The sequence below is a fragment of the Amycolatopsis granulosa genome, from assembly GCF_011758745.1.
Classification (GTDB): domain Bacteria; phylum Actinomycetota; class Actinomycetes; order Mycobacteriales; family Pseudonocardiaceae; genus Amycolatopsis_E; species Amycolatopsis_E granulosa.
Genome location: NZ_JAANOV010000001.1, coordinates 502,012 through 611,687 on the forward strand (window position 1 = coordinate 502,012; position 109,676 = coordinate 611,687).

Annotated in this window: 118 protein-coding genes and 3 pseudogenes (2 of these 121 only partly in view); 69 read left to right on the forward strand and 52 right to left on the reverse strand. The window is 73.3% G+C overall.

Annotation, left to right across the window (positions count from 1 at the left end):
- The 6 genes from FHX45_RS02460 to FHX45_RS02485 all read right to left on the reverse strand — a co-directional run.
- Nucleotides 1-703: the 5' portion of an LLM class flavin-dependent oxidoreductase gene (locus FHX45_RS02460; protein WP_167096401.1), read on the reverse strand. Its footprint begins 251 nt before the window's first position; the window shows 703 of its 954 coding nt (coding positions 1-703); it begins with the start codon at nt 701-703; its stop codon lies beyond the left edge, outside the window.
- The gene (locus FHX45_RS02465; RefSeq protein WP_167096402.1) at nt 700-855 is read right to left on the reverse strand and encodes a hypothetical protein; all 156 of its coding nucleotides are present in this window, start codon (nt 853-855) and stop codon (nt 700-702) included. Before FHX45_RS02465 ends, FHX45_RS02460 begins: the two co-directional genes overlap by 4 nt.
- Nucleotides 856-931: 76 nt before the next feature.
- Entirely contained in the window at nt 932-1,609 is a 678-nt protein-coding gene (locus tag FHX45_RS02470) for an alpha/beta fold hydrolase (RefSeq protein WP_167096403.1), read from the reverse strand.
- A 3-nt stretch (nt 1,610-1,612) separates the two neighbouring features.
- Complete coding sequence (locus tag FHX45_RS02475; RefSeq protein ID WP_167096404.1) at nt 1,613-1,936, reverse strand: biotin/lipoyl-containing protein; 324 nt, start codon at nt 1,934-1,936, stop codon at nt 1,613-1,615.
- A complete protein-coding gene (locus tag FHX45_RS02480) occupies nt 1,929-2,963 on the reverse strand; it encodes an alpha-ketoacid dehydrogenase subunit beta (RefSeq protein ID WP_167096405.1) in 1,035 nt (344 codons plus the stop codon). Before FHX45_RS02480 ends, FHX45_RS02475 begins: the two co-directional genes overlap by 8 nt.
- Nucleotides 2,956-3,936 carry a thiamine pyrophosphate-dependent enzyme gene (locus FHX45_RS02485; RefSeq protein WP_167096406.1) on the reverse strand — a complete coding sequence of 327 codons (981 nt, stop codon included), beginning with the start codon at nt 3,934-3,936 and terminating at the stop codon, nt 2,956-2,958. Before FHX45_RS02485 ends, FHX45_RS02480 begins: the two co-directional genes overlap by 8 nt.
- A gap of 206 nt (nt 3,937-4,142) precedes the next feature.
- Here FHX45_RS02485 and FHX45_RS02490 point away from each other — a divergent pair, with 206 nt between their 5' ends.
- Nucleotides 4,143-5,066 carry a DUF5829 family protein gene (locus FHX45_RS02490; RefSeq protein ID WP_167096407.1) on the forward strand — a complete coding sequence of 308 codons (924 nt, stop codon included), beginning with the start codon at nt 4,143-4,145 and terminating at the stop codon, nt 5,064-5,066.
- Here the strand turns inward: FHX45_RS02490 and FHX45_RS02495 are convergent, their stop codons facing one another.
- Nucleotides 5,067-5,609 (reverse strand): MarR family winged helix-turn-helix transcriptional regulator, encoded by a 543-nt coding sequence (locus FHX45_RS02495; protein WP_341771315.1) that lies wholly within the window; start codon nt 5,607-5,609, stop codon nt 5,067-5,069.
- A 55-nt stretch (nt 5,610-5,664) separates the two neighbouring features.
- Between FHX45_RS02495 and FHX45_RS02500 the strand changes: the two genes are divergently transcribed.
- Complete coding sequence (locus tag FHX45_RS02500; protein WP_167096408.1) at nt 5,665-6,390, forward strand: SDR family NAD(P)-dependent oxidoreductase; 726 nt, start codon at nt 5,665-5,667, stop codon at nt 6,388-6,390.
- Between the two features lie 7 nt (nt 6,391-6,397).
- Here FHX45_RS02500 and FHX45_RS02505 read toward each other — a convergent pair whose 3' ends face one another.
- The gene (locus FHX45_RS02505) at nt 6,398-7,915 is read right to left on the reverse strand and encodes an MFS transporter (RefSeq protein ID WP_167108261.1); all 1,518 of its coding nucleotides are present in this window, start codon (nt 7,913-7,915) and stop codon (nt 6,398-6,400) included.
- A gap of 89 nt (nt 7,916-8,004) precedes the next feature.
- Between FHX45_RS02505 and FHX45_RS02510 the strand changes: the two genes are divergently transcribed.
- The gene (locus FHX45_RS02510; protein ID WP_167096409.1) at nt 8,005-8,535 is read left to right on the forward strand and encodes a TetR/AcrR family transcriptional regulator; all 531 of its coding nucleotides are present in this window, start codon (nt 8,005-8,007) and stop codon (nt 8,533-8,535) included.
- A 9-nt stretch (nt 8,536-8,544) separates the two neighbouring features.
- Here FHX45_RS02510 and FHX45_RS02515 read toward each other — a convergent pair whose 3' ends face one another.
- The 12 genes from FHX45_RS02515 to FHX45_RS02570 all read right to left on the reverse strand — a co-directional run bounded on the left by FHX45_RS02515 (nt 8,545) and on the right by FHX45_RS02570 (nt 15,811).
- Nucleotides 8,545-8,835 (reverse strand): gas vesicle protein K, encoded by a 291-nt coding sequence (locus FHX45_RS02515; RefSeq protein WP_167096410.1) that lies wholly within the window; start codon nt 8,833-8,835, stop codon nt 8,545-8,547.
- Nucleotides 8,828-9,019 carry a gas vesicle protein gene (locus FHX45_RS02520; RefSeq protein WP_167096411.1) on the reverse strand — a complete coding sequence of 64 codons (192 nt, stop codon included), beginning with the start codon at nt 9,017-9,019 and terminating at the stop codon, nt 8,828-8,830. Before FHX45_RS02520 ends, FHX45_RS02515 begins: the two co-directional genes overlap by 8 nt.
- Nucleotides 9,016-9,777, reverse strand: coding sequence for a GvpL/GvpF family gas vesicle protein (locus FHX45_RS02525; protein WP_167096412.1), 762 nt, complete (start codon nt 9,775-9,777; stop codon nt 9,016-9,018). The genes FHX45_RS02520 and FHX45_RS02525 overlap by 4 nt, the downstream gene beginning before the upstream one ends.
- The gene (locus FHX45_RS02530) at nt 9,770-10,144 is read right to left on the reverse strand and encodes a gas vesicle protein (protein ID WP_167096413.1); all 375 of its coding nucleotides are present in this window, start codon (nt 10,142-10,144) and stop codon (nt 9,770-9,772) included. Before FHX45_RS02530 ends, FHX45_RS02525 begins: the two co-directional genes overlap by 8 nt.
- A 1-nt stretch (nt 10,145) precedes the next feature.
- Nucleotides 10,146-10,445 carry a gas vesicle protein GvpO gene (locus FHX45_RS02535; RefSeq protein WP_167096414.1) on the reverse strand — a complete coding sequence of 100 codons (300 nt, stop codon included), beginning with the start codon at nt 10,443-10,445 and terminating at the stop codon, nt 10,146-10,148.
- A gap of 6 nt (nt 10,446-10,451) precedes the next feature.
- On the reverse strand, nt 10,452-10,694 hold the full coding sequence (locus FHX45_RS02540) for a gas vesicle protein GvpG (RefSeq protein WP_167096415.1): 243 nt from the start codon (nt 10,692-10,694) through the stop codon (nt 10,452-10,454).
- A 3-nt stretch (nt 10,695-10,697) separates the two neighbouring features.
- On the reverse strand, nt 10,698-11,489 hold the full coding sequence (locus tag FHX45_RS02545; protein WP_167096416.1) for a GvpL/GvpF family gas vesicle protein: 792 nt from the start codon (nt 11,487-11,489) through the stop codon (nt 10,698-10,700).
- A 2-nt stretch (nt 11,490-11,491) separates the two neighbouring features.
- Entirely contained in the window at nt 11,492-11,890 is a 399-nt protein-coding gene (gvpJ, locus tag FHX45_RS02550; protein ID WP_167096417.1) for a gas vesicle protein GvpJ, read from the reverse strand.
- Nucleotides 11,887-12,927, reverse strand: a complete 1,041-nt coding sequence (locus tag FHX45_RS02555; RefSeq protein ID WP_341771317.1) for an SRPBCC family protein — start codon at nt 12,925-12,927, stop codon at nt 11,887-11,889. Before FHX45_RS02555 ends, gvpJ begins: the two co-directional genes overlap by 4 nt.
- Before the next feature lie 5 nt (nt 12,928-12,932).
- A complete protein-coding gene (locus FHX45_RS02560) occupies nt 12,933-13,529 on the reverse strand; it encodes a hypothetical protein (protein WP_167096419.1) in 597 nt (198 codons plus the stop codon).
- A gap of 264 nt (nt 13,530-13,793) precedes the next feature.
- Nucleotides 13,794-14,558, reverse strand: a complete 765-nt coding sequence (locus FHX45_RS02565) for an ArsR/SmtB family transcription factor (protein ID WP_167108264.1) — start codon at nt 14,556-14,558, stop codon at nt 13,794-13,796.
- Between the two features lie 11 nt (nt 14,559-14,569).
- Complete coding sequence (locus tag FHX45_RS02570; protein ID WP_167096420.1) at nt 14,570-15,811, reverse strand: MFS transporter; 1,242 nt, start codon at nt 15,809-15,811, stop codon at nt 14,570-14,572.
- Between the two features lie 91 nt (nt 15,812-15,902).
- On the opposite strand from FHX45_RS02570, the gene FHX45_RS02575 reads away from it, so the two are divergent.
- A complete protein-coding gene (locus tag FHX45_RS02575; RefSeq protein ID WP_341771318.1) occupies nt 15,903-16,829 on the forward strand; it encodes a LysR family transcriptional regulator in 927 nt (308 codons plus the stop codon).
- A gap of 12 nt (nt 16,830-16,841) precedes the next feature.
- Here FHX45_RS02575 and FHX45_RS02580 read toward each other — a convergent pair whose 3' ends face one another.
- From FHX45_RS02580 to FHX45_RS02590, 3 genes are all read right to left on the reverse strand, one after another.
- Entirely contained in the window at nt 16,842-17,186 is a 345-nt protein-coding gene (locus FHX45_RS02580; protein WP_167096421.1) for an MmcQ/YjbR family DNA-binding protein, read from the reverse strand.
- Between the two features lie 65 nt (nt 17,187-17,251).
- Nucleotides 17,252-19,207, reverse strand: coding sequence for a glycerol kinase GlpK (gene glpK, locus FHX45_RS02585; RefSeq protein WP_167096422.1), 1,956 nt, complete (start codon nt 19,205-19,207; stop codon nt 17,252-17,254).
- A 16-nt stretch (nt 19,208-19,223) separates the two neighbouring features.
- On the reverse strand, nt 19,224-19,985 hold the full coding sequence (locus FHX45_RS02590; RefSeq protein WP_167096423.1) for an IclR family transcriptional regulator domain-containing protein: 762 nt from the start codon (nt 19,983-19,985) through the stop codon (nt 19,224-19,226).
- Between the two features lie 152 nt (nt 19,986-20,137).
- Between FHX45_RS02590 and FHX45_RS02595 the strand changes: the two genes are divergently transcribed.
- Complete coding sequence (locus FHX45_RS02595) at nt 20,138-20,953, forward strand: MIP/aquaporin family protein (RefSeq protein WP_167096424.1); 816 nt, start codon at nt 20,138-20,140, stop codon at nt 20,951-20,953.
- A 17-nt stretch (nt 20,954-20,970) separates the two neighbouring features.
- The gene (glpK, locus tag FHX45_RS02600) at nt 20,971-22,482 is read left to right on the forward strand and encodes a glycerol kinase GlpK (RefSeq protein WP_167096425.1); all 1,512 of its coding nucleotides are present in this window, start codon (nt 20,971-20,973) and stop codon (nt 22,480-22,482) included.
- A gap of 162 nt (nt 22,483-22,644) precedes the next feature.
- Here the strand turns inward: glpK (FHX45_RS02600) and FHX45_RS02605 are convergent, their stop codons facing one another.
- Entirely contained in the window at nt 22,645-23,868 is a 1,224-nt protein-coding gene (locus FHX45_RS02605; RefSeq protein ID WP_167096426.1) for an acetyl-CoA C-acetyltransferase, read from the reverse strand.
- Nucleotides 23,869-24,049: 181 nt separating this feature from the next.
- Here FHX45_RS02605 and FHX45_RS02610 point away from each other — a divergent pair, with 181 nt between their 5' ends.
- The 3 genes from FHX45_RS02610 (at nt 24,050) to FHX45_RS02620 (ending at nt 25,813) form a co-directional block, all read left to right on the forward strand.
- Complete coding sequence (locus FHX45_RS02610) at nt 24,050-24,727, forward strand: hypothetical protein (protein WP_167096427.1); 678 nt, start codon at nt 24,050-24,052, stop codon at nt 24,725-24,727.
- A gap of 67 nt (nt 24,728-24,794) precedes the next feature.
- Nucleotides 24,795-25,130 (forward strand): L-rhamnose mutarotase, encoded by a 336-nt coding sequence (locus FHX45_RS02615; protein WP_167096428.1) that lies wholly within the window; start codon nt 24,795-24,797, stop codon nt 25,128-25,130.
- 5 nt (nt 25,131-25,135) lie between these two features.
- Nucleotides 25,136-25,813 (forward strand): FadR/GntR family transcriptional regulator, encoded by a 678-nt coding sequence (locus FHX45_RS02620; RefSeq protein ID WP_167096429.1) that lies wholly within the window; start codon nt 25,136-25,138, stop codon nt 25,811-25,813.
- Nucleotides 25,814-25,841: 28 nt separating this feature from the next.
- On the opposite strand, the gene FHX45_RS02625 is transcribed toward FHX45_RS02620, so the two are convergent.
- Nucleotides 25,842-26,591, reverse strand: a complete 750-nt coding sequence (locus tag FHX45_RS02625) for an SDR family NAD(P)-dependent oxidoreductase (protein ID WP_167096430.1) — start codon at nt 26,589-26,591, stop codon at nt 25,842-25,844.
- A complete protein-coding gene (locus FHX45_RS02630; RefSeq protein ID WP_167096431.1) occupies nt 26,591-27,448 on the reverse strand; it encodes a fumarylacetoacetate hydrolase family protein in 858 nt (285 codons plus the stop codon). Before FHX45_RS02630 ends, FHX45_RS02625 begins: the two co-directional genes overlap by 1 nt.
- 146 nt (nt 27,449-27,594) lie before the next feature.
- On the opposite strand from FHX45_RS02630, the gene FHX45_RS02635 reads away from it, so the two are divergent.
- The 7 genes from FHX45_RS02635 to FHX45_RS02665 are packed head-to-tail and all read left to right on the forward strand — an operon-like array spanning nt 27,595 to nt 35,083.
- On the forward strand, nt 27,595-28,872 hold the full coding sequence (locus tag FHX45_RS02635; protein WP_167096432.1) for an enolase C-terminal domain-like protein: 1,278 nt from the start codon (nt 27,595-27,597) through the stop codon (nt 28,870-28,872).
- Nucleotides 28,865-29,818 (forward strand): aldo/keto reductase, encoded by a 954-nt coding sequence (locus tag FHX45_RS02640; RefSeq protein WP_167096433.1) that lies wholly within the window; start codon nt 28,865-28,867, stop codon nt 29,816-29,818. The genes FHX45_RS02635 and FHX45_RS02640 overlap by 8 nt, the downstream gene beginning before the upstream one ends.
- Nucleotides 29,815-30,666: an amidohydrolase family protein gene (locus FHX45_RS02645; protein ID WP_167096434.1), complete on the forward strand. Its 852-nt coding sequence runs from the start codon at nt 29,815-29,817 to the stop codon at nt 30,664-30,666. Before FHX45_RS02640 ends, FHX45_RS02645 begins: the two co-directional genes overlap by 4 nt.
- Nucleotides 30,663-32,240: a sugar ABC transporter ATP-binding protein gene (locus tag FHX45_RS02650; RefSeq protein ID WP_167096435.1), complete on the forward strand. Its 1,578-nt coding sequence runs from the start codon at nt 30,663-30,665 to the stop codon at nt 32,238-32,240. The genes FHX45_RS02645 and FHX45_RS02650 overlap by 4 nt, the downstream gene beginning before the upstream one ends.
- A complete protein-coding gene (locus FHX45_RS02655; protein WP_167096436.1) occupies nt 32,237-33,232 on the forward strand; it encodes an ABC transporter permease in 996 nt (331 codons plus the stop codon). The genes FHX45_RS02650 and FHX45_RS02655 overlap by 4 nt, the downstream gene beginning before the upstream one ends.
- A 21-nt stretch (nt 33,233-33,253) precedes the next feature.
- On the forward strand, nt 33,254-34,222 hold the full coding sequence (locus FHX45_RS02660; RefSeq protein ID WP_167096437.1) for an ABC transporter substrate-binding protein: 969 nt from the start codon (nt 33,254-33,256) through the stop codon (nt 34,220-34,222).
- A 60-nt stretch (nt 34,223-34,282) separates the two neighbouring features.
- Nucleotides 34,283-35,083, forward strand: coding sequence for an esterase/lipase family protein (locus FHX45_RS02665; protein ID WP_341771319.1), 801 nt, complete (start codon nt 34,283-34,285; stop codon nt 35,081-35,083).
- Here the strand turns inward: FHX45_RS02665 and FHX45_RS02670 are convergent.
- The 3 genes from FHX45_RS02670 to FHX45_RS02680 are packed head-to-tail and all read right to left on the reverse strand — an operon-like array spanning nt 35,080 to nt 37,942.
- Nucleotides 35,080-35,922, reverse strand: coding sequence for an ABC transporter permease subunit (locus FHX45_RS02670; RefSeq protein WP_167096438.1), 843 nt, complete (start codon nt 35,920-35,922; stop codon nt 35,080-35,082). The genes FHX45_RS02665 and FHX45_RS02670 overlap by 4 nt on opposite strands.
- Entirely contained in the window at nt 35,919-36,827 is a 909-nt protein-coding gene (locus tag FHX45_RS02675) for an ABC transporter ATP-binding protein (protein WP_167096439.1), read from the reverse strand. Before FHX45_RS02675 ends, FHX45_RS02670 begins: the two co-directional genes overlap by 4 nt.
- Complete coding sequence (locus FHX45_RS02680) at nt 36,824-37,942, reverse strand: hypothetical protein (protein WP_341771320.1); 1,119 nt, start codon at nt 37,940-37,942, stop codon at nt 36,824-36,826. The genes FHX45_RS02675 and FHX45_RS02680 overlap by 4 nt, the downstream gene beginning before the upstream one ends.
- Nucleotides 37,943-38,265: 323 nt before the next feature.
- On the opposite strand from FHX45_RS02680, the gene FHX45_RS02685 reads away from it, so the two are divergent.
- From FHX45_RS02685 to argG, 8 genes are all read left to right on the forward strand, one after another.
- Nucleotides 38,266-39,705 (forward strand): MDR family MFS transporter, encoded by a 1,440-nt coding sequence (locus tag FHX45_RS02685; protein WP_167096440.1) that lies wholly within the window; start codon nt 38,266-38,268, stop codon nt 39,703-39,705.
- A gap of 117 nt (nt 39,706-39,822) precedes the next feature.
- Nucleotides 39,823-40,440, forward strand: a complete 618-nt coding sequence (locus tag FHX45_RS02690) for an antibiotic biosynthesis monooxygenase (RefSeq protein ID WP_167096441.1) — start codon at nt 39,823-39,825, stop codon at nt 40,438-40,440.
- Nucleotides 40,441-40,517: 77 nt separating this feature from the next.
- Nucleotides 40,518-41,789, forward strand: a complete 1,272-nt coding sequence (locus FHX45_RS02695; protein WP_341771321.1) for an SWIM zinc finger family protein — start codon at nt 40,518-40,520, stop codon at nt 41,787-41,789.
- Nucleotides 41,786-43,195: a DUF5691 domain-containing protein gene (locus tag FHX45_RS02700; protein WP_167096442.1), complete on the forward strand. Its 1,410-nt coding sequence runs from the start codon at nt 41,786-41,788 to the stop codon at nt 43,193-43,195. Before FHX45_RS02695 ends, FHX45_RS02700 begins: the two co-directional genes overlap by 4 nt.
- A complete protein-coding gene (locus FHX45_RS02705) occupies nt 43,192-44,271 on the forward strand; it encodes an ATP-binding protein (RefSeq protein ID WP_167096443.1) in 1,080 nt (359 codons plus the stop codon). Before FHX45_RS02700 ends, FHX45_RS02705 begins: the two co-directional genes overlap by 4 nt.
- Nucleotides 44,268-46,454, forward strand: coding sequence for a DUF5682 family protein (locus tag FHX45_RS02710; RefSeq protein WP_167096444.1), 2,187 nt, complete (start codon nt 44,268-44,270; stop codon nt 46,452-46,454). The genes FHX45_RS02705 and FHX45_RS02710 overlap by 4 nt, the downstream gene beginning before the upstream one ends.
- Nucleotides 46,451-47,611, forward strand: coding sequence for a VWA domain-containing protein (locus FHX45_RS02715; RefSeq protein ID WP_167096445.1), 1,161 nt, complete (start codon nt 46,451-46,453; stop codon nt 47,609-47,611). The genes FHX45_RS02710 and FHX45_RS02715 overlap by 4 nt, the downstream gene beginning before the upstream one ends.
- 63 nt (nt 47,612-47,674) lie before the next feature.
- A complete protein-coding gene (argG, locus tag FHX45_RS02720) occupies nt 47,675-49,132 on the forward strand; it encodes an argininosuccinate synthase (RefSeq protein ID WP_167096446.1) in 1,458 nt (485 codons plus the stop codon).
- A 48-nt stretch (nt 49,133-49,180) separates the two neighbouring features.
- Here the strand turns inward: argG and FHX45_RS02725 are convergent, their stop codons facing one another.
- Complete coding sequence (locus tag FHX45_RS02725) at nt 49,181-50,398, reverse strand: cytochrome P450 family protein (RefSeq protein WP_167096447.1); 1,218 nt, start codon at nt 50,396-50,398, stop codon at nt 49,181-49,183.
- A gap of 398 nt (nt 50,399-50,796) precedes the next feature.
- Between FHX45_RS02725 and FHX45_RS02730 the strand changes: the two genes are divergently transcribed.
- From FHX45_RS02730 to FHX45_RS02745, 4 genes are all read left to right on the forward strand, one after another.
- On the forward strand, nt 50,797-51,591 hold the full coding sequence (locus FHX45_RS02730; RefSeq protein WP_243868906.1) for a GH12 family glycosyl hydrolase domain-containing protein: 795 nt from the start codon (nt 50,797-50,799) through the stop codon (nt 51,589-51,591).
- A gap of 145 nt (nt 51,592-51,736) precedes the next feature.
- Nucleotides 51,737-52,891: an acyl-CoA dehydrogenase family protein gene (locus FHX45_RS02735; RefSeq protein WP_167096448.1), complete on the forward strand. Its 1,155-nt coding sequence runs from the start codon at nt 51,737-51,739 to the stop codon at nt 52,889-52,891.
- 8 nt (nt 52,892-52,899) lie between these two features.
- The gene (locus FHX45_RS02740; RefSeq protein ID WP_167096449.1) at nt 52,900-53,721 is read left to right on the forward strand and encodes an HTD2 family dehydratase; all 822 of its coding nucleotides are present in this window, start codon (nt 52,900-52,902) and stop codon (nt 53,719-53,721) included.
- On the forward strand, nt 53,718-54,527 hold the full coding sequence (locus FHX45_RS02745) for an HpcH/HpaI aldolase/citrate lyase family protein (protein WP_167096450.1): 810 nt from the start codon (nt 53,718-53,720) through the stop codon (nt 54,525-54,527). The genes FHX45_RS02740 and FHX45_RS02745 overlap by 4 nt, the downstream gene beginning before the upstream one ends.
- A 58-nt stretch (nt 54,528-54,585) precedes the next feature.
- Here FHX45_RS02745 and FHX45_RS02750 read toward each other — a convergent pair whose 3' ends face one another.
- The gene (locus FHX45_RS02750) at nt 54,586-54,960 is read right to left on the reverse strand and encodes a DUF5997 family protein (protein WP_208406384.1); all 375 of its coding nucleotides are present in this window, start codon (nt 54,958-54,960) and stop codon (nt 54,586-54,588) included.
- Between the two features lie 45 nt (nt 54,961-55,005).
- Between FHX45_RS02750 and FHX45_RS02755 the strand changes: the two genes are divergently transcribed.
- The 3 genes from FHX45_RS02755 to FHX45_RS02765 all read left to right on the forward strand — a co-directional run bounded on the left by FHX45_RS02755 (nt 55,006) and on the right by FHX45_RS02765 (nt 57,557).
- Complete coding sequence (locus FHX45_RS02755; RefSeq protein ID WP_167096452.1) at nt 55,006-55,740, forward strand: LysR substrate-binding domain-containing protein; 735 nt, start codon at nt 55,006-55,008, stop codon at nt 55,738-55,740.
- Nucleotides 55,741-55,820: 80 nt separating this feature from the next.
- Nucleotides 55,821-57,182, forward strand: coding sequence for an amino acid permease (locus FHX45_RS02760; RefSeq protein ID WP_167096453.1), 1,362 nt, complete (start codon nt 55,821-55,823; stop codon nt 57,180-57,182).
- A gap of 42 nt (nt 57,183-57,224) precedes the next feature.
- Nucleotides 57,225-57,557: a TfoX/Sxy family protein gene (locus FHX45_RS02765; protein WP_167096454.1), complete on the forward strand. Its 333-nt coding sequence runs from the start codon at nt 57,225-57,227 to the stop codon at nt 57,555-57,557.
- Between the two features lie 66 nt (nt 57,558-57,623).
- Here the strand turns inward: FHX45_RS02765 and FHX45_RS02770 are convergent, their stop codons facing one another.
- Nucleotides 57,624-58,229, reverse strand: a complete 606-nt coding sequence (locus tag FHX45_RS02770; protein ID WP_167096455.1) for a class I SAM-dependent methyltransferase — start codon at nt 58,227-58,229, stop codon at nt 57,624-57,626.
- A gap of 65 nt (nt 58,230-58,294) precedes the next feature.
- Complete coding sequence (locus tag FHX45_RS02775; protein WP_167096456.1) at nt 58,295-59,215, reverse strand: LysR family transcriptional regulator; 921 nt, start codon at nt 59,213-59,215, stop codon at nt 58,295-58,297.
- 71 nt (nt 59,216-59,286) lie between these two features.
- On the opposite strand from FHX45_RS02775, the gene FHX45_RS02780 reads away from it, so the two are divergent.
- The 8 genes from FHX45_RS02780 to FHX45_RS27860 all read left to right on the forward strand — a co-directional run bounded on the left by FHX45_RS02780 (nt 59,287) and on the right by FHX45_RS27860 (nt 66,836).
- The gene (locus tag FHX45_RS02780) at nt 59,287-60,141 is read left to right on the forward strand and encodes an SDR family NAD(P)-dependent oxidoreductase (RefSeq protein WP_167096457.1); all 855 of its coding nucleotides are present in this window, start codon (nt 59,287-59,289) and stop codon (nt 60,139-60,141) included.
- 60 nt (nt 60,142-60,201) lie between these two features.
- Complete coding sequence (locus FHX45_RS02785; RefSeq protein WP_167096458.1) at nt 60,202-61,146, forward strand: LysR family transcriptional regulator; 945 nt, start codon at nt 60,202-60,204, stop codon at nt 61,144-61,146.
- A complete protein-coding gene (locus FHX45_RS02790) occupies nt 61,143-61,898 on the forward strand; it encodes an alpha/beta fold hydrolase (protein WP_167096459.1) in 756 nt (251 codons plus the stop codon). Before FHX45_RS02785 ends, FHX45_RS02790 begins: the two co-directional genes overlap by 4 nt.
- Before the next feature lie 163 nt (nt 61,899-62,061).
- Entirely contained in the window at nt 62,062-62,451 is a 390-nt protein-coding gene (locus FHX45_RS02795; protein WP_167096460.1) for a YciI family protein, read from the forward strand.
- Nucleotides 62,429-63,673, forward strand: a complete 1,245-nt coding sequence (locus FHX45_RS02800) for an RNA polymerase sigma factor (protein WP_167096461.1) — start codon at nt 62,429-62,431, stop codon at nt 63,671-63,673. The genes FHX45_RS02795 and FHX45_RS02800 overlap by 23 nt, the downstream gene beginning before the upstream one ends.
- Nucleotides 63,670-64,533 (forward strand): carboxymuconolactone decarboxylase family protein, encoded by an 864-nt coding sequence (locus tag FHX45_RS02805; RefSeq protein WP_167096462.1) that lies wholly within the window; start codon nt 63,670-63,672, stop codon nt 64,531-64,533. The genes FHX45_RS02800 and FHX45_RS02805 overlap by 4 nt, the downstream gene beginning before the upstream one ends.
- Nucleotides 64,530-65,495: a pirin family protein gene (locus tag FHX45_RS02810; RefSeq protein WP_167096463.1), complete on the forward strand. Its 966-nt coding sequence runs from the start codon at nt 64,530-64,532 to the stop codon at nt 65,493-65,495. Before FHX45_RS02805 ends, FHX45_RS02810 begins: the two co-directional genes overlap by 4 nt.
- A 414-nt stretch (nt 65,496-65,909) precedes the next feature.
- Nucleotides 65,910-66,836, forward strand: a complete 927-nt coding sequence (locus FHX45_RS27860; RefSeq protein WP_167096464.1) for an ankyrin repeat domain-containing protein — start codon at nt 65,910-65,912, stop codon at nt 66,834-66,836.
- A 268-nt stretch (nt 66,837-67,104) separates the two neighbouring features.
- Here the strand turns inward: FHX45_RS27860 and FHX45_RS02820 are convergent, their stop codons facing one another.
- Nucleotides 67,105-67,317, reverse strand: coding sequence for an SDR family oxidoreductase (locus FHX45_RS02820; RefSeq protein ID WP_341771639.1), 213 nt, complete (start codon nt 67,315-67,317; stop codon nt 67,105-67,107).
- A gap of 334 nt (nt 67,318-67,651) precedes the next feature.
- On the opposite strand from FHX45_RS02820, the gene FHX45_RS02825 reads away from it, so the two are divergent.
- The 7 genes and pseudogenes from FHX45_RS02825 (at nt 67,652) to FHX45_RS02860 (ending at nt 72,183) form a co-directional block, all read left to right on the forward strand.
- Nucleotides 67,652-68,083 carry a nuclear transport factor 2 family protein gene (locus tag FHX45_RS02825; RefSeq protein ID WP_167096466.1) on the forward strand — a complete coding sequence of 144 codons (432 nt, stop codon included), beginning with the start codon at nt 67,652-67,654 and terminating at the stop codon, nt 68,081-68,083.
- 177 nt (nt 68,084-68,260) lie between these two features.
- Entirely contained in the window at nt 68,261-68,740 is a 480-nt protein-coding gene (locus FHX45_RS02830; RefSeq protein ID WP_208405774.1) for a nuclear transport factor 2 family protein, read from the forward strand.
- Nucleotides 68,741-68,813: 73 nt separating this feature from the next.
- The gene (locus FHX45_RS02835; protein ID WP_167096468.1) at nt 68,814-69,563 is read left to right on the forward strand and encodes a glucose 1-dehydrogenase; all 750 of its coding nucleotides are present in this window, start codon (nt 68,814-68,816) and stop codon (nt 69,561-69,563) included.
- A 512-nt stretch (nt 69,564-70,075) separates the two neighbouring features.
- Nucleotides 70,076-70,261, forward strand: a pseudogene (locus tag FHX45_RS02845) (pirin family protein); the annotation flags it as partial.
- A gap of 9 nt (nt 70,262-70,270) precedes the next feature.
- Nucleotides 70,271-70,603 (forward strand): ArsR/SmtB family transcription factor, encoded by a 333-nt coding sequence (locus FHX45_RS02850; protein ID WP_167096469.1) that lies wholly within the window; start codon nt 70,271-70,273, stop codon nt 70,601-70,603.
- 168 nt (nt 70,604-70,771) lie between these two features.
- Nucleotides 70,772-71,728, forward strand: coding sequence for a hypothetical protein (locus FHX45_RS02855; protein WP_167096470.1), 957 nt, complete (start codon nt 70,772-70,774; stop codon nt 71,726-71,728).
- Nucleotides 71,725-72,183 carry an ABA4-like family protein gene (locus tag FHX45_RS02860; protein ID WP_167096471.1) on the forward strand — a complete coding sequence of 153 codons (459 nt, stop codon included), beginning with the start codon at nt 71,725-71,727 and terminating at the stop codon, nt 72,181-72,183. Before FHX45_RS02855 ends, FHX45_RS02860 begins: the two co-directional genes overlap by 4 nt.
- Nucleotides 72,184-72,197: 14 nt before the next feature.
- Here FHX45_RS02860 and FHX45_RS02865 read toward each other — a convergent pair whose 3' ends face one another.
- The 3 genes and pseudogenes from FHX45_RS02865 to mdlC form a co-directional block, all read right to left on the reverse strand.
- Nucleotides 72,198-73,904, reverse strand: coding sequence for a BCCT family transporter (locus FHX45_RS02865; RefSeq protein ID WP_208405775.1), 1,707 nt, complete (start codon nt 73,902-73,904; stop codon nt 72,198-72,200).
- 221 nt (nt 73,905-74,125) lie between these two features.
- Nucleotides 74,126-75,365 (reverse strand): annotated as a pseudogene (locus FHX45_RS28670) (MFS transporter).
- A gap of 28 nt (nt 75,366-75,393) precedes the next feature.
- Nucleotides 75,394-76,968 carry a benzoylformate decarboxylase gene (gene mdlC, locus FHX45_RS02875; RefSeq protein ID WP_167096472.1) on the reverse strand — a complete coding sequence of 525 codons (1,575 nt, stop codon included), beginning with the start codon at nt 76,966-76,968 and terminating at the stop codon, nt 75,394-75,396.
- 98 nt (nt 76,969-77,066) lie between these two features.
- Between mdlC and FHX45_RS02880 the strand changes: the two genes are divergently transcribed.
- Complete coding sequence (locus FHX45_RS02880) at nt 77,067-77,990, forward strand: LysR family transcriptional regulator (RefSeq protein ID WP_243868907.1); 924 nt, start codon at nt 77,067-77,069, stop codon at nt 77,988-77,990.
- Between the two features lie 55 nt (nt 77,991-78,045).
- Entirely contained in the window at nt 78,046-78,492 is a 447-nt protein-coding gene (locus FHX45_RS02885; RefSeq protein WP_167096473.1) for a nitroreductase family deazaflavin-dependent oxidoreductase, read from the forward strand.
- Here FHX45_RS02885 and FHX45_RS02890 read toward each other — a convergent pair.
- The gene (locus FHX45_RS02890; RefSeq protein ID WP_167096474.1) at nt 78,449-80,035 is read right to left on the reverse strand and encodes an LTA synthase family protein; all 1,587 of its coding nucleotides are present in this window, start codon (nt 80,033-80,035) and stop codon (nt 78,449-78,451) included. The two genes, FHX45_RS02885 and FHX45_RS02890, sit on opposite strands and share 44 nt — an antisense overlap.
- Nucleotides 80,020-80,718 carry a CDP-alcohol phosphatidyltransferase family protein gene (locus FHX45_RS02895; RefSeq protein WP_167096475.1) on the reverse strand — a complete coding sequence of 233 codons (699 nt, stop codon included), beginning with the start codon at nt 80,716-80,718 and terminating at the stop codon, nt 80,020-80,022. Before FHX45_RS02895 ends, FHX45_RS02890 begins: the two co-directional genes overlap by 16 nt.
- 27 nt (nt 80,719-80,745) lie before the next feature.
- Here FHX45_RS02895 and FHX45_RS02900 point away from each other — a divergent pair, with 27 nt between their 5' ends.
- The 5 genes and pseudogenes from FHX45_RS02900 to FHX45_RS27875 all read left to right on the forward strand — a co-directional run.
- Nucleotides 80,746-81,741 (forward strand): zinc-dependent alcohol dehydrogenase, encoded by a 996-nt coding sequence (locus FHX45_RS02900; RefSeq protein WP_167096476.1) that lies wholly within the window; start codon nt 80,746-80,748, stop codon nt 81,739-81,741.
- Nucleotides 81,729-82,139, forward strand: a complete 411-nt coding sequence (locus FHX45_RS02905) for a 6-pyruvoyl trahydropterin synthase family protein (protein ID WP_167096477.1) — start codon at nt 81,729-81,731, stop codon at nt 82,137-82,139. The genes FHX45_RS02900 and FHX45_RS02905 overlap by 13 nt, the downstream gene beginning before the upstream one ends.
- Entirely contained in the window at nt 82,117-83,160 is a 1,044-nt protein-coding gene (locus FHX45_RS02910) for a glycosyltransferase (RefSeq protein ID WP_167096478.1), read from the forward strand. Before FHX45_RS02905 ends, FHX45_RS02910 begins: the two co-directional genes overlap by 23 nt.
- A gap of 7 nt (nt 83,161-83,167) precedes the next feature.
- Nucleotides 83,168-83,974 (forward strand): class I SAM-dependent methyltransferase, encoded by an 807-nt coding sequence (locus tag FHX45_RS02915; RefSeq protein ID WP_341771640.1) that lies wholly within the window; start codon nt 83,168-83,170, stop codon nt 83,972-83,974.
- A 137-nt stretch (nt 83,975-84,111) separates the two neighbouring features.
- Nucleotides 84,112-84,597, forward strand: a pseudogene (locus FHX45_RS27875) (lysylphosphatidylglycerol synthase domain-containing protein); the annotation flags it as partial.
- A gap of 376 nt (nt 84,598-84,973) precedes the next feature.
- Here the strand turns inward: FHX45_RS27875 and FHX45_RS27710 are convergent.
- A complete protein-coding gene (locus FHX45_RS27710) occupies nt 84,974-85,672 on the reverse strand; it encodes a creatininase family protein (protein ID WP_208405776.1) in 699 nt (232 codons plus the stop codon).
- Between the two features lie 55 nt (nt 85,673-85,727).
- On the opposite strand from FHX45_RS27710, the gene FHX45_RS02925 reads away from it, so the two are divergent.
- The 3 genes from FHX45_RS02925 to FHX45_RS02935 all read left to right on the forward strand — a co-directional run bounded on the left by FHX45_RS02925 (nt 85,728) and on the right by FHX45_RS02935 (nt 88,307).
- A complete protein-coding gene (locus tag FHX45_RS02925; protein WP_341771323.1) occupies nt 85,728-86,339 on the forward strand; it encodes a GTP cyclohydrolase II in 612 nt (203 codons plus the stop codon).
- A 1-nt stretch (nt 86,340) separates the two neighbouring features.
- Entirely contained in the window at nt 86,341-87,111 is a 771-nt protein-coding gene (locus FHX45_RS02930; RefSeq protein ID WP_167096482.1) for an inositol monophosphatase family protein, read from the forward strand.
- Between the two features lie 68 nt (nt 87,112-87,179).
- Entirely contained in the window at nt 87,180-88,307 is a 1,128-nt protein-coding gene (locus FHX45_RS02935; protein WP_167096483.1) for an LLM class flavin-dependent oxidoreductase, read from the forward strand.
- Between the two features lie 91 nt (nt 88,308-88,398).
- Here the strand turns inward: FHX45_RS02935 and FHX45_RS02940 are convergent, their stop codons facing one another.
- On the reverse strand, nt 88,399-89,397 hold the full coding sequence (locus tag FHX45_RS02940) for an SDR family oxidoreductase (RefSeq protein ID WP_167096484.1): 999 nt from the start codon (nt 89,395-89,397) through the stop codon (nt 88,399-88,401).
- A gap of 150 nt (nt 89,398-89,547) precedes the next feature.
- Between FHX45_RS02940 and FHX45_RS02945 the strand changes: the two genes are divergently transcribed.
- The 4 genes from FHX45_RS02945 (at nt 89,548) to FHX45_RS02960 (ending at nt 92,356) form a co-directional block, all read left to right on the forward strand.
- Nucleotides 89,548-90,363: a mycofactocin-coupled SDR family oxidoreductase gene (locus FHX45_RS02945; RefSeq protein WP_167096485.1), complete on the forward strand. Its 816-nt coding sequence runs from the start codon at nt 89,548-89,550 to the stop codon at nt 90,361-90,363.
- Between the two features lie 21 nt (nt 90,364-90,384).
- Nucleotides 90,385-90,948, forward strand: a complete 564-nt coding sequence (locus tag FHX45_RS02950) for a TetR family transcriptional regulator (protein ID WP_167096486.1) — start codon at nt 90,385-90,387, stop codon at nt 90,946-90,948.
- A 150-nt stretch (nt 90,949-91,098) separates the two neighbouring features.
- On the forward strand, nt 91,099-91,914 hold the full coding sequence (locus FHX45_RS02955) for a DUF1206 domain-containing protein (RefSeq protein ID WP_167096487.1): 816 nt from the start codon (nt 91,099-91,101) through the stop codon (nt 91,912-91,914).
- Between the two features lie 49 nt (nt 91,915-91,963).
- Nucleotides 91,964-92,356, forward strand: a complete 393-nt coding sequence (locus FHX45_RS02960) for a hypothetical protein (RefSeq protein WP_167096488.1) — start codon at nt 91,964-91,966, stop codon at nt 92,354-92,356.
- 40 nt (nt 92,357-92,396) lie between these two features.
- On the opposite strand, the gene FHX45_RS02965 is transcribed toward FHX45_RS02960, so the two are convergent.
- The 6 genes from FHX45_RS02965 to FHX45_RS02990 form a co-directional block, all read right to left on the reverse strand.
- Nucleotides 92,397-93,524 carry an FAD-dependent monooxygenase gene (locus FHX45_RS02965; protein WP_167096489.1) on the reverse strand — a complete coding sequence of 376 codons (1,128 nt, stop codon included), beginning with the start codon at nt 93,522-93,524 and terminating at the stop codon, nt 92,397-92,399.
- Nucleotides 93,521-94,471, reverse strand: coding sequence for an MBL fold metallo-hydrolase (locus tag FHX45_RS02970; protein ID WP_341771324.1), 951 nt, complete (start codon nt 94,469-94,471; stop codon nt 93,521-93,523). The genes FHX45_RS02965 and FHX45_RS02970 overlap by 4 nt, the downstream gene beginning before the upstream one ends.
- Nucleotides 94,468-95,847 carry an MFS transporter gene (locus FHX45_RS02975; RefSeq protein WP_167096490.1) on the reverse strand — a complete coding sequence of 460 codons (1,380 nt, stop codon included), beginning with the start codon at nt 95,845-95,847 and terminating at the stop codon, nt 94,468-94,470. The genes FHX45_RS02970 and FHX45_RS02975 overlap by 4 nt, the downstream gene beginning before the upstream one ends.
- A 133-nt stretch (nt 95,848-95,980) precedes the next feature.
- A complete protein-coding gene (locus tag FHX45_RS02980) occupies nt 95,981-96,499 on the reverse strand; it encodes a cupin domain-containing protein (protein ID WP_167096491.1) in 519 nt (172 codons plus the stop codon).
- Nucleotides 96,500-96,874: 375 nt separating this feature from the next.
- The gene (locus FHX45_RS02985; protein WP_167096492.1) at nt 96,875-97,405 is read right to left on the reverse strand and encodes a MarR family winged helix-turn-helix transcriptional regulator; all 531 of its coding nucleotides are present in this window, start codon (nt 97,403-97,405) and stop codon (nt 96,875-96,877) included.
- A gap of 212 nt (nt 97,406-97,617) precedes the next feature.
- Nucleotides 97,618-98,070, reverse strand: coding sequence for a MarR family winged helix-turn-helix transcriptional regulator (locus tag FHX45_RS02990; RefSeq protein WP_167096493.1), 453 nt, complete (start codon nt 98,068-98,070; stop codon nt 97,618-97,620).
- Between the two features lie 62 nt (nt 98,071-98,132).
- Between FHX45_RS02990 and FHX45_RS02995 the strand changes: the two genes are divergently transcribed.
- Nucleotides 98,133-98,528: a DUF5313 family protein gene (locus FHX45_RS02995; RefSeq protein WP_167096494.1), complete on the forward strand. Its 396-nt coding sequence runs from the start codon at nt 98,133-98,135 to the stop codon at nt 98,526-98,528.
- A gap of 33 nt (nt 98,529-98,561) precedes the next feature.
- On the opposite strand, the gene FHX45_RS03000 is transcribed toward FHX45_RS02995, so the two are convergent.
- Nucleotides 98,562-99,158, reverse strand: a complete 597-nt coding sequence (locus FHX45_RS03000) for an HdeD family acid-resistance protein (RefSeq protein ID WP_167096495.1) — start codon at nt 99,156-99,158, stop codon at nt 98,562-98,564.
- A gap of 407 nt (nt 99,159-99,565) precedes the next feature.
- On the opposite strand from FHX45_RS03000, the gene FHX45_RS03005 reads away from it, so the two are divergent.
- Nucleotides 99,566-100,579, forward strand: coding sequence for a glycoside hydrolase family 43 protein (locus FHX45_RS03005; RefSeq protein ID WP_341771325.1), 1,014 nt, complete (start codon nt 99,566-99,568; stop codon nt 100,577-100,579).
- Here FHX45_RS03005 and FHX45_RS03010 read toward each other — a convergent pair.
- Nucleotides 100,576-101,517, reverse strand: a complete 942-nt coding sequence (locus FHX45_RS03010; protein WP_167096496.1) for an isocitrate lyase/phosphoenolpyruvate mutase family protein — start codon at nt 101,515-101,517, stop codon at nt 100,576-100,578. The two genes, FHX45_RS03005 and FHX45_RS03010, sit on opposite strands and share 4 nt — an antisense overlap.
- Nucleotides 101,518-101,617: 100 nt before the next feature.
- On the opposite strand from FHX45_RS03010, the gene crtI reads away from it, so the two are divergent.
- From crtI to FHX45_RS03045, 7 genes are read left to right on the forward strand one after another with little or no spacing between them, the layout of a single operon-like run.
- Nucleotides 101,618-103,126: a phytoene desaturase family protein gene (gene crtI, locus FHX45_RS03015; RefSeq protein ID WP_167096497.1), complete on the forward strand. Its 1,509-nt coding sequence runs from the start codon at nt 101,618-101,620 to the stop codon at nt 103,124-103,126.
- Nucleotides 103,123-104,085 carry a phytoene/squalene synthase family protein gene (locus tag FHX45_RS03020; protein WP_167096498.1) on the forward strand — a complete coding sequence of 321 codons (963 nt, stop codon included), beginning with the start codon at nt 103,123-103,125 and terminating at the stop codon, nt 104,083-104,085. Before crtI ends, FHX45_RS03020 begins: the two co-directional genes overlap by 4 nt.
- A 1-nt stretch (nt 104,086) precedes the next feature.
- Nucleotides 104,087-104,422 (forward strand): lycopene cyclase domain-containing protein, encoded by a 336-nt coding sequence (locus FHX45_RS03025; RefSeq protein ID WP_167096499.1) that lies wholly within the window; start codon nt 104,087-104,089, stop codon nt 104,420-104,422.
- A complete protein-coding gene (locus FHX45_RS03030; protein ID WP_167096500.1) occupies nt 104,419-104,739 on the forward strand; it encodes a lycopene cyclase domain-containing protein in 321 nt (106 codons plus the stop codon). Before FHX45_RS03025 ends, FHX45_RS03030 begins: the two co-directional genes overlap by 4 nt.
- The gene (locus FHX45_RS03035) at nt 104,736-105,473 is read left to right on the forward strand and encodes a class I SAM-dependent methyltransferase (RefSeq protein WP_167096501.1); all 738 of its coding nucleotides are present in this window, start codon (nt 104,736-104,738) and stop codon (nt 105,471-105,473) included. The genes FHX45_RS03030 and FHX45_RS03035 overlap by 4 nt, the downstream gene beginning before the upstream one ends.
- Entirely contained in the window at nt 105,470-106,984 is a 1,515-nt protein-coding gene (locus tag FHX45_RS03040; RefSeq protein ID WP_167096502.1) for an FAD-dependent oxidoreductase, read from the forward strand. Before FHX45_RS03035 ends, FHX45_RS03040 begins: the two co-directional genes overlap by 4 nt.
- Before the next feature lies 1 nt (nt 106,985).
- Nucleotides 106,986-107,990: a Rieske (2Fe-2S) protein gene (locus FHX45_RS03045; RefSeq protein WP_167096503.1), complete on the forward strand. Its 1,005-nt coding sequence runs from the start codon at nt 106,986-106,988 to the stop codon at nt 107,988-107,990.
- On the opposite strand, the gene FHX45_RS03050 is transcribed toward FHX45_RS03045, so the two are convergent.
- The 3 genes in view from FHX45_RS03050 to FHX45_RS03060 are tightly spaced (at most 28 nt apart) and all read right to left on the reverse strand, a layout consistent with a single transcriptional unit that may run on beyond the window.
- Nucleotides 107,939-108,424 carry an MSMEG_6728 family protein gene (locus tag FHX45_RS03050; protein WP_167096504.1) on the reverse strand — a complete coding sequence of 162 codons (486 nt, stop codon included), beginning with the start codon at nt 108,422-108,424 and terminating at the stop codon, nt 107,939-107,941. The two genes, FHX45_RS03045 and FHX45_RS03050, sit on opposite strands and share 52 nt — an antisense overlap.
- The gene (locus tag FHX45_RS03055; RefSeq protein WP_167096505.1) at nt 108,425-108,868 is read right to left on the reverse strand and encodes a hypothetical protein; all 444 of its coding nucleotides are present in this window, start codon (nt 108,866-108,868) and stop codon (nt 108,425-108,427) included.
- 28 nt (nt 108,869-108,896) lie between these two features.
- A protein-coding gene (locus FHX45_RS03060) for a DMT family transporter (RefSeq protein WP_167096506.1) crosses the window boundary here: on the reverse strand, nt 108,897-109,676 show its 3' portion. Its footprint extends 123 nt past the window's final position; 780 of the gene's 903 nt are visible here — the last part of the coding sequence; its start codon lies off the right edge, out of view — the gene reads right to left on this strand; the stop codon is at nt 108,897-108,899.

The window sequence follows — 109,676 nt, forward strand, 5'->3', positions numbered from 1 at the left end:
GCGCCGACAACGCCGGGTCCGCGATCCCGTCCAGCCGCGGCCGGACCAGCGCCCGCGCGGTGTCGGCGTCGTCGTGCACCGCGGCGTGCTCGAAGGCCACCACGCGGGCGTGCGCGGGCAGGAACCGCCGCGCCCCGGCGAGGTACGCCTCCGGGGCCGGTTCGGCGAGGACCACCCCGTCGAGTTCCGCGCCCGCGATCGCCAGCGATTTCGGGCCGCGCACCCCGGCCAGCACCGGCGGCACGATGTCCGGCGGTGACTCCAGGGCGACCCCGTCGAGGCGGACGTAGCGGCCCGCCACCCGCACGCGTTTCCCGCGCAGCAGAGCGGTCAGCGCCTGGGCGTACTCCGTGAACAGGGTCAGCGGGCTGGCCGGCCACGCCCCGGCCTGCCGCATCCAGTCCGGCATCCCGTGCCCGATCCCGGCCACGACCCGGCCGGGGTGGAGGCGGGCCAGTGTCGCGAACTCCATCGCCGTGAACGCGACGGAACGGGCGCCCGCGGGGAGGATCCCGATCCCGACCCGGATCCGCCCGGTCACCGCGAGCACGGTTGCCGCCTGCGCGATCCCGCCGTGGAACCCGAGGTCCTCCACCACCCAGAGCTCGCCGAACCCGAGTTCCTCGGCTCGCCGCGCGAACGGCACGATCTCCGCCGCGGGCAGATCGCGCGGCAGCATCACGCCGATGTCCACGGGCGTCATCCGAGGACGGCCGGCAGCCGGCCGGTCAGCGCGTCGAGCCGATCCTCCCCGATGGGCGGGGTGGCGCCGACCTCCCGGCAGGTCACTTCGTCGCGGGCCGGTCCCTCCCCGGCAACCTGCAGCGCCGACCACGAGCGCGGGAAGTCATCCACGGCGGCACGCTACCGCACCGGCGCCCGATCGGAACCGGGAAGCACGGGGCCGGGATGCGGGCAGGGCGCGGCTGCGTCAGCCGGCCGGCGCCGCACCCGGCCCGCCGGGCGCGCCGTCGAAGAACCCGATCGCGGCCTCCTTGAACGCGCGGCTGGACACGGCGTTGAGGTGGGTGCGCCGCCCCAGGGACACGAACGGCGCGCCGAGCCGGGCGGCGAACTCGGGCGCGTCCGCGGCGACCTCGTCCTGCTCACCGGCGGCGAACAGCACCGGAACGGGTGCCGGGCCGTCCAGCCGGTGGCCGGCGATCCCGTCGATGCACGCCTGGAGGTCGCCGCCGGAGAGGGCCTCGGCGACCCGCCGCATCGACGACGCCTCGACGGGCCGCCCGCCGGCACCGCCGAGGACGAGCCGGCCGATCCGGCCGGGCGCGAGCCGCGCCGCCGTCCACCCCACCAGCGCGCCCATCGAGTAGCCGACCGCATCCACTGTGGACAGGCCCGTCTCGTCGAGCACCGCGAGGACGTCCCGCGCCAGGTTCTCCGGCGAGTACCCGGACGGCGGCCGGTCGCTGTGCCCGTGACCACGCAGGTCGACCAGGACGTGACCGCGGCCGGCCAGGGCGCGCACCCAGCCGGTGCGCACCCAGGTGCTCTCGCTGTCCGAGGCGAAGCCGTGGATCAGCAGCACCGGCCGTGGTCCCGCGGCGGCGTCGTAGGAGATCTTCACACCGTCGTCGGCGGTGGCGAACACGGTCTAGTCCTCCGGCAGGCTCAGGCGGACCCGCCGCTGCGGTTTCCGCTCCTGGGGCACGGTGCCGACGATCCCCGCCCGGTCGTCGTCGACGGTGAAGGTGACCAGCGGCTCGCCCACCGCCAGCTCCTCGTCCGCGCCGACGTGCAGGCGGGTGACCCGGCCGGACTGCGGCGAGGGGATCTCCACGGCCGACTTGGTGGTCTCCAGCTCGACCAGCGGTGCGTTGCGCTCCACCCAGTCGCCCTCGGCGACCAGCCATTCCAGGACACGGGCGCTGATCAGGCCCTCGCCGAGATCGGGCAGCGGGAAGGTCACTTCAGCCACGGCGGTACTCCAAAGTGGTCTGGACGGCGGCCAGGATCCGGTCCGGGGTGGGCAGGTACTCGTCCTCGAGGGCACCGGCCGGGTAGGGCACGTCGAACCCGGTGACGCGTTGCACCGGGGCGCGCAGGTCGGCGAAGCAGCGCTCGGTGACGAGCGCGGCGACCTCGGCGCCGAGCCCGGCGGTCAGCGGTGCCTCGTGCACCACCACCGCGCGGCGGGTGCGCGCTACCGAGGCGGCCAGGCCGTCGGCGTCGATCGGCTTGAGCCAGCGCAGGTCGAGCACCTCGAGTTCGACGCCGTCCTCCGCGGCGAGCTCGGCGACCTGCAGGCAGCGGGCGACCATCGCACCCCACGCGATGAGCGTGGCATGCCGGCCGGGGCGCGCGATCCGGCTGGTGCCGGCCGGCGGCATGGCCACCTCGGCGGTGGGGTCGAAGGACTCGCGGTGCCAGTACCGGGACTTCGGTTCGAGGAAGATCACCGGGTCCGGATCGGCGATCGCCTGCCGGAGCAGGTGGTACCCCTCGCTCGCGCCGGCGGGCGACACGACCTTCAGCCCGGGCACGTGCGCGAACAGCGCCTCCAGGCTCTCGCCGTGGTGCTCCGGGGCACGGATGCCGCCGAAGCTGGGCAGGCGCAGCGTGATCGGCATGTTCAGCACACCGCGGCTGCGGTAGTGCATGCGCGCGACCTGGTTCACGATCTGGTCGATCGCGGGATAGCTGAAGCCGTCGAACTGGATTTCCGGCACCGGCCGCCAGCCGTGCATCGCGAGCCCGACCGCCATGCCCATGATCGCCGACTCGGCCAGCGGGGTGTCGAACACCCGGTGCTCGCCGAACTTGTCCTGCAGCCCGTCGGTCACCCGGAACACCCCGCCGAGCGTGCCCACGTCCTGGCCGAACACCAGGACCCGGTCGTCGTCCTCGCAGGCGTGGCGCAGGGCGAGGTTGAGGGCCTGCTGCAGGGACAGCTCGGGCGGCGCAGACACTTCCGGCGGCACAGACACTGCGGGCAGCTCAGACATCGAGGGTCTCCTTCCACGCCCGCTGCTGCTCCAGCAGGGCCTTGGTGGGCTCGCGGTAGACGAACGAGAAGAGCTCGTCGGCCGGGGGCGCGCCGAGCGTGCGCAGGCCCTCCGCGACCTCGCGCACGACCGCGGCGGCGTGCTCCTCGGCGGCCGCGACCGCGTCGGCGGGAAGCTGCGCGGCGGCGCGGGTCAGCGGGTCGCGGGCGGCCCAGGCCCGCTCGTCGGCGAGCGCGCGGTAGCGGCCCGGGTCGTCCGAAGTGGAGTGCGGCCCCATCCGGTAGGTCATCGCCTCGATCACCGTCGGGCCGCCGCCGTCGCGGGCGCGGTCCAGCGCCGCGCGGGTCGCCTCGAACACGGCGACCACGTCGTTGCCGTCCACGCGGTGTCCCTCGATCCCGTACCCGGCCGCGCGGGCGGCCACCGAGCCGCCGGCGACCTGGCGCCCGGTGGGCACCGAGATCGCCCAGCCGTTGTTCTGGCAGAAGAAGATCACCGGCAGCCGGTAGACCCCGGCGAAGTTCATCGCCTCGTGCACGTCGCCCTGGGAGCTGGCGCCGTCGCCGAAGTAGGTGATCGCGGCGCCGCCGGTGCCGTCCAGCTTGGCACCCATGGCCCAGCCCACCGCGTGCGTCACCGGGCCGCCGACGACCGCGTTGAACGGCGCCAGCCGGGACGCCAGCGGGTCGTAGAGGCCGCCGTGCCAGATACCGAGGTGGGTCGCCAGGTAGGCGACGAGGTCGACGCCCAGCGCGACCGCGGCGCCGAGGTCGCGGTAGCCGGGGAAGGCGAAGTCGCGGGCCGGGTCCAGTGCCGCCGCGCTGCCCACCTGGGCGGCCTCCTGCCCCTGGGCGGGTGCGTAGCCGGGCAGCACGCCCTGGCGCTGCAGCGCGATGGCCTCTTCGTCGAGGCGGCGCGCCACCAGCATCAGCCGGTGGAGCTCCCGGAGACTGCGGGGATCACGTTCCTGCATGCTGGGAAGAGTGCGGTGCGCGGTCCGGGCTGTGCAAGTGTCGGTATCACAGCTGATCACTCTGCACGATCTGACGGGTCCAGTCGCACTTGTACTGTGCAGATTGTCCAGCCACCGAGGCGCGCTGCCGCCGGACGGGGACGGTCCCGCGCAATTCCGGCGCGACCTCGGGGGCCTGGTTGACCGGCCCGGATTGAATTCCGGCCATGACCACTGCATCGCGTTTCCGGCGGGCGCTCGCCGTGCTCGCTCTCACCGTCACCGGGGCGGCCGTCGTGCCCGCGGCGGGCCAGGCGGACGAGGACGGCCGGGCGACGCAACTGCTCTTCTACAACCACGCCTACGACGTGCTCGACAGACCGACCGCGGACGCGATCGAGCACTCCGCCTACCTGCGTGAGTTCGCCAACTTCGAGGTCCGCACCACCAGCGGCGGCGGCTCGACCTGGACCGGCCGGTACCTCAAGGGGCGCGAGACCTACCTCGAGTTGTTCGGTGCCGGCGACCTGCCGGGTTCCGACGGCCAGTTCGGCGCGGCGGGCATGGGGTTGTCCAGCGAGCGCGTGGGCGGTCTGGCCACCGTGCGGAAGCGGCTGCAGGACCAGGGCATCACCCCGGTGGACTACCGGCAGACCCGCGACTTCGGCGACGGTGTGAAGGTGCCGTGGTTCGACACGGTGCGGAGCGCGCCCCAGTACGAGGCGTTCGACGGCTGGGCCATGGAGTACCTGCCGGAGTACTTCGCCGACCCGCGCAGCGGCACCGAACCCGGCAGCTCCCCGGATGACGTCAGCCGGGAGCGCTACCTCCCCGACGCCTACCGCGACCACCTGATGCGCGACATCTCCGCGATCCGCATCGGCGTCACCCCGCAAGACCTGGCCATCGTGGTGCCGGTGCTCAAGGCCGGTGGTTTCCAGGTGCGCACCCTGTCCGACGGCAGCGTCATCGCCACCGGCGGCGGCACCACCATCCGCTACGACGCGGTGCCGCGCGCCCAGGCCGGGCTGAAGGAGGTCGTGTTCACGCTCAACCGGACCACGCCGCGGCACGTCGAGCAGATCGGCCGGTCGACCCTCGTGGCCGGGCCGGGCGCCACCGCGGTCTGGACCTTCACCGGCACCGCCTGATCACCGCGCCGGCGGCTGGAGCGTCTCCTCGAGCCGGGCGAGCAGTGCCGTGAGCGCGGCCCGCTCGCCCGGCTCGAGGCCGCCGATGAGGTCGGCCTCGTGTGCCAGCAGCCGGCGCACCGTGGTCTCGACGAGCCGGTGACCGGCGTCGGTGAGCCGGACCGCGACGGCGCGACGGGACGCCGCCGACGGCGCCCGCGCCACCAGCCCGGCCTCCTCGGCCCGGGCCACCCGCTGGGAGACCGCGCCGGGCGTGACCAGGGTGCGCCGGGTGATCTCGCGGGTGGTGAGCTCATACGGTGGCCCCGCCCGGCGGATCACGCTCAGCAAGTCCAATGTGGACGCATCGATCCCCAGTTCGGCCAGGGTGCGCCGCCGGTCGTCGGCGAGCAGCTTCGCGATCCGCCACACCGGGGTGATGACCTCGATCGACTCCGTGCGCACCCCGGGCAGTTCGCGCCGCCACGCCGCGGCGATGTCCCCGGCGGGCCACCGCAGGATGTCCGCCATCGGGTAGCCCTCGGCACCGGCGTCCTCCGGCACGCCTCCACCTCCCTGTTATGTTTAGTACTAAACCTAACACGGGGAGGAACGCTTCATGAGTCGGATCGTGCTGGTTACCGGCGGCGGGAACGGCATCGGCAAGGCCGTCGCAGCCCGGTTCCGCGCGGCCGGGGACACCGTGGTCATCACCGGGCGCAACAGTGCTCGGCTGGACCGCGCCGCGACCGAGATCGGCGCCCGGCCGATCCTCTGCGATGCCACCGTGCCCGAACAGGTGGCGCGGATGGCCGACGAGCTCGGCCCGGAACTGGACGTGCTGGTCAACATGGCGGGCGGCAACACCGACCTCCTCGACCCGGGCACCGGAGGCGGCGCGCTGGACCGGACGGCGGCCGCGTGGCGGGCGAACCTGGACGCGAACCTGCTCAGCGCCGTGCTCACCACCACGGCCGTGCGGGAGAAGCTGCGGCCCGGCGGCTCGATCGTCAACATCGGGTCCATCGGCGCCGAGTACGCCGCATCGTCCTACGGCGCGGCGAAGGCGGCGCTGGCGGCGTGGACCGCGGGCCTGTCGTCGGAGACCGGACCGAACGGCGTGACGGCCAACCTGGTCGCGCCCGGCTACATCGCCGGCACCGGCTTCTTCCACGGCAAACTCGGCGAGGACCGGCGGGCGGCCCTGATCGCGGCGACGCACAACGGGCGGGCCGGGGACCCCGCCGACATCGCCGAGACGGTGTACTTCCTGGCCTCGCCCGGCGCGCGGCACATCACCGGGCAGACGCTGCACGTCAACGGGGGTGCCCACACCACCCGGTGAGCCCGCGTCAGCGCGGAACCCCGGCCGGACGCCGCTCCGGGGCGGGTTCCGCGCCGGCCGCCGGGCGGCGCAGCAGCACCATCGCCTGCACCGCGGTGTAGGTGAGCAGGACGGCCCCGGCCACCGCGCTGACCTGGAGCCCGTGCACGAACGCCGTCTTGGCGGCAGACAGCAGGGTGTCCGCCTGCGCGGGCGGCAGCGCGGCGGCCGTGGCGACCGCGCCGCCGAGAGTCTCCCGGGCCGCCTCCCCCGCCCCGGCCGGCAGACCGGACCGGTAGACGGCCGCGGCGATGCTGCCCAGCACCGCGGTGCCGAGCGCGCCACCGAGTTCGAACCCGGTCTCCGAGATCGCGGAGGCGGCACCGGCGCGCTCGACCGGGGCCGCGGTGACGATCAGGTCGTTGGTGAGCGTCTCGGACACCGACACGCCGAACCCGACCAGCGTGAGCGCGGCGACGAGCACCCCCGGCCCGGTGTCCAGGCCGGTCGCCACGAGCACCCCGAACCCGGCGGCCGCGGCGAGCAGCCCGCCACCGACCAGCCATCGCACCGGCACGTGCCGGGCCAGCCGGGCGGCGGCGAACGCGCCCAGGATCCCGGCCGCCGTGGTGGGCAGCAGCCACAGTGCCGCGACCACCGGCGACCTGCCGAGCACCAGCTGGAGGTGCTGTGGCAGCAGGACCAGCAGCCCGACCAGCGAGAACACGCCGAGCATGTTCGTCAGCAGCGACGCGCTGAACCGGCGGTCGCGGAACAGCCGCAGATCCAGCATCGGATCCTCCAGCGCGCGTTGCCGGCGCACGAACACCACGCCGAGCAGCACGCCGGCCACCACACCCAGCGCGCCGAGCGCGTCGGGACCCTGCTGGGCGAACCGCTTGATGCCGTAGACAACCGGCAGGATCGCGGCCAGCGACAGCAGCGCGGACACCGGGTCGAAGCGGCCCGGCCGCGGATCCCGGGCCTCCGGCAGCAGGATCGGCCCCACGACCAGCAGCACCAGCATCACCGGCACGTTGATCAGGAACACCGAGCCCCACCAGAAGTGCTCCAGCAGCCAGCCGCCGAGCACCGGGCCCAGCGCCATCCCCCCGGAGAACCCGGCGCCCCACACGGCGATCGCGGTCCGCCGCCGGCCGGGGTCGGTGAAGATCGTGCGGATCAGGCCGAGCGTCGAGGGCATCAGCGTGGCGCCGCCCACGCCGAGCAGTGCCCGCGCCGCGATGAGCAGGCCCGGGCCGGCCGCGAAGGCCGCGAGCGCCGAGGCCGCGCCGAACGCGACCGCACCGGAGAGCAGCAGCCGCCGCCGGCCGATCCGGTCGCCCAGCGTGCCCATCAGCACCAGCAGCCCGCCGAGCACGAACGAGTAGATGTCCACGATCCACAGCTGCTCGGCGGCGGTCGGGCCGAGGTCCTCGCTCAGGTACGGCAGCGCGAACCCGAGTACCGTCATGTCCACGCTCAGCAGCAGCACCGGCAGCACCAGCACCGCGAGCGCGAGCCAGTCCCGGCGTCCCCCGGCCATGCCGATCACGATCCCTTTCTGCACAGTCCAGACGGTAAAGTTTACCTCCTCATCGAAAGTAGACCGTCCGGACGGTATAGTCAAGCGCCATGGGACGGTCCTCATCACGGGAACAGATCCTGGACGCCTACCAGGAGATCCTCATCGACAGCGGCTCGGCCGCGGTGACGCTCGACGCCGTCGCCGCGCGCGCCGGCGTCTCCAAGGGCGGCCTGCTCTACCACTTCGGGTCCAAGGACGCGCTCCTGGACGGGCTCCTGGACCGGCTGCTGCGGCTCGCCGCCGCCGACGTCGAGTACGCGCGCACGGCACCCGAGGGCGTCGTGCGCTACTTCCTGCTCACCTCGGTGACCGACGCGGACATGTCCAAACCGGCCCACCGTGCCTCGGTCGCCGCGCTGCGGCTCGTGGGCAGCGAGCCGAAGGTCACCGAGGCGATGGTGGAAGTCTGCCGGCTGTGGTCGGAACTACTGGCCGAGCACATCGACGACCCGCTCACCGCCGAGATCGTCAGCCTGCTCGGCGACGGCCTCTACCTGCGCGCCACGCTCGGCGGGCCGGCCCCGCAACCGGTGCTCGACCGGCTCCCGGAGACGCTGCGGCGGCTCGGCCTGGAGTGAACCGTCGGCTCACCGCCGTTCGGACAGCAACGGCCCGAGCGGTCCGAGATCGATGTTCAGCTCCTCCGGGGACAGTCCGAAATGCTCGCACAGTTCGTCCATGCGCTCCTCCAGCCGCATGAGCGTCAGACCGATCGCCTCGACCTGGTCCTCGCTCAGGTCGCCGCGGTCCACCCGGCGCAGCGCCTGCTTCTCCATGAGCTGGCGCAGCAGCTCCACCACCGTCAGCACGAGGCTGACCAGGCCCCGTTCCACGGACTCCGGGTCGCTGTCCACGCGGCGCTTCACGGGCTCAGTCATGGGCGGGCACCAGCGCGCTCACCGAGGACAGCAGGGTCCGCAGCGAGATGTGCACCAGGTCGACGTCGGCGATGGACAGGGTGATCTCGCCCGACACCACCACCCCGCCGGCGAGCACCCGGTCGAGCAGGTCGACCAGCGACACCGGACGGTCGGCGACGGTCGCGGGAACCGGTTCGGTCATCGATCCTCCCAATCGGCGAAGGAGTACGGCGGCCACGGGCCGGTCAGCTGCACGCGGACCGCGGGACTGTCCTGGTCGCACGCGGCGACCGCCTCGGCGAACGAGCGCGACCGGTCGTCGTCGACGAGGTAGGCGGCGTTGAGCACCATCTGCCCGCCGTGCCCGGACAGTTCCTTGCTCTGCGGCGGATGGGTGCGCGCGGCGGTGGCCAGACCGGTCAGTCTGAAGTGGACCTTCCCGGCCTGTTCGACGGCGAGCCGCTCGGCCTCGGCCTGGGTGTCCCGTTCGGCGCGGCGGCGCGCGAGGTACGCCGCCCCGGCCCCTCGCCGGGACGGCGCCTCCTCGGTCCGCGGAACGGGCGGCGGCACGTCCACGAACGCCTTCACCCCCCACTCCGTGCGCCCGGCGACGCGGTCCAGCGTGCGCCCGAACTCCTCCGCGCGCTCCTCGAGCACACCGCGCACCCCGTCGTCGTCGTGGTACACGGTCGCGAGCCGGATCGGCACCACCGGCCCGGTCCGCGCCACCGCCCCGATCACCGCGTCGTGCGCACGCGCGACGGCGCCGAGCCAGTCCAGGTCCTCGAGGTTGCGGTGCAGGGCCTGTTCGCCGAACGTGTCCAGCGGCACGTCGCCGACGACGGCCACCAGCCCGCTCGCCTCGACCGTGCGCACGGGTTCGCCGGCGACGCCGCGCTGCCCGCCGCCGCCCGCTTCCCGGGTCACGGCGTAGAGCCAGACACCCCGTTGCTCACTCATCCGGCTCATCCGAGTCATCCACCGCATCCTCGATCTCGGCCCGGCTCCCGCCGGATTCCAGTTCCTCGACCCGGGCACGCAGCTCGCGGTTCTCGTTCTGCAGCCGGGTGGTGTCGCCGGAGAGCCAGGGGTCGCTCTCCCACCAGTTGATCCCGACTTCCCTGGCGGTCTCCAGGGAGGCGATCACCAGGCGCAGCTTGATGGTCAGCAGCTCGATGTCGAGCAGGTTGACGCGGATGTCGCCGGCGATCACCAGCCCCTTGTCGAGCACGCGCTCCAGGATGTCGCCGAGGTTGCTGGACTGGTGGTTGCCGGTGGTGAGCGGGCCGCTCTGTCCCGGCGTGACGGCGGGCTGTCCCGCGACCATGTCAGGACACCCCGCTTCCGCTGCCGGCCCGGCCCCGGGAATAGCGTTTCGTGCGCCGGTAGGCGAGCAGTTCACCGTCGGCGCCGAGTTCCAGCTCGTAGAGCGCGAGCATGTCGGCCGACGACGGGATGCGCCGGTCCTCCAGCACCTCGACCTCGACGAGCCAGCCGTCCTCGGTGGGCTCGACCGAGGTGACTACCGCCGGATTACTCGTGATCAACTCGCCGGCGTGGGCCATCGCCCGGGACGCCGCCTCCCCCGCCGACAGGACGCCGTCACCGGCTTCGTCGCGTGGAGCCATCGACGGTCACCTCTCTTCGCTCGCCTCCGACACGTCCAGCCGCCGCAGCACCTGTTGCTGGATCGCGGCTTCCTCCTCCGCCGAGATCTCCCCGGCGGCGCGTTTCTCCTCGGCCTCCTCCAGTTCCCGGCGGATCGAAGCCGGTGCCGCGATCTCCTCGTCGACCCGGCGGCGGATCAGCTCGCCGAGCGAGATCACGCCGCGCACCGGCAGCAACGGCAGGCCGAGGATCCCGGACAGCAGACCCATCGGCTACGCCCCCGGCCGCTGCGTGACGACGAAGTCGTACGCCGCGAGCGGCCCGAGCAGGCGCATGTCGACGCGGCCCGACCACTCCTCGGCGATGCGGTCGACCACGTCCTCCAGGTCGGACTGCTTCGCGGTCTCGGCGAGACACGCGACGTGCACGGCGTCCTCCTCGTGGGTGGGCTCCCGGACGGCGATCTGGGCGCCGAGTTCGGACAGTGCGTCGACCACCTTGGCGGTGTCGGCCTCGCGCCTGGCCGCGATGGCGTTGCCGATCCCCTCGCCCAGCGCCATCCGCTCGTTGCGGGTGGCCTCCGCCGGCTTGCCCCGGATCGCCTCCCGCAGCTGGGACAACCGTTCGTCGGACTCGAGGATCTCTCGGAGGATGGCCTGCTCCACGTAGCGGGCCTTGATGACGTACTCGGCCTTGCCCTCGAGCTGGTCGAGCGCCGCGGCGAAATCGTCGTGGTTTTCCTCCAGCAGTTCCGTGCGCACCGCGTCCTCGTCGGCGACGACCGCACCGAACCGCAACGGCAGCACCGGCACCTCCGCGGCCGCCGCGTCGAGCAGCGCGGCGTGCGCGGTGAGGTCCTCCGGCCGCCCGAGCGGCTTGTCGCGCGGGATCTCACTGATCAGGGCGGCGACGCGGTCGTGCTTGACCGCCCTGATCTCGGCCGGCGGGTCGCCCACACCGCGGGCCTCGGGATCGGTCTCCACGTCCGCGGGCACCATGCCGTACACGTAGACGACCGTCTCCCGGTCCTGCTGCTGCTCCTGGGTCTCCGGCTCGTCGGCCATCGTTACGCACCGCCCTTCCGGCGCCCGGCGCGCTCCTGCTGCTGGTCCTCACCGAGGATGTCCCGCAGCTTGTCGCCGGCGGCTTCGAGCGCTCCCCGGGTCTTCGCCTTCGCGCCACCGGAGGTCACGTCCTCCAGCAGGTCGGGCAGTCCCTTCTGCTCGGTGTCGGAGATCTCGAGCCGGTTGACCGCCTCGGCGAACCGCAGGTAGGTGTCCACACTGGCCACCACCACGCGCGCGTCGACGGTCAGCAGCTCGATCCCGACCAGCGACACCCGCACGTAGGCGTCGATGACCAGGCCCTTGTCCAGGATCGTGTCGATCACGTCGGCGAGGCTGCTGGAGCTGGGCCCGCCCAGACCTCCGCCGCCACCGCCGGACGGCTGAATCGCTGTCGTCATCGCCTGCTGCCCCTCCCCCGGCCGGCCGCCGCGCGCACACGGGGCCGCCGTTCGGGTTGTTCCTCGTCCTCGCCGGCTTCCTCGGGTTCCTCGTCCTCGGGTTCCTCGTCGCCGGCCTCGTCCTCGTCGCGTCCGCGTTCGTCCTCTTCGGACTCCGGTTCCTCCTCGTCGGTGCCGGGTTCCTCCTCGGTGTCCTGCACCTGGCCGTCGCGGATCTCGCCGTGCCAGCCCTCGATGTCGTCGGGGTGCAGCACCGCCTCGGTCATCACGTACCGCTGGAAGTGCTTGAGCTCCAGCCGCGCACGCCGGCCCTGGGCGCGCCAGATGTTCCCGGTGCGCTCGAACAGGCCCTGCGGGTGGTATTCCAGGACGACCACGACCCGGGTCAGGTCCGGGGTCAGCTCGTGGAAGGTGACCGCGCCATCGACGTGTCCCTTCGCGCCCTTGGAGCGCCACACGATGCGCTCGTTGGGCACCTGCTCGAGGATCGTGGCCTCCCAGGTGCGGTGCGACCAGAAGACCTGGGCCTTCCACTCCAGCTTCTCGTCGCTGACCTGCTCGATGTTTTCGACCTTCTTCATGAAGTTCGGGAAGTCGGTGAAGCGGGTCCACTGGTCGTAGACCAGGTCGATCGGGGCGCCGACGTCGATCTGCTCGACGATGTTGGTGACCTTGATCTTGCCGCGCTTGGCCCCACCGCCGGTGAGCGCGTCCTTGACCTTGTCCATGACGCCGCTGAGCCCGCCCTTGACGGCGCCCATCATCGCCTGGCCCTTGATACTGGGCTTGCCACCGGTGACGGCTTCCAGCAGTCCGCCGCCGCCGCCGTCCCCGCCGCCGGAGGCGTAGTCCTGCAGGCGGCCGGAGGTCGACATGATCTTGTTCGCCAGCGCGGTGGACGCGCGGGTGGTCGCGGCTCCGGCCAGCTTGCGCACCGCGTCGCCGAGCTCACCGGACGGTTTGGTCGCGGAGCCGGCCACGTCGGACACCGTGTCGGTGGCCTTGCCGAGGGTCTTCTTGATCTGGTCGGTGGCCACGGGACTCACCTCCGGGCCCGGCGGACCGGGGTGCGGCCGGTGGCCGCCCGGGTGCTGCGGCGTGCCCGCGCGGGCGCGGGCTGGGAGCCCTCGTCCTCATCGCCGCCCGCGCGCCGGCGGGTGGCGGTGCGGCGTGCCCGGGCCGGCCGTTGCGGCTCCTCCTCGTCCTCCTCCGGTTCTTCCGCGGACTCTTCTTCGGGCTCTTCGGACTCTCCGGTGTCGACGTCGGCGGACCGGTCCTCGGCCTCGCCGGTCTCGTCCGGTTCCTCATCCGATTCCGCGTCGCTGCGCTCCGAGCGGGACGAGGACTTACCGCCCTCCTGGAGCCGCTCGGTGAGGGACTCGATCCGCTGGGACGCCGCCGCCACCGCGGCCGCCTTCGCCGCGTTCATCAGCTGGTCGCGGGCGACGCCGGTCAGTTGTGAAAGCTCCGGCGTGTCGCCGAGCTTGCTGAGGCCCTGTTGCAGCAGTTTCCCAGGCGTGACACCGGTCTTGCCGGTCGCGCCCGCGGCCGCGATCATCAGCGCCAGGCGCATCTTCTTGCTGCGTCCCAGCAGATAACCGAGCCCGACACCGGCGGCGACACGTGCTCCTGCCTTCATTCGTTGTCCTCCTGACTCAGGCGATTGGCGATGCCGACAACCCACGCGCCACCCCCCGAACATCTCGGGGCGAGCAGGATGTACCGCCCGAGGACCTACCCCATCGGGTGACACGGAAAACCGTGCGGTCGCGAGAAAAATCAATTTCCGCGGTGCGGCGGCAGATCGAAACGCACTAACCGGGACAACGCAATTTTCGGTGACCGGGTAATTACTACTATCGCGTCAAAACAATGTTCAGCCAATTGAATACAACGCTGTCCGTTATTCCGCGCCGCTCATCTCCCAGGGCGCCTGCGGCAGTACGTCACCGGTTTCCAGCAGGGACTTCAGGTTCGCCAGCACCGCGGGCCAGCCCTGCGCGATCCCGTCGCGCATCGCCGCGTCCGGCAGCTTCTCGTGGGTCACGGTGAGCCGGACGATGTCCCGGTGCGGCTCGACGAGGAAGGTCACCACCGACGGCTCCCGCGACCGGTCCGGCGTGTCGTCGAAGGTGACCACGAGCCGCGTCGGCGGCTCGGACTCCAGCACGGTGCCGGCCACGTCGACGGCGCCCGACCCGTCCACCCGCCGGTGCTCCCAGCTCGAGCCCGGCCGCCAGTCCGAGACGTTGGCGTGCCCCCAGTACCGGGCGGTCACATCGGCGTCGGTCAGCGCGGCCCAGACCTGCTCCGCGCTGGCGCGGATGTAGGTGACGTACACGTAGTCGGGGACTGTCATGGCGTACTCCTCTGCCTGGTTCTTGATGGCCGTGAGCGTGCGCAACCGGGGCCGGTCGAACCCGGCGATCCAGCGCTGCTCGATCTCGTGGATCGGAGCCGGGTTGAGGTAGTGCAGCCGTTCCCGCCCGCGGCGCACGACGGTCACGAGCCCGGCCCGCACCAGCACGTCGAGGTGCTGGGTGGCCGACTGCCGGGCCATGTCCAGGCGGTCGCACACCTGGCGCAGCGTCTGGCCGTTCTGCTCGCGCAGCCGGTCGAGCAGCAGCCGCCGGGTCGGATCGGCCAGCGCCTTGAACACCGCGTCCATCGCTTCCCCGCTCACCCGGCAATTATGCAGTCATTTACCTGCCTATCGTCAAGGGCTTCCCGCGACGGCAGCAGGAGCGGCGTCGCGAGCAGCAGCACGCCGGCCAGGGCGAGCGCGGCGCGCACGCCGGTGACCTGCGCCAGCAGGCCCCACAGCAGCGTGGTCAGCGCGATGCCGATGCTCGTGCCGACCGACCACGCCGTGAGCAGCCGCGCGTGCCGCGCGGGATCGGCGACGGTGAGCCGGTACGCCGCGAGGACCGGGTTGAACAGGCTCATGCACACGATCAGCGCGAACTGGGTGCTCATCACGAGCACCAGCCCGGCAGGCCCCGGCTGGACGAACGCGAGCCCGAGCGGCCAGCAGACCCGGAGCGCGCCGAACACCCGCAGCACCCTGCCGTCGCCGCAGCGGATGGCGACCCGGCGCGCCAGCCGCGACCCGATCAGTCCACCCAGGCACGGCACCGCGAACGCGAGCCCGTACTGCCAGGCGGGGAACCCCAGCCGGCCGAGCATGAGCACCGACGCGAGCGGTTCCCCGGCCATGATCAGCGCGTGGACCGCCACGACGTTGACGAACAGCCGGCGCAGTGCGCGGTGCCCGAAGAGGTAGTGCCAGCCCTCGGCGAAGTCGCGCCACCGCCGCGGGCCGGCCCGATCCGGCCGCCGCCGTTCCGGCTGCCGGATCGAGGCGATGCCGAGCGCCGACAGCAGGTAGCTCAGCGCGTCCGCGAGCACCGTGGTCACCGGGCCGAACAGGCCGATCGCGGCGCCGCCCAGGGGCGGGCCGACGACGGTGGCCGACCACGTGGTGGACTCGAACCGGCTGCTCGCGACCAGCAGCGCGTCCGCGGGCACCAGGCTCCTCAGGTGAGCGCCACCGGCCGCGGTGAACGCGATCTTCGCCGCCCCGGACACCACGGCCACCACCAGCATCTGCGGGAAGGACAACACCCCCAGCCCGTAGGCCAGCGGGACCGACCCGAGCGCGGCGAACCGGACCACGTCCATGGCGATCATGACGGGGCGCTTGGCGCGGAACTCCATCCACGGCCCGAGCGGGACGGCCAGCAGCGCACCGATCGCCAGACCGGACGCCGACAGTGCCGCCACCCCGGCCGGACCGGCGTGCAGTACCTGGATGGCGATCACCGAGAACGCCCCGAACCCCAAGCCCGTCCCGTAGGCACTGACCGCGTACGCCGCCCACAACCATCCGAAGGACCGCCCCAGCCTCACCCTGTTCCGCATGGCGACAGGACAGCCGGTCGGGTGGTGGCGCCACCAACAACGGATCGGGCGGCGTGTCACAACTTCCGGTTGTGCCAGTAGGTTTCCTCCCGTGGATCTCGATGCGATGCGCACCTTCGTCGCCGTCGCCGAGGCGGGCCAGTTCCAGGCCGCCGCCGACGAGCTGGAGGTCACCCAGCAGGCCGCCTCGAAACGGGTGGCGGCGCTGGAGCGGGATCTCGGGGTGCGGTTGTTCGCGCGCCTGGCGCGGGGGGTGCGGCTCACGGTGGACGGGCAGGCGCTGCTGCCGCACGCCCGCGAACTGCTGCGCGCAGCCGAACGGGTGCGGGCAGCGGTCACCCCGGGCCGCCGGGCCCTGCGCGTCGACGTGGTCGGCAAGCGCATCGCCCCCGCGAGCGCGCTGCACGACTTCTACCGGCAGCGCCCCGGCATCGAACTCGACGTGGTCACCCTCGCCCACGCCGACGCCGCGGCCGCGCTGGCCGAGGTCGCCGCCGGTGCCGTGGACGCCACGTTCCGGTCGTTGCGCGAGATCGACCCGCCGCGCGGGCTCCGGGCGTCCCGGGTGATCGACGACCGGCACGAGTTGCTGGTCGGGCCCCGGCATCCGCTGGCCGGCGCCGGGTCGGTACGGCCGGCGGACCTGGCCCCGCACCCGATCTGGATGCCGGGCGTGACCGACCCGGAGCCGCTGGGTTACTACGCCGAGCTGGCCGCCGCGTTCGGGCTCCGCATCGACACGTCCGGGCCGAGTTTCGGGGTGGAGGCGATGCTCGCCGAGATCGCCGGCTCGGCGCGGCTGGCCACCTTCGTCGGCGCGGGCACGCGGTACCTGTGGCCGGAAAGCTACGACCTCCGCCGGATCCCCATCGCCGGCCCGGCGCCGGTGTACCCGCTCAAGGTGATCTGGCGGGCGGACAACCGGCACCCCGTGCTCGCCGATTTCCTGGACTTCCTGCACACCCGCCACCGCAGCGCCCCGCCCGGTGAGGTGTGGACCCCCGCCTGGGCCGGCTGAGCCCCCGCTCCGCTACCCGGGCAGCGACTGCTCCGCGGCCAGCTCCTCCGGCGCGGACAGCCGCCACGCCTCGTAGACCAGCTCGGCGAGCTCGTCGGCGTCGATGCCGGCCAGGTGGACCACGACCCAGCCGAACCCGCCCGCGGTGAACTGCTCCTCGAACACCTCCGGCCGCTCCGCGACGAGCGCCTGCTGCTCGAGCAGGGTCTGTTTGAGCCCGGCCGTGTGCGTCCGCGGCCAGTAGTAGCCGAACCGCTTGCCGCGCACGCTGAACGACGTGTACTCGCCGCCCTGCGCGCGCTGCACCTCCGCCAGTGCCGCCACCATCCGGTGGAACTCCTCGCTGTCCACGCTCATCCGCACCCCCGCTGTCCGGCCTCAGCCTAGCCACCGGGTACGACACTCCCGGTGCGCCGGCGGCTTCAGGACAGGTGAACCGGCGTGCCCGGCTCACGGCGGAGGCCACCGGCGCGGGCCTGGTCCATCCGGCGGGCGCGTTCGGCGGCGAACGCCCGGCCCAGGCCGAGCCGCTCCGCCGCGGTCGCGGTGCGGCGCAGCTGGTTGAGCAACCCGCGTTCCTCACCACGGATGTGCTCGTCCACCACGCGTTCCAGGCGCAGCAACGCCTTCTCCGCGTCCACGTCCGGGCCGGTGCCGGCGAGCGCGAGCAGGTCGGCGGACACGTCCACCCCGGCGACGGCGGAACGCAGCACCCGCGATGTGGCGATGGCATGCGCGGCGAGCAGCGCGGTCAGCTCGGCCAGCAGCGCGGCCCGGTCGGCCTCGTCGTTGCGCAGTTCGCGGAACAGCTCCTCGAGGCGGCGGTGATCGGCCTGCACGAGTTCGGTCACGTCGGTGCCGGGAGCGGCGGCCGGGTCCGGCCGGGTCCAGCCGAAGGTCAGCCCCACCGCCTGTCGCCACTGCGCGTACTCGCGTTCGCGGCGGGCCGGGTCCATCCCGGGCAGCCACTGGCCGGCGCGGTGCCAGTTGCGCCGCAACCCTTCCAGGTCCGGCCAGTACCCCACCGACAACCCCGCCGCATAGGCGGCGCCGAGGGACACCGTCTCGGCGACCATCGGCCGCACCACCGGCACGTCCAGCACGTCGGCGACGAACTGCATGAGCAGGTTGTCCGCGGTCATCCCGCCGTCGACGCGCAGGGTGCTCAGCGCGAGACCGGAGTCGGCGTTCATCGCATCCACCACCTCGCGGGTCTGCCACCCGGTCGCCTCCAGCACGGCCCTGGCGAGGTGCCCCTTGGTGATGTAGGAGGTCAGCCCGGCGATGATCCCCCGCGCCTCGCTGTGCCAGTGCGGGGCGAACAACCCGGAGAACGCCGGCACGATGTAGCAGCCGCCGTTGTCGGAGACGGTGCGCGCCAGCGTTTCGATCTCCGGTGCGCTGCCGATCAGGCCCAGCCCGTCGCGGAACCACTGCACGAGCGAGCCGGTGACGGCCATCGAGCCCTCCAGCGCGTACACCGCGGGCTCGTCGCCGATGCGGAACCCGACCGTGGTGAGCATGCCGTGGGTGGAGGGCACCGGGCTGGTGCCGGTGTTGAGCAGCAGGAAACTGCCGGTGCCGTAGGTGCACTTGGCCTCGCCGGGCGCGAAGCACGTCTGGCCGAACAACGCGGCCTGCTGGTCGCCCAGCGCCGCGGCGATCCGGATGCCCGGCGCCACGCGGGAGGTTGTGCCGTACACCTCGGTCGAGGGGCGGATCCGCGGCAGCATCGCGCGCGGCACGCCGAAGAACGCCAGCAGCTCGTCGTCCCAGGACAGCGTGCGCAGGTTCATCAGCATGGTGCGGGAGGCGTTGGTGACGTCGGTGACGTGCACCCCGCCCGCCGGGCCGCCGGTGAGGTTCCAGATCAGCCAGCTCTCCAGCGTCCCGAACAGCACGTCGCCTCGCTCGGCGCGGTCCCGCAGCCCCGGGATGTGCTCGAGCAGCCAGCGGATGCGCGGCGCCGAGAAGTAGGTGGCCAGCGGCAGCCCGCACAGCTCGCGGACGCGCGCGGCGCCGGGTTGCCGGGCGAGCTGCTCGATCACCGCGTCGGTGCGGGTGTCCTGCCAGACGATCGCCCGGCCCACCGGGACACCCGTGTGCCGGTCCCACAGCACCGTCGTCTCGCGCTGGTTGGCGATGCCCAGCGCGGCGACCTGCCCGGGTTCGGCACCCGCGTCGGCCAGTGCCCGCGGCACGATCCGGGTGAGGTTGCGCCAGATCTCGGTGGCGTCGTGCTCGACCCAGCCGGGCTGCGGGAAGTGCTGCCGGTGCTCGCGCTGCGCCAGCGACACGAGCCGGCCGCGGGCGTCGAACAGGATGCACCGGGTGGACGTCGTGCCCTGGTCGATCGCCATCACATAGCGCTGCACCATGACGGGCGGCCTCCTCTCACCGGGACGCGCCCAGGTCGCGGGACACGGCCCGGGCGGCGTCGCGGACGTGGTCCACCAGCCGCGGTTTCGGCGTTCCGCTGGGCGCGCAGATCCGGTCCTCGGGTCCGGAGACGCCGATCGCCCCGACCACGATGCCGCCGTGCCCGCGCACCGGGGCGGCGATCCCGGCCTCGCCGGGCACCATCTCGCCGAGCTCGCCCGCCCAGCCGGCCCGGCGGACCTCGGCCAGGGCTCGCGCGAGCGCGGCCGGCGTGAGGGTGCGGCGGGTGTAGGGCTCCGGTTCGCGCGCCCGCCAGGCAGCGGTCAGGGTGGCGTCGTAGGCCAGCAGAACCTTGCCCAGCGCGGTGGCGTGCAGCGGCAGCTGGGCGCCGACGTCGAGGACCTGCGGGCTGTCGTCCGGGCGGAACACGTGGTGCACGACCAGGACACGACCGTCCCGCGGCACACCGATCCGCACGGCCGCACCGCTGCGCGCCGCGAGCGCGTCGGCCCAGTTGATCGCGCGTGAGCGCAGCTCGTTGACGTCGAGGGGACTGGAGCCGAGCCGCAGCAGGGCAGCACCGAGCCGGTATTTGCCGGTGTCGCGGTCCTGTTCGACGAACCCGACGCCGGTCAGCGTGCGCAGGATGCCGTGCACGGTCCCCTTGGCCAGTTCCAGCGACTCGGCGATCTCGACGACGCCCAGCCGCCCGGAGCCGCGCGCCAGCAGCCGCAGGACCGCGGCGGCGCGCTCGATGGACTGGATGGAACCGGGCACAGCCGGACCCTACCTCGCCGAATCTCATTCGACAATGTCGAAATGGCCGCCAGAGTGTTCGACAATGTCGACCGCAGGGCGTTGCCCCGGTCACACCACCGGCCCTAGCTTCGCCTCACCACTGGGGGGAACGGTCCATTCTGGAGGAAGCAATGACGCGAAGCCTCAAGGCTCACGGGCTCGCCGGTGAGCTCGCCGCCGAGTTCGTGGGGACGATGATCCTCATCCTGTTCGGGGTCGGGGTGGTGGCCCAGGTGGTGGCCGCCGGGATCGGCGACCACGACAGCATCGCCTGGGCCTGGGGGCTCGGCGTCACGCTGGGTGTCTACGTGGCCTCCCGGATCAGCGGTGCGCACCTCAACCCGGCGATCACCGTCGCGCTCGCCGTGTTCCAGGGCTTCTCCTGGCGCAAGGTCGCCCCCTACGCACTGGCCCAGACCGCCGGCGCGTTCGTCGCCGCGCTCCTGGTCCGCTGGAACTACACCGAGGTCCTGCACGCGGCCGACCCCGGCCTGACCATCAAGACGCAGGGCGTGTTCTCCACGCTGCCGGGCAACGGCTCGCTGCCGGTGGGCGAGTGGGGCGCGTTCCGGGACCAGATCATCGGCACCGCGATCCTGGCACTGATCATCTTCGCCATCACCGACCTGCGCAACACCGCGCCCGCCGCCAACCTCGGCCCGGTGGTCGTCGGGTTCGGCGTGGTCGCCATCGGCATGGCCTGGGGCACCAACGCCGGGTACGCGATCAACCCGGCCCGCGACTTCGGCCCGCGCCTGATGTCCTGGCTCACCGGTTACGACACCGCCTGGAACGACCAGTACGGCAACTCCTACTGGTGGGTGCCGGTCCTCGCGCCGGTGATCGGCGCCGTGCTCGGCGGCGCGCTCTACAAGTACCTGATCAGCCGCAACCTGCCGCGCACCGAGGACATCGGCCCCGCCAAGGCCCTCGAGCCGACGGCCTGACCGGGCCGGGAGCCACCATGCCGGACTTCGTCGGTGCCCTCGACCAGGGCACCACCAGCACCCGCTTCATGATCTTCGACCACGGCGGCAACGAGATCGCCCGGCACCAGCTCGAGCACGAACAGATCCTGCCCCGGCCGGGCTGGGTCGAGCACAACCCGGCCGAGATCTGGGAGCGCACCCGGACGGTGATCGCGAGCGCCCTCACCGGGGCCGGCCTGACCGCGGCCGACCTGGCCGCGCTGGGCATCACCAACCAGCGCGAGACCACCGTTGTGTGGAACCGCCGCACCGGCCGCCCCTACGGCAACGCGATCGTGTGGCAGGACACCCGCACCGACCGGATCGCCTCCGCGCTGGAGCGCGGCGGCCAGGGCGAGGTCATCCGGCGCAAGGCGGGGCTGCCGCCCGCCACCTACTTCTCCGCCGGGAAGCTGCAATGGATCCTGGACAACGTCGAGGGGGTCCGCGCCGACGCGGAGAACGGCGACGCACTGTTCGGCACCACCGATTCCTGGCTGATCTGGAACCTCACCGGCGGCACCGGCGGCGGCGTGCACGTCACCGACGTCACCAACGCCTCGCGCACCATGCTGATGGACCTGGAGACGCTGGACTGGGACGACGAGCTGCTGTCCTTCTTCGGCATCCCCCGGCGGATGCTGCCGGAGATCCGGCCGTCGTCGCACCGGTTCGGCACCACCCGCGCGGACGGGCCGCTGGGCGGCGAGGTCGCCATCACCGGCGTGCTGGGCGACCAGCAGGCCGCCACGGTCGGGCAGGTGTGCTTCCGGCCGGGTTCGGCCAAGAACACCTACGGCACCGGCAACTTCCTGCTGCTCAACACCGGCCCCGAGCTGGTCCGGTCGAAGCACGGGCTGCTCACCACCGTGTGCTACCAGTTCGGCGACGCCAAGCCGGTGTACGCGCTCGAGGGCTCGATCGCGGTCACCGGGTCGGCCGTGCAGTGGCTGCGCGACCAGCTCGGCATCATCAGCGGCGCGTCGCAGAGCGAGAGCCTGGCCCGGCAGGTCGCCGACAACGGCGGGATCTACTTCGTCCCGGCGTTCTCCGGCCTGTTCGCGCCCTACTGGCGCTCGGACGCGCGCGGCGCGATCGTCGGCCTGACCCGCGCCACCACGAACGCCCACCTGGCGCGCGCGACCCTGGAGTCGATCTGCTACCAGACGCGTGACGTCGTGGAGGCCATGCAGAACGACTCCGGCGTGCCGCTGGACGTGCTGCGCGTGGACGGCGGGGTCACCGCGAACGAGCTGTGCATGCAGCTGCAGGCGGACATCCTCGGCGTGCCGGTGTCCCGGCCGGTGGTGGCGGAAACCACGGCGCTGGGCGCCGCCTACGCGGCCGGGCTCGCGACCGGGTTCTGGCGGTCCACCGACGAGCTGGAACGGAACTGGAACGAGGACCGGCGCTGGGAGCCGTCGTGGAGCGACGGGCAGCGTGCCGAGGGATACGCCGGCTGGCAGAAGGCGGTCGGCCGCACCCTCGACTGGGTCGACGTCGGGTAGTACCGCCCGACGCGGTGCACACGAGTGGAGGAGCCGTTCACCTCGGCGTCACGTCGGACGAGACCGGCGGACCCGGGTGGTCGCTGAAGCAGCCGGGCGGAGCGGCGTCCGAACGCGACACCGCCCGCTCGGCGCCTGACGCGGTCCGGCCGGCGGACCGCGTCAGGCGATCCGCTCGAAGACCGCCGCGAGGCCCTGCCCGCCCCCGATGCACATCGTCTCCAGGCCGTAGCGCGCCTGGCGCCGGGTCATCTCCCGGGCGAGCGTGGCGAGGATCCGCGCACCGGTCGCACCGACCGGGTGCCCCAGCGACACCCCGGAACCGTTGACGTTGAGCCGTTCGTGGTCGGCCGCGGTCAGGCCGAGCGCCCGCGTGCACGCCAGCACCTGCGCGGCGAACGCCTCGTTCAGCTCGATGAGGTCGATCTCGGCCAGCGTCAGGCCCGCCTTGGCCAGGGCGGCCGTGGTCGCGGGCACCGGGCCGATGCCCATCGTCTCGGCAGGCACCCCGGCGCGGGCGAAGGACACCAGGCGCACCAGCGGCCGCAGGCCCAGCTTCTCGGCCGTCGCGGCGCTGGTGACCAGGCACGCGGCGGCCGCGTCGTTCTGGCCGCTGGCGTTGCCCGCGGTCACCGTCGCATCGGGATCGGTGCGGATCATCACCGGCGTCAGCTTCGCCAGGCCCTCCGCGGTGGTGTCCGGTCGCGGGTGCTCGTCGGTCTCGACGACCGTCCGGCCCTTGCGGGTCTGCACCGTGACCGGGACGATCTCCTCGGCGAACAGCCCGTTCTCGATCGCGCGGGCGGCCCGCTGCTGCGAGGCCAGGGCGAGTGCGTCCTGGTCCTCACGGGAGATGCCGTACTCCCGGCGCAGGTTCTCGGCGGTCTCGATCATCCCGCCCGGGATCGGGTGGTGCACGCCGCCCGCGGTGGCGCGGCCCCGCGCCAGCGAGTCGTGCAGCTGCAGGCCCGGGCCCTTGATCCCCCACCGGCCCTCGTGCGTGTAGTAAGGCGCGGCGCTCATCACCTCGGCGCCACCGGCGAGCACCACCTCGCTGAACCCGGCGCGGATCTGCATCGCGGCGTCGAGCACGGCCTGCAGGCCCGACCCGCACCGCCGGTCGATCTGGATACCGGTCACCGTGTCCGGCAGGCCCGCGTCGAGCGCCGCGACGCGGCCGATCGCCGGCGCCTCCGACGTCGGGTAGGCGTGGCCGAGGATCACCTCGTCGACCCGGCCGGGGTCGATACCGGTGCGTGCCACGACGGCGGACAGCACGTGCGCGGCGAGCGCGGCGGGCGTCTGGCCGGCCAGCGCACCCCCGAACCGGCCGATCGGTGTGCGCAGCGGCTCGCAGATCACGACATCGACGGGCTGACCGGGCATCCGTGGTCCTTTCCGGGCGGGCAGGGCTGACGGTTCGACCATCGCACCCCGGCACCATGATGTCCAATATCCGATTCGCCACCGACTGAGACGACCGAAGTCTCAGTCCGGGCATGCCCGGACAACAATGGACGGTCGCGGGACCGCGCGCGGCGCCGGTGCGGTGGAGGATGATCCCCCCATGACAACCGATGACACGAAGCTGCCCGCGTGGCGGCGCCCCACCGAGGGGGCGCACCGCTGGCCGGCGGCGCTGACGGTGGCCGTGGCGATCGGACTGCAACTCCTCCTCCCCGACCGCCTGGTGATCCACCCGCACTGGGTTCTCCCCGCGTTGTCGGCACTGCTGCTGGTGACGCTCGTGGGCCTGGGCCCGCGCCGGGCGGCCGGGGACCACCGGCACGCGCGCAAGGTCGCGCTGAGCCTGCTGCTCGTGGTGAGCGCGGGCAACGCCGGCTCCGCCGTCCTGCTCGTCGGGCACATCCTGAACGGCTCGATCGGCGACCAGGCCGGGCCCCTGCTCGCCGCCGGCGCCAGCATCTACCTGACCAACATCGTGGTGTTCTCGTTGTGGTACTGGGAGTTCGACCGCGGCGGGCCGGCCGCCAGGGCCGCGGGCTCGCGCGAGTTCCCGGACCTGCTGTTCCCCCAGATGGCCGACCCGAAGCTGGCCCCGCCGGACTGGGAACCGGGGTACCTGGACTACCTCTACCTGGCCTTCACCAACGCCACGGCGTTCAGCCCGACCGATGTCATGCCGCTCAAACCGTGGGCGAAGCTCACCATGCTGGCCCAGTCCGCGGTGTCGCTCGTCCTCGTGGTGCTCGTCGTCGCGCGGGCGGTCAACATCCTGCACTGAACCGACCCGGAGCTGACCCGGAAAGATCCGATGTATCCTGCCGCTACATATCGGACAGGGAGCGGGTATGCCGGAGATCGCGCTGCACACGGAGCTGAAGCCGGGCTCGGAGCTGGACTACGAGACCGTCCACCGGTCCATCCCCTCCGATGTGGCGGCGGCGCTGGTGCAGAGTGGCGTGCGGAACTGGCGAATCTGGCGCGACGGCACCCACCTGTTCCACCTCGTCGAGGTCGACGACTACCACCGCATGCGGGACGCACTGCGCGACCACCCGGCGAACGTGCGCTGGCAGGCGACCGTCGGCCCGCTGCACGCGAAGCCGGACGACTACTCCGGTGCCGACGACGGTCTCCCGCTGCTGTGGAGCCTCACCGGGCAGCTGGCCGGGAAGGAACGCTGAGCCGCATGTCCGTCACCGACGACGCCATCGAGGCGATCAAGCAGATGATCGTCGACGGCGAACTGCGCCCCGGCGACCGCCTGCCCCGCGAGGCCGACCTCGCGGACCGGCTCGGCCTGTCCCGCAACTCGCTGCGCGAGGCCGTGCGGGCACTGTCGCTCATCCACGTCCTGGACGTCCGCCGCGGCGACGGCACCTACGTGACGAGCCTGGAACCATCGCTGCTGATGGACGCGATGGGGTTCGTCGTGGACTTCCACCGCGACGACACCGTCCTGCAGTTCCTGGAGGCCCGCCGCCTCATCGAGCCCGCCGTCACCGAGATGGCCGCGCGGCAGATGCCCGACGAGGAGATCGCGGCGCTGGCGAAGCTGCTCGACTCGCTCGGCGACGAGCCGACGGTGGACGAGCTGGTGGAGAACGACCTCGAGTTCCACCGGCGGATCGCGACCGCGTGCGGCAACCCGGTGCTCGCGTCGTTGCTGGAGAGCCTGTCCGGGCGCACCCAGCGCGCCCGGACGTGGCGCGGCATCACGCAGGAAGGTGTGAGCGAGCGGACGCTCGCCGAACACCGCGCGATCCAGCAGGCACTGGCCGCCCGCCAGCCCGATGTGGCCCGCGCCGCGGCCACGGTGCACATCGCGGGCGTGGAGCAGTGGCTGCGCCAGGCCCTGCTGGGCTGACCGCCCGGATGGGGCTCCGGGCGCGCGGTCAGCGCGGCCGCAGCCGCAGCTCCTGCATGCCGCCGTCCACCGCGATCCCGGCCCCGGCCGTGGACGTCGCCAGCGGGCTGGCCAGGTACAGCACGGCGTGCGCGATCTCCTGCGGCGACACCAGCCGGCCGTGCGGCTGCCGCGCCTCCAGCGCCGCGCGTTCCGCGTCCGGGTCCGCGGCCCGCTCCAGCAGGCGGCCGATCCACGGGGTGTCCGCGGTGCCCGGGTGGACGGAGTTGACGCGGATTCCCTCGGCCAGGTGGTCGGCGGCCATCGCCCGGGTCAAGGCCGCGACCGCACCCTTCGAGGCACTGTAGAGCGCCCGCTGCGGCAGCCCGGCGGTCGCGGCGATCGACCCGATGTTCACGATCGCCGCCGCCCGCGACCGGCGCAGGTGCGGCAGCGCCGCGCGGCTGACCCGCACCATGCCCAGCAGGTTGACGTCGAGCACCCGCTGCCACTCGGCGTCGTCGTTGTCCGCGACGGTGCCCTGAGCGCCGATGCCGGCGTTGTTGACCACGATGTCCAGGCCGTCGAAGCGGTCCACGACCGCGGCGATCGCCTGCCGTACCGAGGCGTCGTCGGTGACGTCGGCCCGCACGCCGAGCAACCCGTCCGCGCCGTCCACCTCCTGCAGATCGAGGGCGGCCACCCGCGCACCCCGCTCGCGCAGGGCCGCCACGACCGCGGCGCCGATACCGGACGCCCCGCCGGTCACCACCGCGACCAGCCCGTCGAACTCGCCCATCACGCCACCTCCGCCGCCACGAACTCCTGCCGCTGCCTGCCCAGGCCCTCGATCTCGAGCTCCACCACGTCCCCCGGCCGCAGGTACGGGTACTTCCCGGACAGCGCCACGCCCTGCGGGGTGCCGGTGAGGATCACGTCACCCGGCTCCAGCGCGAGGTAACGGCTCAGGTGCCACACCAGGTGCTCGACGCCGAAGATCATGTCCGCCGTGGTGGAGTCCTGGCGCGGCTCGCCGTTGACCCAGCTGCGCAGCCGCAGGTTCGTGTGGTCCACCTCCCCGGCGGGCACCAGCCACGGCCCGAGCGGGCTGAAGCCCGGTGCGCACTTGCCCTTGCTCCACTGCCCGCCGGACTCGACGAGCTGGTACTGCCGCTCGGAGACGTCGTTGCCGACCACGAACCCGGCGACGTGCTCCAGGCTCCGCGACGGCGAGTCGAGGTAGAGGGCGCGCTTGCCGATGACGACGCCCAGCTCGACCTCCCAGTCGGTGCGCTCGCTGCCCGGTGGGATCGTCACCGGATCGTGCGGCCCCGCGACGGTGCCGGGGGTCTTGAGGAACAGGATCGGCACCTCCGGCGGCGCCGAGCCCGACTCGGCCGCGTGCTCGGCGTAGTTCATGCCGATGCAGAGGATCGCGCCCGGCCGCGCGATGGGCGCGCCGAGGCGCATCGTGCCGGCGTCCCGCAGTTCCGGCAGTTCACCCGCCTCGACGGCGGCCCGCGCCGCCGCGACACCGCCCGAGGCGAGGAACGCGCCGTCGACGTCGGCCGTCAGCCCGGTCAGGTCGTAGGTCGTGCCCCCGGCGACGACAGCGGGACGTTCCTGGCCCACAGGACCGAGGCGGACAAGGTGCACGGTTCACATCCTCACGGTATTGGTCGGGTCTCTTCTCCCAGCTCGTCGAGATCGTAGAGCAACTTTGGCGGAAGGCGCGAGCCTTGACGGCGCAGACATCGGATCTCTATCGTCTGCCTCACCCAGACGTACAAGGGAGTGGGTCCGTGGCACGCATCGTCGCCCTGCACACGCACGACGTCCGGTTCCCGACGTCCCGGACGCTCGACGGGTCGGACGCGATGAACCCGGACCCCGATTACTCGGCGGCGTACCTGCGGCTGATCACCGACGCCGGCGACGGCCTGGAGGGCCACGGGTTCGTGTTCACCATCGGCCGCGGCAACGACGTGCAGGTCGCCGCGCTCCGCGCGCTGGAGGGCCACCTCCTCGGCCGGGACGTCGACGTCCTGCTCGCCGACCTGGGCGGGGTGTGGCGTGAACTGGTGCACGACTCGCAGCTGCGGTGGCTCGGTCCCGAGAAGGGGATCATGCACATGGCCATCGGCGCGGCCATCACCGCGCTGTGGGACCTGCGCGCCAAGCGCGAGGGCAAACCGTTGTGGCAGTTGCTGTCCTCGCTCAGCCCGGAGGAGATCGTCGACCTGGTCGACTTCCGGTACCTCAGCGACGCGCTGACCCGGGAGGAGGCACTGGACATCCTGCGCGCCGCGCAGCCCGGGCGCGCCGAACGGGAGGCCCGGCTGCTCAGCGAGGGCTACCCCGCCTACACCACCACGCCCGGCTGGCTCGGCTACGACGACGCCAAGCTGGCCCGGCTGTGCCGCGAGGCGGTGGCCGACGGGTTCGGCCAGATCAAGCTCAAGGTGGGCGCCGACCTCGACGAGGACGTGCGGCGCCTGCGGATCGCCCGCGAGGTGTGCGGCCCGGACGTGCGCATCGCGGTGGACGCCAACCAGCGCTGGGACGTCGGCGACGCGATCCGGTGGCTGGAGCGGCTGCGTCCGTTCGACATCGCCTGGATCGAGGAGCCCACCAGCCCGGACGACATCCTCGGCCACGCCGCGATCGCCCGGGCGGTCGCGCCGATCCCGGTCGCCACCGGCGAGCACGGCGCCAACCGCGTGCTGTTCAAACAGATGCTGCAGGCGAACGCGTTGTCGGTGCTGCAGCTCGACGCCACCCGGGTCGGCGGCGTCAACGAGAACATCGCGATCCTGTTGCTGGCCGCCAAGTTCGGCGTCCGGGTGTGCCCGCACGCCGGCGGGGTGGGCCTGTGCGAGGCGGTGCAGCACCTGGCGATGTTCGACTACGTGGCGGTGTCGGGCACGGCCGAGGACCGGATGATCGAGTTCGTGGACCACCTGCACGAGCACTTCGTCACCCCGGTGGAGGTCCACGATGGACGGTACTTCGCGCCGAAGGCGCCGGGCGCGGGGACCGAGATGCTCGCCTCGGCGCTCGCGGAGTACGCCCATGGCTAGCCTCCCCGGCCCCTTCGGGTTCGGCGCGGCGAACCTGGGCAACCTCTACGCGCCGATGAGCGACCAGCAGGCGCACGCGATCCTGGCCGCGGCGTGGGACTGCGGCATCCGCTATTTCGACACCGCGCCGCACTACGGCCTCGGCCTGTCCGAGCGCCGGCTGGGTGCTTTCCTGGCCGGCCGCCCGCGCGCGGAGTTCGTGGTGTCGACCAAGGTCGGCCGGCTGCTGGTGCCCGATCCGGCCGGCGCGGGCCGGCTGGACGAGGCGAACCAGTTCGCGGTGCCCGCCGACCACCGTCGCGTGTGGGACTTCACCGCCGCCGGGGTGCGGCGCAGCCTCGAGGAGTCGCTGACCCGGATGGGCCTGGACTCGGTCGACGTGGCCTACCTGCACGACCCGGAGGAGTACGACCTGCAGCCGGCTCTGGCCACCGGGCTGCCCGCGCTCGCCGCACTGCGCGAGGAGGGCCTGGTGCGGGCGATCGGCGTGGGGTCGAAGTCGGTGGCCGCGCTGGCCGCCGCGGCCCGGTCCGGCGTGGCCGACGTGCTGATGGTCGCCGGCCGGTTCACCCTGCTCGACCAGTCGGCAGGAGACGACGTGCTGCCCGAGTGCCACGCCCGCGCCACCGGGGTCGCGGTCGCCAGCGTGTTCAACTCCGGTCTGCTGGCCACCCCGGAGCCGTCCGGGTCGAGCCGCTTCGAATACGCCGCCGCTCCCGCGGACGTCGTGGTCACCGCGCGCGAGATCGCCGCCGTCTGCGCCGAGTTCGGTGTGGACCTGCCCACCGCCGCGCTGCACTTCCCGCTGCGGGATCCCGCGGTGCAGGCGGTCGTCGCCGGCGCCGCCACCCCCGGGGAGATCCGGCAGAACGACCGGCGGCTGCGGGCGCACGTGCCCGCCGAACTGTGGACGACGCTGCGGGACAAGGGGCTGATCCGGGCATGAGCACCGATTTCGTCGTGGACACCCACCTGCACCTGTGGGACCTCAGCGTCGGCGAGTACGCGTGGCTGCCGCCGGAGGGACCGCTGCACGCCACCTTCACCGCGGAGCAGGCCCGGTGCGAGCTCGACGCCGCCGGCATCGCCACCGCGGTGCTGGTGCAGGCCGAGGACTCCGAGACCGACACCGAGTTCATGCTCGCGCAGGCCGGCCGCCACGACTGGATCGCCGGCGTGGTCGGCTGGGTCCGCCTCGACGAGCCGGACACCGCGCGGCGGCAACTCGACCGCTGGCAACGGCATCCGGCGTTCCGCGGCGTGCGGCACCTCGTGCACGACGATCCACGCGCGGACTTCCTGGAACTGCCCGCGGTGCGCCGGTCACTCACCGCGCTCGCCGGGCGCGGCCTGCCCTTCGACGTGCCGGACGCCTGGCCCCGGCACCTCGCCCGGGTCGCCGATCTCGCCGCCGCGCTGCCGGACCTGACGATCGTGATCGACCACCTCGGCAAGCCCCCGGCGGATCCGGCGGAGTTCCGGGACTGGCGGGCGGCGCTGCGGGCGGTCGCCGCGCGCCCGAACACGGTCGCCAAGGTCTCCGGGCTGCAACGGCCCGGGGAACCACTGACCGTCGCCGCGGCGCGACCGGCCGTCGAGGTCGCGTTCGACGCCTTCGGCCCGCGGCGGCTGATGTACGGCGGCGACTGGCCCATGACCGTCCCCAGTGGAGGGTACGGGCAAACCTGGGAAACCGTTTCGACACTGTTCGGTGAGCTGTCCGAGACCGAACGGTCCGATGTGTTGTCCGGTACCGCGAGCGCGGTCTACGGTGTGGCGGAGCGGGTGCGATGAGCGGGGTCGCGACGATGACTGAGCCACTGCTCGAAGTCGAGGGCGTGAACAAGACCTTCCCCGGTGTCCGTGCGCTGCACGACATGCGGCTGGAGCTGCGTTCCGGCGAAGTGCTCGCACTGGTCGGTGAGAACGGCGCCGGCAAGTCCACCCTGATGAAGCTGCTGTCGGGCATCCACCGGGCCGACTCCGGGCAGTTCCGGCTGGGCGGTGAGCCCTACCAGCCGGCCGGTCCGCGGCACGCGCTGGAACTGGGCATCAGCATCATCCACCAGGAGTTCAACCTGGTGCCGCACCTGACGGTCGCCCAGAACATCTTCATCGGGCGGGAACCCCGGCGCGGCCGGCTGCTGCTGGACGAGCGCAAGCTCAACGCCGGCGCAGCCGAGCTGCTGGACCGGCTGCACCTGCGACTGGACCCCCGCGCCGTGGTCGGCAGGCTGACGGTGGCCAACCAGCAGATGGTGGAGATCGCGAAGGCGCTGTCCTACGACCCGCGCGTGCTGATCATGGACGAGCCGACCGCGGCGCTCAACGACGCCGAGGTGGAAACGCTGCACGAACTGATCCGGCATTTCGTGCGGCCCGGCACCGGCGTCATCTACATCTCGCACCGGATGGAGGAGATCAAGCGCATCGCCGACCGGGTCACGGTCATCCGCGACGGCGAGTACATCGACACCCTCGACATGGCCACGGCGGCCACCCCGGACATCATCGCGCTGATGGTGGGCAGGCCCATCGACACCGAGGCCCGGCCGGAGGGGGTGCAGCAGGACCGGGAGGTCGTGCTGCGGGTGACCGGCCTGCGCACCCGCGACCTGCTCAAGGACGTGTCGTTCGACCTGCGGCACGGGGAGATCCTCGGGTTCGCCGGGCTGATGGGCGCGGGCCGCACCGAGGTCGCCCGCGCCCTCGTCGGCGCCGACAAGGCGGAGGCCGGCACGGTGACCCTGCACGGCGAACCGGTCCGCATCGCCGGCCCCGCCGACGCCGCCCGCCTGGGGATCGGCTACCTGTCCGAGGACCGGAAACGGTACGGGCTGCTGCTGGACCAGGACGTCAAGGACAACATCGCGTTGTCCGCGCTGCGTGACCAGTTCACCCGCGGCGGGTTCGTGCGCGACGGCGCCCTGCGGGCCAAGGCCGAAAGCTACCTCGGCGCGCTGCGCATCAAGACACCGTCACTGGATCAGACCACCAAGAACCTCTCCGGCGGCAACCAGCAGAAGGTCGTCATCGCCAAGTGGCTGGCCAAGGACTGCGACATCCTCATCTTCGACGAACCGACCCGCGGGATCGACGTCGGCGCGAAGGAGGAGATCTACCAGCTGCTCAACGAGCTAACCGCGCAAGGGAAGTCGATCATCATGATCTCCTCCGAGCTCCCGGAGATCCTGCGCATGTCCCACCGTGTCGTGGTGATGAGCGAGGGCCGCGTCACCCGCGTGCTCGGCGCCGCCGAGGCGACCCAGGAGAACATCATGCACTTCGCGACCCTGCGGCCGGACGAGAACCCCGCGGACGCGGCGGAGCTCGGACTCGCCGCCGAAGAGAAGGCAGGACAGGCATGACCACGGTCAAGGCTCCGGTGGCGGAGCGGCGGCAGGCCGGCGGTGTGGCCGGCGCGATCAAGAGCAGGCTCCAGCAACTGCTGGCGTTCGCGAGCCTCATCGTGATCTACGCGTTCTTCTCGATCGTCAGCCCGTTCTTCTTCTCCTACGGCAACTTCATCGCCATCCTGTTCTCCACGGTGGTGATCGGGACGCTCGCGGTCGGCACCACGTTCGTCATCATCACCGGCGGCATCGACCTGTCCATCGGCACCGGGATGGCGCTGTGCGCGGTCATGTCCGGGGTGTTCATCGTGAACATGGGCCTGCCGCTGGCCGTCGGGGTGCCGCTGGCGATCCTGTTCGGCGGGCTGATAGGGCTGGTCAACGGGATCAACGTGGCCCTGCTGAAGATCCCGCCGTTCATCGCGACGCTCGCGATGATGCTCGTCGCCGAGGGGCTGGCGCTCGTGCTGTCGCACAGCACCCCCATCTACTTCAGCAACTCGCCCGGCTACATCGAGATCTCGGCCGGCAACCTGATCCCGAACGTGCCCAACGCGGTGCTGATCCTGCTGGTGATCGCGATCATCGCGGGTGTGCTGCTGACCAAGAGCGTGCTCGGCCGCTACACCTACTCCATCGGCAGCAACGAGGAAGCCACCGCGCTGTCCGGCATCGACGTCCGCCGGTGGAAGCTCGGCATCTACACGTTCGCGGGGCTGTTCATCGGTCTGGCCGGCGTGATGATCTCGGCCCGGCTGGGATCGGCGCAACCGGCGACCGGCATGGGGTACGAGCTGCAGGCGATCGCCGCCGTCGTCATCGGCGGGACGTCGCTGTCCGGCGGCAAGGGATCGATCCTCGGCACCCTGATCGGTGCGCTGATCATCTCGGTGCTCAACAACGGACTGCAGATCATGTCGATCCCGCAGGAGTGGCAGAACGTCATCCTCGGGTGCGTGATCCTGGTGGCCGTCTACACGGACCGGATCCGGAAACGGGAAGCCTGAAAAAGAACAAAGGAGTTCTTGATGAGGACGAAAAGGTTCGCCGCAGCGGCCGCCGCCGCCCTGCTGGCGCTGACGCTGGCCGCGTGCGGCCAGAGCGGAAACTCCGCCGGCAGCGGCGGGGGCGGCCCGCTCATCTCGATCGTGTCGAAGGGCTTCCAGCACCAATTCTGGCAGGCCGTGAAGAAGGGCGCCGAGGACGAGGCGGCCGCCAAGGGCGCGCGGACCACCTTCGTCGGGCCGGCCACCGAGAAGGACGTCGAGCAGCAGGTCAACATGCTCACCAACGAGCTGGCCAAGTCGCCGCAGGCGCTCGGGTTCGCGGCGCTGGACTCGCGGGCCGCGGCGCCGCTGCTGCAGCAGGCGAAGTCGCAGAACATCCCGGTGATCGCGTTCGACTCCGGTGTGGACAGCGACATCCCGGTCACCACCGTCGCCACGGACAACAAGGCCGCGGCGGCCGAGGCGGCCAAGCACATGGCGCAGCAGCTCGGCGGGCAGGGCAAGGTCGCGATGGTGGTGCACGACCAGACGAGCCTGTCCGGCAAGGACCGGCGGGACGGGTTCCTGGACTGGATGGCGAAGAACGCGCCCGGCATCACGGTGCTGCCGCCCCAGTACGGTGGTGGTGACCAGCTGGAGTCGGCCAACATCACCAAGTCGATCATCTCGGCCAACCCGGACCTGAAGGGCATCTACGGCTCCAACGAGGGTTCGGCGATCGGTGTGCTCAAGGGTGTGCAGGAGAGCGGGAAGCAGGGCCTGACGGTGGTCGGGTTCGACTCCGGCAAGGCCCAGATCGACGCGATCAACAGCGGCCTCGAGTTCGGCGCGATCACCCAGGATCCGATGGACATCGGCCGGCAACTGGTGGACGCCGCGCTGCAGGCGATCAACCACCAGCAGCTGCCCAAGCGGATCGACACCGCGTTCTACTGGTACGACAAGAGCAACATCAACGACCCGAAGATCCAGGCGGCGCTCTACCAGTGACCGTCCGGGGCCGGGCCGGGGGACGCGTCCCGCGGCCCGGCCCGGCGGGTGTCTGCTCCGGTGCGGGTTTCGGCGTGGTGGCGCGGCATCAGCCCGCGCCGCCGCCTGCTGGTGACGCTCGTCGCCGCGGTGGCGGTGGCGGGTCTTCTCGCGGGCGCCCTCGCCGCCGGCCGGGGTGGTGCGCCGGCCGGTAGCGGGCGGCCGGCGCAGGACGACCCGGGTCCCGTTCTGCTGGTCCCCGGCTACGGTGGCGCGCAGGACGCGCTCGCCCGGCTCGCCGACCGGATCCGCCAGGCAACCGGGCGGGAGACCGAGGTGCTGACGCTGCCGGACGGCGGCACCGGCGATCTGCTCGCCCAGGTCGCCGTCCTGGACGCCGCGGCCGCACGGGCCCGCGCCCGCGGGGCGCCGTCGGTCGACGTGATCGGCTATTCGGCCGGCGGGGTGGTCGCCGCCTGGTGGGCGGGCCAGGGCGGCGGCGAGCACCAGGCGCGCCGCCTCGTGACGCTGGGCGCGCCCCTGCACGGCACCCAGCTCGCGGCGGCCGCCGCCGTGCTCGACCCCGCGGCGTGCCCGGCCGCGTGCCGGCAGCTCGCCCCGGGCAGCGCGCTGCTGCGGCAGCTGCAGGCGTACCCGGTGCCGGCCGGCCTGCCGTGGCTGTCGGTGTGGACCGAGCGGGACGAGGTGGTGGTGCCACCCGACTCGGCCCGGATCGACGGCGCGGTGAACGTGCCGCTGCAAGCCGTGTGCCCGGCGGATCCCGCCGCCCACGGTGACCTGCCCACCGACCCGCAGGTCACCGCGTTCGTCCTGCGCGCGCTGGGCACCGCACCGCTGACCGCGCCGGCGGGCTGCGGCTAGCTGGTGATGTCCCGGGTGGCGAAGTTGGCCCAGGCCGCGCCGAAGAACACGACGAGGTAACCGGCTTGCAGCAGCAGTCCCTGGTCGATGTTGCGCCACAGCACCGGATCGCGGAAGAAGTCGATCCAGGACAGCCAGTAGTGCGTGGGCAGGTACGGCTTGGCCGGGGCGGCCGCGTCCAGGGTCTCCAGCACCGAGCTGGTGATCAGCACCGCGAGACCGCCCAGGGCGGCCCCGAGCGCCGAGTCCGTCACCGTGGACAGGAACAGCGTGATCGCGGCGAACCCGAGCATCGACACCACGATGTAGGCGACCGCGCCGAGCAGCCGCCACCCGAGCGCCGACGAGCTCAGCGCCGTGCCCGACATCGAGATCACCCCGGGTGGCGGCGCACCGCCGCCGGCCACGCCGGGCTGCCCGCCGGTGCCGAACAGCAGCACCCCCACGACCAGCGAGGTCACGACGACGAGCGCGATCGCGGCCGTCACGTAGACGGCGACCGCGACCAGTTTCGCCACCAGCAGCCGGGTCCGGCCGACCGGCCGGGCGAGCAGGTACCGCAGCGTGCCGCCGGCGGCCTCGCCGGCGACCGCGTCCCCGGCGACGACCGCGACGGCGATCGGCAGGAACAGCGGAAGCACCAGCGCGAGCGCGGCGGCCGGGTACAGCGAGCCGTCGGAAACCACCGCGGACAGGAACGCCGCGCCCTGCCCGGGCGGCGGGGCGAAGTCCGCGGTCGCCAGGAACACCGCGACGATCGCGGGCAGCAGGCACAACAGCCCCACGCTCACCCACATCCGCGGCCGCAGCACGAGTTTGCGCAGCTCCACCGCGATCACGGCGGCACCCCGAAGCGGTCGGAGCCGGTCCCGGTGACCTCCAGCACGACCTGCTCCAGCGTCCGCCGTTCGGCGCGGATCGCGTGCACCCGCACACCGGCCGCGACCAGCCGCGCGTTGAGCGCGGCCGGGTCGTCGTGCCGGACCACCAGCGCCTCGCCGGCCCGCGACTCCAGGCGGCCGTCGAGGACGGCGGCGGCCTGCGCCACGTCCGGCGTGGCGACCAGCACCCGGCCGGTCGGCTCGCGCAGCACGGCGAGGTCGTCCTCCAGCACGAGACGGCCGCGGTCGACGATGCCGACCCGGGTGCACAGCTGCTCGACCTCGGCGAGCAGGTGGCTGGACAGGAACACCGTGGTGCCGTGGGCGTTCAGCTCGACGAGCAGGTCGCGGATCTCCTTGATCCCCTGCGGGTCCAGCCCGTTCGTGGGCTCGTCGAGCACGAGCAGCCGCGGATGCCCGAGCAGGGCGGCGGCCAGTCCCAGACGCTGCCGCATCCCCAGGGAGTACGCCTTGACCGGGCGCTGATCGACCGCCGCCAGCCCGACCCGCTCCAGGGCCTCCTCGATCCGGGCGCGCCGGGACCGCCGGGCACCGCCGCCCGCGGCGTCGAGCAGGACGAGGTTGCGGCGCCCGGACAGGTGGGCGTACGCGCCCGGGCCCTCGACCAGGGCGCCGACCTGCGGCAGTACCTCCGCGGCCCGGCGCGGCATCGGACGGCCCAGCACCTCGATCTCGCCGCTGGAGGCGTAGACCAGGCCGAGCAGCATCCGGACCAGGGTCGTCTTGCCCGAGCCGTTCGGCCCGAGGAAGCCGTACCGGTCGCCCTCGCGCACCCGCAGGTCCACGGCGTCGACGGCCACGGTGCGGCCGAACCGCTTGGTCAGCGCGTGCGTGGTGATCATCGGCCGCTCCGCTGGGCGAGTTCCCCGGCGGCCGCGCGCAGCACCTCCGGGGTGACCAGGCCGGCGAGCAGGTAACCGCGGCCCCCTTCGTGGGGCTGCACCACGGCGAGCGACAGCGGCGGGATGGACAGGACCACCGCGTTGCCCGCGGTCAGGGCCGGTTTCGCCCCGCCCGCCGTGGTCGCGGCATCGGCAACCGCGCCGGCGACCTCCGGCGGCACCCGGACGACCGCGAACGCCGCGAGGCCGGGCCCGTAGAGGGCGACGCCGTCCAGTCCCGAGGCGCGGGCGGGACGGCCGTGCAGCACCGGCGGCAACCGGGCGCTGCCGAGCGCGCGCAACGCGTGGCTGAGGTCGGGTGCGGTGGTCAGGGTGAAGCTCGCGCCCGGCGCCAGATCGGGCGTGGTGACCACGGGCGCGGTCTCCTCGACGGCGTCGAACGTGCTCACCAGGCCCGGGGCGTGCTGGCCGCGCGCGGTCACCTCGACGCGCACCGGCAGCCCGGTGGCCGGGTCGGCCCACACGTCGGCCTGCCCGATCGCGGTGTCCGGATCGGCGGGCACCACCCGGAGGCCGGACGCGGCCACCCCCGCGACGTTCCGGCCGGGCAGCGCGTCCAGCCGGTCCCCCGGCGTGGCGTTCAGGATCCACCGCGCCAGGTCGGGCGGGAGCAGGTCGCTCGCGCGCGGCAGCCGCAGCGCCGGTGCCCCGGTGAGCTCGGTGAGCGTCCGGGTGCCGTAGTCCCAGGTGTAGTCGGCCTCGGGCAGCCGGTAGAGGTCCTGTTCGCCGGTGGCGGTGAGGACGGCGACACGGGAGCGGACGGGCCCGGCGTACCAGGCGTGCATGGTGGTCGTGGTGGCGAACAGCTTCGCGACGTCGCCGAGGTCCGGCAGATCGGGCAGCGCGAGCGCGCCGGTGCTGTGCGCGTATCCCTGGTACACGGCGCTGCCGGAGCGCAGGACCAGGTCGCGCAGCGCGGCCGGGTCCCGCGCCGGCCCGGCCGGGCGCAGCGCGGCGACGACCAGGGGCGCCGTCAGCAGCACCGCGGTCACCACGGCCACCACCGTCCAGCGGCGCCGTCTCGCGTCCCGCACGACCGGCAACGGCACCACCACCTCTGGGTTCCTTTGTACGCCCCGCGATCGTGCGGTTCGATGCGGAATTCCCGGCCCCCGGGACGGCAACCACCGGCCGCGACCCGGGCGGGTCCGCCATGGACACCCACACGGCCCTTCGCGGGTGGGACTACCCGCCGACCGGGGTCACCACGCCGAATCCGGTGGACGCGCCCCCGCCCGCCCCGTATACAGGAGCAGGGCCGCTTCCGCCTGCTCTCCGCCGGGGCCGCGGTGCGGTCGCTCCGACGGCGCCGCTGCCGTGTCTCCTGACGTGTCCTGACGTCCGGTCCCTGTCACCGCTGTCCTGTGAGGTGTTGTCCATGGCCGCCCCCGCGCCCACTCCGCCCGGTGCGCCGGCCGCGGCCCCGCCCCGGTCCGCGCTGCTGATCGGCGTGCTCGTGGTGTCCGCGTTCGTGATGATCCTCAACGAGACGATCCTCAGCGTGGCGCTGCGCGACCTCACCGCCGACCTCGCCGTGTCGACCACCACCGTGCAGTGGCTGACGAGCGGGTTCCTGCTCACGATGGCGGTGGTCATCCCGGCCACGGGGTTCCTGCTGGAACGGTTCACCCCGCGCCGGGTGTTCCTCGCGTCGCTGGGCCTGTTCAGCCTCGGCACCCTGGTGAGCGGGCTGGCGCCGGGCTTCGGTGTCCTGCTGGCCGGGCGCGTGGTGCAGGCGTGCGGTACCGCGGTGATGCTGCCGCTGCTGATGACCTCGGTGATGCGCCTGGTGCCCGCGCACAAACGGGGTGCGACGATGGGCACGATCACCATCGTCATCGCGGTGGCGCCGGCGATCGGCCCGACCATCGGCGGCGCGGTGCTGTCGTCGCTGAGCTGGCGCTGGATGTTCTGGATCGTGCTGCCGCTGGCGCTGGCCGCGCTGTGCCTCGGCGCGGTCTGGTTCCGGCTGGACGGCGCGACCCGGAAGGTGCCGCTGGACGTGCCGTCGGTGCTGCTGTCGGCGTCCGGGTTCGGCGGGGTGCTCTACGGCCTGGCCGGGATCGGCGAGGGTGGCGGCCACTCCCCCGTCGCACCGTGGGTCCCGGTCGTCGCCGGGCTCGCCCTGCTCGCGATCTTCACCTGGCGCCAGACCCGGCTGCAGCGCGCGGACCGGGCGCTGCTGGACCTGCGGCCGTTCACGCACCGCAGCTTCGTGATCGCGCTCGTGCTGGCCGCGCTGCTGTTCGTGTGCCTGCTGGGGGTCGCGTCGATCATGCTGCCGCTGTACCTGCAGACCGTGCTGCACACGACCACGTTCGTCAGTGGCCTCGCGGTGCTGCCCGGCGGCCTGGCCCTCGGCCTGCTCGGCCGCCCGGTGGGCGCGTTGTTCGACCGGTTCGGCGCGCGGCCGCTGGTGATCCCCGGCGCGGTGGCCCTGGCGGTGTCGATGTGGCTGTTCGCCCTGCTCGGTCCCGGCTCACCACTGGCCGCGGTGATCGCGATCCACGTGCTGCTGATGGCCGGGCTCGGGTTCATGATGACGCCGCTGATGACCGAGGCGCTCGGGGTGCTGCCGGATCACCTGTACTCGCACGGCAGCGCGATCCTGGCCACGCTCCAGCAGGTGGCGGGCGCGTTCGGCACCGCGGTGTTCGTCAGCGTCGCCACGCTCGGCAGCGCCGACCCGGCCGGGCCACCGGACGCGGCCGGTCTGCGCCTCGCGTTCGTGGTGGCCGGCGTCGTCGGGGTGCTCGCCCTGGTGACGGCGCTGTTCGTGCGCCGCGCACCGGCGCCGGCACCCGCGGCCGCCCGGTAGCCGCCGGGCCGTGCGGCCTTCCGGCGGGTGTTGCGTTCCGCCATCCGGCGGCGCAAGGTGTAGGGCTACCGGCGGCGCCGCCGGGACGCCGCCTCGATCGGAGAGGGGGTGGACGGCGTGTTCGCGCGTTCCACCACGATTCAGGCTCAGCAGGACACCCTCGACGCCGGCCTCGCCCACGTGCGTGACGAGACCATGCCGGAGCTGATGGACATGCCCGGTTTCGTCGGGCTCTCGCTGCTCATCGACCGCGGCTCCGGGCGGTGCATCGTCACCACCTCCTGGGAATCGGAGGAGGCGTTGCGCGACACCGCGGACCGGGTGCGCCCGCTGCGCGACCGCGCGATGGAGGTGCTGGGCGGCGGCCGGCCGCAGGTCGACGAGTGGGAGATCGCGGTGCTGCACCGCGACCACCCGGCCCCGGAGGGCGCCTGCTGCCGCGTCACCTGGGTCCGCTTCGACCAGCTGGACCGCGCCCTGGACAGCTTCCGGATGGGCCTGCTGCCCGAGCTGGCGCAGTTCGGCGGCTTCTGCAGCGCGAGCCTGATGATCGACCGGGATGCCGGGCGGGCGGTCTCGTCGGTGACCTTCACCGACCGGCAGGCCATGGACGCCAGCCGCTCCCGGGCCGAGGAGCTGCGCTCGCGCATCACCGGCGAGGCCGGGGTCGAGATCCTCGAGGTGGGCGAGTTCGAGCTGGCCCTGGCGCACCTGCGCGCGCCCGAGATGGCCTGACCCGGGTACCGGCCGGGGCGCCCGGCGCCCCGGCCGGCCCGCGGTGGCCTCCGCTGCCGCGGGATACGCTGGCTCGTGTGGGATCGCGGTGGACGGTGGCGCGCGTGCTGGCGCTGGCGCCCGACGCCGGGTCCGCGAAGGCCGCCCGTGCCCTGGCGAACCCGCGCACCTGGTCCGACCTGGGCAGCACCAGCACACTCGTGTGGGGTAAGTGCCAGGGCAGTGCCCGCTCCCCCTACCAGGTGACCGTCGATCTCACGGAACCGTCCTTCCGGTGCACCTGCCCGAGCCGCAAGGTCCCCTGCAAGCACGGCCTGGCGCTGCTGCTGATGTGGGCGGCGGGCGACGGGTCGGTGACCGCCGGCGCCGGGCCTGCCGAGTGGGCCACCCCGGCCGCTACCCGGAAGGAACCCGCCCGGCCCGACCCGGAGGCACAGGCCCGCCGCCTGGCCGAGCGGGAGTCCCTGATGTCGGCCGGGCTCGATGATTTCGAGTTGTGGCTGCACGACCTCGTCCGGCAGGGGCTGGCCACCGCCCGCAAGCAGCCGGCGGGTTTCTGGGACACCGCCGCGGCCCGTCTGGTCGACGCGCAGCTGCCCGGGCTGGCCGACCGGGTCCGCGCGGTGGCCGCGGACCTGCACGCCCGTGCCGACTGGGCCCCGCACCTGCTCGGTGAGCTGGGCCGCTGGTACCTCGCGATCCGCGCCTGGCGGCGCCGCGCCGAACTGGACGAGGCGGCCTCGGGTGACCTGCGTGCCGTGCTCGGCTGGCCGCGCCGCCGGGACGAGATCGGCGACCGGGTCGCCGACCGCTGGTGGGTGGTGGGCCTGAGTCAGGAGGAGGACGACCGCCTGCTGTCCCAGCGGACCTGGCTGCACGGCGAGCACACCGGCGAGACCGTGGTGCTGCTGGACTTCGCCGCCGCCGGGCAGGCGCTGAAGGTGGCGCACGTGCTCGGATCCGTTGTGGACGGTGAAGTGGCCAGATACCCCGGCGCCGGGCCACGGCGGGCGTTGCTCACCGGGGACGAGCACAAGGTGGTGGCCGGCTCGGGCCTGCCGCACGCCACCGGCGTGCCCGACGCGCTCGCCCAGGCAGCCCGGTGGCTGGCCGGCAACCCGTGGTTGCGCCGCATCCCGCTGGCCCTGGCGGGCATGACGGTGGTGCCCGGTGAGCCGCCGCTGCTCGTCGATCCCGGCGGCGCGGCCCTGACCCTGGCACCGGGCACCGACGTGTGGCAACTGCTCGCCCTGTCCGGCGGTCACCCGGTGCCGGTGTTCGGCGAGTGGATCGACGAGCGCCTGCACCCGTTGAGCGTGCAGGCCGGCGACCGGCTGGTGGCACTGTGACCGCCTGGGACGACCTGCTCGGCACCGCACTGGTCGGCACCGGCCGCCGCCCGTTCACGCTCGCCGGGTCCGGTATCGCGGGCGCCGGCCGCGTCACCGCCGACTCCCCCGAAGCCGCCGTCCTGGCGGCCGCCGCGCTCGCCGCCGGCTACCGGCGGGCCGGCTGGACCCCGCCCGCCTGGCGCGGCACCCTCCGGGAACCGGCGGAACCCGATGAGCGTCCCGAGTGCACCCCGGTCGCGGCCCAGATCCTGGAACTCCTCCTCGGCCGCGGCATCCGTCTCGAGGCCGGCACCGACCTGCTCACCACCGACTGGCTCACCGCGGCCCGTGCCTGCGGGCGGCGCCCGCCGTACCGGCTGCTGCCCGAGCTGCTCCGGTTCGGCACCACCGCCACCGGCGCGCGCCGCCTGGTCAGGCAGGTCATCGGCCCGCGCGGCGCCTGGCTTGCCGGGCACCACCCGGCGTGGAGCTGGGCCGCCACCGTCCCGCGCGGCGAGGTGGCCGGACGGTTCGCGACGGGCACCCGCGCCGAACGGCTGGCGCTGCTGACCGACCTGCGGGAGACCGAACCGGACCGGGCTCGCGAACTCGTCGAGGACACCTGGCCCGCCGAACCGGCTGCCACCCGTGCCGCGTTCCTCGACGTCCTGCGCACCGGACTGTCCGATGCGGACGAGCCGCTGCTGGAACGCGCGCTGGACGACCGGGCCGGGACGGTCCGCGCGGCCGCCGCCGCGCTGCTGGACCACCTGCCCGGTTCGGCCCGAGCGCACCGCATGGCCGGACGCGCGCGGCGGCTGCACACGGCGGCCGGCACCTTCGAGCTGCCGGGCGAACCCGACGAGGCGGCGCGCCGCGACGGGATCGGCGACCACCGCGAACCGGGCCGGGGCCGGGCCGCGTCCCGGCTGATCCAGATCCTCGCCGCTACGCCACTGTCCACCTGGGACATCGGCGAGATCGGCCGCGCGGACTCCGACGTCGTCCTCGGCTGGACGAAGGCCGCGGTGCGCCAGGGCGATCAGGAGTGGCTCGCCGCGCTGGTCCGCCACCAGCCCACCCCGGACCTGATCGCCGCGCTCACCCCGGGCACCGCCACGGACCTCCTGAGCGGTGCGCGCAAGCTCGACGCCCGCTTCGGCGCCCTGCTCGCCGCCGCCCCGGGACCGTGGCCGGCCGGGTTCTCCACGGAGATCGTCGGCCGCCTGCGCGACGCCAAGGCCCAAGCTGTGCTAAGGGTCGCCGCGCGAGCACTGGCCGAGCACCTGCACCCGGCCGCGCTCGCCGCCGTGGAGGACTGGCTCCTGGCACTGGGCACCGGCTCCGCACCAGAGGCCCGCACCCTGCGTGGCATCGCCCACGCACTGACCATCCGAGCGACCATCCTGCAGGAGTTCCGATGACGGATGTGCTGCGCGCACACGCCGAGCAGCAGTACGCCGGCGAGCTGGCCGCGCTGGCCGCCACCGACGACCGGCCGAAACCGCCCAACTGGCACCTCTCCCCGTGGGCGGTCGCCACGTACGTGCTGGGCGGCGAGACCGGCGACGGCACCCCGGTCTCCCCGAAGTACCTCGGCTCGCGCCGGCTGGTGGAGGTGGCGATCGCCACCCTGGCCACCGACCGCGCGTTGCTGCTGCTCGGTGTGCCCGGCACGGCGAAGACGTGGTTGTCCGAGCACCTGGCCGCGGCGATCTCGGGTGATTCCACGCAGCTGGTCCAGGGCACGTCCGGTACCCCCGAGGAAGCCATCCGCTACGGCTGGAACTACGCCCGCCTGCTCGCCGAGGGGCCGTCACCGAAGGCCCTCGTCGCCAGCCCGGTGCTGCGCGCCATGGAGACCGGCGGCATCGCCCGGATCGAGGAGCTGACGCGGATCCCCTCCGACGTGCAGGACGCGCTGATCACCGTCCTGAGCGAGAAGACCCTGCCGATCCCCGAGCTCGACAGCGAGGTGCAGGCCCGCGCCGGGTTCAACGTGATCGCGACCGCCAACGACCGCGACCGGGGCGTGAACGACCTGTCCGCCGCGCTCAAACGCCGCTTCAACGTCGTGGTGCTGCCGTTGCCGGACGACGCCGAGGCCGAGGTGGAGATCGTCCGGCTGCGCGTCGAACAGCTGGGCCGGTCGCTGCGGCTGCCGGCCGGGGCCGGGCACGTCGACGAGATCCGGCGGGTGGTCACCGTGTTCCGGGAGCTGCGGGACGGGGTGACCACCGACGGCCGCACCAGGATCAAGTCACCGTCCGGGACCCTGTCCACGGCGGAGGCGATCTCGGTGGTGACCAACGGGATCGCGCTGGCCACCCATTTCGGCGACGGTGTGGTGCGCGCCGACGACGTGGCGGCTGGCCTGCACGGCGCGGTGGTCAAGGACCCCGTGCAGGACCGGATCGTGTGGCAGGAGTATCTGGAGACCGTGGTCCGGGAACGCCGGCCCTGGGCCGACCTGTACCGCGCGTGCCGGGAACTGGCGTGAGCCTGCACGTCCTGGGCGTCCGGCACCACGGGCCCGGGTCGGCGCGGGCGGTGGCCGGCGCACTGGCCCGCCTGGACCCGCAGGTCGTGGTCATCGAGGGGCCGCCGGAACTGGACGCGGTCGCCCCGCTCGCCGCGGCGGCCGGGATGCGGCCCCCGGTCGCCGGCCTGGTGTATTCGACCGCCACACCCGCGCGGGCCGCGTTCTACCCGATGGCCCTGTTCTCCCCGGAGTGGGTGGCGTTGCGGTGGGCGCTCGAGCACGGGCGGGAGGTGCGGTTCGCCGACCTGCCGGCGAACGTCGCGCTCACGCTCGAGGACGAGGACGATCCCGCTGCCGGGCCGCCGATCGACCCGATCGCGACGCTGGCCGGCGCTGCCGGGTACGACGATCCGGAGCGCTGGTGGGAGGACGCGGTCGAGCTGCGCCACCACGGGCTGGAGGTGTTCGGCGCGCTCCTGGACGCGATGCGCGCCCTGCGCGAAGGGCACGTGCCCGACCTGCGCACGCAGCGGCGCGAGGCGGCGATGCGGCGGGTGCTGCGCGCCACGCTGCGTGGCGGCGCAGGGTCCGTCGCAGTCGTCTGCGGCGCCTGGCACGCGCCGGCTCTCGTGCCGTCGGAGTTCCCGTCCCAGGCGGCCGACGCCCGGCTGCTCAAGGGCCTGCGCACGACGAAGGTCGCGGCGACGTGGGTGCCGTGGACCTCGTCGCGGCTGGCGCTGGCGAGCGGCTACGGCGCCGGGATCTCCTCCCCCGGCTGGTACCACCACCTGTTCACCACCGGCCGGGACGAGGCCGTGGGCCGCTGGCTGGTGCGGGTGGCGCACCTGCTGCGCCGCGAGCAGCACGACGTGTCCCCGGCCGCGGTCATCGAGGCGGTGCGCCTGGCCGACGCGCTGGCCGCCCTGCGCGAGCGCCCGCACCCGGGGCTGCCGGAAGTGCTGGAAGCCTGCCGCGCGGTCCTGTGCGGCGGGTCGGACGTCCCGATGCGGCTGGTCGCCCGCACGCTGCTGGTGGGCGACATCCTCGGCCGGGTTCCGGACGAGACACCCATGGTGCCGCTGGCCGCGGACCTCGCCGCGACGCGGAAACGGTTGCGGCTCAAGCAGAGCGCGGCCGAGCAGCAGCTGGACCTCGACCTGCGGACACCGTCCCACCTGGAGCGCAGCAAGCTGCTGCACCGGCTGCTGCTGCTCGGCGTGCCGTGGGGCGAGCCGGTGGGGACCAGCCGCACCAAGGGTACGTTCCGCGAGTCGTGGGTGCTGCAATGGCGGCCGGAGCTGGAGGTCGCGCTCATCGAGGCGAGCGGCCACGGCACGACCATCGCCTCCGCGGCCACCGCGGTGGTCGCGCAGCGGACCGCCGAGGCCGGCATCGCGGAGCTGAGCACGCTGGTCGAGCAGACCCTGACGGCCGACCTGCCCGCGGCACTGGCCGGGGTGCTCGCCGCCCTCGACGAGCGGGCGGCGCGCCAGCACGACATCACCCGGCTGATGGCCGCGGTCGAGCCGATGGCGCGGGTGCGCCGGTACGGCAACGTGCGGCGGGCGGACACCGAACTGGTGCAGCGGGTGGTGAGCGGCGTGGTCACCCGCATCGCGGTCGGCCTGCCGGCCGCCTGCGCCGGGCTGGACGAGGAGTCCGGCCGCGAGGTGCGGCAGCTGGTGGACGGGGTGCAGCGCGGCATCGGGCTGCTCGACCAGCCGGAGCTGCGGGACGTCTGGTACGGGGCGCTGCGGACCGTCGCCGACCGGCGCGGCGTGCCGGGGCCGATCGCGGGGCGCGCGGTGCGGCTGTTGCTCGACGCCGGGCTGCTCGACATCACCGACGCCGGTGGGCGCCTGTCCCGGCAGCTGTCCCCGGCCGCGGACGCCACGCAGGCGGCGGGGTGGCTGGAGGGTTTCCTGTCCGGCGAGGCGGCGTTGCTGGTGCACGAGCCGGAGCTGCTGGAGATCGTCGACACCTGGGCCGCCGGCGTCGGCGATGAGGTGTTCGACCACCTGCTTCCGTTGCTCCGCCGGACGTTCGCCGGGTTCTCCGCCGCCGAGCGGCGGGAGATCGGGTTGCGGGTGCGCCGCCTCGACCGCGGCGCGGCCGCGTCCGGGGTGCGCGCGCAGGACGAGGCGCTGGACCACGAGCGGGCGGCACTGGTGGTGCCGCGGATCCTGGAGCTGCTGGGATGAGCGAACGGCTGCGGCGCTGGCGGATGATCCTCGGCGGCCAGGACGCCGACGGCACCGGCACGGCACTGTCCGGTGTGGACGCCCGCCGGGACGCGGCGCTGGAGGCGTTGTACGGCAAGGAGTCCGACCGCCGCGGCGGCCTGGGTGCTTCGTCACCGCGGGTGGCGCGGTGGCTGGGCGACATCCGCGGCTACTTCCCCAGTTCGGTCGTGCAGGTCATGCAGCGTGACGCGATCGACCGGCTGGGCCTGCGTGAGCTGCTGCTGGAGCCGGAGCTGCTGGAGTCCGTGCAGCCGGACGTGCACCTGGTGGGCACGCTGCTGTCGCTGAACCGGGCCATCCCGGAGCGGTCGCGGGAGACCGCGCGGGCGGTGGTCCGGAAGGTGGTGGACGAGCTGGAGAAACGCCTGGCGCAGCCGACGCGGCAGGCGGTGAGCGGCGCGCTGCACCGGGCCGGCCGCACGAACCGGCCGCGGCACGGCGACATCGACTGGAACCGCACGATCCTGGCGAACCTCAGGCACTACCAGCCCGAGCAGCGCACGGTCGTCCCGGAGCGGCTGGTGGGGTTCGGGCGGCGGCTGCCGAGCGTGAGCAGGCGGATCGTGCTGTGCCTGGACCAGAGCGGCTCCATGGCGGCGTCGGTCGTGTACGCGAGCGTGTTCGGCGCGGTGCTGGCGTCGATCCGGTCGCTGCGGACGCAGATCATCGCGTTCGACACCGCGGTGGCGGACCTGACCGAGGCGATGCCGGACCCGGTGGAGCTGCTGTTCGGGGTCCAGCTGGGTGGCGGCACCGACATCAACGCGGCGCTGGCGTACTGCCAGAGCCGGATCGACGCGCCGCGGGAGACGGTGCTGGTGCTGATCAGCGACCTGTTCGAGGGCGGCGACGAGGCGGCGATGCGGCAGCGCGCGCAGGCGCTGCGGGCGGACGGCGTGCAGGTGGTCTGCCTGCTCGCGCTGAGCGACGACGGCGCCCCCGCCTACGACCACGACAACGCCGCCGCGCTCGCCGCGCTCGGCATCCCGGCCTTCGCCTGCACGCCGGACCAGTTCCCGGACCTCCTCGCCGCGGCGATCCAGCAGCAGGACCTGGTGTCCTGGACGGCGGCGAACGACATTCCCACCGCGGCGCCGGCCGAGGGCGGGCAGTAGCGTCGGCGAGACCACAGGCACCCCGTTTGCATGATCATGCATTGCCATGCATATACTGGTCTCGTGTCCAAGGTGCTCACCTCTCTGCCTGTCGGTGAACGTGTCGGGATCGCCTTCTCCGGTGGCCTCGATACGTCCGTAGCTGTCGCGTGGATGCGCGAGAAGGGCGCGGTGCCCTGCGCCTACACCGCGGACATCGGGCAGTACGACGAGCCCGACATCGCGTCCGTGCCCGGCCGGGCCAAGACCTACGGCGCCGAGATCGCGCGGCTCGTCGACTGCCGGGAGGCGCTGGTCGAGGAGGGGCTGGCCGCGCTGGCCTGCGGCGCGTTCCACATCCGCTCCGGCGGCCGCGCCTACTTCAACACCACCCCGCTCGGCCGCGCCGTCACCGGCACGCTCCTGGTCCGCGCGATGCTCGAGGACGACGTCCAGATCTGGGGCGACGGATCCACCTTCAAGGGCAACGACATCGAGCGGTTCTACCGCTACGGCCTGCTCGCCAACCCGGCGCTGCGGATCTACAAGCCCTGGCTGGACGCCGACTTCGTGACCGAGCTGGGCGGCCGCACCGAGATGTCGGAGTGGCTGACCGCCCGCGGCCTGCCCTACCGGGCCAGCACCGAGAAGGCGTACTCGACCGACGCGAACATCTGGGGCGCCACCCACGAGGCCAAGGCGCTCGAGCACCTCGACGCCGGCATCGAACTGGTCGAGCCGATCATGGGCGTCCGCTTCTGGGACCCGCAGGTCGAGATCCCGGCCGAGGACGTGACGATCGGTTTCGAGCAGGGCCGGCCGGTGCGCATCAACGGCAAGGAGTTCGCCTCCGCCGTCGACCTGGTCCTGGAGGCCAACGCCATCGGCGGCCGGCACGGGCTGGGCATGTCCGACCAGATCGAGAACCGGATCATCGAGGCCAAGAGCCGCGGCATCTACGAGGCGCCGGGCATGGCGCTGCTGCACGCGGCCTACGAGCGGCTGGTCAACGCGATCCACAACGAGGACACCATCGCCAGCTACCACACCGAGGGCCGCCGCCTGGGCCGCCTCATGTACGAGGGCCGCTGGCTCGACCCCCAGTCGCTCATGCTGCGCGAGTCGCTGCAGCGGTGGGTCGGCACCGCCGTCACCGGCGAGGTGACCCTGCGGCTGCGGCGCGGCGAGGACTACTCCATCCTCGACACCACCGGCCCGGCGTTCAGCTACCACCCGGACAAGCTGTCGATGGAGCGCACCGAGGACTCGGCGTTCGGCCCGGTCGACCGGATCGGCCAGCTGACCATGCGCAACCTGGACATCGCCGACTCCAGGGCCCGCCTGGAGCAGTACGCGAACCTGGGCATGGTCGGCAGCGGCGGCACCACGCAGCCGCAGCTGGTCGGCGCCGCGCAGGCCGCCTCGACGGGCCTGATCGGGGCGATGACCGAGGGTGGCGCCGAGACGATCGCCTCCCGTGGCACCACCACCGAGGAGGCCGAGCTGCTCGACCGCGCGGCCATCGAGTCCGGTACCGACTGACGGACGTCGCCGGGGGCGGCGGGGCGACCTGCCCCGCCGCCCCGCCGGTCAGTTCCCCGGGCCGAGGTTGACCGGGATCGACAGCGGGCCGATCGTGAAGAACGACGGCGAGTAGGGGATGTCGTCCGGGTCGGCGGCCAGGCTCAGCTCCGGGAACCGCCGGTAGAGCGCGGCCAGCGCCAGCCGGCTCTCCAGGCGCGCGAGCGGCGCACCGATGCAGTACCGCGGCCCGTGGCCGAACCCGAGGTTCGCGCCCTGCGGGCGCGTGATGTCGAACTCCCCCGCGGTGTCGCCGTAGACCTCCGGGTCGAGGCCGGCGGCCTGGTAGACCACGCCGACCGCGTTGCCCTTGGGGATCTCCACGCCGGCGATGGTCACGTCCGTCAGGGTGAAGCGGAAGCTGGTCATCATCACCGAGTGCCGGTACCGGATCGTCTCCTCGACGACATCGGCCCAGCGGTCCTCGTTCTTGGCGAGGGCCAGCTGGCCGGGGTTCTGCGCGAGCGCGATGACGGCGTTGCCGAGGAGGTGGACGGTGGTCTCGTGGCCGGCGACCAGCATCAGCCACAGCACCCCGACCAGTTCGTCGGTGGTGAGCTTGTCGCCGGAGTCGCGGGCCTGCACCAGGCTGCTCGTCAGGTCGTCGGCGGGCTCGGCCTGCTTGCGCTCCACCAGCTCGCGCAGGTAGCCGGTGAGCGCGTTGTGGGTCGCGAATGCCTCCTCCGCCGGCGTGGTGTGCGCCAGTAGCGTCGCGGTCCAGTTCCGCAGCCGCTTGCGCTCCGGCCCGGGCACGCCGAACAGCTCGCAGATCACGGCCATCGGCAGCACCTCGGTGAACTCCGAAACCAGATCCACGCCGTCCCCGGCGGCGGCGACCCCGTCCAGCAGCTCGTCGACCAGCTGCTGGATCCGCGGTTCCAGCGCGAGCACCCGGGCAGGCGTGAACGCCTTGCCGACCAGGCCCCGCAGCCGCCGGTGATCCGCGCCGTCCTTGGTGGACAGGTGATCACCCTGCACGATGCTGCGCAGCGGCCAGTCCTCCGGGATGGAGCCGTCGTGGAGGGCGGGCCAGTGCTTCGGCTCGCGCGCGAAGGTCTTGTTGTCCCCGGCCAGGACCTCCCGCACCGCCCGGGTGGTCAGCGCCAGGTAGGCGGGCACGCCGCCGGGGAACTCCACCTCCACCACCGGCGCGATCTTCCGGAGACGGATGCACGTGTCGAGCGGCCTCTCGGCGGCGGCGGGAAAAGCGGGAAGACTGACGGTCATGCGGTTGCGCCCCTTCGGCCCCGTGCGCCCGTCGTTGGGCGCGTAGTACGAGTAGTACCGCAGCCGGTGAGGCGCAACAAGATCATGGCCCGACCGGGCATTCCCCGTACCGGACCCGTACTTACCGGCGGCACAGCGGTCCTGCCTGCGGTTTCACCCGGTGCCCCGGCATTGGCAAGCACCGGGAACGGACGGTGCGGACTCCTACGATGCCCACCACCATTCGCGCGGAATTCCCGGCGCCGGGCACCCGTTCGGCGGTTGACGGTTTCCGGAACCCCGCACGCCAAGCCCGGTCGCAGATCAATTCTCGTGATTCGACTGTGATTCGTTCGTGACCTTCCCTGCCGGTCCGAGCCGGTCGACTGGAGGGCCGTCGCGAACCACGGAAGACGCCCATGACACGCACGATGCCGGCACTGCTGCTCGCCGCGGCCCTCGTCCTGTCCGGCACCACCGCCTGCCGGCAGGACGGCTCGTCGTCCGCGCCGCCGTCCCCGGCCGCCACGGCCTCGCCGGCGCCGGGCACCGCGGCCGCGCCCGGGCGGAGCTGCACCGACCCGGTGTTCACCACGAGCGATCCCGATGCGGGCTGGTCCGAGGGCGGCTACTACGTGCACAACAACATGTGGAACCAGGCCGAGGCCGGCCCGCAGACCCTGTCGGCGTGCTCGCACGGCAGCTGGTACGTCGACTCCACCCAGCCGGCCACGACATCGGTGAAGACCTACCCGAACGTCCACCAGGACATCAACGACCAGGACGGCGCCCCGCTGTCCACCTTCCCCGCCATCCGCTCCACCTTCGCCGGCCGCGGCCCCGGCACCGGCATCTACGACGTGGCCTACGACCTGTGGCTGAACGGCGTCGGCGACGGGCCGGGCGTGACCGAGCTGATGGTCTGGACGGAGAACCACGGCCAGGTCCCGGACGGCAGCAAGGTCGCGGCCTACACCGCGGACGGCGTGACCTACGACGTCTGGCGGGACGAGGGCTACCTGGCCTTCGTCGCGCAGGACACGCACTACTCCGGCACGGTCGACCTCAAGGCGATGATCGACTGGGCGATCGGCGCGGGCCACGTCCCGCCGAACCCGACGGTGAACCAGATCGGGTACGGCATCGAGTTCTGCTCGACCGACGGCAAGGCCGCGCGCTTCACCGTCACGGACTTCTCGGTCGCGCTGAGCTGATCCGGCACCCCCATTGCCACGGCACCCCCATTGCCACGGCACCGCCATCACCAGGACGCGTGGACTGATCACGGACGGGCATTTCCCGCCGGCCGGTACCGGAGACGATGATGTCGGTGATGACGTCGCGCAGGAAGGACTTCCGATGGACGGCCTGACCGAGGACGAGGCCGCCATCGCCGCGGTGGTCGCCGACTGGGTCGCCCGCGAGGTGCGGCCGGTGGTGCGCGATCTGGAGCACGCGAACGCCTATCCGGAACAGCTCGTCGAAGCGATGAAACAGATGGGCATCTTCGGTCTGGCGATCCCGGAGCCGTGGGGCGGGGCGGCGGTCTCGGCCCAGTGCTACGCGGTGGTGACCGAGGAGCTGGCGCGGGGATGGATGAGCCTGGCCGGCGCGATGGGCGGCCACACCGTGGTGGCGAAGCTGCTGCTCGCCCACGGCACCCGGGAGCAGCAGGACCGCTACCTGCCGCGGATGGCCACCGGCGAGTTGCGGGCCACCATGGCGCTGACCGAACCCGGTGGCGGGTCCGACCTGCAGGCGTTGCGCACGACCGCCCGGCGCGACGGCGACGAGTACGTGGTCACCGGGTCCAAGACCTGGATCACCAACGCCCGGCGCTCGGATCTGGTCGCCCTGCTGTGCAAGACCGACCCGCGAGCCGATCCGCCGCACCGCGGCATCAGCGTGCTCCTGGCCGAGAAGGGCCCGGGGTTCCACGTCTCGCGCGACCTGCCCAAGCTCGGCTACAAGGGTGTGGAGAGCTGCGAGCTGACCTTCGACGACCTGCGCGTGCCCGCTTCGGCGGTGCTGGGCGGTGTGGAGGGGCACGGATTCGCGCAGATGATGCGCGGGCTGGAGATCGGCCGCATCCAGGTCGCCGCCCGCGCGCTGGGTGTGGGCCGGGCCGCGCTGGAGGACTCGCTGCGCTACGCCCAGGAGCGCGAAACGTTCGGCAAGCCGATCTGGCAGCACCAGTCCATCGGCAACTACCTGGCCGACATGGCCACCAAGCTCGAAGCCGCCCGCCAGCTCGTGCACCACGCCGCCCGCCGCTACGACTCCGGTGAGCGGGCCGACCTGGAGTGCGGGATGGCGAAGCTGTTCGCCTCCGAGACCGCGATGGAGATCGCGCTGAACGCCGTGCGGATCCACGGCGGCTACGGCTACTCCACCGAATTCGACGTGGAACGCTACTTCCGCGACGCGCCGCTGATGATCGTCGGTGAGGGCACCAACGAAATCCAGCGCACCGTCATCGCCCGCCAGCTCGTCCGCCGCCACCCGATCCGATAGGGACCCCGATGCTCGCTCCCGACACCGTCGAACGCACCGAAGTCCTGGTACCCGGTCCGGCGCAGGCCCTCGGCGCGCTGCTGGACGTCCCGGTGCCCGACCTCGGCCGCGAGGGGCTGCCGCTGCTGTGGCACTGGCTCTACCTGCTGGACCGGCCCGCGCAGGCGGATCTGGGCCCGGACGGCCACCCGGTCCGCCACTGCGTGCCGGCGCCGCCCGGTCCGGGACGGCGGCGCATGTGGGCGGGCGGGCGCGTCCGGACCGAGGGGGCGCTGCGGTGCGGTGCACCGGCGACGCGGCGCACCCGGGTGCTGTCCGTCCACGACAAGCAGGGCCGCTCGGGGCCGCTGACGTTCGTGGTGGTCGGGCAGCGGATCGAACAGGACGGCCGGCTCGTGGTCGAGGAGCAGCAGGACATCGTGTACCGCCCGGTCACCGCGGCGGCGTTGCCCGCCGGGGCGGGCTCGGAGGTGCTGCCGCCCGGACCGGGCGAGTGGGCGATCGAGGTGACCCCGACGCTGCTGTTCCGCTTCTCCGCACTGACCTACAACGCGCACCGGATCCACTACGACCGCGACTACGCGCGCCAGGTCGAGGGCTACCCCGGGCTGCTCACCCACGGGCCGCTGCAGGCGATCGCGATGGCCGAGGCGGCGCGCGCCACCGGGTGCGGCGGCGATCAGGTCTTCGAGTACCGGCTCGTCGCACCGCTGTTCGACCACCAGGGCCTGGTGGCCGGTGCGGTCGCGGGGCCGGCGGGGACCACCACGGCGGTGCGGGACGTGCACGGCCGCCGCACCGCGACCGGAACCGTGCGGAGCGCGCGATGACCGAGCCGGTGGCGGATGCCCGGAGCCTGCTGTTCGTGCCGGGTCACCGCCCGGACCGGTTCGCCAAGGCCGCGGCCACCGGGTGCGACCTGGTCGTGCTCGACCTGGAGGACGCGGTGGGCCCGGACCGCAAAGCCGGCGCGCGCGAGCACGTCCGGTCCTGGCTGGACGCGGGTCACGCCGCCGTGGTGCGGATCAACGCGCCCGGCACGCCCTGGTTCGACGCCGACCTGGCGGCGGTCGCCGGGCGCGCCGCGGCGGTGATGGTGCCCAAGGCCGAGGACCGCGCGGTGCTGGACGCGCTCGCCGACCGCGGGGCGGGTCCGGTGATCCCGCTGATCGAGACCGCGCTGGGCGTCACCCGGGCGGTGGAGGTGTGCGGCGCGGATCCGGTGGTGCGGCCCGCGTTCGGCAGCGTCGACCTGGCGGCGCAGCTCGGCGTCGACCACCGCTCGCACGCGGCGCTGCGGCACGCGCGGTCCGCGGTCGTGCTCGCCGCGGCCGCGGCCGGGTGCGCCGCCCCGGTCGACGGCGTCACCACCGCCCTGGACGACCCGGCGGTGCTGCGCGCCGACGTCGCGCACGCGATCGAGCTCGGGTTGACCGGCAAGTTGTGCATCCACCCACGCCAGGTGACCGCGGTGAACGACGCGTTCCGCCCCGGCGAAGCCGAGACCCGCTGGGCGCGGGAGGTGCTGGCGTCGGTGACCGACGGCTCCGTCGGGGTCCACAATGGTCAGATGGTGGACCGCCCGGTGATCCGCCGCGCGGAGGCGATCCTGGCCCGCGCGCGCCGGACCGGGTAGTCGTCGTGCCGGTGCCACCACCGGTACGGCGGCGGCACGGTCCGGCCCGGACGTGCGGTCAGCGCTGGTTCTTCTCCTTCTGGCGCGCGGCCTCCTTTCGCACGTCCGCCTGCAGGGCGCGCTCGCGCTGGAGCCACTCGGGGTTCTCGGTCCTGAGGGCGTCGATCTGCTCGCTGGTCAGCGGGTCGGTGATCCCGCCGCGGGCCAGGCCGCCGATCGACACGCCCAGCTTCGCCGCGACCACCTGGCGCGGGTGCGGCCCGTTGCGGCGCAGGTCCCGCAGCCACTCCGGCGGGTCGCTCTGCAGGGCGTTCAGCTCGTCGCGCGAGACGACACCCTCCCGGAACTGCGCCGGGGTGGCTTCGAGGTACACGCCCAGCTTCTTCGCCGCCGTCGCCGGCTTCATCGTCTGGGGGGTCTTCTGCGACGTCATGCCGTCCAGCGTATCCGCCGCGGTCACGGCCGGTAGCCTGGCGTGGTGACCGAGCCGGACGCCGCCCCCTCCTTCACGCTCGGCTACGTACCGGGGGTGACGCCCGGCAAGTGGGTGCGGATCTGGCAGGAACGCACCCCCGGCGTCCCGCTCGAGCTGGTGCAGGTCGGTGCCGCCGAGGCGGCCGGCCGGGTGCGCGAGCGCGAGCTCGACGCGGTGCTGCTGCGCCTGCCGACGGACCGCACCGGGCTGCACGCCATCCCGCTCTACACGGAGACGACCGTGGTGGTGGTCCCCAAGGACCACGTGGTGACCGCGGCGGACGAGGTGCACACCGGCGACCTGGCCGACGAACTGGTGCTGCACCCGCTGGACGACACGCTCGGCTGGGCGCGCCCGCCGGGCCGGCCGGCCCTCGACCGGCCCGCCACCACGGCCGACGCGATCCAGCTGGTCGCGGCCGGGGTGGGCGTGCTCGTCGTGCCCCAGTCGCTCGCCCGGCTGCACCACCGGCGCGACCTCACCTACCGGCCGGTGGCCGACGCCCCGCAGTCGCAGGTGGCGCTGTCCTGGCTCGAGGACGAGACGACCGACCTGGTGGAGCAGTTCATCGGGATCGTGCGCGGCCGGACGGTCAACAGCACCCGCGGCCGCCCGCCCGCGCCGAAGCAGTCGAAGGCGAAACGCCCCGCGGCCGACGAGCGCAAGCCCGCGCCGCGCCGGAACCAGCCCCGCGGCGCGTCCCGTGGGGGCCGCCGCGGCAAACCCCGCCGCCGCTGACCGGCCGTTCGCCGCACCGGGTGCGCCCGCTTGCCGCCAACCGGTTTCTCCGTCACCGATTCCCTGCCAACATCGTGGGAATGAACCAGCCTCTGCGTCCGGGCCTGCGGCAGCGACACGTCCGGATGATCGCCCTCGGCGGGATCATCGGTGCCAGCCTGTTCGTCGGCAGCGGCGCCGTGGTGCACACGGTCGGCCCGGCGGCGATCCTGTCCTACGCCCTCGGCGGGCTGCTCGTCGTGCTGGTGATGCGGATGCTCGGTGAGATGGCGACCGCCTCCCCGGCGCTCGGCTCGTTCATGGAGTACGCCCGGGAAGCGCTCGGCGGCTGGGCCGGCTTCGCGATCGGCTGGCTGTACTGGTACTTCTGGGTCGGGGTGGTGGCGTTCGAGGCGGTGGCCGGGGCGAAGATCCTCGTCGGCTGGCTGCCGGCGGTGCCCCAGTGGGTGTTCTCGCTCGCCCTGATGCTGCTGCTGACCGCGACCAACCTGGCCTCGACGCGGTCGTTCGGCGAGACCGAGTTCTGGCTGGCGTCGGTCAAGGTCACCACGATCGTGGTGTTCCTGGTGATCGGGGTGCTGTTCGTGCTGGGGCTGTGGCCGCACGCCACGTTCTCGGTCGGCAACGTCGCGCTCGACGGGTTCTTCGCCACCGGCGGGTTCGCCGTCGTGCACGGCGTGGTGATCGTGATCTTCTCCTACTTCGGCACCGAGATCGTCACCATCGCGGCCGCCGAGTCGGCCGAACCGGCGAAGGCGGTGGCGAAGGCGACCGCCGCGACGGTGTGGCGCGTCATCCTGTTCTACGTCGGGTCGATCACGCTCATCGTGATGATCACACCGTGGCGCGAGGTGCCCAGCGACACCAGCCCGTTCGCGGCGGCGTTCGGGCGGTTCGGCATCCCGGCGGCGGAGACGATCGTCAGCGCCGTGGTCCTGACCGCCGCGCTGTCCGTGCTCAACTCGGGCCTGTACACCGCCTCCCGCATGCTGTTCGCGCTGCGCCGCCACCGCTGGGCGCCCCGCTGGGTCGCCGACGTCAACCGGCGCGGCGTGCCGTGGAAGGCGATCCTGCTGTCCACTGTGGTCGGTTACGTGGCGGTGGTGATGAGCTACGTCGCGCCGGCCACCATCTTCTGGTTCATCATCAACTCCGCCGGCGCGGTGGCGCTGTTCGTCTACGCGTTCATCGCCGGCTCACAGCTGCGCATGCGCCGCGAGCTGGAACGGATCAGCCCCGAGCGGCTGACGCTGCGCATGTGGGGTTACCCGTGGCTGAGCCGGCTCACCCTGGTGGCCACCCTCGCCGTGGTGGTCTCGATGCTGTTCGTCGGCGCCGCCCGGTCCCAGCTCTACCTCAGCGTGCTCAGCCTCGCGGTGATCCTGCTGGTGTACCCGCTGGTCCGGCGCCACGTCGCGGACCAGCCCGCCGGCCGGCGGTGACGCGCACTTCCGCGGCGGCCGGGTGGTGGCGGATACTCGGGCATGGCCTACGACCCCGAGCTCGCCGACCGCATCCGGGAACTGCTGTCCGGCGCCGAGGGCATCACCGAGAAACGGATGTTCGGCGGACTGGCGTTCCTGGTGCACGGCAACATGGCAGTCGCCGCACGGTCGCAGGGCGGACTGCTGGTGCGCGTCGACCCCGCGGAGGGTGAAAAGCTGCTGGGCGAGGATGTCCGGCCGATGGTGATGCGCGGGCGCGAGATGCCCGGGTGGCTCGAAGTGGACCCCGGCGCGGTGCGTGATCGCCGCGGCCTCGAACGCTGGGTCACCTCGGGGCTGTCCTACGCGCGCGGACTGCCGGCGAAGGCGTAACGCGGCGGAATCGCCGGCGCCGCATGCCGTCCTGACTCCACGGCACGTTCCCCGGTGGCGGCGACGTCACCGCAGGCGGGCGAGGACGAGGTAGCGTTCGGCACCGTCGTCGATGGCGTCGAGGTGCCATCCGGCCGCGGTGAGCGCGGCGCGGATGTTCGGTTCGGCGCGCAGGTCCCCGGCGGTCAGCTCGCGGCCCTGCCGCCGGGTGAGTGCCGCCCGGCCGACGGGGTGGAACAGGGCGAGGCGGCCGCCCGGACGGCACACCCGGGCCAGCTCACGCAGCCCGGCGACCGGGTCGGCGAGGTGCGTGACCAGGCCCGCGGCGAACACCGCGTCCAGTGCCCCGGTGGCGAGGGGCAGGTGCAGGGCGTCGCCGAGCACGAGAGCCGCGAGGTTTTGCCGTCCCCGGGCGGCGGCCTCGTGGAGCATTTCGGGCGTCACGTCGAGCCCGATGACGGTGCCGTCCGGGCCGACGGCGTCCCGCAGTTCCGGCAGGGCACGCCCGGTGCCGCACGCGATGTCCGCGACCGCGCCCCCGCGCGGTGGCGCCAGCTCGGTGACCGCGGCCCGGTAGCGCGGGCCGTCGTCGGGGAAGCGGGTCTCCCAGGTCGCCGCCCGCGGCCCGAAGAACGCCCGGGTCGCGGCCAGGCCGGTCGGTGGCACGCGCATACGGCAGCCTAACCACCACCCGGGTGGCGGGGTCCATCAGCGCCACCCGCCCGGCCGCGGCGCGCTCACCCCCGCCGGACGGTGCCCTCGACCACCGCCGCGGACACGGATTCGGCCACCCGCGCCACGGCCTCCCCCGGCACGCCGGGCATCCGGGCCAGCATCAGCCGTCGTTGTTCGGCCGGCCCGCCGTGCACCGGCAGGACCCGCACGCCCGGTGGCACGACCGCCGCGAGCGACGCGGGCACCGTCGTGATGCCACAGCCGGCGGCGACCAGCTGCAGCTTCGCCAGCCAGTCGCGCGCCGTGTGCGTGACCTCCGCCCGCTCGTCCAGCCCCGGCCACACCCCCATCAGCCCGTCCCGCCCGGTGCCCGCGATCCACCGTTGCCCGCGCAGGTCCGCGAGGTCGGCGAACTCACCACGAGCGAGCGGGTGCGCGGCCGGCACGGCCACGCACAGGCCGCGTTCGGCCAGCGTGGACAGCACCAGCGCCGGCGTTTCGTCGTCCGGCGGGCGGAACGGCGGCGTGGCGGCGAGCAGCGCCAGGTCGAGCGTGCCGGCCCGCAGCGCCCGCACCAGCGCGGGGGTGCTGCCCTCACGGGTGACCACGGTGATCCCGGGGTGAGCCGCGCGTACCGCGGCGAGCGCGCGTGGCACCAGCGTCGCTCCGGCGGTGGGGAACCACCCGAGCCGCACGGTGGCCCGCTCGTCGGGCAGCCCGGCCAGCTCGCGGGCGGTGGCGTCGATCTGGTCGACGACGGTCGCGGCGCGGCGGACCACGACACGCCCCGCGGCGGTCAGCCGCACCCCGTCGTGCCGCCGCTCCAGCAGGGGCACCCCCGCCGCCCGTTCCAGCGCCGCGATCTGCCGGGAGACGGCGGACTGGGTGTAACCGAGCGCGGCCGCCGCCGCGGTGAGCGTCCCCCGCTCGGCCACCTCCCGGAACACGCGCAGCGCGGTCAGCGACGCATCGGTGAAGGCCATGCCGAACAGGAATACCCCCGTTGACGGACTTTCGCTACCCGAATGGCTCGCGCGTTCCTAGCGTGGTGACCATGAACGACACACCGAAGGTCGCCGTCGTCACCGGAGCCACCCAGGGCCTGGGTCTCGCCCTCGTGGAAGGGCTCGCGCAGCGACTGTCCCCCGCCGACACCGTCTACCTCACCGGCCGGGACGCCGGCCGCGTGCAGGAGGCGGTGGAGGCCGCGCCCGCGGGCGGCGCCCAGATCCGCGGGGAAGTCTTCGACGTCGCCGACCCGGACGCCGCCGGCCGGTTCGCCGGTCTGCTGCGCGAGCGGCACGGCGGGGTCGACATCGTGTTCGGCAACGCCGTGATGCGGGTGGGCCCGGACGACGATCCGCGCGACGTCATCGAGCCCTACACCCAGGTGAACAACTTCGGCACCACCCGCCTGTTGCGCGCGTTCGCACCGCTCGTCCGGGACGGGGGCAGCCTGATCGTCGTGGCGAGCCGCCTGGGGACGCTGTACCAGCTCGCGCCCGTGCTGCATCACCACTTCGACGGCCTGACCACGCTCGACGAGGTGGACGAGCAGGTCGCGGCGTGGCGGGACGCGGTCGCCGACGGCAGCGCCCGCGCCGGCGCGTGGCCCGGGTTCGTGAACATCCCGTCCAAGATCGGCCAGGTCGCCGCGGTGCGCGCGCTGGCCGCCCAGCGGCGCGCCGACGACCTCGCGCGCGGAATCCTCGTCGCGGCGGTGTGCCCCGGCATGATCAACACTCCGACCTCCTCGCTGTGGTGGGACGTCAGCGACGCACCCACGCCAGCCCAGGCCGCGGTCCCGCTGCTGGACCTCGCGCTGGAGCCGGTGAAGCCGGAGCACTACGGCGAGCTCGTGCGCCACGGGCAGGTGGTCCCGTGGTCACCGGGATATCATCAATCCTGATGCTGTAACAGCGGCCATGCCGGTGCGTGATGCCGCGCCTGATGCCACAGTGGGACGGGGATGGACTTCAAGCAGCCCAGGGCCCTCGTGACCGTGGCCGAGGTGGGCAGCGTGACGCGCGCGGCCGAGCTGCTGCACCTGGTCCAGCCCGCGGTCACCCGGCAGATCAAGGCACTGGAAGCGGAACTCGGGGTGCCGCTGTTCGACCGGACCTGGCAGGGCATGCGCCCCACCGAGGCGGGTGTGACGATGGCCGAACGCGCGCGGCGGGCCCTGACCGAGCTCGACCGCGCCCGCGCCGAGGTCGCGCCCGCCCGCGGCGCCGTCACCGGCATCGTCACGCTCGGTCTGCTGGAGAGCGCGGCCGGGCTGATCGCCGAGCCGCTCACCTCCGCGGTCCTGCGCGCCCACCCGGGCATCGAACTGCGCCTGCAGACCGGCTACTCCGGGCACCTGCGGCGCTGGCTGGACGAGGGCGACCTCGACGTGAGCCTGCTGTACGACATCACCGACTCGCCGTCGCTGACCGTGACCCCAGTGGTGCGGGAACGGCTGTGGGTGCTCGCTCCCCCGGCCGCGGGGCTCGATCCGCAGCGGCCGGTGTCGTTCGCGCGGATCGCGCGGGACCCGCTCGTGCTGCCCTCGCCGGGGCACGGGCTGCGCAGCCTGATCGACACCGCGGCCCGCCAGGCCGGGGCCGAGCTGATCCCGAGCGTGCAGACCAATTCGATGCCGCTGCAGAAGAGGCTGGTGCTCGCCGGGCACGGCTGGACGATCCTGCCCGGTGTCGGGATCGCCGGGGACATCGCGGCCGGCCGGCTCACCGGCGCCCCGGTGCGCGAACCGGAGGTGTGGCGCTCGATCGCCGTGGCCCGGCCGCGGTCCGGACGGGTGCCGCCCGCGGTCGACGTGGTCGCCCGCGAACTGCTGTGCCAGGTCCGCGCGGCCGTCGCGGACGGCCGGTGGCCGTCGGCGGAGCCGCTCATCGGGGACGGCGGACGATGATCGTCGCGCACGCGGCGGACGGCACGCCGCTGGCGGCCCAGTCCGAGGGCACCGGACGGCCGCTGGTACTGCTGGCCGGCCAGGCCAACGACCACACGTGGTGGGACGCCGTCCGGGGTGATTTCCCGTACACCGTCACGGTCGACTACCGCGGCACCGGCGCGAGCGGCAAGCCGGACGCGCCGTACTCGACTCCGCTGTTGGCCGACGACGTGATCGCCGTGCTGGACGAGCTGGGCATCGAGCGGGCCGACGTGTACGGGACCTCGATGGGCGGCCGGGTCGCGCAGTGGATCGCGATCCGCTACCCGGAGCGGGTGCGGCGGCTGGTCCTGGGCTGCACCTCGCCCGGCGGGCCGCATGCGGTGGAGCGGTCGGCGGAGGTGCGCCGGGCACTGATGCGGCCGGACGCCCGGGAGACGCTGGCCGACCTGATGTACACGCCGGCGTGGCGCGCGACGCATCCCGGCCCGTACCGCACCCTCGGCGATCCGGCGATGCCTCCGCACGCCCGCCGCCACCACCTGCGGGCCAGCGACCAGCACGACGCGTGGGACGCGCTCCCCCGCATCAGCGCGCCGACGCTGATCCTGCACGGTGACGACGACGGACTGGCCCCGGTTGCGAACGCCACGCTGCTGGCCGAGCGCATCCCGGACGCGCGGGTGCACGTCCTGCCCGGCGCGCGGCACGGGTACTTCGAGGAGTGCCGCCCGCACGCATCCGAGCTGGTCCGGGGCTTCCTCGCCTGACCCGTCACCCGAAGGGGCGACAATCAGCCGCCACCGCAGTGCCCCAGCGGTGCCCCAGGCCTCGTGCATTTCCGGCGCCGCCGGAGAAGAATCCGGGCACGGGCTGTCGAGTTCCGGGCATCCCGTTCGTCATCCTCTGCGGAGCCAGAACCGGGAGGGACCGATGCGCTACCTGCTGATGATCTACGACTGCGACCGGCCGGAACCGGACGATCCCGGCTTCGCCGGCGCGCTGGCCCGGGTGGCCGCGTTCGCCGACGAGCTGCGGCGGCGCAACGCGCTGGTGTCCGGCGATCCGGTGGCGGACGAGCGCAGCGCGACGACCGTGGCCGTGCGGGACGGGCGGACGCTGATCACCGACGGGCCGTTCGCCGAGACCCACGAGCACCTGGGCGGCTACTACGTCCTGGACTGCCGGGACCTCGACGAGGCGCTGGAGCTCGCAGCGCTGTGTCCGATGGCCGAGACCGGGACGATCGAGGTGCGGCCGCTGGTGCGGGTACCGGGCGTCGACCACCGCCCGGCCGGACATGCGACGTCCCCGGCCGGCTGATCCGGTGCTCGCGGTCGAGCAGGTCTACCGCGAGCACCGGACCCGGATGCTGGCCGCGCTGGTGCGGGTGCTCGGCGACTTCGAGCCGGCCGAGGACGCGCTGCAGGACGCGTGCGCGCTCGCCTTGCGCGCCTGGCGGGACGCGGTGCCCGCCGATCCCGTCGCGTGGCTGCTCACCGCCGCCCGCAACCGCGTCGTGGACCGGTGGCGCCGCGACCGCGTGGGCCGGGAGAAGGAGGAGCGGGCCGGGGACCCGCGACCGGTGATGACCGATTTCGACGAGGAGCGCCTGCTCGCCGTCGGCGACGAACGGCTGAGCCTGATCTTCACCTGCTGCCACCCCGCCCTGGCGCCGGAGGCCCGGGTGGCGCTCACCCTGCAGGCCGTGGCCGGGCTGACCGCCGCCGAGATCGCGCGGATGTTCCTGGTGCCCGAGGCGACACTCGCGCAGCGGCTGGTGCGGGCCAAGCGCAAGATCCGGGACGCCGGGATCTCCTTCGCGGTGCCGCCCGACCACCTGCTCCCGGAACGGCTGTCCGGCGTCCTCTCGGTGATCTACCTGATCTACACCCACGGCTACACGGCGCCACCCGGGGGCGGGGACGCACCGCGGGCGGAGGCGATCCGGCTCGCCAAGCTCGTCGCGGCCCTGATGCCCGACGAGCCCGAGGCGCTCGGCCTGCTCGCGCTGCTGCTGTTGCACGACTCGCGCGCCGGTGCCCGGCAGTCCCCCGACGGCGGTCTGGTCCTGCTGGCCGACCAGGACCGCCGGGAGTGGCACGCGGGCGGGATCGCGGAGGCGGTCCGCGTGCTGGACCGGGCGTTGCGGCTCGGGGCTCCCGGCCCGTACCAGATGCAGGCCGCCATCGCCGCGCTGCACGCCCAGGCCCCCTGCGCCGAGGAGACGGACTGGCCGCGCATCGCCGCGCTCTACGGCGAATTGCTGCGGGTGGCGCCGTCGCCGGTGGTGGCGCTCAACCACGCGGTCGCCGTCGCGATGAGCGACGGGCCCGCGGCCGGGCTGGCGCTGCTCGACCGGATCGACGGTCTCGACCGGTACCACCTGCACCACGCCGCGCGGGCCGACCTGTTGCGCCGGCTGGGCCGCACCGCCGAAGCCGTCACGGCCTACCGGCGGGCACACGAACTGGCCGCCAACCCGGCCGACCGACGGTTCCTGGCCGCGCGGCTGGCCGCCCTCGACCCAGGGGAGTCCCGATGAGACTGTCCATTCTCGACCACGGTCACCGGTTGCGGGCCCGGCTGTTCTTCGCCGCGACCGGACGGGACGCCCCGGACATCGTGCGAACCCTGCTGTACCGGCCGGACTTCTTCGCCCGGCCGCTGCTGGAGATCACCGCACCCGCGATGCGCGGCCCGTCGTTCTGGAGCGCGGCCGAACGCGAGTACCTGGCGATGACCACCGCGCGCCGGTACCGTTGCCCGTTCTGCATCGACTCGCACACCGAGCTGGTCCGCATCGCCGGCAACGGCGAGCTCGACCCGGCCGCGGTGCGCCCCGAGCTGGTCGCGGTCCGCGCGTTCCTGGACGGCACGCACACCGGTGAGGCGGAGCGCCCCGCGCTGCCCGAGCACGCGGTGCGTGAAGCCCTGCACGTCGACCTGGTGTGGAACGTGGTGAACCGGCTGGCCAACGCGTTCGGGTTCACCCTGCGCGGCGACCAGCTGCACCGCGGCACGCGGGCGCTGCACCGGTTCGGCTACCGCTTCCCGGGCTTCCTCCTCGCCGGCGGCGACCACACCGACCAGGGCGACCCGGTGGCGAACCTGCGGCACGCCGTGTTCGAGGCGCCCGCGGTCACCCCGCCGTCGCTGCGGCTGGCCGCCGGGACCGGCGCCGCGGTGCCGGAACCGTGGCGGGCCTACACGACACTGGTGCGGGAGGCCTCCGACCGGATCACCGGCGCCGACATCGCGCGGCTGCCCGGCAGCGAGGACGAGATCTTCGAGGTGACGGTCGCGGCGGCGGTCGGCGCCGCGCTGGCGGCCTTCGACACCGGCCTGCGCGTCCTGCACAGCGGGCCCGCGCCGTCCGCCGGCGGTGGCAGGATGGGGGCATGAGCAACGTCGAGGCCGACCCCGCCGAGCTGGTGTGCGGGGACCGGCCCGCGCCCGCGAGCACCCTGACCGTGCTGGCCCCGCGGGACGTCCCCCTCGGCGGGCCCCGCGCGATGCGGGTACGGCGCACCCTGCCGCAGCGGCAGCGGTCGCTGATCGGAGCGTGGTGCTTCGCCGACCACTACGGCCCCGAGGACGTCGCGGTGACCGGTGGGATGGATGTCGCCCCGCACCCGCACACCGGGTTGCAGACCGTGAGCTGGTTGTTCAGCGGCACGATCGAGCACCGGGACAGCCTCGGCACCCACGCCGTGGTCCGGCCCGGCGAGCTGAACCTGATGACCGGCGGTCACGGCATCGCGCACTCCGAGGTGTCCACACCGGACACCACGACGCTGCACGGCGTCCAGTTGTGGATCGCCCTGCCCGGCGAGCACCGGCACGCCGCGCGGGACTTCCGGCACTACGTCCCGCCGGTCGTCACGGTGCCGGGCGCCACGGTCCGCGTCTTCCTCGGCAGCCTCGCCGGGAGCACCTCCCCGGTCCCGGCGTGCACGCCGCTGCTCGGCGCGGAACTCACCCTCGATCCCGGTGCGCGCCTGGTGCTCGATGTCGATCCGGGGTTCGAACACGGTGTCCTGCAGGACACCGGCAGCGTCACGATCGACGGCACCGCGCTCGCCACCGGCGACCTCGCCTACCTCGCACCCGGTCTGAGCCGGCTGGAGCTGACCGGCCACGACGCGGGACCGGCCCGGGTCCTGCTGATCGGTGGCGTGCCGTTCACCGAGGAGATCGTGATGTGGTGGAACTTCGTCGGACGATCACACGACGAGATCGTGCAGGCCCGCGAGGACTGGATGAAGGGAACTCGTTTCGGCGAGGTGCACGGCTACGACGGCGCTCCGCTACCCGCGCCAGAGCTGCCGAACGCACCCTTGAAACCCCGAGGAAGCAAGCGCTGACCTGCGAGAACAGGGGCCGTACGCCAAGAAGCCGTGATTGCTTCCGCGCCTGCCGGGCAACCTGGGAATCCCACGGCGTCCGCGTTCGGCACCAGCCGCACGCATCCCCTTTCCAACGTACGGGCATCTGCGGGCAGCTTCGGCCGTACCAATGCTGACCCTTTGCTGACTTTCTTGACCGTGCATCAGGTGTGCGGGGGCTCGGTGTCTTCCGCGCTCGAGTCCCTTCGAGAACGCGGGCGCTGGACGTGACGGCCGCGCTGAACGCCTCGGTCCTCCCGGCGAACGCGAGGTCCGTGTCACCGCGGTAATCGCGGTGGTTGGCCGCGGTGTCGGACCTGTGTGCGAGTGTGTGAAGGGACAAGCACTGTGGGAGGGGGATCGGTGACAGTAGAGGGTGACGGCTGGGCCGGTATGGGCTGGGACTGGACGGATGTCGGCGACATTCGTCGGCGCCTTGACGAAGGCGCCGATCCGGAGAAGTGGAGCGGGGGGCGGCCGCTGCATCGTGCGGCGGTGTTCGGCTCCCCGGAGGTCGTCGCGGAGCTGGCCGGTCGAGTGGCGGACGTGGACGCGCTGGAGGACGGGGTGACGGCACTGTGGGAGGCCGTCGTGTCGAGGAGGCCGGACAACGCACGGGCCCTTGCCGCTGCCGGCGCCGATCCCTGGCTGCCGTCGCTCGGCGGCTGGTCACCGGGACGGCTCAGCCTTGCGGGACCGACGCCGGCCCTGTTCCCCGCACCGGAAGGGGTGCGCCTGACCGACACGGAACGTGCGGCAGCACAGGAAGCCGGTCGGCTCATCGCGGCGTTGGGCGAGTTCTACTACGACGGCACGGGGCTCGCCTGCGTGTCCGGAATCGACGCGGCCGAGGCGGTGCGCCGTCTGGAGGCAGCGCCGGTGGAGGGGGAAGTCATCGATGAGCTGCTGGAAGACCCGTACGCGTACGACACGGACGAGAGCTTGCAGTTCATCGGCGTGACGTCCGTGCCGGGCGGCTGCGTCGTGACACAGCCCTGGGGGTACGCACCGAAGATGCCGGGCGTGCTGACCCGGTTGTCCGCCGGCACCGTCTGCTACGGCCTCTACGCCAATCCCAAGAGCGGCAACCAGGGCAGCATCGCCCGTCATGGAGCCGTCGAGGGCTGGGACCTGCACCCGGGCGGCGGACCGTACGAGGACGACAGCCCCGAGGAAGTGCTGAACGCCTACCTCTACCAGCACCACGCCGTGGCCTGTGCATGCGCTTTCGCCGGTCTGCGCCTGACCGACGCGCGCGCCGTGGCAGGACCTCCCGATGTGTGGGTCCGACTGCCGGACCGCGACTACTGGAGCCACTGACGCGAACACCGCCGCCGACGCGGTAGCGGCGTGAGCGCCGGAGGCAAGCGGTGCCGACCGGCGCCGGGTGCCGACCCGCCTGGCGCGGTGCTGAAGAACCGTCACTGCGGCTGCGGCGCGGCCAGCCGCTCGAATCCGTACAGTGCCGCGTTGCTGTCCGTCATCATCTGAACGTGGTCGCGCGGCGGCACCGGCATCGCGTGTGCGGCGGCCCGGTTGGCCGCACCGGGTGTGTGCGCGGGCGGCCACGGCCTCCCGTACGACGTCGTCACTGTGCATGGGGTGAATCCGCCGAGGCCAGCGAGGTCATCAGCACGATTGCGCCGCGGCCCCGGTCGATCATCAGGCGGCCGAAGTGATGGGCCAGTGTGACCACGCTGCGACAGTCCACATCGAGCAGGTGCAGCGCGTCGCTCACCGGGCGGTCCGCGAACAGGCCGCTGCCGACCGACACGCCGGGGTTGTGGACCAGTAGCCCGATGTCGAGGCCGTCGGTGGCCTACGGCACGTTCGTCGAGCAGCGTCGGGGAGGCGAGATCAGCCTGGACCGTACGCACCCGGACGGCGGACGTCGACTCGATCTCCTTCGCCAGTCCGCGCAGCGGATCGGGACGGCGCGCCGGCAGCCCGAGGTCGAGGTCCTGGGCGGCGAGGTGCCGGGCGAAGGCAGTGCGCCACGTGGGATACGTCCTGCTGCGCCCACACCCCCTGCGGCCGCTCCTCCTTCCCGGTCAGCGGGAAGAGGTCATGTCGTTGCGAGCCGTGGCGGATACGGTCCTCGCACCTGCGATCCCCGCACACGGAAGGTCACCTGCATGTCCGCAAGCCTCGACGCACGCGCTGTCACCGGCCTGTTCCACGCCTACGCCGACGCCTTGGACCGCCGCGACTGGTCCGCGCTGGACGGGGTCTTCCTGGAGGACGTGCGCGCCGACTACAACGGGACCGAGGTCGTCGAGGGGCGGGCGGCCCTGGTCGGGATGATCCGCGGATACCTCGACGGGTGCGGCCCCACGCAGCCTCTCGTGGGCAATGAGCGGGTCGTGGTGGAGGGCGACCGGGCCACGGCGTCGGTCAAGATGCGGGTCCACCACCTCGGCGCGGCCGAACGCGCCGAGCTCACCTACGAGTGCTTCGGCTGGTACCACGCCGAACTGGTCCGAACCGGACAGGGCTGGCGGGTCGCCTCCTGGCGCCAGGAGGTCACGCACCAACTCGGCACGTACGAGGTGTTCGCTCGCGCCTGACCCGCCCCGCACCCACCGGCCGGGCATCCGAACCTCTTCGACCGGGAGAACCGCATGCCCGACTCCAAGCAGACCCTCACCCAGCGGTACCGGCCATGGGCACTGGTCACCGGCGCCGCCGAGTAGATGTCGAACATTCACCAGCAGTGCGATCCGGTACACCCCAAGGAGGGACCCTTGTCGCAGACCGCACCCACCGAACTCACCCCTGCGTCCGCTGCCGAACGCCTCGCGGCGATCGAGGACATCAAACAGCTGAAGGCGCGCTACTTCCGCCTGATGGACACCAAGGACTGGGCCGCGCTGCGCGAGGTGTTCACCGACGACGCGCACATGGACATCGACGGCTTCGCGAGCGACGGCGGTGACGCGATCACCGCGTTCCTGTCCAAGGTCCTGACCCCACTGCGCACGGTCCACCACGGACACATGCCGGAGATCACCCTGACCTCCACGGACCAGGCGAGCGGGGTGTGGGCGATGTTCGACTACGTCGAGTTCCCCTCGGACGGCCTGCCGCGAGGCTTTCACGGCTACGGGCACTACCACGACCAGTACCGCGTCGAACGCGGCGCCTGGCGCATCGCGTCCAGCCGCGTGGCACGCCTGCGCATCGACCCGCTCGCCGGCGGCCTACCCGACGGAGCCCCCGCGTGACCGCCGAACCCGTCACGCGCGCCTCGTGAGTCTGACCGCCTCCACCCGCCACCATCCGATCCAGGAGCAAACCGTGACCAACCTCGACGGCAAAGTCGCCCTCATCACCGGTGCCGCGCGCGGCATGGGTGAGTCCCATGCCCGCCACTTCGTCGCGTCCGGCGCCAAGGTCGTCCTCGGGGACGTCCTGGACGAACCGGGCAGGGCCGTCGCCGACTCGCTCGGCGAACACGCCTACTACGTACACCTGGACGTCACCTCCGAAGCCGCCTGGGACGCCGCGGTCGCCGTCGCGATATCCCGGTTCGGCCGGTTCGACGTACTGGTCAACAACGCCGGCGTGCAGCCGATCAGCCCGATGGCGGACACCTCCGCCGACGACTTCCGCCGCTGCCTCGACATCAACACCGTCGGCCAGTTCATCGGCATCAAGGCGGTCACCGCGGCGATGACCGAGGCGGGCGGCGGCTCGATCGTCAACATCTCCTCCACCAACGGCTTCGTCGGGGCGCCCGGGATGTCCGCGTACACCGCAAGCAAGTTCGCTATCCGCGGCCTGACCCGCTGTGCGGCGCTGGAGCTGGGCCACGCCGGGATCCGGGTCAACTCCGTGCACCCCGGCGGCGTGGACACCGCGATGACCCGCGATCCCGAGTGGGAGGGCCAGGACCAGAGCGCGTTCTTCGCCACGCTGCCGGTGCCGCGCATCGGGCAGCCCGCCGACATCTCCCGCATGGTCGCATGGCTGGCCTCCGACGAGTCCGCCTACGCATCCGGCGCCGAATTCCTCGTGGACGGGGGCCTGCTGGCCGGCCGCTACTGACTGCCGGCTGCCGCGGACCGGGAGCCGTCACGACCGCCCTCGTCATCCTCGACTGCCGGCGTCCCGACCTCGGCCTGCCCGGCAACCTGGCGGACTGGCAGTTGAAGGCGCCTCGGCTCGGTCAGGCGGTCAGCGCCGCGAGCTCCCCGTTGGCGCGCTCGGTGACCAGGGCGAGGACGCGACCGGCGGCGGCCAGGTCCCCGAAGGGCATTCCGCCCCAGATGCAGGCGGTGATGGGGCCGGTTTCCGCGCCAACGACAGCGATCAGCTCGCGCCCTGCGTCCGTGGGGCGAAGGTGCGCGCTGTCCGCGATCTGGGTGGTGAGATCGTCCGGCGTCTGCTGGCGTCGGCGGTGACGGCGGTGCGCAGGGCGACCTGCCGCTGGAACGTGATGCCGTGCCGGGCCAGGACGCGCTCCAGGACGCCGCGGGCGGCGGCGAGCGGCCTGGGCTCGCCAGCAAGCCCTGGCTGGCGACAGAGGACGACGGCATGGCCTGGCGGAAACGCTGATGGAGTTCGCTCTGTGGTGGAACTTCGTGGGCCGCGGCCACGAGGAGATCGCCGCGCACCGCGCGGCGTGGGAGGCCGGGTCGGACCAGTTCGGCCGCGTCGAGGGCTACCGCGGTGCCGTGTCCCGGTTGCCGGCGCCCGAGCTGCCGCACGTGCGCATCACCCCGCGCCGCCACCGGCCCCAGTAATGTGGACGCATGACGGAAGCGGCGGTCACCCCGGATCCCGGCGTCGTCCGCGCGCTGCGGGCGCTGTCGAACCCGGTGCGCTTGCAGCTGCTGTCCTGGTTGCGTGAGCCCGAGCGGCATTTCCCGATGGACGAGGCGATCGCCGATCCGGTCGAGGTCGGGGTGTGCGTGAGTCACCTCCAGGCGAAGGCCGGGCTGGCCCAGTCGACCGTGTCGGCGTACCTGGCCGAGCTGCACCGCGCCGGGCTGGTGCGCGCCACCCGCGTCGGCAAGTGGACGCACTACCGGCGCGACGAGCAGCGCATCGCCGAGCTGGTGGCGGTGCTCGGGCAAACCCTGTAGCGATCTCGCGTTCGCGGGCGGCGGCCTGCTCGCGAAATCATATCGTTAATCTCCGATACTTCGATCCTCGAACTGGGCGCGCTTTGCGGAATCCCATGGACCCGGTCGGGCGGATAGTGTAGCTTTCCGTATTGGATAGTTACGCTATCTGACTGGAGGAGTGAGACCATGACAACCCTGCTCGGCCGGGCCTCCGCCTGGCACCGCCCGATGATGTGGACCGCCGCGGTCATGGCCGTCATGACCGCGGTGTCGGCCGGCGGCCTCGTGGTCGACGACCGCATCCTGCTCGGCGCGCCGATCTGGCTCAAACCGCTCAAGTTCGCCGTGTCCATCGCGGTGTACTGCGTGACGTGGGCGTGGATGCTCACCCTCCTCGACCGCGGCCGCCGCCTCGCCGCGCGCGTGTCCAGCGCGCTCGCCGCGATCCTGCTGACCGAGTACACGATCATCGTGACGCAGGTGATCCGCGGCCGGGCGAGCCACTTCGACGTCGCGACCCCGTTCGACAAGGCACTGTTCTCGATCATGGGGATCTCGATCGCCGCCCTGTGGACGGGAACCCTCGTGCTCACCGTCCTGGTGCTGCGGACGAAGATCGCCGACCCGGCGGCGCGGTGGGCGGTACGGCTCGGCGCGGTCGTGTCGCTGGCCGGGCTCGCGCTCGCCGGGCTGATGCTCGGGCCCACCCCGGAGCAAGCGCGATCGCTGCACGAGGGCACCTTCGGCGGCATGATCGGCGCGCACAGCGTGGGCGTGCCCGACGGCGGGCCGGTCATGCCCGTCACCGGCTGGAGCACGACCGGCGGCGACCTCCGCATCCCGCACTTCGTGGGCATGCACGCGCTGCAGGCCCTGCCGCTGTTCGCGCTGCTGCTGAGCGCGCTGGCCCGGCGGGTCCCGCGCCTGCGGCCGGAGACGGTGCGCGCGCGGCTGGTGCTGGTGGCCGCCGCCGGGTACGCCGGCCTGGTCGCGCTGGTGACGTGGCAGGCGCTGCGCGGCCGGCCGCTGATCCACCCCGACGGGCCGACGCTGCTCGCGCTCGCCGGGCTCGCCGTCGCCGTGGCCGCCGGGGCTTCGTGGTCCCTCCTCGACTCCCGCCGGCCGGAAGTGAGCGTGGCATGAGCACGGCGGCCCTGTTCCAGATCACCTTCAACCTGGCCGCCCCGTTCTGGGCGCTGATGATCTTCGCCCCCGGCTGGGCGGTGACCCGGCGGGTGATCGGCTCGCCGTGGATCGTGCTGCCACCACTGGTGGTCTACCTGGTGTTCGCGGTGGGCGAGTTCGGCACGCTGTGGCCGGTGGTGAGCCGGCCGGACCTCGAGACACTGCGCGCGTTCCTCGGGACCCCGCACGGCGCCGCGGCGATCTGGGCGCACCTGATCGCGTTCGACCTGTTCATCGGCCGCTGGATGTACCACGACGCGCGGGCGCGGGGCGTGACCCACGCGATCCTGGCGCCGATCCTGGTGCTCACGATCCTGTTGTCGCCGTTCGGCTTGCTGGCCCACCTGGTCGTGCGGTCGGTCGCGGCCCGCCGGCCCGCACGGCAGGCACCGGTGACCCCGGCGGACGGGTGACCGGCTTCCGGCCGTCAGCCGCGGCGGGTGCGCGGGCGGCGCCGCCCCCGCTCGCCGCCGGTGCGCTCGTCGTGGATCTCCGCCAGCGAGCGCAGCATCTCGCGCTCCCGGATGACCTGCGGATCCGACCGCAGGTCGCGGTACAACGCCACGCACAACGCCACCATCACCACCACGAACGGCACCGCCACCAGGATGGTCAGGTTCTGCAGACCGGTCAGGCCGTCCTCGCCGCCGACCAGCAGCATCACCGCCGCGACCGCCCCGGTCAGCACGCCCCAGAAGATCACCGGGTTGCGGTGCGGGTTGACCGCACCCCGCTGCGACAGCGTGCCCATCACCACCGATGCCGCATCGGCCCCGGAGACGAAGAAGATCGACACCAGGATCATCACCAGGATCGCCATCGGCACGAACCACGGCAGGTGCTCCAGGAGGGTGAACGTGGCCGACTCGGAACTGCCCGCGCCCGCGATGTCGACCCCGGCGCGCTGCTTCTGGATCGCCGCGCCGCCGAAGATCGCGAACCACACCAGGCTGACCACGCTCGGCACCGCGATCACGCCGATCACGAACTGCCGGATGGTGCGCCCGCGCGAGATGCGGGCGATGAACATGCCGACGAACGGCGTCCAGGAGATCCACCACGCCCAGTAGAAGACGGTCCAGCCGGACAGCCACGTCTGCATCGGCTGCCCGCCGGTCACCCCGGAGCGGCCGGACATCTCGGCCAGTTCCCGGAAGTAGTCGCCGATCGCGCTGGGCACCAGGTTGAGGATCAGCACCGTTGGGCCGACGACCAGCACGAACACCGCGAGCAGCGCGGCGAGCACCATGTTGATGTTGGACAGCCACTGGATGCCCTTGGCGATGCCGGACACCGCCGAGGCGACGAACGCGACGGTGAGGATCGCGATGATCCCGACCAGCAGCCCGGTGCCGGGGCTGTCGATCCAGCCGACCGAGGCCATGCCGCCGCCGACCTGCAGCGCACCGAGGCCCAACGAAGCGGCCGAGCCGAACAGGGTCGCGAAGATCGCCATCACGTCGATGGCCTTGCCCAGCGGCCCCTCGGTGCGGCGCCGGCCCAGCAGCGGTGCGAACACGGCGCTGATCAGCTGGCTGCGCCCGCGGCGGAAGGTGCTGTAGGCGATGGCGAGCCCGGCCACCGCGTAGATGGCCCACGGGTGCACGGTCCAGTGGAACAGGGTGGTGGCCATCGCGGTGTGCACGGCGTCGTCCGAGTTGGGCGCCGCGGTGCCCGGCGGCGGGCTGGCCAGGTGCGACACCGGCTCGTACACGCCGAAGAACATCAGGCCGATGCCCATGCCGGCGCTGAACATCATGGCGATCCACGAGGCCGTGCGGAACTCCGGCTGCTCGTCGTCCCGGCCGAGGCGGATGCGCCCGTACCGGCTCACCGCCAGTGCGACGGCGAAGACCACGAAACCGCTCGCGGCCAGCACGAACGCCCAGCCGCCGTAGGGGATCACCGCGTGGTTGAGCACGGTGTCCGCGACGCTCGCCAGGCTGCCCGGCGAGGCGACGCCCCAGCCGATGATGGCCAGCGCCAGTGCCGCGGCCACCCCGAACACGGTGCGGTCGGTCCGCGGCCGGGTGGGGTCGCCGACGGGGGGAACGTGCTCGTCCGGCAGGTGACCGGCCGTGCCGGTCTCCTCGGGCACTCTTGCGCGGGCCTCGGTTTCAGCGTCAGCAGACATACGCACGCGCCGTCGCGAACGGGGCGCGCCTCCTCTCCCATGCCTAACCCGAACGGGTCAAACCTCGATCGTTGGTCGACCTACCGTTACCGATCGAGCGGGAATGGGCAACCTGAAGATCACGTTTCCGGGTGGTTCCTGGCGGCGCGACCTGCGGAATGGCAACTTCGCCACAGTACGGGCGGATCATGCGCCGATCACCGTTCAACGAACCCCTGGCGTCAGCGCCCGAGCCCTTCCGGCGCCGGAGCTGCCGGAGCCGCGCCGGCCGCCCGGCGGCGGCCCGAGCCGAGCAGCAGGATCGCACCCAGGCCGAGCGCGGCGACGACGGCGAAGAAGTAGAAGCCCCACGGATAGGCCACGCCGGCGGTGACCAGCGCGCCGGTCACGAACGGGCCCACGATCGACCCGAGCCGGCCCACCGCCGAGGTCATGCCGAGCGCCGTGCCCCGCGCCTGCGCCGGGAAGACGTGCGCGACGTAGCCGTAGATCAGCACCTGCGCCGAGAACACGAACACGCCGGTCAGCAGCACCAGCGCGTTGAGCACGACGCTGTTGCCGATCTTCAGGCTGAGCAGCGCGAGCAGCACCGCACCCGCGCCGAACCAGATGCGGGCGATGGGACGGATGCCGAACCGGTCGGCGATCGTCCCGGCGAGCACGAGCCCCAGCACCGCACCGACGTTTGAGCACCAGCAGCAGCGTGATCGACGTGGACAGCGGGTATCCCGCGGTCCGCATCAGCTGCGGCAGCCAGGTGTTGAGCCCGTACACCAGCAGCAGGCCCATGAAGGAGCCGCTCCACACGGCGATACTGACGCGGCGGAACTCCGGGCCGAGCAGGTCACGGAAACCGAACTTCGCCGCGTCCTCCCGCCGGGCCTCCAGGTAGGCGGCCGACTCGGGCAGCCGCCACCACATGAGCGGCAAGACGGCCAGCCCGGCGATGCCGCCGCCGTAGAACAGCACGTGCCAGTTCCCGACCGCGGCCAGCGCCAGCAGCGAGGTGAGCACGGCACCGACGTGGTAGCCGGTCATGGTGAAAGTGGCGGCGCTGGCGCGGCGCCGCGCGGGCAGGTTCTCCGACATGACGGTCAGCGCGACCGGCATGCAGGCGCCCAGCCCGAGCCCGGCGGCGAACCGGAACACGCCGAAGGTCGCCACGTTCGGCGCCAGCGGCAACACCAGCGTGAACAGCGAGAACAGCAGCACCGAGCCGAGGAGCATCACCCGGCGGCCGAACCGGTCGGTCAGTGGGCCGAGCGCGGCGGCCCCGACCGCGACACCGATCAGCGACACGGTCGCCACCGCGGTCGCGCCGGCCGCGGTGAAGCCGAGGTGCCGCGTCTTGAGCAGGGTCGGGATGGTGGCGCCGAGGGCGACCAGGTCGTAGCCCTCGAGCAGGACGGTGAGCCAGCACAGCACCGCCGTCCAGGCCGACCGGGAGGGAGACGTCGTCATTGCCGTTCTCCTTGCTGGGGTTGGGGAATCAGGGTGTGGTGAGCTCGGTGTCCACCTGGATGAGCCGGGGCCCGGCGGAGGTCGTCTTGAGCTGGGCGCGCAGATCGTCCACATCGGACGCGGTCGTGGCCGGCACGCCGTATCCGGCCGCGATCGCGGTGAAGTCCAGGCCGGGGATCTCGGTGCCGGGCACGCCGGTGGTGCCGAGCACATCGGCGAACCAGCGCAGCGCGCCGTAGGTGCCGTTGCGCAGGATCAGGAAGGTCACCGGCACCTGGTACCGGGCGGCGGTCCACAGCGCGGTGATGCCGTAGTTGGCGGAGCCGTCGCCGATCACCCCGACCACCGGGCGCCCGGGCAGGCCCATCGCCACACCGACCGCGGCGGGCAGGCCGAAGCCGAGGCCACCGGCGGCGGGCCAGAAGTACGAGCCGGGGCGGCGCAGGTCCATCTGCCGCCACCAGGCCGAGTTCGTCGAGGTGGACTCGACGACGTAGGCGGTGTCGGCCGGCTGGGTCTGGCGCAGCGCGGCGAACACCTGCTCGGGGTGCAGTGCGTGCTCGCCGGTCGCCGGCTCCGGCGTCGGCACGAACGCGGTCTTCCCGGGCGCCCGCACGGGCAGCTGCGCGCGCAGGCCGTCGAGCACCGCGCCGGGATCGGCGACGAGCGCCTCCCCCACCGGCGCGCGGGCCGCCTCGCCCGGGTCGTCGGTGACCTGGACCAGCGTCGCGCCGCGCGGCAGGAACGGGCCCGGCACGTGCTGGTGGTAGCGGAACACCGGCGCACCCAGCACCAGGATCAGGTCGTGCCCGTCGAGTGCGGCCGACAGCGCGCCGATCCCGGCGGGCAGGACCCCGCGGAACAGCGGGTGCCGGTTGGGGAACGGCAGCCGGTGCGGCGACGGGGCGACCCACACCGGCAGGTCGCGTTCCTCGGCGAAGGCCACTGCGCGGTCGAACAGCCCGAGGGCGTCGGCATCACCGCCGAGCACGAGCACCGGGCGGGCCGCGCCGTCCAGGCGCGCGGCCAGTTCGAGCACCTGGTCCTCCCCGGCCGACCCGCCGCGCCGCACGCTCCGGCCGAGGGTGGCGGTGACGTCGTCGCCGAGTTCGGCGGACCAGTCGTCGTAGGGCACCGACAAGTAGGTGGGGCGGCGCTGCAACTCGGCCTCGAACACGGCCTGCGCGAGCGAGCGGGGCACGTCGGCGGCGCAGCTCGGTTCGCCGGCCCAGCCGACCAGGGGGCGCATCAGCTGGGTGGCCTCGACGTTGGCGAGCATCGCCTCCAGCCCGATCGCCGAGCGCACCTGCTGCCCGGCGGTGAGCACCAGCGGCGAGCGGGAGTAGACGGCGTTGGTCAGCGCGCCCATGGCGTTGCCGGAACCGGCCGCGGCGTGCAGGTTGACCAGCACCGGACGGCCGGTCGCCTGCGCGTACCCGTCGGCCATGCCGACCACCACACCCTCGTGCAGGCCGAGCACGTAGGAGAAGGACTCCGGCAGCCCGGCCAGGAACGGCAGCTCGTTGGAGCCGGGATTGCCGAAGATCGTGGTCAGGCCACGCCGTTCCAGGAACTCGTGGGCGATCGTCCGGACGGTCGGCATCTGCGGTCCTCCTCGACGGCGGGGCTGGCCTCGAGGGTCGCAGACCGGCTGGCCTGTGCTCCAATCAATGTTGCCGACAGGCCACATAGACAGGATCGATGATGCGGGATTTCGACCTCAACCTGGTGCGCACGTTCGTACTGCTGTACGAGACGCGCAGTGTCACGGCCACCGCGGACTCGATGCACGTCACCCAGCCGACCGTGAGCTACAGCCTGCAGAAACTGCGGCGGCGGTTCTCCGACGAGCTGTTCCGGCGCACCGGCCGCGGGCTGGTACCGACGACCACCGCGCAGGCCCTCTACCCGCCGTTGCACCACGCGCTGGCCGAGATCGAGTCCACGGTGGCAGGGGCGCACACCTTCGACCCGGCCACCGCCCGCGCCCGGTTCACGCTGTGCCTGTCCGACCTCGGCGAGGTGTCGCTGCTCCCCTGGCTGATGGCCGCGCTGCCGTCGCGAGCACCCGGGGTCACGCTGACGGTGCGGCCGCTGGACGTCGCCAGCGCGGTCGACCAGCTGGGCCGCGGCGAGATCGACGCGTTCGTCGCCTCGCCGTTGATCAGCTCGCAGCGGGTGGCGCGGATCCCGCTGTTCTCCGAGGGGTACGTCGCCATGGTCGCCCGGTCCCATCCCCGGCTGCGCGGCCCGCGGCTCTCGCTGGCCGAGCTGTCCGCGGAGCAGCACATCACGGTGTTCGGCCCGGCCGGGCACGACGGGCCGCGCCGGGCGCTCGAGGCCCACGGGCTGCTGGACCGGGTCGTGCTCGAGGTGACCCGGTTTTCCACGCTGCCCTACCTGGTGCAGGACGGCGAACTGGTGGCGATGGTGCCCCGGCTCGTGGCCGACGTCTTCGCCACCGGCCACCGGGTGCGGCTGCTGGAACTGCCGGTGGACGTCGAACCGGCGCAGGTCTCGGTCTACTCCCGGCACCGCCACGCACGCACCCCCGCGCAGCACTGGCTCACCGGGTTCATGCGCGAGCTCCTCGCCGAATCCGCGATCCGCGCCGCGGCGGAATAACCGCCCGCGGCCCGCGTTCCGATCAGCGACGGCGATCTTGGCGAAAGGAGGGCGGATGCCTCTCGACGGTGTGTACGAACCCAGCACGATGGAGTACTCCCGCAAGCAGGTGGCGGTGTACGAGGGCTCCGGCGGTACCCGGGGCACCACCGCGCACGGCCTGCCCGTCATCGTGCTGACCACGGTCGGCCGGAAATCCGGGAAGCTGCGGAAGTCGCCGCTGATGAAGGTCGAGCACGAGGGCGTGTACGCGGCCGTCGCCTCGCTCGGTGGCGGCCCGAAGCATCCGCTGTGGTACCACAACGCGCTCGCCGAACCGCGGGTCGAGGTGCGCGACGGCACCCGGGTGTTCGACATGGTCGCGCGAGAGGTGGACGGCGAGGAGCGCGAGGTGTGGTGGCAGCGCGCGGTGGCGACCTACCCGCCGTACGGCGAGTACCAGAAACGCACCGAACGCGTCATCCCGGTCCTGCTGCTGGAGCCCGCGCCGGAACCGCACTGAGCTGCGGGCCGAAGGCGGTCAGGAACCGGTCGCGGAACGCGCTCATCGGCCAGACCGGGGCCGCCGCGGCGGGACGGAGACCAGGCGTCCAGCCCCAGCCGCTGATGCGGGCGAGCACGGCCGGGTCGCGTGCCACGAGGGTCACCGGCACGTCCCGGTCCGCGCCCGGGCCGGTCACCGACGCGTCCGGCTGGTGGTCGCCGAGGAACACCAGCACCAGATCGTCGCCGCCGTAGGTCTCCACGTAGGAGATGAGCGCCGACAGCGAGTACCGGACCGCCTCGTCGTATCCGGCGGGCCCGCCGGCCGGCCGGTCCGTCGCCGAGGCGAAGACCGTACCGTCGCCGAGGTCGTCCCAGCCGAGCAGCCGGGGCACCGCCGTCCACGGCCAGTGGCTGGACACCAGGTCGATCTCGGCCATCACCGGCGGATGGCCCGGGGCGAGCTCGGCGCGCTGGAACGCCGACAGGGTGAACTGGTCCGGCATCGCGGCATAGGCGAAGCCCGGACCGGAGTAGCCCAGGTCACGACCGTCGTAGAGCCGGTCGAACCGGTACACCGCGCCCTCCGGCCAGGCCGCGGCGTTCTCCGGTTGCACGCTCACGGTGCGCCAGCCGGCACGGGCGAACGCGCCGGACAGGGTCAGCCGGTCGCTTGTCACGAAGGTGCGGTAGCGCTGCTCGTTGTCCACCCACAGCCCGGATTCCAGGGTGGAGTGGGCAAGCCAGCTGCCGCCGCCCGTGGTGGAGGAGGTGAGGAACGCGCTGCGCGCGCCGAACCCGGCCGCCTGCAGCCGGTTCGTCGCCGAGTCGAGCAGCGCGTCGACCCCGGGGTCGGCCAGCGCGACGCGGCCGTAGCTCTCCACGAAGGTGAGCAGGACGTCCTTGCCGCGCAATGCGGTCAGCAGCCCCGCCGGCGCAGTGGCGCGGAAGGCGTCGGTGGCCATGGCCGCGGCGAACTCCCGACGGTCGGCCAGGTCGGCGGTGGCACCGCGGACGTCCCGGTAGGCCAGCGCGCTGGTGGTGTGCGAGGCGAGCGGCAGGCCGGCGAGGGCCGCGGCGGTCCAGGCGACCGCGAACACGGCCACCACCCGCGCCGTGATCCGGCGGTGCTCCCCCGCGGCACGCGCCACACGCGTCGCCGCCAGCGTGGTCAGGACCACCAGCGTCAGCGCGCCGAACGCGGCGCCCACCACCGTGCCGATGCGCGCCGCGCCACCGAGCAGGCTGAGCGCGGGCCCGGCGAAACCCCAGTCGAGCACGGGGTGGAACGGGCGGCCGAAGGCCTGGGAAAACCCGATGTCGGCGATCTTGAGCAGCGTCAGCACCCCGAGCAGCGCACCCGCCACGGCCGCCGTGACCCGGCGTGCGCGCGGCGGCAGGACCAGCATCAGCGCGGCACCGGCCACCGCCTCGGCCGGGAGAACCAGGAACGCCGCGGGCCGGGCGCCCACCAGGGTGTCCGGCAGGGCGAGCGCGGCGAAGACGAGCCCGCAGGCCAGGACGTCGCCCGTCACCCGGCGCACGGTCACCGCGTCCGCCACAGGGTCCGCACGTCCCGCCCGAACGACCAGACCAGCGCCGCGAGCGCCACCGCGGTCCCGGCCAGCGCCGCGCCGCGCGGCAGCACCCCGGCAACCACCACGAGCAGCGTGACACCTTGCGCCGCCGCCACCGCCTTGCGCGCCCGGTCCGGCGCCAGCGGCCCGCGCAGCCACGGCAGAACCCAGCCGGCCGCCACAAACGCGTACCGCATCGCGCCGATCAGCAGCACCCACGGTCCCAGCACCACCGCGACCGGCACGCACAGCACGAGGATCAGGACCGCGTCCGCCTCCAGGTCGAACCGCGCCCCCAGCGGCGACACCGTCGCGGTGCGGCGCGCGACCCGGCCGTCCACGGCGTCCAGCGCGAGCGCGAGCGCCGCGAGCCCGGCCGGGACCGGCCCGGACGATCCGGCGGCGACCAGGGCGAGCACGCCGCCGGTGAGGGTGGCGCGAGCCAGCGTGACCCGGTCCGCCGGACCCAGCGCGACCCGGCCGGCGCGGCGCAGCGCTCCGGTCAGCAGCACCCACAGCGCGCCGCCGTAACCGGCGCCGGCCACCCAGGCGGCCGGCGTCAGCCCCACGGTCAGCGCGAGCCCACTCACCAGCACGAGCAGTGCACCGGCCGCCACGGCCTGTTCCTGGCGGGCCGGAATCGTGCGAGGCTGGGTCTGGACGATCATCGCGGTCCCTTCGCCGGAGGTGTGCCCATGACACGTGCCGCACGGGCGTTCTGGTTCAACCCGCCCGGGCCGGGCGAGATCCGGGCCGTGCCGCTGCCCGCGTGCGGACCCGGCGAGGTCGAGGTGCGGACGATGTACTCGGGCATCAGCCGGGGCACCGAGACGCTCGTCTTCCGCGGCGGCGTGCCGGCGAGCCAGCACGAGCTGATGCGCGCCCCGTTCCAGGAGGGTGAGTTCCCGGGGCCGGTCAAGTACGGCTACCTCAACGTCGGCGTCGCCGAGGACGGGCCACCGGAGCTGCTGGGCCGCACGGTGTTCACGCTCTACCCGCACCAGACGCGGTTCGTCGTTCCGGCGAGCGCGGTGACCGTGGTGCCCGAGGCGGTGCCCGCCCGGCGGGCGGTGCTGGCGGGCACGGTGGAGACCGCGGTGAACGCGCTGTGGGACGCCGCCCCGCTGCTCGGCGACCGGATCGCGGTGGTCGGCGGCGGCATGGTCGGCTGCGCGGTCGCGGCGCTGCTCGCCCGGTTCCCCGCGGTGCGGGTGCAGCTGGTCGACGCCGACCCGGCGCGCGCGGCGGTGGCGTCGGCGCTGGGCGTGGAGTTCGCGCTGCCGGCGGACGCGCTGCCCGGCTGTGACCTGGTGGTGCACGCGAGTGCCACGGACGCGGGCCTGGCGCGGTCGCTGGAGCTGCTCGCCCCGGAGGGTGAGGTGATCGAGCTGAGCTGGTACGGCGACCGGCCGGCGACCGTGCCGCTGGGCGGGTTCTTCCACTCGCGCCGGCTGGCGGTCCGCGCCAGCCAGGTCGGGGCGGTGGCCCCGGCGCGGCGGTCGCGGCGCACGCCCGCCGACCGGCTCGCGCTCGCCCTCGAGCTGCTGGCCGATCCCGTCTTCGACATTCTGATCACCGGCGAGTGCGCGTTCGAGGACCTGCCGTCGGTGATGCCGAAGCTGGCTTCGGGCGAGCTGCCCGCCCTGTGCCACCGTGTCGTCTACCGCGAGGAGGACTCTTGTTCAGCGTGACCGTGCGCGACCACCTGATGGTCGCCCACAGCTTCCGCGGTGAGGTGTTCGGGCCGGCGCAGCGCCTGCACGGGGCGACGTTCGTGGTCGACGCGACGTTCCGCCGCGCCGACCTCGACGCGGACAACATCGTGGTCGACATCGGGCTCGCGACCCAGCAGCTGGGCGCGGTGCTGGGCGAGCTGAACTACCGCAACCTCGACGAGGTGCCGGAATTCGCCGGGATCAACACCTCGACGGAGTTCCTCGCGCAGGTGATCGCCGACGCCCTCGCCGAGCGCGTGCACGAGGGCGCGCTCGGCGAAGGCGCACGCGGGCTGGCCGGGATCGGGGTGACGCTGCACGAATCGCACGTCGCGTGGGCGAGCTACGAGCGTGATCTTCGTCCAGCCCGGTGACGCCACCGACCCGGAGCTGCCCAGCGGCGGCAACGTCTTCGACCGGCGGATCAGCCGGGAGCTGACCGCCCTGGGCCGGACGGTGCGGGAGGTCGCGGTCCCCGGGTCGTGGCCGCATCCGGACGCCGGTGCGCGTGCCCGGCTGGGCCGCGAACTCGCCGCGGCCGCACCGGGCACGCTGGTCGTGCTCGACGGGCTGGTGGCCTGCGGGGTGCCGGAGATCGTGGTGCCGCACGCGGCCCGGCTGCGGCTGATGGTGCTCGTGCACATGCCGCTGGGCGAGGAGACCGGTGCCGATCCCGCACTGGACGCCCGGGAGCGGGCGACGCTGCGCGCGGCCCGGGCGGTGGTGACGACGAGCGCCCGGACGGCGGAGCGGCTGCGCCGGCACCACGGCCTCGCCCGCGTCGAGGTGGTGGTGCCCGGGACGGATCCGGCACCGCTCTCCTCCGGTGACGAGCTGTTGTGCGTCGGGTCGCTGACCCCGCACAAGGGGCAGGACGTGCTGGTCGAGGCGCTGGCGGCGGTGGCTGACCTGCCGTGGCGGTGCCGGCTGACCGGGCCGGTGCGCCGCAGCCCCGCGTTCGCGGCCCGCGTGCGCCGGTCGATCGATGCGCACCGCCTGTCCGGCCGCGTGACGATCACCGGGCCGCTCACCGGGCCGCGGCTGGAGCGGGCCTACGCTCGCGCCGGGCTGCTGGTGCTGCCGTCGTGGTCGGAGACCTACGGGATGGTCATGGCCGAGGCGCTGGCGCGCGGCATCCCGGTCCTGACCTCGGCGCCCACCGAAGTGCTGGGTGAGGTGCGGGGTGAGCCCGGGCAGCTGCCGGGCCTCGTGGTCCCGCCGGGCGATGCGAGCGCGCTGGCACACGCGCTCCGCTCATGGTTGACGTCCCCGCCGTTGCGGCAGGCGCTGCGTGACGCGGCCCGCTCACGCCGCGACACGTTGCCGACGTGGGAGACCGCCGCACGGGTGATGGCGCGGATCCTCGGTGAACCGGAAGCGGGTCGTGTTCCGTGACAAGGAGGTGGCACACGACCGATGGGACGGCGCCGGTCCCGGCACCACCCGCTGCGCACCGGACTGGCTGGCGCTGCGCGAGCCCGCCGACGCGACCGCCCGGGCGGCCGCGCTGCTCGGCCCGCTGCGCGCATCCCTGAGCACGGTCGGCGGCCGGCTGGTCATCCGGGACGTGGGTTGCGGCACCGGCTCGATGGCGCGCTGGCTCGCGCCCCGGCTGCCGGTCCCGCAGCACTGGATCCTGCACGACCGCGACGCCGCGCTGCTCGCCCGCGCGTCGGTCACCGGGGCGGGCGTCACGACCGAAACGCACCACGGCGACCTCGACGAGCTCGATCTCGCGGGCACCTCGCTCGTCACCGCCTCGGCCCTGCTCGACCTGCTCACGGTGTCCGAAGTGGACGGCCTGGCGGGGTCGTGCGCCGCCGCCGGGTGTCCGGCGCTGCTGACCCTGTCGGTCACCGGACGGGTCGAGCTGATTCCCGCGGACCCGCTCGACGCGGAGATCGCCGCGGCCTTCGCGGCCCACCAGCGGCGCAACGGGCTCCTCGGCCCGGACGCGGTCGCCGTGGCCGCACTCGCGTTCGAACGCCGGGGTGCGGTGGTGCGGCTCGCGCCCAGCCCGTGGCGGCTCGGGCCGCGGCAACGGAGGCTGACCGAACAGTGGTTCCGCGGCTGGGTCGCCGCCGCCCGCGCGCAGGCACCGGGGCTCGACACGGCGGCCTACACCCGGCGCCGCCTCGACGCCTGCGCCGCCGGCGAGTTGCGGGCGGTGGTGCACCACACCGACCTGCTCGCGATCGGAGCGTCCTGATGCCGCTCGTCCGCGCCGCCCCAGCGGCGCCCGCCGGCCAGCACCCCGCCGCCAGCGGCGAACACGGCGCCACCGCGTGTTGGCCGCTCCGGGCGGTGTGTTGGCCCGCGGGGGTGGGGCGTTGGCTGGGCGGGGCTATGTGGTGGCCGCGCGGGGTGAGCGCGGTGACAGCGGCGGGGGCGGTGGGTGGCCGTCGCGGGCGGCGGCTGGGGCTGTGGCTGCGTGTGCTCCTCACGGCCGGGCTGTTCGCCGTGCTGGTGGCCAGGCTCGGTGCCGGCGCCTTCGTCACCGGGGTGAGGCTCGTCGGTCCCGGCGCCGTCGTGATCGCCCTGGGGCTCGGGCTGGTGACGACCGTCGCCGCCGCCGGGCGATGGGTTGCCGTGGCCCGCTGCCTGGGCCTGCCGCTGCGCCTGACGACCGCGGTCCGCGCCTGCTACCGCTCCACACTGCTCAACTCGATCCTGCCCGGCGGCGTGCTCGGCGACATCGGCCGCGCCGTGGGCCACGGGCGCGACTCCGGCGACGTTCCCCGCGGTGTGCGGGCCGTGGTGCTCGAACGCGCCGCCGGCCAGGGCGTGCTGCTCGTCGTGGGCGTGCCGGCCCTGCTCGCCGGGCCCGGCCGCATCTCCGGCGCGCCGCTCGCGGTGGCCGCCGCCGCGATGCTCGCGGCCGTGGCGTTCGGGATCAGCCGGATCACCCGGACCGGTGCGACGGCCGTGATCCTGTGGTCGGCCGTGGCGATCACCGGCCACCTGGCCATGTTCGTCGTCGCCACGCGGGTCGCCGGGGTGTCCGCGCCGGTGACCACCGTGGTCCCGCTGGTGGTGCCGGCGCTGGTCGTCATGGCGCTGCCGCTCTCCATCGGCGGCTGGGGCCCGCGCGAGGGATACACGGCGGTCGCGTTCGGCGCCGCCGGGCTCGGGTCCGCCGCGGGCGTCACCACGGCCGTCGTCTACGGCGTGCTGTCGCTGGTCGCGGCGCTGCCGGGAATCCTGGCGCTCAGGACGCGAGGACCGGCAGGTGCGCCCGGAACGACTCGGCCAGCGCGTCCAGCACCGCCCGGCCCTTGTCCGCGCCCGCCCGTGACGGATGACCGGCCACGCCCGACTTGCTGTAGGGAGCCAGTCCGAGCGAGAGGAGGTGGCGCAGATCGCCGGGTGCCGAGTCCGCGGCCGGGTAGCCCGGTCTGACCACCTCGGGGCTGGTGGCGAGCAGGAGGGAGGTCTCCAGCTCGCCCGCGTGCATGTCCTCGTCGTTGGTGGTCGTCACGCCCGCCGCGGCCCGCGCGGCCTGCCACTCCCCGTAGCTGGGGAACAGCACCATGGCGCCGCCGGCCTGCTGGACGACGTTGGCCAGGACGTGGTTGCCGCCGTGCCCGTTGACCAGCACGAGCTTGCCGACGCCGGAGGACCGCAGCGACGCCGCGATGTCCGCCACGACCGCGATCAGCGTGGTGGCCGAGATGCTCACCGTGCCGGGCCAGGCCGCGTGCTCGTGCGAGCAGGAGATCGTGACCGGCGGCAGCAGCCAGAACCGGTGGTCCGCGGCGATCCGCTCCGCCACCGCGCACGCGATCAGGGTGTCGGTGGTCAGCGGCAGGTGCGGGCCGTGCTGTTCGAGGCTTCCGACGGGCAGGACGGCCACGCCCGGCGCGCGGTCGCGCACGTCGACGGTGGTGTCCGGAGGGAGCGGAGTCATCGCTTCAGGTATACCGGGGAGGGCAAGTTCCCGGTCGACGATGAGGGGGAACACCGTGCGTGAGCAGGACATCGCCGAATCGGCCCTGGGCACTCGCCGCGGCGAGTTCCGCGCCGTCGCCTTCGCCGACGGCGCCGAGCACCTGGCGCTGGTGCACGGCCCCCTCCCGCGTGACGACGTGCTGGTGCGGGTGCACTCGGAATGCCTCACCGGTGACGTGTTCGGCGCGGTGCGCTGCGAGTGCGGCGACCAGCTGCACGCCGCGCTGGACGCGATCGTCGCCGAGGGCAGCGGCGTGCTGGTGTACCTGCGCGGGCACGAGGGCCGCGGTATCGGCCTGGTGGCGAAGGTGCGCACGCACGTCCTGCAGGACGAGGACGGCCTGGACACCGTCGATTCCGCCACGACCCTCGGTCTGCCGGTGGACGTGCGCGACTACGGCCCGGCGGCGCGGGTGCTGCGGCACCTCGGTGTGCGGTCGGTGCGGCTGATGTCGAACAACCCGGACAAGATCGCGGCGCTGGAGTCGCACGGCATCCGGGTGGCGGCGCGGGTGCCGCTGCTGGCTCCCGCGAGCCCGCACAACATCCGGTACCTGACCGCCAAGCGCGACCGTCTCGGCCACGTGCTGCCGCAGGTGGACACCTTCGACGTCGCGGAGTCCTGACGTGGACCACGCCGGCCTGCTGGCGGTTGCCACGGAGGCCGTCGCGATCGGACGGCGGATCGTCACCTCGCGTGCGCCGCGGTCGGTGACCGAGAAGGGTGAACGCGACCTGGTCACCGACATCGACCTCGCCGTCGAGGACGCCGTGCGCGAGTTCCTGGCGCGGGAAACCCCGGGGATCGGCGTCGTCGGCGAGGAGCACGGCGGCGACCGCGGCCCGCTGTGGTGGGCCCTGGACCCGGTGGACGGCACCGCGAACTTCGCGCGCGGCCTCCCGCTGACCGGGATCTCGCTGGCCCTGGTGTCGGGTGAGCGCAGCGTGGTGGCGGCGATCGACCTGCCGTTCCTGGACACGGTCTACACCGCGGCCGCCGGTCACGGCGCGTTCGCCGGGGACGCCCGGATCGGCGTGTCCGGGGTGCGCGAACTGGCCGGCGCGATGGTGTCGCTGGGCGACTTCGCCGTCGGCGAGGACGCCGGGCCGAAGAACCGGTTGCGGTTGTCCCTGCTCGAGCAGCTGGGTGCGCGGTCGCAGCGGGTGCGGATGATCGGCACCGCGGCGGCCGACCTGGCGTGGGTCGCGCACGGCCGGCTCGACGCCACGATCAACCTGTCGAACCTCCCGTGGGACACCATGGCCGGTGTGCTGCTGGTTCGCGAGGCCGGCGGCCTGGTGCTCGACACCGACGGCAGCGAGCACACCGTGGCCTCCGCGTCCACCGTGGCGCTGTCTCCGGGCCTCCGCGACGTGGTGCTGTCGCTCCTCACTTAATCTCGCGAGGAATATTCTTCCTCGCGAGACGTTGCACCGGCCGAACACCGGATCAGCAGGAGGCTGTCATGCAGTTCGGGATCTTCTCAGTCAGCGACGTGACCACGGACCCGACCACCGGCCGGACGCCGGACGACACCGAGCGCGTGCGGTCGATGCTGACCATCGCCCGGCACGCCGACGAGGCCGGGCTCGACGTGTTCGCCACCGGCGAGCACCACAACCCGCCGTTCGTCGCGTCCTCCCCCACCACGGTGCTCGGCTACCTGGCGGGCGTCACCAAGGACATCGTCCTGTCCACCTCGACCACCCTGATCACCACGAACGACCCCGTGAAGATCGCCGAGGACTACGCGATGCTGCAAGTCATCTCGAACGGGCGGATGGACCTGATGATGGGCCGCGGCAACACCGGCCCGGTCTACCCGTGGTTCGGCCAGGACATCCGGCAGGGCATCCCGCTCGCGATCGAGAACTACGCGCTGCTGCGCCGCCTGTGGGAGGAGGACGTGGTCGACTGGGAGGGGAACTTCCGCACGCCGCTGCGCGGGTTCACCGCCACTCCGCGCCCGCTCGACGGGGTGCCGCCGTTCGTCTGGCACGGCTCGATCCGCAGCCCGGAGATCGCCGAGCAGGCCGCCTACTACGGGGACGGCTTCTTCCACAACAACATCTTCTGGCCGATGTCGCACACCAAGAAGATGGTGCACTTCTACCGCCAGCGGTTCGAGCACTACGGCCACGGGCCGGCCGACACCGCGATCGTCGGCCTGGGCGGGCAGGTGTTCATGCGCCGCAACTCGCAGGACGCCTGGAACGAGTTCCGCCCGTACTTCGACAACGCCCCGGTCTACGGCCACGGCCCGTCCATGGAGGAGTTCACCGCGACGACCCCGCTGACCGTCGGCAGCCCGCAGCAGGTGATCGACCGGTACGCCACGATGCGCGAGCACGTCGGCGACTACCAGCGGCAGCTGTTCCTCGTCGACCACGCCGGCCTGCCGCTCAAGACGGTGCTGGAGCAGATCGACCTGCTCGCCGGCGAGGTCGTGCCGGTGCTGCGCAAGGAGATGGAGGCCCTGCGGCCGCAGCACGTGCCGGCCAACCCGCCGAGCCACGCCGACCGCGTCGCGGCGGCGCGCGCGAAGGCCGCCGAGCAGGCTGCCGGGCAGGCGGGGGCCCCGGCCGCCGGCTGAGTGCCGCACCCGGCGGTGGCGACGCTCCGGTCTGGCGCGTCGCCACCGTCACGCCCTTCGGAAGGCCGCCCTACGCTGGATAACGGGCCGGTCAGCGCGCCGCGTGCCGACGGTGGCGGGCGGACACCGCCGCGGTGAGCAACTCCCCTGGCCGCGGCAGGCGGGCGATCGTCCTGCTGAACACGCTGCCCGGGCGGACGCGCCGGGGCACGCTGCCGTGCACCCGCCCGGGTTCGTCCACCGGGGTGTCCACATTGTCCACTCCGTTGTCCGGGCGGTCGTCGCGGAAGGCGCCGGCTCCCAGCCGGCGCACCGCGAGCAGCGTGTCGGTCAGGGCGGGCGAGAACCGCTGGCCGAAGTAGAACGCCAGCGCGGCCCCGCCGACCGGGATCTCCCGCCGCGGGTGCTCGGCGGCGAACACCACGTTCTCGGCCACGGTCTCCGGCGCGTAGACCGGCGGCGGCGGTTTCGGCAGCGCGCCCATCTTGCTGCGGGAGTGTTCGAAGAACGGCGTGTCGATCGCCGCGGGCAGGATCGTGGTCACCGCGATCTTCTCGCCCCGCTGGGCGAGCTCCATCCGCAGGCAGTCGTAGAACCCGCGCAGCGCGAACTTGCTCGCCGTGTAGGGCGCGTGCAGCGGCACCGACCGGACCCCCTCCACCGAGGCGATCCCGACGATCACCCCGCCCCCGGCACGCCGCAACGCGGGCAGAGCGGCCTTCGCCCCGTGCACCTGACCCAGGAAGTTCACCCGCATCACCCGGTCGAACTCCGCGTCGCTGATCTCCTCGACCTGACCGAACACGGCCACCGCCGCGGCGTTGACCCAGGTGTCGATCCGCCCGAACTCGCGCTCCGCGGCGGCCGCCAGCGCCCGGACCGCGCCGGGATCGGCCACGTCCGTCGGCACCGCGACGGCCTGGCCGCCGCCTTCCCGGATCTCGTGCACCAGCGAATCCAGGGCCGCCTCGCCCCGTGCCGCGCACACGACCCGGGCGCCGCGCCCAGCGAAGGCGAGCGCGGCGGCCCGCCCGATCCCGCTGGACGCACCCGCGATGACCACCACCTGCTCGGACACCGGTTTCGGCATGGCGTCTCCTTCCCTCCCCGGTCCGGTACCCGCGACGCGGCGGCGGCAACCCCTCCGGTCCACGCCCTCCCCGGCCCCTTGACTGAGTACTCACTCAGGAGCACGCTCGGCGGCGACCCGCGACGGCGCGGGAGAAGAGGAGACCGGCACATGGCGGGACGGGTAGCGGGCAAGGTCGCCCTGGTCACGGGTGCGGCCCGCGGTCAGGGCCGGGCGGACGCGGTGCGGCTGGCGCAGGAGGGCGCCGACGTGATCGTCGTGGACATCGCGGACACGCTGCCCAGCGTGACCTACTCCTCCCCCACTCTCGCGGACCTGGACGAGACCGCGAACCTGGTGGAGAAGACCGGGCGGCGGGTGATCCGGGTGCAGGCGGACGTACGGGACCTCGCGAAGCTGCGTACCGGCGTCGACGCCGCGGTGGCGGAGCTGGGCGGGCTCGACATCGTGGTGGCCAACGCCGGGATCTGCGTGCCGGCGATGTGGGACGAGGTGACCGAGGAGGTCTTCGACGACACCCTCGGCGTCAACGTGCGCGGGGTGTGGAACACGGTCATGGTGGGCGCGCCGCACCTGGTCGAGCGCGGCGGCGGGTCGATCATCCTGATCAGTTCGGCGGCCGGGATGAAGGTGCAGCCGTTCCTGGTGCCGTACACGACGAGCAAGTGGGCGGTGCGCGGGATGGCGAAGGCGTTCGCCGCCGAACTGGCGCGGCACAACATCCGCGTCAACAGCGTGCACCCCACCGGCGTGAACACCCCGATGGCCGGCGAGGCGATACATTCCGCGTTCGCCCGGGCGTTCGAGCGGGACCCGAAGCTGGCCGGGATGATGACGAACCTGTTGCCGGTGACCAGCACCGAGCCCGCGGACATCGCCGACACCGTGCTGTTCCTGGCGTCGGACGAGTCGAAGTACGTCACCGCGCACGAGCTCGCCCCGGACGCCGGCGTCACCGAGTTCTGACGGTTCCGGCTGACCCGGCTCGTGACCGCACACGCCTCCGCCGGCCGCGACCGGATCCTGGTCGCGGCCGAGGAGCTGTTCGCCGAACGCGGCTACGCCCGTACCTCCACGGCCCGCCTCGCCGCGGCGGCCGGGGTACCGCAGGGGCTGATCTTCTACCACTTCGGCACGAAGGAAGGGCTGCTGCTCGCCCTGATCCGGGAGCGGTCCACGCGGACCCTGGCCGACCTGGTACCGGCCGAGGTGCCGGCCGATCCGCGGGCCGCGGTGACCGAGCTGTGGCGGCGGCTGACGCGGCACCTGGGTGAGCAGACGCCGATGCACCGCATCGTGTTCCGGGAAAGCGAGCACCACCCCGAGCTGCGGGCCCGCGCCCGCGAGATCCACGACGGCATCGCCGACGCGATCACCGCCTACCTCGCGCGCGCGACCGGCCATCGCCGTCCGACCTCCCGCCACCACACCGCCGCAAGCATGCTGGTGGCCGCTTCCTCGGCCGGTTCGGTGCCGCCCGGCGTCCCGGCCCTGACCGCCAGGGCGGTGGCGGACCTGCTGCTCGACGGCCTCGGCCGGCCCGACCGGTGACGGCCGCGCGGACCGGCGGCCGCTGGCCGGCCTCGTGACCACCCCGGCCGGCTGATCCGGCCGCCGCCCTGGCGCGCTGCTCCTCCGGCTTAGCGCCGCCACCTCCCGGGTACACCCGATCGAGTGGTCGGGGTGGACGAGGAGGCGCGCATGACGAGCGGCACGGCAACTGGCAGAGCGTCCAGGGCGCGGCGCAGCACGGCAACGCAGGTGGCGGGACGGGTGGGCATGGCGTGCTGGGGGCTGGTGCACCTGGTCGTCGCCTACCTGGCGGTGCGCGTGGCGTTCGGCGACAGCGGCAAGGAGGCCGACCAGAAGGGCGCGCTGCAGGCGGTCGGATCCAGCACCGCCGGCCAGGCGGTGCTGTGGGTGCTGGCGCTCGGGCTGGTCGCGTTCGGGGTGTGGCAGTTCCTGATGGCCGCGGGCGGCTACCAGTGGCGGACGGACCAGGGCGCGCGGATCCGCAACCGGCTCGGGTCCGCGGCGCGCGGGCTCACGGTGCTCGTGCTGGCCTACACGGCGATCCGGATCGCCACGGGCAGCGGGTCGGCCTCGGGCAACCAGCCGCAGCAGGAGCTGAGTGCCCGGCTGCTCCGGTTGCCGGCCGGTCAGGCGCTGGTGGCCGTCGCCGGGGCGGTGGTGGTCGTGGTGGGGGTCGCCGCGGCCGTCAAGGGGGTCAAGCGCAGCTTCCGCCAGGACCTGGACCTGCCGCTGCGCGGCGGGACGTGGGTGGAGTGGCTGGGCTCGGCCGGGTACGTCGCCAAGGGCGTGGTGTACGTGATCATCGGCGGCCTGCTCGGCTACGCGGCCCTGCGGTCGGACGCCGGCCAGGCGGGCGGCGTGGACAAGGCGCTGCGCACGCTCGCGGCCCAGCCCTACGGCGTCGTGCTGCTGGTGATCGTGGCGGCCGGGCTGGCCGCCTTCGGTGTCTACAGCTTCGCCGCGGCGCGGGCGCACAAGAGCTGAGCGGTCTGGATAAGCTGGCGCCCGAGTCGGAGCGGCGAGAGGGGCGAGGGTGACCATCTGGACCGACGTGATCAACTACGTGCGCATCCGGTACGAGGTGCTCGAGGAGAGCACGGACTGGCTGCGGTTCCGGCTGGGCACCGAAGGCGGCCGCACGCAGCAGGCCACCGTGCACCACCTGTCCGATCTCGACGGGGCCGAGTGGGCCGAGATCTCCTCCGCCGTCGGCTGGGCCGACAAGATCGACCTGCGCCGCCTGCTGGAGCTGGCGGGTGGCCCGGGGGTGGGCGGGGCGGCGGTCGTGGACGGCGTCGCGCTGCTCAAGCACACGGTGCCGCTGAAGTCGCTGCAGCTGCGCGAGGAGTTCGAGCGGCCGCTGCTGTCGGTCGTCGCGCAGGCCGACGCGTTCGAGAAGGAACTCTCCAGCGGCGACGAGTTCTGAACCGGAGGTGGTCCCGCGGCAGCGGGACCACCTCGGCGGGTCAGGACAGCGGCACGGTCCAGGCGTCGTACTCGTAGAGCCAGTCGGCGTCGGTGGAGTCGCGCAGCCAGTCGTTGCCACGCGAACCCAGCTGGACGCGGCGGGTGCGGTCCAGCCGCGCGGCCTGGTACGCCTTCAGCGCCACCTCGGCGTCGGAGTACTCGGCCAGCGCGCGGGCCAGGACCACCGCGTCCTCCACGGCCATCCCCGCGCCCTGGGCCATGAACGGCATCATCGGGTGGCAGGCGTCGCCGAGCAGGGTGTGCCGCCCCGCCGACCAGGCCGGCAACGGGTCGCGCACGTAGAGGGCGGACTTGAGCACGCTGTCGCACGCGTCCAGCAACGCCCGCGCCTCCGGGTGGAACCCGGAATACACCGCGCGCAGCTCGGCCACATCACCGGGGGCGGTCCAGGACTCGGCACGCCACTCCTGCTGGGCGGTCGTGGCGAACACGAACACGTCCCGGCCACGGTTGAGCGGGAACGTGACGATCTGTGTGTCCGGGCGCGGTCCCCACCACTTGGTGAAGCAGTCCAGATTGGGCACGTCGACGCGCTCGGCCGGGACCACCGCGCGGTAGGCCACGACGCCGGTGAACTCGGGGCTCTCCGGCCCGAACAGGGCCGTGCGCACCACCGAATGGATACCGTCGGCCCCGACCACGACATCCGGCTGGAACTCCGTGCCGTCCGCGAAGGACAGCCGGGTGCGGTCCTGGTTGGACAGTCCGGCCAGCTTGCTGCCCAGCCTGACGACGCCGCCCGGCAGCGCTTCCGCGAGTGCGGCGAGCAGGTCGGCCCGGTGCATGGTCAGCTGGGGCGAGCCGTACCGCCGTTCGGCCACCCCCGCCATCGGCAGCCGGGAGGTCTCCGCACCGGTGTCCCAGGTCCGGCTGATCCGGTAGCGGGGCCGCGCCGCGGTCTCCCGCAACCGCTCCCCCACGCCCAGACCGTCCAGCGCGCGTACCGCGTTGGGGGTGAGGTTGATGTCGGCGCCTACTCGGCCGAACGCCGGTGCCTGTTCGAAGACGACGGCCTCGATGCCGACGCGGCGCAACGCGATGGCCGCGGCGAGACCACCGATGCCGCCGCCGACGATGCCGACCGTGCCCGGTGCGGGCGTGCTCATGACGGTCCTCCTTGGACTGCTCGGGGGGCCAGCTGGGTGAGGTCGTGCCCCACCACGATGCGGCCGGAGTAGTGCGGCCGGACCCGGCGGGTCCAGGCCTCGTCGCTCAGGTGGCGGGGATCGGCGGGGCCGACGTGGCTCAGGGCCACGCAGCGTGCGCCCGCGGCGGTGGCGAGCCGGCCCACGTCGGCGGGCGCGGTGTGCGAGGCGGCGAGGAAATCGAGCAGCTGGCCGGAGTAACCCAGTTCGCGGTAGAAGCCCGGTTCCATCGCCTCGTGCACCAGCAGGTCGGCGTCCGCGGCCAGCTCGCCCACCGCGTCGCTGCGTGCGGTGTCGCCGGAGAAGGCGACCACACCGTGCTCGGTCTCGAAGCGGAAACCCAGCGCGAGGTGCAGCGGCGGGTGCGGCACGGCGCGGGCGGTGACCCGCACCCGGTCGTCCTCGTGCACCAGCACCTCGCCGCCGGGAACGGCGAGTTCGTGCGTCCGCACCAGCTTCGCGAGCGGCGGCCGCGCGCTGGTCCGCTCGCGCACCGCGATGTCCTGTCCGAACCCGGACAGGCAGCCCGCCACCAGCCCGGAGATCCCGGCCGCGCCGCCCGGTTCGGGGCCCGGCCCGTAGACGTCGACCGGCGCGACGACACCCGCGTTGGCCGGGCCCCAGCCGAGCAGGAACAGCGGGAACAGGTCGACGACGTGGTCGGAGTGCAGGTGCGTGACGAACACGGCGGCCAGATCGCGCAGCGCCAGCCCGGACTGCGCGTACTTGCGGACGGTGCCGTAACCCGCGTCCACGAGGTACACGCGGTCGCCCACCACCACGGCGCTCGCGCAGCCCTGCCGGCCGGCGACCGGGTAAGGTCCGGCGGCCGTGCCCAGCAGGATCACCCGTAGCGGCGCCGGGCCGAGATCGCCGCGCAGGGTGACGGCGTCGGGCGGCACCGTCACGGCGAGACCTCCTCGAGCGCGCGGCCCGAGGTCTCCTCGGCGAACACGGCGGCGACGACCGTGCCGACCAGGGTGAGCGCGCCGATCAGCAGGAACACCGCGTCGAGGTGCGCGCCGCCGGCGTAGACGAGGCCGACCAGGATCGGCCCGGTGATCAGGCCGAGCCGGTTGAGCACGCCGCCCATGCTGCAGCCGAGCGCGCGGCTGCGGGTCGGGTACAGCTCCGGCGTGTAGAGGTAGAGGCTGATGTTGACGGCGAAGTTGAACAGCGCGGCCAGCGACGACAGCACGATGAGCTTCAGCGGGCTGTCCGCGCCGATCACGCCCAGCACGACCAGCATCGCGGTGGTGCCGCCGAGCCCGGCGGCCAGCACGACCCGGCGGCCCAGCCGGTCGACGACGAGCGCCGCGATGACGCAGCCGATGAGACCGGCGGCCGAGGTGGCGGTGCTGTACCACAGCGCCTGGCCGATCGACACGTGGAACACGCCCCGGTAGATGGTGGGCAGCCACGAGGTGATGCCGTAGTTGGCCAGGTAGCCGACGAACCACAACGTCCACAGCACGAGGGTGCGGCGCCGGTAGCGGCCGGTGAACAGCTCCCGCAGCCCGCCGCGGCGGACCGGTTCGGCGACCGCGGTGGCCGCGGGCGCGGGCGCGGGCAGTGGCTCGCCCGTCACGGCGGACACCCGTCGTTCGATGTCGGCCATCGTGGCGAGGGCCTGCTCGTGCCGTCCGCGTGCGGCGAGCCAGCGGGGTGACTCGGGCACCCGGCGCTGGAGCACGACCGCGACGAGACCCGGAACGGCCGCGCACACGTACAGCGTCGGCCAGCCCCAGTGCGGGATCACCCAGGCCGCCACGAGCGCACCGACGGTGAGCCCGGCCGGGAACACCACCTCGTAGAGCAGGACGAACCGGCCGCGCCGGCCGGCCCGGCTGATCTCGCTGATGTAGGCGGCCGCGGTGGGCACCTCGCCGCCGATCGCCAGGCCCTGGACGAAGCGCAGGACGAGGAACGGCAGCAGCGACGTGCACAGCGCCATGCCGAGGCTGCACAGCGCGGTCAGGGCGACGCACACCGAGATGACCCGGACCCGGCCGACCCGGTCGGCCACCCAGCCGGACGCGAACGCGCCGATGAGCATGCCGACCGAACCGATGGTCAGGGTCGCCGTCCCGGCACTCGTGGACATGTGCCACTCCCGGCTGATGACCGGCAGGGTGTAGGCGATGAGAAGCTGGTCGAAGGCCTCGAAGAACGTCACGATGCCGACGATCAGCCGGACGCCGATCTGCCATCTGGACATCGGCAGGCGCTCCAGCCGCGCCGCGATGTCACGCTGCGCGGTGCCGGGTGTGGCGGCGGTACTCATGTGGCCCTCCTTTGGACCTACGGCTACGCCGGAGCGTAGTCACAACTACGCCGTTCGGGTGATGAGCGGGATGGTTCGGGCAGCCGTCGCCGGGCTGCCCGGAGGCCGGCGTCGTCGCACGGCCCCGGATCGGTCAGTCGCGGGTGAGGCCGTGCATCGGCGAGGTCGGCGGGTAGGTGGGCAGCTGCGGCTTCTGCGCGCCGATGATCACCGCGAACAACGCGTCGGTCGCACCGATGTTGCGCAGGCTGCGCGGCACCCCGGCGGGCACCCGGATCAGATCCCGGTAGCCCAGCACCCGGCTGGCGGTCCTGGTGCCGTCCTCCACGTCGTGCACCGTCACCTCCAGCTCACCCTCCAGGACGAAGAACACCTCCTCCACGTCGTGGTGCGTGTGCTCCGGCCCCACCGCCCCCACCGGCAACCGCATGTTGGAAAACGTGAAGTGCTCCGAAGGCAGGATCCGGTTGTCCGTCTCGTGGTTACCGGTGGCACCCGACCCGATGTAGCGCACCTGCGCCCGGCGGAACTCCTCCCCCGCCTTGGCCTGGAAACCCAGCGTCTCCCAGTCCTCGAACCGCGACTCACGGGTCGCGATGCAGGAGTCGATCAGGTCCTCGAGGTGCTGATGCGAGGTTTGCGTTGTGGTCATCGCTGACACTCCTTTCAATGTCTTAGCTCTAAGAGAGCCAGCGATAAGGGTTGTAGCATCACGCCTGTGACCCACACAACCCCTTGACATCCAGATTTTCCGGCACCGCAGCGGATCAAGGCCGACCAGTCACACGGTCCCGGCACGTCCCACCACTTGCCAGGGGCAGAATCTTAGAAGTAAGCTAATGGCGCCAATGGGTCGCCATGCCCGTTCCCCGGGGAGGACGGCGTGGACCAGAGCCAGACACCCGAGAGCCCCGGTCCCCACCCGTGCAACAGCCCCGGGGAAAGCGGCCGGAGTGGTGCCGCGGCACGTGCAGCCCGGGGCCGGCGGCCGGGCCGCTTCTGCCGGCGCAGCGGCAACCGAGGCGAGCTACCCTTCCGGCTGGAACTCGGACACCTCGAGGGAGTGCTCGAGCTTGCTCAGCAGCTTCGCCAGCTGCGCGCGTTCGTTCTGGGTGAGTTTCGCCAGCATCCGGCGCTCGTTGGCGAAATGCGCCTCGACCACCTTGTCGGTCAGCGCCAGGCCTTCCGGTGTCAGTCCGATGTAGACGACGCGCCGGTCCTCGAGGTCCCGTTCCCGCCGGACGAGCCCCGCGGCCTCCAGCCGGTCGACCCGCTGGGTGATGCCACCGGTGGTCAGCAACGTGGTGTCCGCCAGATCCCCGGCGGTGCGGCGGTAGGGCTCCCCCGCCCGGCGCAGGGCGGTGAGGATGCCGAAGGCCGAGATCGAGACGTCGAAGCGACCCAGGACCCGCGTCAGCTGGTGCTGGTACCGGTCGAAGGCACGGTGCAACCGCCCGAACACCGCCAGTGGCGACGCATCGACCCCGGGGATCTCGCGGCGCCACTGCTCCAGCATCAGATCCACGGCGTCCGGGTGGGACACCTGTCGCCTGGCCATCGACTCACCCCCGGTGATTATTTCTCAGCTAAGCATATCAGCGCTAAACCAATCCACTGACCGGATGGGCGCGTACCCGGGACACACCGGGCCCTGCCGAGGGGCTACGGCGGGCCGGCGCGCCAGTCCCGGGACGGAGCGGTCCGCGCATCCCGGGCCGCCAGTCGCGGCCGGGCAGCAGCGGCCGAGGATCGTGGCCCCGGACGCCGACCTCAGCCGAGCCGGTCGGTCGCCGCGATGACCCTGGCCAGCGCGGCGTGCAGCTGCTCCAGTTCGGCGACCTCCATGCCGAGGGTCTCCACGACGCGGTAGGGAATCTTCTCGGCCTCGGCGCGCAGCGCGCGGCCGGCGTCGGTCAGATCGACCGTCAGCGCGCGCTCGTCGGAGCGGTTGCGCTCCCGGGTCAGGTATCCCAGCGCCTGCAGCCGCTTCAGCAGCGGCGACAGCGTGGCCGGCTCCGCGCGCAGTGTCGCGGCGAGGTCCTTCACCGACCGGGGCGCGCGGTCCCACAACGCGAGCAGCACCAGGTACTGCGGATGCGTGAGCCCGTACGGCTTGAGCAGCGGCCGGTAGACGCCGATGACGCTGCGGGAGGCGACCGACAACGCGAAGCAGACCTGCCGGTCCAGTGCGAGCGGGTCCTCGCCCAGGTCGATCTCGGTCATGTGACTCAGCCTACCTCCGCGCTGATAGTTAACGCACTAACGATTAGGGTACTGTGCACCAGGTGACCGAGCGCCGACGCCCCCACCCGTTCCTGTGGCTCTGGTACGCCATCGGCGGCCGCCTGCCCGACGAGCACCGCACCTGGGTCCTGCACGACGTGACCACCCGGAGCTGGCTCTGGCGCCATGCGGCGCGGGCGTCGGTGCTGCTCCTGCCGCTGATGCTGGTCTGGCTGCTGCTCCCCGGCCCGCTCACCCTGCGGCTGAGCCTGGTGCTGATGGCCGGCCTGGTCGGCTTCTTCTACTCCCTGGTCTACGCCGAGGAGAGCGGCGAGAACCGGCTGCGCAAGCACGGCTACCCCTACGGCACCGGGCGGCAGGTGCGCACCCGGGCCCGGGACGAGGCGGAGCGCGAGGTCAAGGAGCGCTACCTCGCGCGCTACCGCCGCCCCGAGTGACCCTTCGCGGAACCGGGGCGAACGGCCGGCGCGCTAGCGTTCGATGGCCTGGTGGGCGCGCCGCAGCTGGAAGGCGAACCAGAGCTCGCCGATCCCGCGCACGAGCAGCGCGATGCCGAGCCAGATCGCGAGGGTGAGGATCGTCAGGCCCGGCCAGACCGGCGCCACCACGCCGATCAGCAAGGTGACCACGCCCAGGGCGAGCCACAGCCCCCACAACGGCAGGCGCCGCCGCCAGGTCAGCGCCGCGGCGATCTGGCCGATCCCGCCGACGACGAACCCGGCACCGACGAGCACCGCCAGCGCCAGCAGCGTGATACCCGGCCAGGCGAGCGCGATGACGCCGACGACGATCCACAGGACGCCCAGCAGGTAGAACGGCCAGCGGGTGCGATGCCGGCCGGCGGTGATGATCTCGTCGGCGCCCTCGGCGAACAACGCGATCGCGACGAGGATGGCGAGCGTGCCCACCGCGACGGCGAGGTTGGCCAGCAGGAGGATCCCGAGGACCGCGGTGGCGACCCCGAGCAGCGCGACCGCCCACCACCGGCCGGTGACCCGCCGCAGTTCACCGGCCATCCCGTCGCCGAAGGTCATCCGGAACGCGCCGTGAGATTGGTGGACGGCCATGCCGGTTCCCCCTTCCGCACTCCTCGCGCACCACGCTAGGGCCGCGGCGGCCACCCCGCTACTCCAGGGCACCGCCGGCTCGCCCGCCGCCGGCGCGGACCGCCCGCGGTCACGGCGAGGCGCAGGCATCGCCCTACGCCGGGTGGACCCTGCGCCGGTTGGGACCCTGTGCCATTTGACCGTGCCCGCCGCGCGCAGTCCGGTTCGGACACCGCTACGGCTGGGCGTCCGCGGCCGAGGGGCACCCGCACCTACTCGGTGACCGTCCGCAGCGGCGGCTCCCCCGACCGGCCGCCCGGATCACCAGGCCCGGTGCCCGCGACTCCCCGGCGATCACCCGGCGGGGCCCCGCATCCGGCCCGAAGGGAGGAGGTTGATCCTTCCGGGCTCCGGGTAGGTCCTCCGCCGTGAGCAAGGCAGGCAAGTTCTCGCACACCCTCCCGCCCCCCGACCCGTACCGGCTCCGCCGGCGCCGCACGGCCACGACCGCGTTGAGCTGTCTGGGAATCGTGCTCTCGTCGGCGTTGCTGCCCGGGCCCATGACCCACACCGCGCAGGCCGCGACCGCCCCGCGCGCGCTGCTGCGGCAGGACTTCCCGGATCCCGACGTGCTCCGGACCGGCTCTGCCTACCACGCCTTCGCCACCTCCGGTTCCGCCGGCCGGGTGCCGGTCGCGGTGGCCGAGGCCCCCGACGGGCCGTGGCGCGTGGCCGGGGACGCCCTGGCCGCCGATCCGTCCTGGGTGGACCCGGCGGGCGGCTACTGGGCGCCGGACGTGACCCGGCGGGCGGACGGCACCTTCCTCATGTACTACTCGGCGGTGTCCACACGCGACGGGCACCGCTGCATCGGCACGGCGGTCGCCGGCTCCGTCGCCGGCCCCTACCAGCCCACCGGGGACGGGCCGTTGATCTGCGATCCCGGCGACGGCGGCGACATCGACCCGCAGACCTTCCAGGGCCGCGACGGCACCCGCTACCTGCTCTACAAGGGTGAACACCCGGGCGGCGGGCCCTCGGCGATCTTCGTGCAGAAGATGACCCAGGACGGCGGCGCGCCCACGGGGCCGCGCACCGAGATCCTGCGCGCCGACCGGCCGGAGGAGAACGGTGTGGTGGAGGCGCCGGTGATCGTGCAGCGCGGCGGCCGGTTCGTGCTGTTCTACTCCGCCGACGACTTCCGCAACGCCACCTACCACACCCGCTACGCCACGGCGAACTCGCTGACCGGCCCCTACACCAAGGCCGATCAGCCGCTGCTGACCACCGACTCCATCGGTCACGCGGCCGAGGGCCCCGGTGGCGCGGACGTGGTCGACGGGCGGATCTACTTCCACGGCTGGCTGAACGGGCAGCGCACCGAGCGCGGGCTGTTCGACCTGGACCTGGAGTTCGTGCGCGGCGTGCCGCAGGTGTCCTAACCGGACTCGGCGGCGAAGCGGCGTTCCAGGTCGTGCACCTCGGGCAGTCCGATGAGGTCGGTGAACTCGCCGAACGACGGCAGCCGGGGCAGCGCGGCCGCGGGGGTGCCGTCCGCGCGCACGGTCTCCAGCAGGGCGCGCACCGCCGCGGCCGCCGCGAGCAGCGCCCCGATCGGGTACAGCACCAGCGAAAAGCCCAGTTCGCCGATCCGCTCCAGCGACAGCGGGGGCGTGCGCCCGCCCTCGGCCCAGTTGAACACGAGCGGGGCCACCCCGGACAGCTCGCCGGCGACCGTGGCGAGGTCCTCCTCGCTGGTCGGCGCCTCCACGAACAGCAGGTCCGCACCGGCCTCGGCGTAGGCGCGGGCGCGGTCGACGGCGTCGGCGAGCCCGTGCACCGCGGCGGCGTCGGTGCGCGCGATGATCACGAAGTCCGGATCCCGCCGGGCGGCGACCGCGGCGCGCACCTTGCCGGCCATCTCCTCGCGGGGGATGACCGCCTTGCCGCTGAGGTGCCCGCACTTCTTCGGGCTGACCTGGTCCTCCAGGTGGACGCCGGCCACTCCGGCCTGCTCGTAGGCCCGCACGGTCCGGACCACGTTGAGCGCGTTGCCGTAGCCGGTGTCGGCGTCGGCGATCACCGGCACGTCCACGGCGGCGGCCAGCCGCCGCGCCTGGTCCACCATTTCGGTACCGGTCAGCAGGCCGACGTCGGGCCGCCCGATCAGGGACGCGGTGGCGCCGAACCCGGTCAGGTAGACCACGTCGAACCCGGCCTGCTCGATCAGCCGGGCGGACAGCGCATCGTAGGCACCGGGCGCCACCAGCGGTCCCGGGGCCGCGAGCAGCTCGCGCAACCGCTTCCGGGGCGGCGGCCCCGGGCCCAGCAGATCTCCCACCGCGTCCTCCCGCTGTCCGGTCCGCTCGACGTCCGTCACCTACGCTAGTCCCCGGGGACGGCACCGCACCGGGTGGACAACGTCGCAACGTTCGTGCAACGTTCTAGCCGTCCGAGCGGGGTGAGTGAGGGGTGGCGGGATGCGGACCGTGACAGGCCCGGCGGATCGGATCGTCGTGGTCGGCGCGGGGCTGTCCGGGCTGGCGGCGGCGCTGCACCTGGCCGGGCGGGGACGGCAGGTGACCGTCGTCGAGCGCGAGCCGGTGCCCGGTGGGCGGACCGGGCGGCTGGACCTCGGCGGCTACCGGATCGACACCGGACCCACGGTGCTGACCATGCCCGGCATCGTCGAGGAAACGCTGGCCGCGGTCGGGGACAGCCTGGCCGGCCGCCTCGACCTCGTCCCGGTCACGCCCGCCTACCGGGCTCGTTTCGCCGACGGCAGCAGCCTCGACGTGCACAGCGACGCCGAGGCGATGACCGAGGCCGTGCGCGCGTTCGCCGGCCCGTCCGAAGCCGCCGGCTACCGGCGCCTGCGCGACTGGCTCACCCGGCTCTACCGCACCGAGTTCGACCGGTTCATCGCCGCGAACTTCGACTCGCCGCTCGCGCTGGTGACCCCGCACCTGGCGCGGCTGGTCGCGATGGGCGCGTTCGGGCCGCTGGACCGCAAGATCGGGCAGTTCGTGCGTGACGAGCGGTTGCGCCGGGTGTTCTCCTTCCAGTCGCTCTACGCCGGACAGTCACCGCAGCACGCCCTCGCCGTGTACGCGGTGATCGCCTACATGGACACCGTCGCCGGGGTGTTCTTCCCGCGCGGTGGCATGCGCGCACTGCCCGACGCCCTCGCCGCCGCGGCCGCGGACGCCGGTGTGGAGTTCCGCTACGGCGCCGAGGTCACCGGACTGGACCGGTCCGGCTCCCGGGTCAAGGCCGTGCACACGACCCACGGCAGCCTGCCGGCCGACGCCGTCGTGCTCACCACCGAGCTGCCGGCCGCCTACCGCCTGCTCGGCCGCACGCCGCGGCGGCCGGTGCCGCTGCGCGCGGCGCCGTCGGCCGTCGTCGTGCACGTCGGCACCCGGCGGCGCTGCGACACCGCACACCACACCATCCTGTTCGGCGCGGCGTGGCGGCGGACGTTCCACGAGCTGATCTCCCAGGGACGGCTGATGAGCGACCCCTCGCTGCTGGTCACCCGGCCCACGGCCACCGACCCGGCACTCGCCCCGGACGGGCGCGAGCTGCTCTACGTGCTGGCGCCCGCGCCGAACCTGACGCGCGGCGCGGTGGACTGGGACCGCGTCGGGGACGCCTACGCCGACGAGGTCCTCGGGCAGGTGGCCGAGCGGCTGCTGCCCGGTCTGGACGGGACGATCGAAGCGCGGCACGTGGTCACCCCGGCCGGCTGGGCACGGCAGGGCATGCTCGCCGGCACCCCGTTCGCGCTGGCCCACACCGTGGCCCAGACCGGCCCGTTCCGTCCGCGCAACCTGGTGCGGGGCACCGGCAACGTGGTCCTCGCCGGCGGCAGCACCGCGCCCGGGGTCGGCGTGCCGACCGCGCTGATCTCCGGGCGGCTGGCCGCCGACCGGATCACCGGGGTGACCCTCCCCTCGGCCCGGCCGGTCGTGGTGACGGCCCGATGAGCGGCGCACTGGACGCCGCCGGCATCACCGAACCGCGGCTGCGCGAGTCCTATCTCCGCTGCCGCCACCTCAACGCCCAGCACGGCCGCACCTACTACCTGGCCACCCGGCTGCTGACCAAACCGCAGCGCCCGGCGGTGCACGCGCTCTACGGGTTCGCCCGCTTCGCCGACGACATCGTCGACTCCGCGCCACCGGGCAGTGATCCCGCGCACCGGCTGGAAGCGCTTTCCGCGACGTTGCTGACCGGTCTGGACAGCGGCCACAGCGACGACCCGATCCTCGCGGCGGTGGTGGACACCGCGGCCCGCTACGGGATCCGGCGCGACCTGTTCACCGCGTTCCTCGACTCGATGCGGATGGACCTCACCGTCACCGGCTACCCGGACCGGGCGGCGCTGGACCGCTACGTGCACGGCTCGGCCGAGGTGATCGGCCTGCAGATGCTGCCGGTGCTGGGCACCGCGGGCGAACCGGACGAGGCGGCCCCGTACGCGGCGGCGCTGGGCAAGGCGTTCCAGCTGACGAACTTCCTGCGGGACATCGCCGAGGACCTCGACCGCGGCCGCGTGTACCTGCCCGAGGACGAGCTGGCCGCGTTCGGCGTCGACCGTGAGCTGCTGACCTGGTGCCGCCGCACCGGGCACACCGATCCGAAGGTCCGCGCGGCGCTGGCCGCCCAGCACGCCACGACCCGGGCCATCTACACCTACGCCCGCGCCGGCATCGACCGGCTGCACCCGGTGTCCCGGCCGTGCATCACGACCGCCCTGGTGCTGTACTCGGAGATCCTGGACCGGATCGAGGCGGCCGGGTTCGCGGTCTTCGCGCACCGCGCGCGGGTCGGCCACGGCCGCCGCGCGCGGCTGGCGGTCTCCGGGCTGGTCCGGGCGATGTGGGCCAGACGGGGACGGCGGGCCGCCGGGCTGACCGCGGCGGCGACGGAGAGGTGGGCGTGAGGTGGACCGCTACCAGTACCTGCTCGTCCTGGCGGGGTGCGTGCTGATCACCCTGCCGCTGGAGTTCCTGGGGGCGCGGGTGTACCGGCGGCCGGTGGCGCTGGCGCGCGCGGTGCTCCCGGTCGCGCTGGTGTTCGTGGTGTGGGACGCGATCGCGATCGCCTGGCGGGTGTGGTGGTACAACCCCGAGTACGTGACCGGCGTGCGGCTGCCGTTCGCGGTCCCGCTGGAGGAGCTGCTGTTCTTCCTGGTCATCCCCGTGTGCGGGGTGCTGACCTACGGGTGCGTGCAGGCGATGCTCGCCCGGCTGCGCGCACCGCGGAAGGTCCGCCGGTGACTGGGCTGGGGTACACCGTGCCCGCCGTGCTGGCGGTGATCGCGGTGTGCGCGTGGGAGCTGGCGTACCTGCGTACCGGGCTGTTCCGCAAACCGGCCTACTGGATCTCGATGGTGATCGTGATCGGCTTCCAGATCCCGGTGGACGGCTGGCTGACCAAGCTGACCGCCCCGATCGTGCGCTACGCGCCGGAACAGACCAGTGGCCTGCGCTTCCCGTGGGACATCCCGGTGGAGGACTTCCTATTCGGGTTCGCACTGGTCACCGCGGTGCTGCTGCTGTGGGAGCGGCGCACCGGCAGGCAGGAGGACTCGTGACCCTGGACCGCACCGGCCTGGCCCGGCACGAGGTGCCCGCCGCGTTCGACACCGGCGCGGCCGCCTACGACCGGCTGGTCGGCGCCAACCCCGGCTACCACCGGCACCTACGGCTGTCCGCGCGCCGGATGCGGCTGCCCCACGGCGGCCGGGGCCTGCGCCTGCTCGACGCCGGGTGCGGCACCGGTGCGTCCACCGCCGCGCTGCTGGCGGCCGCGCCGCACGCCGAGATCGTCGCCGTCGACGCGTCCGCCGGGATGCTCGCCCAGGCCCGGCGCAAGTCCTGGCCGCCCACCGTCCACTTCGTCCACAGCCCGGTCGAGGGCCTGGCCGCCGCGGGCGTCTCCGGGCCGTTCGACGGCGTGTTCGCCGCCTACCTGATCCGCAACCTCGCCGACCCCGGCGGGCAGCTGCGTGCACTGCGGGCGTTGCTGAAGCCCGGCGGCACCTTCGCCGCACACGAGTACGCGGTGCGCGACTCCCCCATCGCGACACTGGTCTGGCACGCGGTGTGCTGGAGCGTCATCATCCCGTCCGGGCGGCTGGCCACCGGGGACGCCACCCTCTACCGGCACCTGTGGCGCAGCGCGCTCACCTTCGACGGCGCCGCCCGGTTCCGGCGGCGGCTGGCCGACGCCGGGTTCACCGCCGTGCACAGCGAGACGATGACCGGGTGGCAGCGCGGCGTCGTGCACACGTTCCTGGCCACCAATCCCGGGGAGGGAACCACGTGAGGGACCGTCGCGCCGTCCGGCACCGCGCGCCCGCCGGTGCCGCGGACGCCGGCACCCGGCCGCACCGGCCGTCGGTGGTCGTGGCCGGCGGCGGGATCGCAGGCCTGACCGCCGCCACCGCGCTGGCCGAACGCGGCGTCACGGTCACCGTGGTCGAGCGCGAGCAGCAGCTCGGCGGACGGGTCGCCGCCTGGCGAGAACGGCTGCCCGACGGCAGCACGGTGTCCATGAGCCGCGGCTTCCACGCCTTCTTCCGCCAGTACTACAACCTGCGCGCCCTGCTGCGCCGCGCCGACCCGGGCCTGGCGCGGCTGACCCCGGTGCCGGACTACCCGCTGGTCGACGGCGCGGGCCGGCGCGACACCTTCCGCGGCCTGCCGCGCACGCCGCCGTGGAACGCGCTCGCGTTCGCGCTGCGCAGCCCCACGTTCCGGCCGGCCGACCTGCTGCGGCTCAACGCGCGGGCGGCGGCACCGCTGGCCGCGGTGTCGGTGCCGGAAACCTACGAGCGGCTCGACGGGATCGACGCCCAGACGTTCCTGGAACGCATCAACTTCCCGCCCGCCGCGCGGCACCTGGCGTTCGAGGTGTTCTCCCGCAGCTTCTTCGCGCCGCCGTCGCGCATGTCGGCGGCCGAGCTGGCGACCATGTTCCACCTGTACTTCCTCGGCTCGTCCGAAGGGCTCGTGTTCGACGTGCCGGACGCCGCTTACGACACCGCGCTGTGGGAGCCGCTGCGGGCGTACCTGCTGCGCCTGGGGGTGCGGTTCCACCACGGCACCGAGGTCCGCACCGTGGCGCGGGAGGGCGCGCGGTGGCTGGTCGACGGGGTGGCCGCCGACGGGGTCGTGCTCGCCACCGACGTGGCCGGGCTGCGCTCGATCGTGTCGTCGTCGCCGGACCTCGCCGACGACGACTGGCGGGCCCGCGTGCTCGGGCTGCGCACCGCCCCGCCGTTCCTGGTGCACCGGCTCTGGCTGGACCGTCCCGTCGCGCCGGAGCGGCCCGCGTTCCTGGCCACCGGCGGGCTCGACCCGCTGGACAACATCAGCGTGCTGGACCGCTACGAGCGCGAGGCCGCCGCCTGGGCCCGCGATCACGGCGGCTCCGTCGTGGAGCTGCACGCCTACGCGTGCGGTAGCGACACCGACGCGGCCGTCCCGGCGCTGCGCACACGGCTGGTGGACCGGCTGCACCAGCTCTACCCGGAAACCGCGCACGCCGGGATCGCCGGTGAGCTGGTGCAGTGGCGGCAGGACTGCCCGCTGTTCGGCGTGGGCGACTTCGCGCGGCGGCCCCGGGTGCGCACCCCGTTCGACGGGCTCGTGCTGGCCGGGGACGGGATCCGCATCGACCTTCCGGTCGCGCTGATGGAACGCGCGGCCGCGACCGGCTGGCACGCCGCGAACTGCCTGCTCGCGCGGTGGGGGCTGGCCGGCCACGAACTGACCACCGTGCCGGTCCGCGGACGGTTCGCGCCGCTGCGGGCCCTGGCCTCGCTAGGAGGGTGAGATGGCGCCGCGCTGGCCCCGGGACTGGCCGTTGCAACCGATCCCGCGCCTGCCGTGGGCACGGCAGGAACCGACCTACCGGGACGCCCGGCCGTCGCTGATCGAGGCCGCGCTGAAGCGGGCCGAGGCGCGGCCGTCGGGCAACTGGTACGTGTTCGCCGCCGCCCGCGACGTGCGCGCGGATCGCCCGTACGGGTTCTCCGTCGCCGGGACCGAGCTGGTCGCGTGGCGGGACGGCTCCGGGAAACTGCTGGTCGCCCCGGGTGCCTGCCCGCATCTGGGCGCGCCGTTGGCGCTGGGCCGGGTGGACGACGGCGGGTTGCGGTGCCGGTGGCACGGGCTGCGGGTGGACGAGCGCTCGTGCCTGCCCGCGTTCGACGACGGGGTGCTGGCGTGGGTGCGGCTGGACCGGGCGGGCGGCGAGGAACCGCTGGCGGCGCCGGTCGTGGGCGAGCGGCCCGCGGCCGGGGTGGACTCGGTGGCGCGGCTGGTCGGGGTGTGCGAACCGCGGGATGTGATCGCGAACCGGCTCGACCCGTGGCACGGTTCGTGGTTCCACCCGTACTCGTTCACCCGGCTGTCGGTGCTGTCCGCGCCGGCCGAGGGCGAGGTGGCCGAGGCGGACGACCGGTTCGCCGTGTCGGTGACCTTCCGGGTCACCCCGACGCTCGGTGTACCGGTGACCGCGGAGTTCACCTGCCCGGAGCCGCGGACGATCGTCATGCGCATCACCGGCGGTGAGGGTGCCGGCAGCGTGGTCGAGACGCACGCGACGCCGCTGGGCCCGGGCGCCGACGGGCGCCCGCGCACCGCGGTGATCGAGGCCGTGGTGGCGGCGTCGGACCGCCCCGGTTTTCGGCTGGCGCGGGCTGCCGCTCCCCTGCTGCGCCCGATGATGCGCCACGCGGCGGCCAGGTTGTGGCGGGACGACCTCGCCTACGCCGAGCGCCGCTATCAGTTGCGCGCGCGGGACTGGGCCACCCGGTCCGAGGCCGGCCACACGTAGGGCAGATCGTCCGGCACCCCGGGGAAGAACCGCCGGTAGTGGTCCGGGTCCTTGTGCAGCAGGGCCGACTGGTGGCTGCGGTGGAAGCCCGGATCGCCGAGCCACGGCGGCATCTCCTCCGCCTCGTGCAGCGCCTGCTCGTCCCGCGGCTGCGCCACGCCCGTCGCGTGCAGCAGGTCACCGGTCAGCTTCACCGCGCACGTGTCGGCGTGCCCGGCCGCGCACCAGACCCGGCACACCTCCAGGCCGTACCGCGTCAGCGCCTCCTCGTACCCGGTCCACATCTTCGCGGCCGGGTGGTGCCGCCACCCGTAGCCCGGAACCGTCAGCGCCCGCAGCACCTGCAAGGTCTCCACGCGCTGCTTGCCCAAACGCCGGCTGTCGAGCACCCGCGCGGTGTCCGCGAACCCGGGGTAGGGCAGGAAGGTCTGCATTCACCTCACCCGTTCGTCCGGCGTCGCCTCGTGACCGTCCACCCCCCGTGACCGCCGCTCACGTTTCAGTTCCGCCTCGAACAGGTGCCGACACCCCCCGGTCAGCTCGCGCGCCCGCTCCTCGAGCGCGCGGAACGGCTGGTAGTAGGTGTCGTCGAAGTCCTCGACCACCTGGAACGTCCAGCGGCCCGGCAGCACGTTGCGGCCCACCAGCTCCCGCGCGACGCGGTCGGCGAACTCGGCGTGCCCGGCCTTGCGCAGCAGCTCCACCGCCTGGCCGACGGCGAAGTCGGCGGTGCCGGTCATGCGGTGGAACTGGTAAAGGTGCCCGCGGGCGACCTCGAGCGTCTCCAGTGCCTCGGTGAGCTTGCCGACCGCCTCCACGGTGGCCCGGTCGTAGCGGTCGGCCTCGGGGGTGTCGTCGTCGAGTCGGGTGTCCGTCATGGCTGTCGGATACCCACTACAAACCGTTTCACAACCGTTGCGGTGTGGGCACCGGCTCACGTCGGGGCCGGATGCGCGACACCGCGACCCCGGCCAGGCACAGCGCGCCCCCGGCCAGCGACAACCAGGCCGGCACCTCGCCGAGGACTGCCCACGACATCAGCACCACGACCGCCGGGACGGCGTAGGTGGTCGAGCCCATCTTCCCCGCGGTGGTGCGGGCCAGCGCGTAGGCCCAGGTGGTGAACGCCAGGGCGGTCGGGAACACGCCGAGGTAGACCACCGCGAGCACCGCCCCGGCCGGTGCCGTGCCGAGTTCGCCGGCCAGCTGACCGGCGAACGGCAGGCACGCCACGGTGCCGATGAGGCAGCCGAAGGCGGTGACCTGCAAGGCCGAGGCGTGCCGCAGGGCGGGCTTCTGGCCGACGACCCCGCCGGCATAGGTGACGGCCGCGACCACGCACAACACCACGCCGAGTATCGGCGCGTGACCGTGCCCGGACATCGACAGCCCCACGACGACCGCGCCGGCGAACGACACGGCGAGCCCCGCCAGCAGCCGCTTCGGGAAGCCCTCGCGCAGCAGACGGCCCCCGAGCAGGGCGATGAGGATCGGCCCGATGTTGACCAGCATCGCGGCCGTGCCCGCATCCACCAGCTCCTCGCCCCAGTTCAGGACGACCATGTAGCCGCCGAACCAGAGGAGACCGGAGATCACGATCCCCGGCCAGGCCGCGCGCCCCGGCAGCCCCTCCCGCCGGATGCCCAGGAAGACGAGGAGGGTGACACTCCCCGCGGCGAGCCGCCC

Bases quoted from the DNA above. Each gene is read 5' to 3' on its own strand.
- FHX45_RS02990 (WP_167096493.1), bottom strand. From the start codon at position 98,070: ATGACCGAGATCGACCTGGGCGAGGACCCGCTCGCACTGGACCGGCAG.
- FHX45_RS02850 (WP_167096469.1), top strand. From the start codon at position 70,271: ATGACGGAAGCGGCGGTCACCCCGGATCCCGGCGTCGTCCGCGCGCTG.
- FHX45_RS02885 (WP_167096473.1), top strand. From the start codon at position 78,046: ATGCCTCTCGACGGTGTGTACGAACCCAGCACGATGGAGTACTCCCGC.
- FHX45_RS02490 (WP_167096407.1), top strand. From the start codon at position 4,143: ATGACCACTGCATCGCGTTTCCGGCGGGCGCTCGCCGTGCTCGCTCTC.
- FHX45_RS02530 (WP_167096413.1), bottom strand. From the start codon at position 10,144: ATGGTCGCGGGACAGCCCGCCGTCACGCCGGGACAGAGCGGCCCGCTC.
- FHX45_RS02605 (WP_167096426.1), bottom strand. From the start codon at position 23,868: ATGCCCGGTCAGCCCGTCGATGTCGTGATCTGCGAGCCGCTGCGCACA.
- glpK (WP_167096422.1), bottom strand. From the start codon at position 19,207: ATGGTGCAGCGCTATGTGATGGCGATCGACCAGGGCACGACGTCCACC.
- FHX45_RS02640 (WP_167096433.1), top strand. From the start codon at position 28,865: ATGGCTAGCCTCCCCGGCCCCTTCGGGTTCGGCGCGGCGAACCTGGGC.
- FHX45_RS02560 (WP_167096419.1), bottom strand. From the start codon at position 13,529: ATGAAGGCAGGAGCACGTGTCGCCGCCGGTGTCGGGCTCGGTTATCTG.
- FHX45_RS02895 (WP_167096475.1), bottom strand. From the start codon at position 80,718: ATGATCGTCCAGACCCAGCCTCGCACGATTCCGGCCCGCCAGGAACAG.
- FHX45_RS02735 (WP_167096448.1), top strand. From the start codon at position 51,737: ATGGACGGCCTGACCGAGGACGAGGCCGCCATCGCCGCGGTGGTCGCC.
- FHX45_RS02525 (WP_167096412.1), bottom strand. From the start codon at position 9,777: ATGAGTGAGCAACGGGGTGTCTGGCTCTACGCCGTGACCCGGGAAGCG.
- FHX45_RS03020 (WP_167096498.1), top strand. From the start codon at position 103,123: ATGAGCGGCGCACTGGACGCCGCCGGCATCACCGAACCGCGGCTGCGC.
- FHX45_RS02975 (WP_167096490.1), bottom strand. From the start codon at position 95,847: ATGAGTACCGCCGCCACACCCGGCACCGCGCAGCGTGACATCGCGGCG.
- FHX45_RS27710 (WP_208405776.1), bottom strand. From the start codon at position 85,672: ATGACTCCGCTCCCTCCGGACACCACCGTCGACGTGCGCGACCGCGCG.
- FHX45_RS02505 (WP_167108261.1), bottom strand. From the start codon at position 7,915: ATGGCCGGGGGACGCCGGGACTGGCTCGCGCTCGCGGTGCTGGTGCTG.
- FHX45_RS02595 (WP_167096424.1), top strand. From the start codon at position 20,138: ATGACGCGAAGCCTCAAGGCTCACGGGCTCGCCGGTGAGCTCGCCGCC.
- FHX45_RS02780 (WP_167096457.1), top strand. From the start codon at position 59,287: ATGAACGACACACCGAAGGTCGCCGTCGTCACCGGAGCCACCCAGGGC.
- FHX45_RS02685 (WP_167096440.1), top strand. From the start codon at position 38,266: ATGGCCGCCCCCGCGCCCACTCCGCCCGGTGCGCCGGCCGCGGCCCCG.
- FHX45_RS02615 (WP_167096428.1), top strand. From the start codon at position 24,795: ATGCCGGAGATCGCGCTGCACACGGAGCTGAAGCCGGGCTCGGAGCTG.
- FHX45_RS02900 (WP_167096476.1), top strand. From the start codon at position 80,746: ATGACACGTGCCGCACGGGCGTTCTGGTTCAACCCGCCCGGGCCGGGC.
- FHX45_RS02790 (WP_167096459.1), top strand. From the start codon at position 61,143: ATGATCGTCGCGCACGCGGCGGACGGCACGCCGCTGGCGGCCCAGTCC.
- FHX45_RS02535 (WP_167096414.1), bottom strand. From the start codon at position 10,445: ATGGCTCCACGCGACGAAGCCGGTGACGGCGTCCTGTCGGCGGGGGAG.
- FHX45_RS02675 (WP_167096439.1), bottom strand. From the start codon at position 36,827: ATGATCACCACGCACGCGCTGACCAAGCGGTTCGGCCGCACCGTGGCC.
- FHX45_RS02660 (WP_167096437.1), top strand. From the start codon at position 33,254: ATGAGGACGAAAAGGTTCGCCGCAGCGGCCGCCGCCGCCCTGCTGGCG.
- FHX45_RS02520 (WP_167096411.1), bottom strand. From the start codon at position 9,019: ATGACCGAACCGGTTCCCGCGACCGTCGCCGACCGTCCGGTGTCGCTG.
- FHX45_RS03045 (WP_167096503.1), top strand. From the start codon at position 106,986: ATGGCGCCGCGCTGGCCCCGGGACTGGCCGTTGCAACCGATCCCGCGC.
- FHX45_RS02725 (WP_167096447.1), bottom strand. From the start codon at position 50,398: ATGACCGTCAGTCTTCCCGCTTTTCCCGCCGCCGCCGAGAGGCCGCTC.
- FHX45_RS02750 (WP_208406384.1), bottom strand. From the start codon at position 54,960: ATGACGTCGCAGAAGACCCCCCAGACGATGAAGCCGGCGACGGCGGCG.
- FHX45_RS02625 (WP_167096430.1), bottom strand. From the start codon at position 26,591: ATGGGCGAGTTCGACGGGCTGGTCGCGGTGGTGACCGGCGGGGCGTCC.
- FHX45_RS02610 (WP_167096427.1), top strand. From the start codon at position 24,050: ATGACAACCGATGACACGAAGCTGCCCGCGTGGCGGCGCCCCACCGAG.
- FHX45_RS02965 (WP_167096489.1), bottom strand. From the start codon at position 93,524: ATGAGCACGCCCGCACCGGGCACGGTCGGCATCGTCGGCGGCGGCATC.
- FHX45_RS02760 (WP_167096453.1), top strand. From the start codon at position 55,821: ATGAACCAGCCTCTGCGTCCGGGCCTGCGGCAGCGACACGTCCGGATG.
- FHX45_RS02620 (WP_167096429.1), top strand. From the start codon at position 25,136: ATGTCCGTCACCGACGACGCCATCGAGGCGATCAAGCAGATGATCGTC.
- FHX45_RS02825 (WP_167096466.1), top strand. From the start codon at position 67,652: ATGTCCGCAAGCCTCGACGCACGCGCTGTCACCGGCCTGTTCCACGCC.
- FHX45_RS02565 (WP_167108264.1), bottom strand. From the start codon at position 14,558: ATGGACGCGGTGTTCAAGGCGCTGGCCGATCCGACCCGGCGGCTGCTG.
- FHX45_RS02785 (WP_167096458.1), top strand. From the start codon at position 60,202: ATGGACTTCAAGCAGCCCAGGGCCCTCGTGACCGTGGCCGAGGTGGGC.
- FHX45_RS02795 (WP_167096460.1), top strand. From the start codon at position 62,062: ATGCGCTACCTGCTGATGATCTACGACTGCGACCGGCCGGAACCGGAC.
- FHX45_RS02715 (WP_167096445.1), top strand. From the start codon at position 46,451: ATGAGCGAACGGCTGCGGCGCTGGCGGATGATCCTCGGCGGCCAGGAC.
- FHX45_RS02775 (WP_167096456.1), bottom strand. From the start codon at position 59,215: ATGGCCTTCACCGATGCGTCGCTGACCGCGCTGCGCGTGTTCCGGGAG.
- FHX45_RS02770 (WP_167096455.1), bottom strand. From the start codon at position 58,229: ATGCGCGTGCCACCGACCGGCCTGGCCGCGACCCGGGCGTTCTTCGGG.
- FHX45_RS02515 (WP_167096410.1), bottom strand. From the start codon at position 8,835: ATGACTGAGCCCGTGAAGCGCCGCGTGGACAGCGACCCGGAGTCCGTG.
- FHX45_RS27860 (WP_167096464.1), top strand. From the start codon at position 65,910: ATGGGCTGGGACTGGACGGATGTCGGCGACATTCGTCGGCGCCTTGAC.
- FHX45_RS02765 (WP_167096454.1), top strand. From the start codon at position 57,225: ATGGCCTACGACCCCGAGCTCGCCGACCGCATCCGGGAACTGCTGTCC.
- FHX45_RS02880 (WP_243868907.1), top strand. From the start codon at position 77,067: ATGATGCGGGATTTCGACCTCAACCTGGTGCGCACGTTCGTACTGCTG.
- FHX45_RS02510 (WP_167096409.1), top strand. From the start codon at position 8,005: ATGGGACGGTCCTCATCACGGGAACAGATCCTGGACGCCTACCAGGAG.
- FHX45_RS02855 (WP_167096470.1), top strand. From the start codon at position 70,772: ATGACAACCCTGCTCGGCCGGGCCTCCGCCTGGCACCGCCCGATGATG.
- FHX45_RS02955 (WP_167096487.1), top strand. From the start codon at position 91,099: ATGACGAGCGGCACGGCAACTGGCAGAGCGTCCAGGGCGCGGCGCAGC.
- gvpJ (WP_167096417.1), bottom strand. From the start codon at position 11,890: ATGACGACAGCGATTCAGCCGTCCGGCGGTGGCGGCGGAGGTCTGGGC.
- FHX45_RS02480 (WP_167096405.1), bottom strand. From the start codon at position 2,963: ATGTCTGAGCTGCCCGCAGTGTCTGTGCCGCCGGAAGTGTCTGCGCCG.
- mdlC (WP_167096472.1), bottom strand. From the start codon at position 76,968: ATGCCGACCGTCCGGACGATCGCCCACGAGTTCCTGGAACGGCGTGGC.
- FHX45_RS02980 (WP_167096491.1), bottom strand. From the start codon at position 96,499: ATGACCACAACGCAAACCTCGCATCAGCACCTCGAGGACCTGATCGAC.
- FHX45_RS02865 (WP_208405775.1), bottom strand. From the start codon at position 73,904: ATGTCTGCTGACGCTGAAACCGAGGCCCGCGCAAGAGTGCCCGAGGAG.
- FHX45_RS02500 (WP_167096408.1), top strand. From the start codon at position 5,665: ATGAGTCGGATCGTGCTGGTTACCGGCGGCGGGAACGGCATCGGCAAG.
- FHX45_RS03050 (WP_167096504.1), bottom strand. From the start codon at position 108,424: ATGCAGACCTTCCTGCCCTACCCCGGGTTCGCGGACACCGCGCGGGTG.
- FHX45_RS02580 (WP_167096421.1), bottom strand. From the start codon at position 17,186: ATGAGCGTGGACAGCGAGGAGTTCCACCGGATGGTGGCGGCACTGGCG.
- crtI (WP_167096497.1), top strand. From the start codon at position 101,618: ATGCGGACCGTGACAGGCCCGGCGGATCGGATCGTCGTGGTCGGCGCG.
- FHX45_RS02730 (WP_243868906.1), top strand. From the start codon at position 50,797: ATGACACGCACGATGCCGGCACTGCTGCTCGCCGCGGCCCTCGTCCTG.
- FHX45_RS02860 (WP_167096471.1), top strand. From the start codon at position 71,725: ATGAGCACGGCGGCCCTGTTCCAGATCACCTTCAACCTGGCCGCCCCG.
- FHX45_RS02740 (WP_167096449.1), top strand. From the start codon at position 52,900: ATGCTCGCTCCCGACACCGTCGAACGCACCGAAGTCCTGGTACCCGGT.
- FHX45_RS02745 (WP_167096450.1), top strand. From the start codon at position 53,718: ATGACCGAGCCGGTGGCGGATGCCCGGAGCCTGCTGTTCGTGCCGGGT.
- FHX45_RS02570 (WP_167096420.1), bottom strand. From the start codon at position 15,811: ATGCGGAACAGGGTGAGGCTGGGGCGGTCCTTCGGATGGTTGTGGGCG.
- FHX45_RS03000 (WP_167096495.1), bottom strand. From the start codon at position 99,158: ATGGCCGTCCACCAATCTCACGGCGCGTTCCGGATGACCTTCGGCGAC.
- FHX45_RS02805 (WP_167096462.1), top strand. From the start codon at position 63,670: ATGAGACTGTCCATTCTCGACCACGGTCACCGGTTGCGGGCCCGGCTG.
- FHX45_RS02485 (WP_167096406.1), bottom strand. From the start codon at position 3,936: ATGCAGGAACGTGATCCCCGCAGTCTCCGGGAGCTCCACCGGCTGATG.
- FHX45_RS02645 (WP_167096434.1), top strand. From the start codon at position 29,815: ATGAGCACCGATTTCGTCGTGGACACCCACCTGCACCTGTGGGACCTC.
- FHX45_RS02945 (WP_167096485.1), top strand. From the start codon at position 89,548: ATGGCGGGACGGGTAGCGGGCAAGGTCGCCCTGGTCACGGGTGCGGCC.
- glpK (WP_167096425.1), top strand. From the start codon at position 20,971: ATGCCGGACTTCGTCGGTGCCCTCGACCAGGGCACCACCAGCACCCGC.
- FHX45_RS02985 (WP_167096492.1), bottom strand. From the start codon at position 97,405: ATGGCCAGGCGACAGGTGTCCCACCCGGACGCCGTGGATCTGATGCTG.
- FHX45_RS02545 (WP_167096416.1), bottom strand. From the start codon at position 11,489: ATGGCCGACGAGCCGGAGACCCAGGAGCAGCAGCAGGACCGGGAGACG.
- FHX45_RS02810 (WP_167096463.1), top strand. From the start codon at position 64,530: ATGAGCAACGTCGAGGCCGACCCCGCCGAGCTGGTGTGCGGGGACCGG.
- FHX45_RS02655 (WP_167096436.1), top strand. From the start codon at position 32,237: ATGACCACGGTCAAGGCTCCGGTGGCGGAGCGGCGGCAGGCCGGCGGT.
- FHX45_RS02940 (WP_167096484.1), bottom strand. From the start codon at position 89,397: ATGCCGAAACCGGTGTCCGAGCAGGTGGTGGTCATCGCGGGTGCGTCC.
- FHX45_RS02540 (WP_167096415.1), bottom strand. From the start codon at position 10,694: ATGGGTCTGCTGTCCGGGATCCTCGGCCTGCCGTTGCTGCCGGTGCGC.
- FHX45_RS02935 (WP_167096483.1), top strand. From the start codon at position 87,180: ATGCAGTTCGGGATCTTCTCAGTCAGCGACGTGACCACGGACCCGACC.
- FHX45_RS02650 (WP_167096435.1), top strand. From the start codon at position 30,663: ATGAGCGGGGTCGCGACGATGACTGAGCCACTGCTCGAAGTCGAGGGC.
- FHX45_RS02705 (WP_167096443.1), top strand. From the start codon at position 43,192: ATGACGGATGTGCTGCGCGCACACGCCGAGCAGCAGTACGCCGGCGAG.
- FHX45_RS03055 (WP_167096505.1), bottom strand. From the start codon at position 108,868: ATGACGGACACCCGACTCGACGACGACACCCCCGAGGCCGACCGCTAC.
- FHX45_RS02800 (WP_167096461.1), top strand. From the start codon at position 62,429: ATGCGACGTCCCCGGCCGGCTGATCCGGTGCTCGCGGTCGAGCAGGTC.